This window comes from Pseudomonas sp. NFPP02, from assembly GCF_900119355.1.
Classification (GTDB): domain Bacteria; phylum Pseudomonadota; class Gammaproteobacteria; order Pseudomonadales; family Pseudomonadaceae; genus Aquipseudomonas; species Aquipseudomonas paracarnis.
The window spans coordinates 56446-170723 of the sequence record NZ_FPJI01000006.1; the positions used below are offsets into that span (position 1 = coordinate 56446).

General features: G+C 60.3%; 106 protein-coding genes, 6 tRNA genes and 2 pseudogenes (2 of these 114 only partly in view). 49 read left to right on the plus strand and 65 right to left on the minus strand.

Features of this window, described 5'->3' with window-relative positions; genetic code table 11:
- From sctL to BT204_RS28130, 15 genes and pseudogenes are all read right to left on the minus strand, one after another.
- A protein-coding gene (gene sctL / locus BT204_RS12255; RefSeq protein WP_054897137.1) for a type III secretion system stator protein SctL crosses the window boundary here: on the minus strand, positions 1–320 show its 5' portion. Its footprint begins 253 nt before the window's first position; 320 of the gene's 573 nt are visible here — the first part of the coding sequence; it begins with the start codon at positions 318–320; its stop codon lies beyond the left edge, outside the window.
- 24 nt (positions 321–344) lie between these two features.
- Entirely contained in the window at positions 345–701 is a 357-nt protein-coding gene (locus tag BT204_RS12260; RefSeq protein ID WP_232241746.1) for a type III secretion protein, read from the minus strand.
- Positions 702–879: 178 nt separating this feature from the next.
- Entirely contained in the window at positions 880–1668 is a 789-nt protein-coding gene (sctJ, locus tag BT204_RS12265; RefSeq protein ID WP_054897135.1) for a type III secretion system inner membrane ring lipoprotein SctJ, read from the minus strand.
- Positions 1669–1674: 6 nt separating this feature from the next.
- Entirely contained in the window at positions 1675–2037 is a 363-nt protein-coding gene (locus BT204_RS27885) for a hypothetical protein (RefSeq protein WP_057977397.1), read from the minus strand.
- Positions 2038–2090: 53 nt separating this feature from the next.
- Positions 2091–2258 carry a hypothetical protein gene (locus BT204_RS12275; RefSeq protein WP_034128085.1) on the minus strand — a complete coding sequence of 56 codons (168 nt, stop codon included), beginning with the start codon at positions 2256–2258 and terminating at the stop codon, positions 2091–2093.
- 181 nt (positions 2259–2439) lie between these two features.
- Positions 2440–3357 carry a sigma 54-interacting transcriptional regulator gene (locus BT204_RS12280; RefSeq protein WP_072446981.1) on the minus strand — a complete coding sequence of 306 codons (918 nt, stop codon included), beginning with the start codon at positions 3355–3357 and terminating at the stop codon, positions 2440–2442.
- Between the two features lie 370 nt (positions 3358–3727).
- On the minus strand, positions 3728–4828 hold the full coding sequence (gene ychF / locus BT204_RS12285; protein WP_014716830.1) for a redox-regulated ATPase YchF: 1101 nt from the start codon (positions 4826–4828) through the stop codon (positions 3728–3730).
- Positions 4829–4850: 22 nt separating this feature from the next.
- Complete coding sequence (gene pth / locus BT204_RS12290) at positions 4851–5435, minus strand: aminoacyl-tRNA hydrolase (protein ID WP_054921813.1); 585 nt, start codon at positions 5433–5435, stop codon at positions 4851–4853.
- A 167-nt stretch (positions 5436–5602) separates the two neighbouring features.
- Positions 5603–6202 (minus strand): 50S ribosomal protein L25/general stress protein Ctc, encoded by a 600-nt coding sequence (locus BT204_RS12295; RefSeq protein WP_003188351.1) that lies wholly within the window; start codon positions 6200–6202, stop codon positions 5603–5605.
- Positions 6203–6339: 137 nt separating this feature from the next.
- Positions 6340–7281: a ribose-phosphate pyrophosphokinase gene (locus BT204_RS12300; RefSeq protein ID WP_003171603.1), complete on the minus strand. Its 942-nt coding sequence runs from the start codon at positions 7279–7281 to the stop codon at positions 6340–6342.
- A gap of 46 nt (positions 7282–7327) precedes the next feature.
- Positions 7328–7402, minus strand: a tRNA-Gln gene (locus BT204_RS12305).
- Positions 7403–7439: 37 nt separating this feature from the next.
- Positions 7440–8243: a 4-(cytidine 5'-diphospho)-2-C-methyl-D-erythritol kinase gene (gene ispE / locus BT204_RS12310; RefSeq protein WP_232103882.1), complete on the minus strand. Its 804-nt coding sequence runs from the start codon at positions 8241–8243 to the stop codon at positions 7440–7442.
- A 49-nt stretch (positions 8244–8292) separates the two neighbouring features.
- A complete protein-coding gene (lolB, locus tag BT204_RS12315) occupies positions 8293–8910 on the minus strand; it encodes a lipoprotein insertase outer membrane protein LolB (protein ID WP_032893661.1) in 618 nt (205 codons plus the stop codon).
- Between the two features lie 4 nt (positions 8911–8914).
- Positions 8915–10639 (minus strand): tetratricopeptide repeat protein, encoded by a 1725-nt coding sequence (locus tag BT204_RS12320; RefSeq protein ID WP_034128082.1) that lies wholly within the window; start codon positions 10637–10639, stop codon positions 8915–8917.
- A 108-nt stretch (positions 10640–10747) separates the two neighbouring features.
- A pseudogene (locus BT204_RS28130) lies at positions 10748–10834 on the minus strand (outer membrane lipoprotein carrier protein LolA); the annotation flags it as partial.
- 121 nt (positions 10835–10955) lie between these two features.
- Between BT204_RS28130 and hemA the strand changes: the two are divergent.
- From hemA to BT204_RS12355, 6 genes are all read left to right on the plus strand, one after another.
- Entirely contained in the window at positions 10956–12245 is a 1290-nt protein-coding gene (gene hemA, locus BT204_RS12330; protein WP_003188356.1) for a glutamyl-tRNA reductase, read from the plus strand.
- Entirely contained in the window at positions 12242–13324 is a 1083-nt protein-coding gene (prfA, locus tag BT204_RS12335) for a peptide chain release factor 1 (RefSeq protein ID WP_054896862.1), read from the plus strand. The genes hemA and prfA overlap by 4 nt, the downstream gene beginning before the upstream one ends.
- Entirely contained in the window at positions 13325–14155 is an 831-nt protein-coding gene (gene prmC, locus BT204_RS12340; RefSeq protein WP_060772716.1) for a peptide chain release factor N(5)-glutamine methyltransferase, read from the plus strand. It begins immediately after the preceding gene.
- Positions 14149–14904 (plus strand): molybdopterin-synthase adenylyltransferase MoeB, encoded by a 756-nt coding sequence (locus tag BT204_RS12345; RefSeq protein WP_072446984.1) that lies wholly within the window; start codon positions 14149–14151, stop codon positions 14902–14904. The genes prmC and BT204_RS12345 overlap by 7 nt, the downstream gene beginning before the upstream one ends.
- Positions 14897–15691 (plus strand): glutamate racemase, encoded by a 795-nt coding sequence (gene murI / locus BT204_RS12350; protein WP_072446986.1) that lies wholly within the window; start codon positions 14897–14899, stop codon positions 15689–15691. Before BT204_RS12345 ends, murI begins: the two co-directional genes overlap by 8 nt.
- Before the next feature lie 111 nt (positions 15692–15802).
- On the plus strand, positions 15803–16321 hold the full coding sequence (locus BT204_RS12355) for an acyloxyacyl hydrolase (RefSeq protein WP_014716838.1): 519 nt from the start codon (positions 15803–15805) through the stop codon (positions 16319–16321).
- A 108-nt stretch (positions 16322–16429) separates the two neighbouring features.
- Here the strand turns inward: BT204_RS12355 and BT204_RS12360 are convergent, their stop codons facing one another.
- The 12 genes from BT204_RS12360 to BT204_RS12415 all read right to left on the minus strand — a co-directional run bounded on the left by BT204_RS12360 (position 16430) and on the right by BT204_RS12415 (position 26419).
- Positions 16430–16732 (minus strand): YkgJ family cysteine cluster protein, encoded by a 303-nt coding sequence (locus BT204_RS12360; RefSeq protein WP_054922553.1) that lies wholly within the window; start codon positions 16730–16732, stop codon positions 16430–16432.
- Between the two features lie 54 nt (positions 16733–16786).
- Entirely contained in the window at positions 16787–17278 is a 492-nt protein-coding gene (locus BT204_RS12365) for a DUF2878 domain-containing protein (RefSeq protein WP_057977391.1), read from the minus strand.
- Positions 17271–18542 (minus strand): SAM-dependent methyltransferase, encoded by a 1272-nt coding sequence (locus BT204_RS12370; RefSeq protein ID WP_054896866.1) that lies wholly within the window; start codon positions 18540–18542, stop codon positions 17271–17273. The genes BT204_RS12365 and BT204_RS12370 overlap by 8 nt, the downstream gene beginning before the upstream one ends.
- A complete protein-coding gene (locus tag BT204_RS12375) occupies positions 18529–19338 on the minus strand; it encodes a DUF1365 domain-containing protein (RefSeq protein WP_072446988.1) in 810 nt (269 codons plus the stop codon). The genes BT204_RS12370 and BT204_RS12375 overlap by 14 nt, the downstream gene beginning before the upstream one ends.
- Positions 19335–20582 carry an NAD(P)/FAD-dependent oxidoreductase gene (locus BT204_RS12380; protein WP_072446990.1) on the minus strand — a complete coding sequence of 416 codons (1248 nt, stop codon included), beginning with the start codon at positions 20580–20582 and terminating at the stop codon, positions 19335–19337. The genes BT204_RS12375 and BT204_RS12380 overlap by 4 nt, the downstream gene beginning before the upstream one ends.
- The gene (locus BT204_RS12385; protein ID WP_072446992.1) at positions 20579–21361 is read right to left on the minus strand and encodes an SDR family NAD(P)-dependent oxidoreductase; all 783 of its coding nucleotides are present in this window, start codon (positions 21359–21361) and stop codon (positions 20579–20581) included. The genes BT204_RS12380 and BT204_RS12385 overlap by 4 nt, the downstream gene beginning before the upstream one ends.
- Positions 21358–21780, minus strand: a complete 423-nt coding sequence (locus BT204_RS12390) for a nuclear transport factor 2 family protein (protein ID WP_072446994.1) — start codon at positions 21778–21780, stop codon at positions 21358–21360. The genes BT204_RS12385 and BT204_RS12390 overlap by 4 nt, the downstream gene beginning before the upstream one ends.
- Positions 21773–23215, minus strand: coding sequence for a deoxyribodipyrimidine photo-lyase (gene phrB, locus BT204_RS12395; protein WP_072446995.1), 1443 nt, complete (start codon positions 23213–23215; stop codon positions 21773–21775). The genes BT204_RS12390 and phrB overlap by 8 nt, the downstream gene beginning before the upstream one ends.
- Entirely contained in the window at positions 23216–24145 is a 930-nt protein-coding gene (locus BT204_RS12400; protein WP_034128070.1) for a MerR family transcriptional regulator, read from the minus strand.
- Between the two features lie 3 nt (positions 24146–24148).
- Entirely contained in the window at positions 24149–25108 is a 960-nt protein-coding gene (locus tag BT204_RS12405; RefSeq protein ID WP_072446997.1) for a YbgA family protein, read from the minus strand.
- Between the two features lie 112 nt (positions 25109–25220).
- Complete coding sequence (locus BT204_RS12410) at positions 25221–25436, minus strand: TIGR02450 family Trp-rich protein (protein ID WP_054896873.1); 216 nt, start codon at positions 25434–25436, stop codon at positions 25221–25223.
- Positions 25433–26419, minus strand: coding sequence for an NAD(P)/FAD-dependent oxidoreductase (locus tag BT204_RS12415; RefSeq protein ID WP_014716849.1), 987 nt, complete (start codon positions 26417–26419; stop codon positions 25433–25435). Before BT204_RS12415 ends, BT204_RS12410 begins: the two co-directional genes overlap by 4 nt.
- A 212-nt stretch (positions 26420–26631) precedes the next feature.
- Here BT204_RS12415 and BT204_RS12420 point away from each other — a divergent pair, with 212 nt between their 5' ends.
- Both BT204_RS12420 and hemH read left to right on the plus strand, forming a co-directional pair.
- A complete protein-coding gene (locus BT204_RS12420) occupies positions 26632–27531 on the plus strand; it encodes a TIGR01777 family oxidoreductase (RefSeq protein WP_072446999.1) in 900 nt (299 codons plus the stop codon).
- A 14-nt stretch (positions 27532–27545) separates the two neighbouring features.
- Positions 27546–28571, plus strand: a complete 1026-nt coding sequence (hemH, locus tag BT204_RS12425; protein ID WP_057977384.1) for a ferrochelatase — start codon at positions 27546–27548, stop codon at positions 28569–28571.
- Between the two features lie 128 nt (positions 28572–28699).
- Here the strand turns inward: hemH and BT204_RS12430 are convergent, their stop codons facing one another.
- On the minus strand, positions 28700–30793 hold the full coding sequence (locus tag BT204_RS12430) for a TonB-dependent siderophore receptor (RefSeq protein WP_072447001.1): 2094 nt from the start codon (positions 30791–30793) through the stop codon (positions 28700–28702).
- A 112-nt stretch (positions 30794–30905) separates the two neighbouring features.
- Positions 30906–32066, minus strand: a complete 1161-nt coding sequence (gene algW / locus BT204_RS12435; RefSeq protein ID WP_003188388.1) for a Do family serine endopeptidase AlgW — start codon at positions 32064–32066, stop codon at positions 30906–30908.
- A gap of 101 nt (positions 32067–32167) precedes the next feature.
- Between algW and BT204_RS12440 the strand changes: the two genes are divergently transcribed.
- The 3 genes from BT204_RS12440 to cysN all read left to right on the plus strand — a co-directional run bounded on the left by BT204_RS12440 (position 32168) and on the right by cysN (position 36005).
- Positions 32168–32926, plus strand: a complete 759-nt coding sequence (locus BT204_RS12440) for a Nif3-like dinuclear metal center hexameric protein (protein WP_072447002.1) — start codon at positions 32168–32170, stop codon at positions 32924–32926.
- 253 nt (positions 32927–33179) lie between these two features.
- Positions 33180–34097, plus strand: a complete 918-nt coding sequence (gene cysD / locus BT204_RS12445; protein ID WP_003171640.1) for a sulfate adenylyltransferase subunit CysD — start codon at positions 33180–33182, stop codon at positions 34095–34097.
- Between the two features lie 9 nt (positions 34098–34106).
- Entirely contained in the window at positions 34107–36005 is a 1899-nt protein-coding gene (gene cysN, locus BT204_RS12450; protein ID WP_054896880.1) for a sulfate adenylyltransferase subunit CysN, read from the plus strand.
- Positions 36006–36116: 111 nt separating this feature from the next.
- Here the strand turns inward: cysN and BT204_RS12455 are convergent, their stop codons facing one another.
- From BT204_RS12455 to BT204_RS12465, 3 genes are all read right to left on the minus strand, one after another.
- Positions 36117–37016 carry an acyltransferase gene (locus BT204_RS12455; protein ID WP_072447004.1) on the minus strand — a complete coding sequence of 300 codons (900 nt, stop codon included), beginning with the start codon at positions 37014–37016 and terminating at the stop codon, positions 36117–36119.
- Complete coding sequence (gene pta / locus BT204_RS12460; RefSeq protein WP_003188396.1) at positions 37017–39116, minus strand: phosphate acetyltransferase; 2100 nt, start codon at positions 39114–39116, stop codon at positions 37017–37019. It abuts the gene before it with no gap.
- A gap of 79 nt (positions 39117–39195) precedes the next feature.
- On the minus strand, positions 39196–39483 hold the full coding sequence (locus tag BT204_RS12465; RefSeq protein WP_102666761.1) for a DUF3565 domain-containing protein: 288 nt from the start codon (positions 39481–39483) through the stop codon (positions 39196–39198).
- On the opposite strand from BT204_RS12465, the gene BT204_RS12470 reads away from it, so the two are divergent.
- A complete protein-coding gene (locus BT204_RS12470; protein ID WP_003188398.1) occupies positions 39482–39967 on the plus strand; it encodes an FKBP-type peptidyl-prolyl cis-trans isomerase in 486 nt (161 codons plus the stop codon). The genes BT204_RS12465 and BT204_RS12470 overlap by 2 nt on opposite strands.
- 86 nt (positions 39968–40053) lie before the next feature.
- Here the strand turns inward: BT204_RS12470 and BT204_RS28135 are convergent.
- A pseudogene (locus BT204_RS28135) lies at positions 40054–40167 on the minus strand (outer membrane lipoprotein carrier protein LolA); the annotation flags it as partial.
- A gap of 79 nt (positions 40168–40246) precedes the next feature.
- Positions 40247–40525, minus strand: coding sequence for a 30S ribosomal protein S20 (gene rpsT, locus BT204_RS12475; RefSeq protein ID WP_003188401.1), 279 nt, complete (start codon positions 40523–40525; stop codon positions 40247–40249).
- 253 nt (positions 40526–40778) lie between these two features.
- On the opposite strand from rpsT, the gene murJ reads away from it, so the two are divergent.
- The 6 genes from murJ to ispH all read left to right on the plus strand — a co-directional run bounded on the left by murJ (position 40779) and on the right by ispH (position 48300).
- Positions 40779–42317, plus strand: a complete 1539-nt coding sequence (gene murJ / locus BT204_RS12485) for a murein biosynthesis integral membrane protein MurJ (protein ID WP_072447006.1) — start codon at positions 40779–40781, stop codon at positions 42315–42317.
- Positions 42318–42436: 119 nt separating this feature from the next.
- Complete coding sequence (ribF, locus tag BT204_RS12490; protein WP_003188404.1) at positions 42437–43375, plus strand: bifunctional riboflavin kinase/FAD synthetase; 939 nt, start codon at positions 42437–42439, stop codon at positions 43373–43375.
- A 14-nt stretch (positions 43376–43389) separates the two neighbouring features.
- Positions 43390–46221: an isoleucine--tRNA ligase gene (gene ileS / locus BT204_RS12495; protein ID WP_054896881.1), complete on the plus strand. Its 2832-nt coding sequence runs from the start codon at positions 43390–43392 to the stop codon at positions 46219–46221.
- Positions 46214–46726: a signal peptidase II gene (lspA, locus tag BT204_RS12500; protein ID WP_003188406.1), complete on the plus strand. Its 513-nt coding sequence runs from the start codon at positions 46214–46216 to the stop codon at positions 46724–46726. The genes ileS and lspA overlap by 8 nt, the downstream gene beginning before the upstream one ends.
- Before the next feature lie 7 nt (positions 46727–46733).
- Positions 46734–47171 carry an FKBP-type peptidyl-prolyl cis-trans isomerase gene (locus BT204_RS12505; protein ID WP_169918885.1) on the plus strand — a complete coding sequence of 146 codons (438 nt, stop codon included), beginning with the start codon at positions 46734–46736 and terminating at the stop codon, positions 47169–47171.
- 181 nt (positions 47172–47352) lie between these two features.
- Complete coding sequence (ispH, locus tag BT204_RS12510) at positions 47353–48300, plus strand: 4-hydroxy-3-methylbut-2-enyl diphosphate reductase (protein ID WP_032893637.1); 948 nt, start codon at positions 47353–47355, stop codon at positions 48298–48300.
- On the opposite strand, the gene BT204_RS12515 is transcribed toward ispH, so the two are convergent.
- Positions 48254–48835 carry a GspH/FimT family pseudopilin gene (locus BT204_RS12515; RefSeq protein ID WP_054896883.1) on the minus strand — a complete coding sequence of 194 codons (582 nt, stop codon included), beginning with the start codon at positions 48833–48835 and terminating at the stop codon, positions 48254–48256. The two genes, ispH and BT204_RS12515, sit on opposite strands and share 47 nt — an antisense overlap.
- Positions 48836–49032: 197 nt before the next feature.
- On the opposite strand from BT204_RS12515, the gene pilV reads away from it, so the two are divergent.
- The 5 genes from pilV to thiO are packed head-to-tail and all read left to right on the plus strand — an operon-like array spanning position 49033 to position 52340.
- Positions 49033–49515: a type IV pilus modification protein PilV gene (gene pilV, locus BT204_RS12520; RefSeq protein ID WP_034128056.1), complete on the plus strand. Its 483-nt coding sequence runs from the start codon at positions 49033–49035 to the stop codon at positions 49513–49515.
- Positions 49512–50219 (plus strand): PilW family protein, encoded by a 708-nt coding sequence (locus BT204_RS12525; protein ID WP_072447008.1) that lies wholly within the window; start codon positions 49512–49514, stop codon positions 50217–50219. The genes pilV and BT204_RS12525 overlap by 4 nt, the downstream gene beginning before the upstream one ends.
- A gap of 5 nt (positions 50220–50224) precedes the next feature.
- Positions 50225–50755, plus strand: coding sequence for a pilus assembly PilX family protein (locus tag BT204_RS12530; protein ID WP_034128054.1), 531 nt, complete (start codon positions 50225–50227; stop codon positions 50753–50755).
- Positions 50756–50766: 11 nt separating this feature from the next.
- Positions 50767–51171, plus strand: a complete 405-nt coding sequence (locus BT204_RS12535; protein ID WP_054896885.1) for a type IV pilin protein — start codon at positions 50767–50769, stop codon at positions 51169–51171.
- 59 nt (positions 51172–51230) lie between these two features.
- A complete protein-coding gene (gene thiO, locus BT204_RS12540; RefSeq protein WP_054896886.1) occupies positions 51231–52340 on the plus strand; it encodes a glycine oxidase ThiO in 1110 nt (369 codons plus the stop codon).
- Here the strand turns inward: thiO and BT204_RS12545 are convergent.
- Complete coding sequence (locus BT204_RS12545) at positions 52327–52560, minus strand: PP0621 family protein (protein WP_054896887.1); 234 nt, start codon at positions 52558–52560, stop codon at positions 52327–52329. The two genes, thiO and BT204_RS12545, sit on opposite strands and share 14 nt — an antisense overlap.
- Positions 52561–52687: 127 nt before the next feature.
- Positions 52688–53713 carry an outer membrane protein assembly factor BamD gene (locus tag BT204_RS12550; protein ID WP_034128050.1) on the minus strand — a complete coding sequence of 342 codons (1026 nt, stop codon included), beginning with the start codon at positions 53711–53713 and terminating at the stop codon, positions 52688–52690.
- Positions 53714–53862: 149 nt separating this feature from the next.
- On the opposite strand from BT204_RS12550, the gene rluD reads away from it, so the two are divergent.
- From rluD to BT204_RS12585, 7 genes are all read left to right on the plus strand, one after another.
- The gene (gene rluD / locus BT204_RS12555) at positions 53863–54825 is read left to right on the plus strand and encodes a 23S rRNA pseudouridine(1911/1915/1917) synthase RluD (RefSeq protein WP_003188422.1); all 963 of its coding nucleotides are present in this window, start codon (positions 53863–53865) and stop codon (positions 54823–54825) included.
- The gene (gene pgeF / locus BT204_RS12560; protein ID WP_072447010.1) at positions 54822–55547 is read left to right on the plus strand and encodes a peptidoglycan editing factor PgeF; all 726 of its coding nucleotides are present in this window, start codon (positions 54822–54824) and stop codon (positions 55545–55547) included. The genes rluD and pgeF overlap by 4 nt, the downstream gene beginning before the upstream one ends.
- A gap of 135 nt (positions 55548–55682) precedes the next feature.
- Positions 55683–58247, plus strand: coding sequence for an ATP-dependent chaperone ClpB (gene clpB, locus BT204_RS12565; RefSeq protein WP_003188426.1), 2565 nt, complete (start codon positions 55683–55685; stop codon positions 58245–58247).
- A gap of 295 nt (positions 58248–58542) precedes the next feature.
- Positions 58543–58618, plus strand: a tRNA-Asn gene (locus BT204_RS12570).
- A 9-nt stretch (positions 58619–58627) separates the two neighbouring features.
- Positions 58628–58704: transfer RNA gene (locus tag BT204_RS12575), tRNA-Pro, on the plus strand.
- Positions 58705–58709: 5 nt separating this feature from the next.
- A tRNA-Lys gene (locus BT204_RS12580) sits at positions 58710–58785 on the plus strand.
- A gap of 94 nt (positions 58786–58879) precedes the next feature.
- Positions 58880–58956 (plus strand) — tRNA-Pro (locus tag BT204_RS12585).
- A gap of 128 nt (positions 58957–59084) precedes the next feature.
- Here the strand turns inward: BT204_RS12585 and BT204_RS12590 are convergent.
- From BT204_RS12590 to BT204_RS12600, 3 genes are read right to left on the minus strand one after another with little or no spacing between them, the layout of a single operon-like run.
- Positions 59085–60383, minus strand: a complete 1299-nt coding sequence (locus BT204_RS12590) for an NAD(P)/FAD-dependent oxidoreductase (protein ID WP_032903990.1) — start codon at positions 60381–60383, stop codon at positions 59085–59087.
- A gap of 60 nt (positions 60384–60443) precedes the next feature.
- On the minus strand, positions 60444–60617 hold the full coding sequence (locus BT204_RS12595) for a DUF3094 family protein (RefSeq protein ID WP_034126248.1): 174 nt from the start codon (positions 60615–60617) through the stop codon (positions 60444–60446).
- Between the two features lie 54 nt (positions 60618–60671).
- Positions 60672–61301, minus strand: coding sequence for a DUF1780 domain-containing protein (locus BT204_RS12600; RefSeq protein WP_003188431.1), 630 nt, complete (start codon positions 61299–61301; stop codon positions 60672–60674).
- A gap of 128 nt (positions 61302–61429) precedes the next feature.
- Here BT204_RS12600 and BT204_RS12605 point away from each other — a divergent pair, with 128 nt between their 5' ends.
- Entirely contained in the window at positions 61430–62119 is a 690-nt protein-coding gene (locus BT204_RS12605; protein ID WP_054919398.1) for an energy-coupling factor ABC transporter permease, read from the plus strand.
- Between the two features lie 64 nt (positions 62120–62183).
- A complete protein-coding gene (locus tag BT204_RS12610; RefSeq protein ID WP_003171680.1) occupies positions 62184–62399 on the plus strand; it encodes a hypothetical protein in 216 nt (71 codons plus the stop codon).
- On the opposite strand, the gene yacG is transcribed toward BT204_RS12610, so the two are convergent.
- The 4 genes from yacG to BT204_RS12630 are packed head-to-tail and all read right to left on the minus strand — an operon-like array spanning position 62396 to position 65284.
- Complete coding sequence (gene yacG / locus BT204_RS12615) at positions 62396–62596, minus strand: DNA gyrase inhibitor YacG (protein WP_072447011.1); 201 nt, start codon at positions 62594–62596, stop codon at positions 62396–62398. The two genes, BT204_RS12610 and yacG, sit on opposite strands and share 4 nt — an antisense overlap.
- Entirely contained in the window at positions 62593–63216 is a 624-nt protein-coding gene (coaE, locus tag BT204_RS12620; protein WP_054896889.1) for a dephospho-CoA kinase, read from the minus strand. Before coaE ends, yacG begins: the two co-directional genes overlap by 4 nt.
- The gene (locus BT204_RS12625; RefSeq protein ID WP_072447013.1) at positions 63213–64079 is read right to left on the minus strand and encodes a prepilin peptidase; all 867 of its coding nucleotides are present in this window, start codon (positions 64077–64079) and stop codon (positions 63213–63215) included. Before BT204_RS12625 ends, coaE begins: the two co-directional genes overlap by 4 nt.
- On the minus strand, positions 64076–65284 hold the full coding sequence (locus tag BT204_RS12630; RefSeq protein ID WP_060763520.1) for a type II secretion system F family protein: 1209 nt from the start codon (positions 65282–65284) through the stop codon (positions 64076–64078). The genes BT204_RS12625 and BT204_RS12630 overlap by 4 nt, the downstream gene beginning before the upstream one ends.
- Before the next feature lie 201 nt (positions 65285–65485).
- On the opposite strand from BT204_RS12630, the gene BT204_RS12635 reads away from it, so the two are divergent.
- From BT204_RS12635 to BT204_RS12645, 3 genes are all read left to right on the plus strand, one after another.
- Entirely contained in the window at positions 65486–65899 is a 414-nt protein-coding gene (locus BT204_RS12635) for a pilin (protein WP_072447015.1), read from the plus strand.
- A 64-nt stretch (positions 65900–65963) separates the two neighbouring features.
- A tRNA-Thr gene (locus BT204_RS12640) sits at positions 65964–66039 on the plus strand.
- 149 nt (positions 66040–66188) lie between these two features.
- A complete protein-coding gene (locus BT204_RS12645) occupies positions 66189–66494 on the plus strand; it encodes a DUF6388 family protein (RefSeq protein WP_034126255.1) in 306 nt (101 codons plus the stop codon).
- A gap of 170 nt (positions 66495–66664) precedes the next feature.
- On the opposite strand, the gene nadC is transcribed toward BT204_RS12645, so the two are convergent.
- Positions 66665–67513: a carboxylating nicotinate-nucleotide diphosphorylase gene (gene nadC / locus BT204_RS12650; RefSeq protein ID WP_034126256.1), complete on the minus strand. Its 849-nt coding sequence runs from the start codon at positions 67511–67513 to the stop codon at positions 66665–66667.
- A 245-nt stretch (positions 67514–67758) separates the two neighbouring features.
- Between nadC and BT204_RS12655 the strand changes: the two genes are divergently transcribed.
- The 5 genes from BT204_RS12655 to BT204_RS12675 all read left to right on the plus strand — a co-directional run bounded on the left by BT204_RS12655 (position 67759) and on the right by BT204_RS12675 (position 74213).
- Complete coding sequence (locus tag BT204_RS12655) at positions 67759–69906, plus strand: DUF1631 domain-containing protein (protein WP_072447017.1); 2148 nt, start codon at positions 67759–67761, stop codon at positions 69904–69906.
- Positions 69907–69967: 61 nt separating this feature from the next.
- Positions 69968–70531 (plus strand): 1,6-anhydro-N-acetylmuramyl-L-alanine amidase AmpD, encoded by a 564-nt coding sequence (gene ampD / locus BT204_RS12660; protein WP_054896894.1) that lies wholly within the window; start codon positions 69968–69970, stop codon positions 70529–70531.
- Complete coding sequence (gene ampE / locus BT204_RS12665; protein ID WP_034126259.1) at positions 70528–71364, plus strand: regulatory signaling modulator protein AmpE; 837 nt, start codon at positions 70528–70530, stop codon at positions 71362–71364. Before ampD ends, ampE begins: the two co-directional genes overlap by 4 nt.
- 264 nt (positions 71365–71628) lie before the next feature.
- On the plus strand, positions 71629–73659 hold the full coding sequence (locus tag BT204_RS12670; RefSeq protein ID WP_072447019.1) for a methyl-accepting chemotaxis protein: 2031 nt from the start codon (positions 71629–71631) through the stop codon (positions 73657–73659).
- 125 nt (positions 73660–73784) lie between these two features.
- Entirely contained in the window at positions 73785–74213 is a 429-nt protein-coding gene (locus tag BT204_RS12675) for a hypothetical protein (RefSeq protein ID WP_072447021.1), read from the plus strand.
- On the opposite strand, the gene BT204_RS12680 is transcribed toward BT204_RS12675, so the two are convergent.
- Together BT204_RS12680 and cra are read right to left on the minus strand one after the other, a co-directional pair.
- Complete coding sequence (locus BT204_RS12680) at positions 74160–74936, minus strand: TatD family hydrolase (protein WP_072447023.1); 777 nt, start codon at positions 74934–74936, stop codon at positions 74160–74162. The genes BT204_RS12675 and BT204_RS12680 overlap by 54 nt on opposite strands.
- Positions 74937–74938: 2 nt before the next feature.
- Positions 74939–75934 (minus strand): catabolite repressor/activator, encoded by a 996-nt coding sequence (gene cra / locus BT204_RS12685; protein WP_054919378.1) that lies wholly within the window; start codon positions 75932–75934, stop codon positions 74939–74941.
- A 284-nt stretch (positions 75935–76218) separates the two neighbouring features.
- Between cra and ptsP the strand changes: the two genes are divergently transcribed.
- The 4 genes from ptsP (at position 76219) to BT204_RS12705 (ending at position 83466) form a co-directional block, all read left to right on the plus strand.
- Positions 76219–79077 carry a phosphoenolpyruvate--protein phosphotransferase gene (ptsP, locus tag BT204_RS12690; protein ID WP_072447026.1) on the plus strand — a complete coding sequence of 953 codons (2859 nt, stop codon included), beginning with the start codon at positions 76219–76221 and terminating at the stop codon, positions 79075–79077.
- Entirely contained in the window at positions 79078–79998 is a 921-nt protein-coding gene (pfkB, locus tag BT204_RS12695) for a 1-phosphofructokinase (protein ID WP_054896898.1), read from the plus strand. It begins immediately after the preceding gene.
- Positions 79999–80009: 11 nt separating this feature from the next.
- The gene (locus BT204_RS12700) at positions 80010–81719 is read left to right on the plus strand and encodes a PTS fructose-like transporter subunit IIB (RefSeq protein ID WP_072447028.1); all 1710 of its coding nucleotides are present in this window, start codon (positions 80010–80012) and stop codon (positions 81717–81719) included.
- Positions 81720–81924: 205 nt separating this feature from the next.
- On the plus strand, positions 81925–83466 hold the full coding sequence (locus tag BT204_RS12705; RefSeq protein ID WP_072447030.1) for an alkaline phosphatase D family protein: 1542 nt from the start codon (positions 81925–81927) through the stop codon (positions 83464–83466).
- Positions 83467–83582: 116 nt separating this feature from the next.
- Here BT204_RS12705 and BT204_RS12710 read toward each other — a convergent pair whose 3' ends face one another.
- Together BT204_RS12710 and BT204_RS12715 are read right to left on the minus strand one after the other, a co-directional pair.
- The gene (locus BT204_RS12710; RefSeq protein WP_072447032.1) at positions 83583–86108 is read right to left on the minus strand and encodes a PepSY domain-containing protein; all 2526 of its coding nucleotides are present in this window, start codon (positions 86106–86108) and stop codon (positions 83583–83585) included.
- A 123-nt stretch (positions 86109–86231) separates the two neighbouring features.
- Complete coding sequence (locus BT204_RS12715) at positions 86232–88517, minus strand: TonB-dependent receptor (protein WP_072447034.1); 2286 nt, start codon at positions 88515–88517, stop codon at positions 86232–86234.
- A gap of 205 nt (positions 88518–88722) precedes the next feature.
- On the opposite strand from BT204_RS12715, the gene BT204_RS12720 reads away from it, so the two are divergent.
- A complete protein-coding gene (locus tag BT204_RS12720; protein ID WP_054919363.1) occupies positions 88723–89403 on the plus strand; it encodes a Fe2+-dependent dioxygenase in 681 nt (226 codons plus the stop codon).
- A gap of 2 nt (positions 89404–89405) precedes the next feature.
- On the plus strand, positions 89406–90149 hold the full coding sequence (locus BT204_RS12725; protein WP_054919361.1) for a tetratricopeptide repeat protein: 744 nt from the start codon (positions 89406–89408) through the stop codon (positions 90147–90149).
- Positions 90150–90270: 121 nt separating this feature from the next.
- On the opposite strand, the gene BT204_RS12730 is transcribed toward BT204_RS12725, so the two are convergent.
- The 5 genes from BT204_RS12730 to BT204_RS12750 all read right to left on the minus strand — a co-directional run bounded on the left by BT204_RS12730 (position 90271) and on the right by BT204_RS12750 (position 95332).
- Positions 90271–91434: a type III PLP-dependent enzyme gene (locus BT204_RS12730; RefSeq protein WP_014716890.1), complete on the minus strand. Its 1164-nt coding sequence runs from the start codon at positions 91432–91434 to the stop codon at positions 90271–90273.
- Between the two features lie 447 nt (positions 91435–91881).
- Positions 91882–93039 (minus strand): osmoprotectant ABC transporter ATP-binding protein OsmV, encoded by a 1158-nt coding sequence (locus tag BT204_RS12735; protein WP_034126272.1) that lies wholly within the window; start codon positions 93037–93039, stop codon positions 91882–91884.
- A complete protein-coding gene (locus BT204_RS12740; RefSeq protein WP_003188473.1) occupies positions 93036–93689 on the minus strand; it encodes an ABC transporter permease in 654 nt (217 codons plus the stop codon). The genes BT204_RS12735 and BT204_RS12740 overlap by 4 nt, the downstream gene beginning before the upstream one ends.
- A 12-nt stretch (positions 93690–93701) precedes the next feature.
- Positions 93702–94595, minus strand: coding sequence for a glycine betaine ABC transporter substrate-binding protein (locus tag BT204_RS12745; RefSeq protein WP_072447035.1), 894 nt, complete (start codon positions 94593–94595; stop codon positions 93702–93704).
- Positions 94596–94615: 20 nt separating this feature from the next.
- Positions 94616–95332 (minus strand): ABC transporter permease, encoded by a 717-nt coding sequence (locus tag BT204_RS12750; protein WP_003188475.1) that lies wholly within the window; start codon positions 95330–95332, stop codon positions 94616–94618.
- A 331-nt stretch (positions 95333–95663) separates the two neighbouring features.
- Between BT204_RS12750 and BT204_RS12755 the strand changes: the two genes are divergently transcribed.
- The 3 genes from BT204_RS12755 to BT204_RS12765 all read left to right on the plus strand — a co-directional run bounded on the left by BT204_RS12755 (position 95664) and on the right by BT204_RS12765 (position 97995).
- Positions 95664–97247, plus strand: coding sequence for a peptide chain release factor 3 (locus tag BT204_RS12755; RefSeq protein ID WP_034126275.1), 1584 nt, complete (start codon positions 95664–95666; stop codon positions 97245–97247).
- A 152-nt stretch (positions 97248–97399) separates the two neighbouring features.
- Positions 97400–97645: a hypothetical protein gene (locus BT204_RS12760; protein ID WP_072447037.1), complete on the plus strand. Its 246-nt coding sequence runs from the start codon at positions 97400–97402 to the stop codon at positions 97643–97645.
- Between the two features lie 95 nt (positions 97646–97740).
- The gene (locus BT204_RS12765) at positions 97741–97995 is read left to right on the plus strand and encodes a hypothetical protein (protein ID WP_072447040.1); all 255 of its coding nucleotides are present in this window, start codon (positions 97741–97743) and stop codon (positions 97993–97995) included.
- A 79-nt stretch (positions 97996–98074) separates the two neighbouring features.
- Here the strand turns inward: BT204_RS12765 and BT204_RS12770 are convergent, their stop codons facing one another.
- From BT204_RS12770 to BT204_RS12820, 11 genes are all read right to left on the minus strand, one after another.
- Complete coding sequence (locus tag BT204_RS12770) at positions 98075–100333, minus strand: TonB-dependent siderophore receptor (protein WP_072447042.1); 2259 nt, start codon at positions 100331–100333, stop codon at positions 98075–98077.
- A gap of 316 nt (positions 100334–100649) precedes the next feature.
- Entirely contained in the window at positions 100650–101621 is a 972-nt protein-coding gene (locus tag BT204_RS12775; protein WP_003188483.1) for a peptide ABC transporter ATP-binding protein, read from the minus strand.
- Positions 101621–102589, minus strand: coding sequence for an ABC transporter ATP-binding protein (locus BT204_RS12780; RefSeq protein ID WP_034126279.1), 969 nt, complete (start codon positions 102587–102589; stop codon positions 101621–101623). Before BT204_RS12780 ends, BT204_RS12775 begins: the two co-directional genes overlap by 1 nt.
- A gap of 10 nt (positions 102590–102599) precedes the next feature.
- Positions 102600–103511 carry an ABC transporter permease subunit gene (locus BT204_RS12785; RefSeq protein ID WP_003188486.1) on the minus strand — a complete coding sequence of 304 codons (912 nt, stop codon included), beginning with the start codon at positions 103509–103511 and terminating at the stop codon, positions 102600–102602.
- Between the two features lie 10 nt (positions 103512–103521).
- Entirely contained in the window at positions 103522–104532 is a 1011-nt protein-coding gene (locus BT204_RS12790; RefSeq protein ID WP_003171721.1) for an ABC transporter permease subunit, read from the minus strand.
- Positions 104533–104607: 75 nt separating this feature from the next.
- Positions 104608–106206, minus strand: coding sequence for an ABC transporter substrate-binding protein (locus BT204_RS12795; RefSeq protein WP_034126280.1), 1599 nt, complete (start codon positions 106204–106206; stop codon positions 104608–104610).
- An 80-nt stretch (positions 106207–106286) separates the two neighbouring features.
- The gene (locus tag BT204_RS12800) at positions 106287–107681 is read right to left on the minus strand and encodes an OprD family outer membrane porin (RefSeq protein WP_003188488.1); all 1395 of its coding nucleotides are present in this window, start codon (positions 107679–107681) and stop codon (positions 106287–106289) included.
- A gap of 171 nt (positions 107682–107852) precedes the next feature.
- A complete protein-coding gene (locus BT204_RS12805) occupies positions 107853–109457 on the minus strand; it encodes an ABC transporter substrate-binding protein (RefSeq protein WP_072447043.1) in 1605 nt (534 codons plus the stop codon).
- A gap of 305 nt (positions 109458–109762) precedes the next feature.
- The gene (locus BT204_RS12810) at positions 109763–111391 is read right to left on the minus strand and encodes an ABC transporter substrate-binding protein (RefSeq protein ID WP_072447045.1); all 1629 of its coding nucleotides are present in this window, start codon (positions 111389–111391) and stop codon (positions 109763–109765) included.
- Positions 111392–111649: 258 nt separating this feature from the next.
- Positions 111650–113251 carry an ABC transporter substrate-binding protein gene (locus tag BT204_RS12815; protein WP_054896908.1) on the minus strand — a complete coding sequence of 534 codons (1602 nt, stop codon included), beginning with the start codon at positions 113249–113251 and terminating at the stop codon, positions 111650–111652.
- A gap of 97 nt (positions 113252–113348) precedes the next feature.
- Positions 113349–114278, minus strand: partial view of a dermonecrotic toxin domain-containing protein gene (locus tag BT204_RS12820; protein ID WP_072447047.1) — the end only. The gene runs 2415 nt beyond the window's last position; the window shows 930 of its 3345 coding nt (coding positions 2416–3345); the start codon falls outside the window, past its right edge; its stop codon occupies positions 113349–113351.

A 114278-nucleotide genomic window follows, 5' to 3' on the forward strand; every position in this document is an offset into this window, starting at 1 on the left:
GGCACTTCCTCCAACAGGCAGTGGAAGGCTCGGTTGGCGATGGATGTTGCGTAGTGTTCGAGGTTGTCACACATCGCCTTGCGTTGGCGCTCCCACGCACTGAGTTGCGCGTGGGCGCGTGACCAGAAGTCGAGGCGGGCCTGCTCAAGCATTTCTTCACGATGCTCAACCGCCTGGCGCAGCAGCTCTTCAGCTTGGGCCCGTGCGCTATCTAGCAACTGCGCGGACTGAAAGCAATCGGCGAGCATCTCCCGGGTAATCAGTACTTTTGGCTGCCCGGAAGCGCCGTCGTGCAATTCGATTTTGCGTTGGGTCAACATAGACAATGCTCTGGTGTGTTGCCGTTAACGACGAGTTGTTTCACTACCCGTTGCGTCGATACGCCAGACAATCGCCTGCCACAGCGTATTGAGCCGGCCATGCGCATCGTCAAATGGCAGGTGTGTGGTTTCAAGTGCCTGCACCCGGTCAGGCGGCAAGCGCAGACGAAGGCGTTGCCAGACAGCAGGCTCGACCCAGGCCCTCAGCAATTGCATTGGATCATCCTCCGGCTGCAACAGGGCGTCAGGGTGTAGCGCCTTGGCAAGGCGCTCACACCACTTGCGGTGTTCATCGCACAAGGGGCTGTCGAGGTTGGGATGGCACGTAAGCTCCAGCAGTGCTATCGCCAGATCGAACTGCTCCCGTGAAGCCAGGGCCAAACCAAGCACCGTTGCACAGGGAGGGGGAGGCAGGCATGGCTCGATGCCCAACGCTGCGCACGCCAGCGCGGGTTGGCTGCGGCACAAGGCGGGTACTGCGTGGTAGGCGTGAGCGCTGGTCGCGTCCGGGTGCGAAAACTGCCACGGACTGGCCCACCATTGGGCCCAGGCCAGATGATCACTCATTCGCTAGAGGCGCTGGGGCGACAGGTTCCTGCCTGGATCGTTGGCTTCGTATGCGCCAGAACAGCGCCAAGGCGAGTGTCAGTATCGCGCCGATAACCAGAGCGCTCATAGCGGTACGCCAAAAACCGACGTCTTCCTCAGGGATCAGGAACGGACCGAAGTAGCTCAGGCGTTGTTGTTCCTGGTAAGCCGTTGCCGGTACAAAAACCACCGTGAGCTTCTGCGCGTTATCCAGTGCAGTGGTCATGCCAGGAATACTACTGGATACCATCCTGCGTACGCGCGCGCGGATGCTGTCGGGCTCCAGTCGTGGGTCATGTTTGATGAACACTGAGGCGGAGGCGGGTTGGACGGGCTCACCGGGAGCCACGCGTTCGGGCAGCACCACGTGCACACGAGCGACGATGACCCCATCGATGTTTGACAGGGTCGCCTCCAACTCCTGGGACAGGGCATAGATATACCGGGCACGCTCTTCCAGTGGCGTAGAGATGACGCCCTCCTTGCGGAAGGTGTCCCCCATCGTGGCACGGGCGACCTTGGGCAATCCGACCGCTTCCAGTGTGCGAACGGCGCGGCTGATATCGGCTGCATTGACACGCACCACGACGCCGTCCTTGGCAGGCACTTTTTGTGCGCGTATGTGTTTGTCAGCCAGTTCCGCGATGACCTCATTGGCATCCTGCTCGGAGAGTTGGCGATGCAGTTCGACACTTTCGCCGCAGCCGCCCAGCATCAGCGCCAGCGAGAAAACTAATCCGACGGATAGAAAACGAGTCATTTTTTCCTACTGCAGGTTGCTGATTTTTTCTAGGCATTGCGCGCCCTTGCCGACGCACTTCACCAGGGTTTGGGTCAGTAGAATGGAGTCTGAAAGATTGGGGGTGTAGTTGAGCCGATTTTTTTCTTTGAACTCATTGTTGAAGTCCTTGAGACCTCGACTCATACCACTTTTAGCCTTGTCCAAATACTGCAAAGCGTCGGTCAGTGCGTTCGCGGATGGCGTGGCGGTAACCCGTTGCATCGAGGGGGCCAATAACGCGCTGAAAAAGCTCGCATCTTCGCTGTGGTGCGTAGGTTGGGTAGGGGACCTGTGGGCTGTAAGGCCGTTTTGATATTCGCGTAATACGTCGACTTCTTCTATTTGCATATGGACCTCTAAGGGGAAACCCGCCCTTTGATGACCAAGGGCGGTGAAGCTATTTAACGCAGCGCGTCGTTGTTCTTTTTCTGCTCACTGATCCTGAACGCCTCATTGCTTTCTTTCATGGATTCGCGAAGCAGTTGCTTCCTTTCTGCCTTAAGGTCTGCGTTTTCGCCACCGGTGACCGGGGGGTGGTAGCTTTGCGGGTTGATGCCAGAAATACTCATAGTGATGCTCCGCTATCTAAGAAATGACATTTGAGCCTTGATGCGTAGTTGCAATAGTGTTGCTGCCGATAGGCACTAAATATATCAGGCTCATCCTTGTGTGGTTCAGGCTCGAATATGGTTCCCGCTTTTACTTAAAGGGTGTGTCTGAAGGTGTCTTCGGTGTGGGCTGAGCAGCGGGCTACTGTATATCTAGTTGTTTCATTCGGTAGTAAAGCGTTCTCTTTGCCATGCCCAACTCTACAGCCACCTCGTCCACACAGTAGGTATGACGCCGCAGCGACTCTTCAATCAGAGCTTTCTCGATTTGTTGCAGGCGTTCTTTCAGGTTGGTGGGTTGGTTTGTAGCGTTCGAGGGCGAGCTTGATAATGGCGCCAGACCCAGCACGAAACGTTTGGCAGTCGAGCGCAGTTCACGCACATTCCCCAGCCATGGATGGCACAGCAACTGTTGGACTAGCTCACTGCAAGGGTTTGGGGCGAGACACTTATAGTGCTCGGCTTCCTCTTGAATCATACTCAGGAACAACGGGACGATTCGGTCACGGCGATTGCGCAGCGCAGGCAGATTGATATTTACGACGTTCAGGCGGAAATACAGGTCGCGCCTGAACTTTCCCTGCTCGACCATCTCATGCAGGGATTGTTGCGCAGAGGCGATGACTCGCATGTCCACCGGGATAAACCGGGTTGAGCCCAGGCGTTCGACGCCACGTGACTCCAGCACACGTAGAAGTTTGGCCTGCATGGAAAGCGGCATGCTGTCGATTTCATCCAGATACAAGGTGCCCAGGTGTGCGGTTTCGATAAAACCCGCACGTGATTGCACTGCTCCTGTATAGGCGCCGGTGTTGACGCCGAACAGTTGGCTCTCTGCGAGGCTTTCCGGGATGGCGGCGCAGTTCACTGCGACAAAATGACCTCGTCGCCTCGACAAACGATGGATTCGTTGGGCCAGGGTATCCTTGCCAGTACCCGTCTCCCCCAACAACAAAATATCGATATCGAGCGCTGCGGTACTCTTGAGCGTACGTTCGATATCCAAGGTTTCAACAGAAGGGAAGTATGTCTCATTTGTTGTCTTGTAAGAGGCTGACATAGTCAGGGTGCTCCACTATCGCTATCACTTCACTGTTGATAGAACGCTGTTGGCGTGCGGTCAGTAGAGCGCAAATAATCAAAAATGTCATCGTGCTTATTAGTATGAAAATACTGCGCGAGAGCGTGTCAAATATTAACTATGTCAGGGCGCTGTATTGTTCAAGTGCATTCTTGATGGTTGTTGAATCTTTAGTGTAGGAGAAGACTTAAGGCTTGAAGGATTCATCGTTTAAATCGATCAAGGGTTATGAGTGATTAAGTTTTCTATGTGTGGGGCTTTTAGTTGGGTGGCAGGTAGAAACAGGAGGCAATAAAAAACCGACGCAATGCGTCGGTTTTTTTGTATCGGGCAGAGGTTCAGCTAACGCTTACACGTTGAAACGGAAGTGCATCACATCGCCATCTTTGACAATGTAATCCTTACCTTCCAGGCGCCACTTACCGGCTTCCTTGGCACCGGCTTCACCCTTGAACTGGATGAAGTCGTTGTAAGCGATCACCTCAGCGCGGATAAAGCCTTTCTCAAAGTCGGTGTGGATCACGCCAGCCGCCTGTGGCGCGGTAGCACCGACCTTGACGGTCCAGGCGCGGACTTCTTCGACACCGGCGGTGAAGTAGGTCTGCAGGTTGAGCATTTCGTAGCCGGCGCGGATCACGCGGTTCAGGCCCGGCTCTTCCAGGCCCAGGGCCTCGAGGAACATGTCTTTTTCTTCGCCGTCATCGAGCTCGGCGATTTCCGCTTCGATCTTGTTACACACCGGAACAACGATGGCGCCTTCTTCGTCGGCAATGGCCTTGACCACGTCGAGCAGCGGGTTGTTCTCAAAGCCGTCTTCGGCAACGTTGGCGATGTACATCACAGGCTTGGTGGTCAGCAGGTGGAAGCCCTTGATCACGGCCTTCTCATCGGCCCCCATATTCTTCATCAGGCTGCGCGCCGGTTTGCCTTCGGTAAAGTGCGCGATCAACTGCTCCAGCAGGCCCTTCTGGACCACTGCATCCTTGTCGCCGCCCTTGGCGTTACGCGCGACTTTCTGCAGTTGCTTTTCGCAGCTGTCGAGGTCGGCGAAGATCAGTTCCAGGTCGATGATCTCGATGTCGCGCTTGGGGTCTACGCTGTTGGAGACGTGAATCACATTCTCGTCTTCAAAGCAGCGGACCACGTGGGCGATAGCATCGGTTTCGCGGATGTTGGCCAGGAACTTGTTGCCCAGGCCTTCACCTTTCGAGGCGCCGGCGACGAGGCCCGCGATGTCGACGAACTCCATGGTGGTCGGCAGGATGCGCTTGGGATTGACGATGGCCGCCAGTGCGTCAAGACGCGGGTCCGGCATTGGTACGATGCCGCTGTTGGGTTCGATGGTGCAGAAGGGGAAGTTCTCCGCCGCAATACCGGACTTGGTCAGGGCGTTGAACAGGGTGGACTTGCCGACGTTGGGCAGGCCGACGATGCCGCAATTGAATCCCATGGTGTTTCCCCTCGGATAAGAGTCAAGCCTTCTGGCTGTGCAGGTTTTTCATCGCACGGTTCCATTCACCGGCGAAGATATCCGGCAGCACGCCGAGGGCAAAATCGATGCTGGCATCGAGTTTTTCCTGTTCGGCGCGTGGCGCACGACCCAGGACGAAATTTGAAACCATACTGGCAACGCCTGGGTGGCCAATGCCGAGCCGCAGACGGTAAAAATTATTCTGATTGCCCAACTGCGCGATGATGTCACGCAGGCCATTGTGCCCACCATGCCCGCCGCCGAGCTTGAGCTTGGCTACGCCGGGTGGCAGGTCCAGTTCGTCATGGGCCACCAGGATTTCTTCGGGTTTGATCCGGAAGAAGCCCGCAAGCGCCGCGACAGCCTGGCCGCTGCGGTTCATGTAGGTGGTGGGAATCAACAGACGAACATCCTGACCCTGATGCGAGAAGCGCCCGGTCAGGCCAAAATATTTGCGATCGACCACCAGATTGATGCCTTGGGCGTGGGCGATACGCTCAACAAAAAGGGCCCCCGCGTTATGCCGGGTCTGTTCGTATTCGGCGCCTGGATTTCCCAGGCCAACGATCAGTTTAATGGCAGTCACGACAGGGGCCCTTCCTTTGGAGTTGTGGATAACATCGCCGTACCCAGATGCGGCGAAAGTGGACGACACTACATCATTTACTCAAGAGTAAACGCCGCGTTATCGCCCGCTTTCTCGCTACGTTTCGGTCCGCGATGTTTCCTCAAGCTCCGGCAATACAGAGTGAATTACTCTGCAGCGCCTTCTTCAGCTTCTTCTGGAGCAACGCGTGGAGCGTGAACGTTGGCAACAGCTTTGTCATCACCGTGAGCCAGTGCAACAAACTCAACGCCTTTAGGGGCCTTGAGGTCGGACAGGTGAACGATGGCGCCGATTTCCAGAGCCGACAGGTCGACTTCGATGAACTCAGGCAGGTCTTTCGGCAGGCAGGTCACTTCGATTTCGTTCAGGACGTGAGAGATCTCGCCGCCTTTCTTGACCGGAGCTTCTTCACCCACAAAGTGCACAGGCACGATGGCGGTCAGTTTCTGGCCAGCTACAACGCGAACGAAGTCAGCGTGCATGATGAACTGCTTGGAAGGGTGACGCTGCATTGCTTTAACGATGACGTTCTGCTTGGCGCCGTCGACGTTCAGCTCGATAACGTGGCTGTAGGCAGCTTCGTTTTCGAACAGCTTGGCGATTTCCTTGGCCAGGATGGTCACGGATTCAGCAGGCTTGTTACCACCGTAGACAACGGCTGGGATGTTGGCGGCGTGACGCAGGCGGCGGCTCGCACCTTTCCCCAGGTCAGTACGCGCTTGGGCGTTCAGAGTAAATTCGTTCATGTTGTATCTCCAAAATAGCCATCATCGAGGGGCGTTTGCGACCAGCGCCGAACTCGATATGGGCAAAAAAGCCCCGCCCCAGCGGAATGCTGGGGCGGGGCGCTTTTCGTCAGTGAGGTGATCCGTTGGTTTGACCCTTAACGGAACATCGCGCTGATCGATTCTTCATTGCTGATGCGGCGAACCGCTTCGGCAACGACCGGTGCAATATCCAGTTGGCGGATACGTGCACAGGCTTGAGCTGCGGCGGACAACGGGATGGTGTTGGTCACCACCAGTTCGTCCAGCACGGAGTTCTCGATGTTCTCGATCGCTCGGCCCGACAGCACAGGGTGTGTGCAGTAGGCGAAGACTTTTGCTGCACCGTGCTCTTTCAAGGCTTTCGCCGCGTGGCACAGGGTGCCGGCGGTGTCGACCATGTCATCAACCAGAATACAGGTGCGCCCTTCGACATCACCGATGATATGCATCACTTCAGAGTGATTGGCTTTCTCACGGCGTTTGTCGATGATCCCGAGGTCCACGCCCAGGGATTTGGCAACAGCCCGTGCACGCACGACGCCACCAATGTCCGGGGACACGATCATCAGGTTTTCAAAGCGCTGGTCTTCGATGTCATCCACCAGGACGGGGGAGCCGTAGATGTTATCTACTGGAATATCGAAGAACCCCTGGATTTGGTCAGCGTGCAGGTCAACCGTGAGCACACGGTCGATACCTACCACGGTCAGCATGTCAGCAACGACTTTCGCGCTGATAGCTACACGTGCGGAGCGCGGACGGCGATCCTGACGGGCATAACCAAAGTAAGGGATTACAGCTGTGATTCGAGTCGCTGAGGAGCGGCGGAAGGCATCAGCCATCACGACGAGTTCCATCAGGTTATCGTTGGTCGGAGCGCAGGTCGGCTGAATAATGAAGACGTCTTTACCGCGGACATTTTCATTGATCTCGGCTGTAATTTCGCCGTCGGAGAATTTACCGACAGAGATGTCACCGAGAGGGATATGCAGCTGACGTACGACACGTCGAGCCAGATCGGGGTTGGCATTCCCCGTAAAGACCATCATCTTGGACACGCGCAGTACCTAGAGGCTGAGGGTAACCTGGATGAGTATTAGAAAATGGCAGGGGCGGCTGGATTCGAACCAACGCATGGCAGGATCAAAACCTGCTGCCTTACCGCTTGGCGACGCCCCTGTATCTGTTGCAACGAGTGCCTAACACTCGGTTCCTTTTAGAGCAGACTTTGCAGCTTGCGATGCAACATCGAAACGTTGCTTCCTTTTGCTACAAACCCTGTAAGGGTCTCTGTAAGAAGGGCCGAGACTTTATCAGCTTCAGCTTTGCTTGGGAAGCCCCCAAACACACAACTTCCAGTTCCGGTTAATTTTGCTTCGGTAAATTTACCTAACAAATTCAAAGCGTTACGTACCTCTGGATAACGCCTTGCTACAACCGGTAAGCAGTCATTTCGACTGTTTCCCTTGGGAACGGGGCGCACTTTAATGGGAGAAGAGTTACGTGTCAACAACGGATCTGAAAAAATTTCTGCTGTACTTACAGATACTTGCGGCACCAGCACGACATACCAAGGTTCTTCGGGCTCTACAGGGGTGAGTTTTTCCCCGACGCCTTCAGCAAATGCGGCGTGCCCCCGCACGAAAACCGGGACGTCGGCGCCCAGCGTGAGGCCCAGCGCAGCAAGGCGGTCGTGGTTCCAGCCCAGTTGCCATAAATGATTGAGGCCCAACAAAGTGGTCGCGGCATTGGAGCTGCCGCCACCGATACCTCCGCCCATGGGCAGAATTTTGTCGATCCAGATATCGATGCCGAGTCTGCAGCCAGATTGTTCCTGAAGTTTTTTTGCCGCCCGCACAATCAGATTGCTGTCGTGGGGCACGCCGTCGAATTCGGTGTGCAACTGGACCACGCCATCGTCGCGCACGGCAAAGGTGAGTTCATCACCGTAGTCGAGAAACTGAAACAGCGTCTGCAGCTCGTGGTAGCCATCTTCACGGCGACCGAGGATGTGCAGCATCAGGTTGAGCTTGGCCGGGGAGGGCAGGGTCAATTTTTGTGCGGACACGTTATTGCCCCAGTTTGCGCGGTTGCCAGTCCTTGATCACCAGCGTGACATCAAGGTCGGTGCCATGCAGCTTGATACGTTCGGGAAGCCAATAACCGCTTTGCTCCACGTAGCTCAAATATTCGACCTGCCAGCCATCCTGCTCCAGGGTGGCGAGGCGGCTGTCGCCATTGAGGCTCAGACGGCTCTTGCTGTCCGGCGCCGGCAGACCGCGCACCCACCAGACCAGATGCGAGACGGGCAACTTCCAGCCAATTTGCTGCTCCAGCAATTCTTCCGGGGAGGTTGCCTCGTAGCGGCCCTGGTTGGCCACTTCCAGGCTCACTTGCCCTGGCCGGCCAGTCAGGCGGGCCGCGCCACGGCCCAGGGGGCCCGAGAGGCGAATGTCGTAATAGTCCTGGCGCTGCAGCCAGAACAGCGTGCCGCTGCCAGAGTCTTTCGGCGCACGTACTCCGACCTTGCCCTCGATCTGCCAGCCATCGATGCTGCTGAGCTGATCCTTGTGTTGTTTCCATTGGGCCGGGTTGCCCTGGCCTTCAACGGATTCACGGCTGCCGATGCCCGCGCAACCGGCGAGCAGGGCGATGAAGCTGAAAACGATAACGTGGCGCAAGAACATAAGCTTAAAGGGTCTCGGATCCGGTCAGGCGCTTGATGGTGCTGCGCAGGATGGGGCTGTCGGGTTGTTCCTTGAGGAATTTTTCCCAGATTTGTCGGGCTTCGCGCTGCTTGCCATTGGCCCAGAGCACTTCGCCCAAGTGTGCGGCAACTTCCTGGTCCGGGAAACGCTCCAGGGCCTGGCGCAGCAAGCGCTCGGCCTCGTCGAGGTTGCCCAGGCGGTAATTCACCCAGCCCAGACTGTCGAGCACGGCAGGGTCTTCCGGGTTGAGCGCATGGGCTTGTTCAATCAGCGCCTTGGCTTCGGCGTAGCGCGTGGTGCGGTCGGACAAGGTGTAGCCCAGGGCGTTAAGTGCCATGGCGTTGTCCGGGTCGCGCTTGATGATCAGCCGCAGGTCTTTTTCCAACTGCGCCAGGTCATTGCGTTTTTCTGCCTGCATGGCGCGGGTGTACAGCAGGTTCAAATCGTCGGGGTATTGCAGCAACGCCTGTTGCAACAGTTTCCAGGCGCGTTCGCCCTGTTTGTTGGCCGATAAGGTCTCGGCCTGGATCAGGTACAGCTGGATGGCGTAATCCGGCTCGGCATCGCGGGCCGCGGCCAGGCGTTTTTCCGCTTCGTCGGTGCGGCCGTTGCTCATCAGGATATCGGCCTGGCGCAATTGCGCTGGCAGATAATCATTGCCGGGGCCGACCTGGGCGTATTCAAGCAGGGCCGCCTGCGGGTCGTTGCGCTCTTCAGCGATGCGGCCCAGGTTCAGGTGCGCCGAGTCCACGTGGCTGTCACGTTCGATCAGCTCTTGCAGGTAGCCCTTGGCCTCGTCCCAGGCTTTGGCTTCCAGGCACACCAATGCCAGGGAATAACGCAGTTCGTCGTCGTCCGGGTATTGCTGGACCAGGTTGGCGAACTGCACTTTGGCGTCTTCCATACGGTCCTGCTCAACCAGCATACGTGCATAGGTCAGGAGCAGGCGCTTGTCGCCGGGGTATTTCTTGATGCTTTTTTCCAGCAGCGGAATCGCTTCCTTGCCGCGGTTAAGGCTTTGCAGCAGGCGTGCACGCAACAGGATGGGCGCGATTTCACCTTCTTCCGGCGGGTTCTGCTCCAGCAGCTTGAGCGCGGCGTCGGCTTCATCGTCCTGTTGCAGCAGCAGGGCCTTGCCGAAAATCAACTGGCTGTTCTTCGGGTGCTTTTGCAGCAGGCGATCGAAACTCTTCATCAGGCCGTTGCGCGTGTCCTGGTCGGTGTCGGCGGCCGACAGCGCAAGAAAGTCAAAATGTGTGTCGCCTTTGCCCTGCAGGACCTTCTCCATATAAACCATGGAGTCGTCATAGCGCCCGGCACGCGCCAGTTGCACGGCTGCGGCGCGCTGGGCTTCCAGATCATCCGGGGCATTTTTGGCCCAGATCAGCGAGGTGTCCAGCGCTGCCTGGTCGGCGCCCAGGTATTCGGCGATGCGAAACGCTCGCTCGGAAATCCCGGGGTCCTGGGTGTTGATGGCCTGGGTCACGTAATTATCCAGCGCAATATCAAAGCGATTGCGTTGGCCGGCCAGCTCAGCTGTCAGCAGGCTGTAGATCGTTTCTTCACTGAACGAGGAATAAACCTTGGGTTTTTCAGGGGCGGGAGTGCTGTCTTCCACCGGCGACGTAGCGTCCGGCGACACGGGTGCCATGGCCTGGCAGCCGCTGAGGAAGACAAAAGCGAGGAGCAACGCGGAAGATCTATTCATATAGGAAGAGGACGACTAACCTGCGGTCGGATCATCATGACACAAGCCTTCGGCCAAACATAACCGGGGCACTCGGAATACGACTATTGCTGCCTTTTGCCTTTCCTTTGTAGGAGCGAGCTTGCTGGCGAAAAACCTGAGAGCGCCGCTGGGCGCCCGGCTTGCCGCGTTATCGTTGACGATTTTCGCGAGCAAGCTCGCTCCTGCAAAAGTGCATTGATAGGCATAAGGTATAGGGACAATAGACGACGGTGGTTGTTCTGAATCTTTCGAAGTAGGACAATTGTCGGCTTCCCGACATCATCAGCGATATTGAATGGCCTTCCTCGCACTCGGTATTAACCACAAGACTGCCTCCGTAGACGTGCGCGAGCGCGTGGCGTTTACGCCAGAGCAGTTGGTTGAGGCCTTGCAGCAGCTCTGCCGGCTTACCGACAGCCGCGAAGCTGCGATCCTTTCGACCTGCAATCGCAGCGAGCTCTATATAGAGCAGGAACATCTCTCGGCGGATGTGGTGCTGCGCTGGCTGGCCGATTATCACCATTTGAGCCTCGATGACCTGCGTGCCAGCGCTTATGTGCATGAAGAGGATGCGGCAGTTCGTCACATGATGCGCGTGGCGGCCGGTCTCGACTCGCTGGTGTTGGGTGAACCGCAGATTCTCGGCCAGATGAAGTCTGCCTACGCCGTGGCGCGTGAGGCCGGCACCGTCGGCCCATTGCTGGGCCGCCTGTTCCAGGCCACCTTTAATTCCGCCAAGCAAGTGCGTACCGATACGGCCATCGGCGAAAACCCGGTGTCCGTGGCCTTTGCCGCAGTGAGCCTGGCCAAGCAGATTTTCAGCGACTTGCAGCGCAGCCAGGCCCTGCTGATCGGCGCTGGTGAAACCATCACCCTGGTGGCCCGTCACCTGCACGATCTTGGCGTGAAGCGCATCGTGGTCGCCAACCGCACCCTGGAGCGCGCCAGCATTCTGGCCGAGCAGTTCGGTGCCCATGCGGTGCTGCTGTCGGACATTCCCGCTGAACTGGTGCGCAGTGATATCGTCATCAGTTCTACCGCCAGCCAATTGCCGATTCTGGGCAAGGGCGCGGTCGAGAGCGCGTTGAAGCTGCGCAAGCACAAGCCGATCTTCATGGTAGATATCGCCGTTCCACGGGATATCGAGCCCGAAGTCGGCGAGTTGGACGACGTTTACCTTTATAGCGTCGATGATCTGCATGAAGTGGTCGCTGAAAACCTCAAGAGTCGTCAGGGTGCCGCCCAGGCCGCCGAGGAAATGGTCAGCACCGGCGCCGAAGATTTCATGGTGCGCCTGCGTGAGCTGGCGGCAGTGGATGTGCTCAAGGCGTATCGTCAGCAGGGTGAACGCCTGCGTGATGAAGAGTTGCTCAAGGCCCAGCGCATGCTGGCCAACGGCAGCGGCGCCGAGGAAGTGCTGATGCAATTGGCCCGTGGCCTGACCAACAAACTGCTCCACGCTCCTAGCGTCCAGTTGAAAAAGCTTACCGCCGAAGGCCGCCTCGATGCGCTGGCCATGGCCCAGGAACTCTTTGCCCTCGGTGAGGGCGCGTCAGACAGCTCTTCGGATAAAAAACCGCAATGAAAGCGTCACTGCTCAATAAACTGGACGTGCTCCAGGACCGTTTCGAAGAACTGACCGCCTTGCTCGGCGATGGCGAGGTCATTTCCGATCAAACCAAATTCCGTGCTTATTCCAAGGAATACGCCGAAGTTGAGCCCATTGTGGCCACTTATAAACACCTGCTGAAAGTCCAGGCCGACCTCGAAGGCGCCCAGGCCCTGCTCAAGGACAGCGACCCGGACATGCGCGAAATGGCCGTGGAAGAAGTCCGCGAAGCCAAGGAAAAACTCGCTGAGCTTGAGGGTGACCTGCAACGCATGCTGCTGCCCAAGGACCCTAACGACGGACGCAACGTTTTCCTCGAAATCCGCGCTGGTACCGGTGGCGACGAGGCGGCGATTTTTTCCGGTGACCTGTTCCGCATGTATTCGCGCTATGCCGAGCGTCGCGGCTGGCGCGTGGAGATCCTCTCCGAGAACGAGGGCGAGCACGGTGGCTATAAAGAAGTCATCGCCCGGGTTGAAGGCGACAACGTCTACGGCAAGCTGAAGTTCGAATCCGGGGCGCACCGCGTGCAACGGGTGCCTGCGACCGAATCCCAAGGCCGTATCCACACCTCGGCGTGCACCGTCGCGGTGTTGCCTGAGCCGGACGAACAGGAAGCCATCGAGATCAACCCGGCGGATTTGCGTGTCGACACTTACCGCTCATCCGGCGCGGGTGGCCAGCACGTTAACAAGACCGACTCGGCGATCCGTATCACACACTTGCCGTCGGGCATTGTGGTGGAGTGCCAGGAAGAACGTTCCCAGCACAAGAACCGTGCGCGGGCCATGTCCTGGTTGTCGGCCAAGTTGAACGACCAGCAGACCAGCGCCGCGGCCAACGCAATTGCCAGCGAACGCAAGCTGCTGGTGGGCTCCGGCGACCGCTCCGAGCGTATCCGTACCTACAACTTTGCCCAGGGCCGGGTCACGGACCATCGGGTCAACCTCACCCTGTATTCCCTCGACGAAATTCTCGCCGGGGGCGTGGATGCGGTGATCGAGCCGTTGCTCGCCGAATACCAGGCCGACCAACTGGCGGCGATAGGTGACTAAATGACCATCATCGCCAGCCTGCTGCGCGCCGCTGACCTGCCCGACTCGCCGACGGCGCGCCTGGACGTGGAGTTGCTGCTGGCCGCTGCCCTGGGCAAATCACGCAGCTATCTGCATACCTGGCCGGAAAAGATCGTCAGCAGCGAAGACGCGCTGACCTTTTCCGGCTACCTGCAGCGCCGCCGCAGCGGCGAGCCGGTGGCCTATATCCTCGGCCAGCAAGGCTTCTGGAAACTCGACCTGGAAGTGGCACCGCACACTTTGATCCCCCGCCCGGAAACTGAGTTGCTGGTGGAAGCTGCCCTGGAATTGCTGCCCGCCACGCCCGCCCAGGTCCTGGACCTGGGCACCGGTAGCGGCGCCATCGCCTTGGCCTTGGCCAGCGAACGTCCGGCCTGGCAGGTCACGGCGGTCGACCGTGTGCTGGAGGCCGTGGCCCTGGCCGAGCGCAATCGTCAACGCCTGCACCTCACTAACGCCACGGTGCTCAACAGCCACTGGTTCAGCGCCCTGCAAGGCCAGCGCTTCGACCTGATCATCAGCAACCCGCCCTACATTGCCGACAATGACCCGCACCTGGTGGCCGGCGATGTGCGCTTCGAACCGGCCAGTGCGCTGGTGGCGGGGCACGATGGCCTGGACGACTTGCGCCTGATCATCCAAGAGTCTCCCGGCCACCTGAACGACGGAGGCTGGCTGTTGCTCGAACACGGTTACGACCAGGCCCAGGTCGTGCGCGATTTGTTACTCAACCAAGGCTTTGACGGCGTACACAGTCGCATCGACCTTGGCGGTCACGAACGCATCACCTTGGGGCGCCGCCCGTGCTGACCGACCAGGAGCTGTTGCGCTATAGCCGGCAGATTCTGTTGCAGCATGTCGACATTGATGGTCAATTACGCCTGAAACAGAGCCGCGCGTTGATCGTCGGCCTGGGTGGCCTGGGCGCTCCGGTGGCGCTTTACCTGGCCGCTGCTGGGGTGGGCGAATTGCACCTGGCGGATTTCGATACGGTCGATTTGACCAACCTGCAACGCCAGATCATCCATGACACTAACAGCGTGGGGCAGACCAAGGTCGATTCGGCCATGGGGCGCCTGAGAGCGATCAACCCTGAAGTCGCCCTGGTCGCCCATCGTGCTGCGCTGGATGCCGACTCGCTGGCTGCTGCGGTCAACGCAGTGGATCTGGTGCTCGATTGCAGCGATAACTTCTCTACCCGCGAGGCGGTCAACGTAGCCTGCGTTGTCGCCGGCAAACCGTTGGTCAGTGGCGCGGCCATTCGCCTTGAGGGGCAATTGTCGGTATTCGACCCTCGTCGCGCTGACAGTCCCTGCTACCACTGTTTGTATGGGCACGGCAGCGACACTGAACTGACCTGCAGCGAAGCCGGCGTTGTCGGGCCGTTGGTCGGTGTGGTTGGCAGCCTGCAAGCGCTGGAAGCCTTGAAGCTGCTGGCCGGTTTTGGTGAGTCGTTGGTAGGGCGCCTGTTGTTGATCGATGCGCTGACCACGCGTTTTCGCGAGTTGCGCGTCAAGCGTGACCCAGGCTGCAGCGTCTGCGGGGCAAAGCATGGTTAAGGGCGCGCCTGTTGGTGTGTTCGATTCCGGTATCGGCGGCTTGACGGTGCTGGAAGAAATCCAGCAGTTGTTGCCCCACGAGTCACTGCTGTACGTGGCGGACTGCGGGCACATTCCCTATGGTGAGAAAACGCCGGCGTTCATTCTTGAACGTTCTCGCTCGGTCGCTGAGTTTTTCCGCGAGCGGGGCGCCAAGGCCTTTGTGATTGCCTGCAACACGGCGACGGTCGCCGCGGTGGCCGATTTGCGCCAGGACTACCCCGACTGGCCGCTGGTAGGCATGGAGCCTGCGGTCAAACCTGCTGCCGCGGCCACGCGCAGTGGTGTGGTGGGTGTGCTCGCCACTACGGGCACACTGCAAAGCGCCAAGTTCGCCGCCTTGCTCGACCGTTTTGCCACCGATGTGCGGGTGATTACCCAGCCGTGCCCGGGCCTGGTGGAGCTGATTGAAGCCGGCGACCTCAACAGCCCCGCCTTGCACTCCCTGCTGCAAGGCTATATTGAGCCGCTGCTTAGCGCCGGTTGCGACACCATCATCCTGGGTTGCACTCATTATCCCTTCCTCAAGCCACTCCTGGCGCAGATGCTGCCCCCCAGCATCATCCTCATTGATACCGGCGCCGCCGTGGCGCGCCAGCTCAAGCGCTTGCTGGGTGAGCGCGACCTGCTGGCCATTGGCGAACCTGAACCTGCACAGTTCTGGACCAGCGGCGATGTGTGTCACCTAAGAAACATCCTACCGACACTTTGGAAACATCCTGGAGTTGTGCGAAGCTTTGGCTCGTGAAAATTTCGTGAAATCAGCCTGAAAAAAGCTGAACTTCTGGCTATGCGTCGGCTTCTATAGCCCGTTAGCCTGTACACAACCAAATTATCTCGTTTGCAAAGGATGTTTCACATGAAGCGCTTGTTCTGTTTGGCTGCGATTGCGGCCGCTATGTTGGGACACTCTGTTTCAGCCCAGGCCGCCGGCCTGGAGTTCGGCTTGGGGAGCACCAGCGATTCGACGCTGACCTACCGCCTGGGCCTGACCTCCGATTGGGACAAGAGCTGGATGCAGAGCAATGTCGGCCGACTGACCGGCTACTGGAGCGGCGCCTATACCTATTGGGAAGGGGATGATCGTGCGGGCGCCAGCAGCCTGTCGTTCTCGCCGGTGTTTGTGTATGAGTTTGCCGGCGAGTCGGTCAAACCCTACATCGAAGCCGGTATCGGCGTGGCGTTGTTCTCTCGCACTCGGCTGGAAGACAACAACATCGGCCAGTCCTTCCAGTTCGAAGACCGCCTGGGTTTCGGCCTGCGGTTCAACGGCGGGCATGAAGTGGGCATTCGTGCCACGCATTATTCCAACGCCGGCATTAGCAGCAATAACGATGGTGTAGAGAGTTACTCGCTGCACTACACCATGCCGCTGTAATGCACTGTAGGAGCGAGCTTGCTCGCGAAGAACCTCAACGATAACGCAGCGAATCAGGTTTAACGCGGCGTTCTCAGGTTTTTCGCGAGCAAGCTCGCTCCTACAGAATCAGCGGTAGGCCGTGGTAATGCCTTCACGCTCTTCAAGGCATTCCGGCGCCCCCATCTCGAACTCCCGGCAAATCAACGGCCGAAGCTCATAGATCGTGCACATCATCGTGTCGCGGTCCAGCGCTGCGCACCAGCCGTCGTCCAGGCGCATCATCACCTCACCCCCCCAATCGTCGGTATCGATAAAGCGTTGTGGCACGCCGGTGTCGGTGATCAGCATGACTTCCAGCTGGCAGCAACAAGCCGCGCACGTCGAGCACGTGACGGGTTCGGTGATTTGAATGTGAGGGATGTTGGTCATAGGCGCGCAGTGTAAGGCAAGTGCGTCAGATGCGTATGAATGCTCGGACGGGCGTCAGTGTTCCAGCCTCTGCGCAACCCCGTGTAACAGCGGAAAGAGCATGGCCCATAACAGCGCCAGGCCGATCAGTGTTGGGGCGGTGCCGTACGCAAAACTCACGCCTGCCAATTGACTGCCGGCGTAATAAGACAACGGCCCGCCCACCGCGCCTAGCAGGCTGGCGAGCCACCAGGGCCGTGCGCTCCAGGCCAGGCAATGGCGCAAGGTGGTGGCCAGCAAGGCCCATAACAGTATCAGCCACAGCGGAATCAGTGGCCCCGGCGTATTGAACTCAAACACGCCGAGCCCACGCAGTGCCGTATCGACCAGTGTTCCCAGCACCGTCACGGCCAGAATCACTTGCCCCTCTCTTGCCCAAGAGCTTATCCACAGCAAGTGTGCGCCCAGTACCGCGATGCCGATCAGCAGCCAACGGCTATCGCCGCCGAGCACGCAGGCAAACCAGCCGCACTGAAACAGCACGGTGTTGGCCAGGGATTTAAGCACTGAAACGCCCAAGCAGCGGCGGATTGATGGCCGCCGGTTTGGCCAGCAGCAACTGCGCGGTGCCGATGGTGCGCTCCATAAAGCCACCTTCGCAGTAGCACAGGTAAAACTCCCACAGGCGCAGGAAGTATTCGTCATAACCGAGTTCGGCAAGACGGCCATGGGCGCGGCGAAAGTTTTCATGCCACAGGCGCAGGGTGCGGGCGTAGTGCAGGCCGAAGTCTTCCATGTGCAGCAGGTTCATGTCGGTGTCACGGCTGACGATCTGCAGCATGTTTTGTACACAGGGCAGCGCGCCACCAGGGAAGATGTAGCGCTGGATAAAGTCGACGCTGCGTTTGGCCTGCTCAAAGCGTTGTTCACGAATAGTGATGGCTTGCAGCAGCATCAGGCCGTCGGGCTTGAGCAGCTGGGCACATTGTTTGAAATAGGTGGGCAGGAAACGATGGCCCACCGCTTCAATCATTTCGATCGACACCAGCTTGTCGTACTCACCGGTGAGGTCGCGGTAATCGCTCAGCAGCACGGTCACACGATCTTGCAGGCCCGCCGCCTGGATACGCTGCGCGGTGTAGGCGAACTGTTCCTTGGACAGGGTCGTGGTGGTGACCCGGCAGCCGTAATGCTGCGCCGCATACAACGCCATGCTGCCCCAGCCGGTACCGATTTCCAGCAGATGGTCGCTGGGCTTGAGCGCCAGTTTCTGGCAGATGCGCGCTAATTTGTTCAGTTGTGCCTGTTCCAGGGTGTCATCGGGGGTCAGGAACTGCGCGGCCGAGTACATCATCGTGGGGTCGAGAAATTCTTCGAACAGGTCGTTGCCCAGGTCGTAATGGGCGGCGATGTTTTTTTGCGAGCCTTTGCGTGTGTTGCGGTTGAGCCAGTGCAGGCCCTGAGTGAACGGCCGCGCCAGGCGTGCCAGGCCACCTTCCATGGCGTCGAGCACCTCCAGGTTGCTGACCATCACCCGCACGACGGCGGTGAGGTCGGGGCTGGTCCAGTAACCATGGATAAACGCTTCGCCAGCGCCGATCGAGCCATTGGCCGCCACCAGCCCCCATACCGCCGCGTCGAGAATCTGGATCTCGCCCAGCAGGTGCGCTTCCCGTGCGCCGAAGACTTGCCGCTCGCCATCCTCGATGATGACCAACTGGCCATGGCGCAATTGGCTTAGCTGGCGCAACACGCCTTTGCGCAATAGCGCAGCGGTCATGCCGTTGACGTTCAGGCGGTTAGCCTTGACCGATAAGCTAGGGGATTTCATGGTGGCGATCCTTGGTATACCCGACTGCGGTGCGAGAAGCGCCATCGGCGGCCTGGTGGGAAAAAATCGGAGTGCGTTTGAGCAGCAGGCGCAAGGCTTGCCAGTAGATTGCAAGGCCGGTCTTGGCGGTCATCCAGGGAAAGCGCCACAAATAGCGATGCAGGCTGGCGCGGTTCAGTGCCTGTTTTTCCAGGCTCAAGGTGGCGTCGAAGACTTTTTGCGTGCCCTGCCAATCGGCCATATGCACGCCGAGCCTGGCGGCGGGCTGGCTGAAACTCATGCGGTATTCCAGCTCGCGAGGCAAAAACGGCGACACATGGAAGGCCTTGGCCACGGCGAAATGCTGGTGCTCATCGGCGCCCAGTGCCTGGGCGGGCAGCACGTAGTGATAGCGCTCGCGCCATGGGGTGTTGGTCACTTCACACAGGATCGCGGCCAGTTGCCCGTCAGCCTCGAAGCAGTAGAAGAAACTCACCGGGTTAAAAGCCAGGCCCCAACTGCGGGCCTGGGTCAGCAGGCAGATAGCGCCCTGGGGTGTTTGCCCCAGGGCCTTGCCGACTTCCTGGCGCACGGCATCGCTCAGGCTCATGCCGTGGCGCGTGAATTCACGCAGGTAATCCTGCTGGCGGAAACCGAAAGGCGCCAGGCGACCCGTGCCGGCCAGCGGCGAGAGCCCCAGTACTTCATCCTCTTCGCTGAGGTCCAGGTACAACAGGCCGATGCGGTAGCGAAAGGCGTGGGCCTTGGGCGTAAACCGGCGATGGGCGATCCAGCCGCTGTACAAGGCGCTGTTCACAGGGTTTCCCCAAACGCCTGGGCCACGCGCAGAGCGCTGACCACGCCGTCTTCGTGAAAGCCGTTGGCCCAGTAGGCCCCGCAGTAAAAGGTATTGCGCACGCCGTTCAATTCTTCCCAGCGTGCCTGTGCGGCGACTGCGGCCAGGCTGTATTGCGGATGGGCGTAGGTGTAGCGCGCCAGGATCTTCAGTGGGTTGATCATCGGCGTCTGGTTGAGGCTGACGCAAAAGGTAGTGGCGCTGTCGATGCCTTGCAGGATGTTCATGTCATAGGTGACGGCGGCCTGTTGTTGCACGTTGCCCGTCAGCCGATAGTTCCAGCTGGCCCAGGCCAGTTTGCGGTCGGGCAGCAGGCGTGTGTCGGTGTGCAGCACCACGTCGTTGTCGGCGTAGGGCAGGGCGCCGAGGATCTGCTGTTCGGCCTGGCTGGGGTCATCGAGCAAGGCCAGGGCCTGATCGCTGTGGCAGGCGAATACCACGCGGTCGAAGGTTTCGCTGCCGGCCGGGCTGTGGATAACCACACCCTCGTCGTTGCGTTGCACCTTATGCACAGGGCAGTTGAGCCGTATCTGTTCGCGAAAGCTGCGGGTCAGCGGCTCGATATAACAGCTGGAGCCGCCCTCGATCACACACCATTGCGGGCGGTTGCTCACCGAGAGCAAGCCGTGATTCTTGAAGAAGCGCACAAAAAACTGCAGCGGAAACTTGAGCATATCGGCCAGGGACATCGACCAGATGGCCGCACCCATCGGCACGATGTAATGCCGGATAAACCTGGGGCCATAGCCGCCAGCGGTGAGGTAATCGCCCAGGGTCATGTCGGCGCTGATGCGCTGCTCTTGCAAGTCCAGGGGCGCCTGGCGATTGAAGCGCAGGATATCGCGCAACATGCCCCAGAACCCCGGCGACAGAATATTGCGGCGCTGGGCAAACAGGCTGTTGAGGTTGTTGCCGTTGTACTCGAAGCCTGTGCTTTGGTCGCACACCGAAAAACTCATCTCGGTGGGTTTGAACCTGACCCCGATCTGCTCCAGCAGACGGATGAAGTTCGGGTAGGTCCAGTCGTTGAACACAATGAAGCCCGTGTCCACCGCATAGCTTTTGCCGTCGACCGTCACGTTGGCCGTGTGTGTATGCCCGCCAATGCAGTCATTGGCCTCGAACAGCGTAATGTCGTGGCGACGGCTGAGCAGGTAGGCGCTGGTCAGCCCGGCGATGCCGCTGCCGATAATGGCGATCTTCACAGGTCGTCCTTCTTCGGTGGCGGGCTGCGCAGCATGCGTTTGCCGATGATCAGTTGCGCGCGGTTGGGCAGCTTCGACAGCGGCCACAAGGTGGCAATGAACAGGGCCGGAAAGGCGATTTCCAGCGGGCGTTTTTCCAGCTTGGCGAAAATGTGTTTCGCGGCTTTGTCGGCCGGCCAGCTCAGGGGCATCGGGAAATCGTTGCGCTCGGTCAGCGGCGTGTCGACGAAGCCTGGGCTGATCACAGTGACATCGATGTTTTCCGGCGACAGGCCGATACGCAGGGATTCGAACAAGTAACGCAGGCCGGCCTTGGACGCGCCGTAGGCTTCGGCGCGAGGCATGGGCAGGTAGGTCACGGCACTGGCCACGCCCACCAGGTGCGGGGTGCGCCCTGCGCGCAACAGTGGCAGCGCGGCCTCGATGCAATAACTGCTGGCCAGCAGGTTGGTACGCACTACGTGCTCGATGATCGAGGCGTCAAATTGCCGGGCGTCGACGTATTCACAAGTGCCGGCGTTGAGGATCACCGTGTCCAGCGAACCCCAGACCTCGCTGATACGCTCGCCGATCTCGCGCACGGTCTGGCTGTTGGTCAGGTCGCCGGCCACCACCAGAACCTGGCCTGGATATCGAAGGGCGAGGGCATCCAGCGGGCCTTGGGTGCGGGAACTCAGGGCCACGTGGGCGCCGCTCTCGAGCAACTCCACGGCCAGCGCCGCACCGATACCACTGCTGGCGCCGGTCAGCCAATAACGACGGGGCGGTGTAAGGCTCATCCCATTCTCCTTTTCAGCCAACGAATAACGCGACCCAGTAGGGGGACATGTTCATAGAGCAGGGCGCCGGCATCGAAATAGTCGCGATGGCGGTAAACCTTGTCGTGCCACAACAAATGGGAACAGCCTGGCACCTCGATCACCTGCCCACCGGCCAGGCATGAGTGACGAAAACGCATAGTCCAGCGCAGGTAGCCCTCGCCTTCGGCCACGGTATCGAAGCCGTGGAAGTCAAAATGCAGCTCGCTGACGTTGCTGTACAAGTCGGCAAAGTAACGCCGCAACGCTGGCAGGCCCTGGACTTCATGCAAGGGATCGGTAAAGGCGATGTCCTCGCTGTACAGGCTGCCGAGCAGGTGCAGGTTGTGCTTGTCCAGCGTGGCGAAGGTGTGGGCAAACTGGTGCAGGAAGTCACTCATGTTCGGCCATCTCCTGACGCGAAGGCAGCCGGCGAAATGCGGCCAAGGCGCGCTCGCGAGACTGTTTCAAATCGACGATGGCACGCGGGTAATCCGCCACGCCGAACAGGCCCCCAGCCGCTTCGGGGTTGTGCACTTGTTTTTTATTCAGCGCGGCCAGTTCCGGGAGCCAGCGTTTGATGAACACGCCGTCACCGTCGAATTTTTCCGATTGGCTCAGCGGGCTGAATATCCGGAAATACGGCGCCGAGTCGGTGCCGGTGGACGAACTCCATTGCCAGCCGCCGTTGTTGGCCGCCAGATCACCGTCGATCAGGTGGCGCATAAAGAAGCGCTCGCCCTCGCGCCAGTCGATCAGCAGGTTCTTCGTCAGGAACATCGCCACCACCATGCGCAGGCGGTTGTGCATCCAGCCGGTTGCCAGCAGTTGGCGCATGGCCGCGTCGATGATCGGCAAGCCGGTGCGCGCCTGTTGCCAGGCGGCCAGGTCTTCGGGCGCCTTGCGCCAGGCCAGCGCTTCGGTTTCCGGGCGAAACGCGCGGTGGCGGGAAACCCGTGGGTAGCCGACCAGGATGTGCTTGTAGAACTCGCGCCACAGCAGCTCGTTGATCCAGGTGATGGCGCCGATGTCGCCGCTTTCGAACTCGCCCTGGTTGGTTTGCAGCGCGGCGTGCAAGCACTGGCGCGGCGAAACCACTCCGGCGGCCAGGTAGGCAGAAAGCTGACTGGTGCCGGGCTTGGCCGGGAAGTCGCGTTCGTCCTTGTAATAGCTGATCTGCTGATCAGCGAAGGCATCGAGGCGACGGCGCGCCTCGTCTTCGCCAGCGGGCCAGAGCGCACGCAAGGTTTCGCTGGGTGTCTGGAACCCTTCGACTTCCGTCGGCACAGGGTCGCTTTTCACGCCAGGCTCGGCCTGGGCCTTTGGCGTCGGCACCACGCGGGGCAGGGCGCTGTGCAGGCGGCTGTAGCAGACCTTGCGGAACTGGCTGAACACCTGGAAGTAGGTGCCGGTCTTGGTCAGCACACTACCCGGCTGGAAAAACAGTTGGTCCAGGTAGCTGTGGAAGGTCACGCCGTCAGCTTCCAGGGCCTGGGCCACGGCGCTGTCGCGGCGGCTCTCGTGAATGCCATATTCCTCGTTGACGTGTACCGACTCCACCGACAGCTCGCGGCACAGTTGGCTCAGTACCGTCGGCGCCTGGTCCCAGGTCGCGGCGTGGCGGATTAACAGCGGAATGTTGAGGTTGCCCAGTGCCTGGCTCAGGTGCTGCAAGTTGCGCAGCCAGAAATCGACTTTGCACGGCGCGTCATCATGCGCCTGCCATTGCTCGGGCGTGATCAGGTAAACAGCCGCGACGGGGCCGCGCTGGCACGCGGCCGCCAGGGCAGTGTTGTCGTGCAGGCGCAAGTCGGTGCGCAGCCAGATCAGATGCATTTAGACAATTCCACGCTGGATCAATAATTGATGGGCCGCCAACAGGTCCTCGGCCACGAACAACTCAGGGATGTCCTGGGTTAATACGCCCAACTCGGCGTGGTGGATGCACACCGTTGGTCCGGCAATCACCGTTGGGCAATGGATGCCGCCCAGCAGTTTGCTGAGTGCCGACACTTGCAACGCCTTGCTCGAATACAGCAGCACCGCACGTGGTTGCAGGTGTTCCACCGCCAGGGCCAGTTCGCCGACAGGCAGTGGCCAATCGAATACTTCCACCGGGCAATCGGCACTGCTGGCCAGCCAGGCGCTGAGCCACAGGTGCGGTTCCAGGGGCAGGTCGGAATGATTGACCAGCAACAGGGGCGCGCCGTGGAGTTGACGATTGTTGTGATAGATCCGTGCGCCAAACTTGCTGCGCAGCCAGGACAGGAAGAACACCCGCTCCATCTGCGCGCCGAACTGGCCCTGCCAGCGTTGTTCCAGCTCGTTGAGCAGCGGTAGCATCAATTGCTCGCACAAGGTGCGTGGCGGGTAAAGCGCCATGGCCTGGTTGAAGGCGTCATCGACCCGACGCTCGGCCAGTTCACTGATGGCACTCACCAAATGCTGGCGCAGGCTCTGCCACTCGTTTTCCATCGGCTCCGGGCTACCTTGGGCGGAGTCGATCAGCCCTTTGACCTGGCTGACCGGCACGCCGCGATTGAGCCAGGTGAGGATGGCCTGGATGCGTTGGACATGTTCGGCGCTGAACAACCGATGCCCTTTGGGCGTGCGCTGGGGCACGATGAGGCCGTAGCGGCGCTCCCACGCGCGCAGCGTCACCGCATTCACGCCGGTCTGGCGCGCCACCTCGCGGATCGGCAGCCAGCCGTTTTCCAGGGCCAGGGCGAGGTCTTCGCCGGGTTCGTCGAGCAGGGCAGGTTTCATGGGTTAGATCGCATTACGCAGGCTGAGGTTTTCCGGGTGCGGTTGCAGGTAGGCCTGCTGCGCGATGTAGCGGTCCGGATGTTGGCGAAAGTGGTGTTTGAGCAGGGTCAGCGGCACCACCAGTGGCACGATGCCGTGGCGGTATTGGCCGATGACGGTCTGCATTTCCTGTTTGTCATCGGCACTGATGGCTTGCTTGAGATAGCCACTGATGTGTTGCAGCACATTGGTATGGGTACCGCGAGTCGCGCATTTTTTCAGGCCCGCCATCAGTTCGCTGAAATAGCTGTCGGCCAAAGCTTGCAGGTCAATACCCTTGCCCATGCTGCCGAGCAAGTGGCCCAGGCTTTTATAATGCGCCGGGCTGTGGGCCATCAGCAGGTACTTGTAGCGCGAGTGAAACGTCAGCAAGCGGTGACGGGTAAGGCCGTCGGCCAACAGTTGCTGCCAACTGGCGTACACGAATACGCGGGTGAGGAAGTTTTCCCGCAGCACCGGGTCGTTCAGGCGACCGTCTTCCTCCACCGGCAGGTTGGGGTGTCGAGCACAAAACGCCTGGGCGTAAATGCCGCGCCCGCCACCGTCGACGGGCGTGCCGTTGTCGCGGTACACCTTGACCCGCTCCAGGCCGCAGGACGGTGACTTTTGCATGAAGATGTAGCCGCACAGGTCGGTATGTTCCCGGGCCATTTGCTGGCCGTAATCGTCCAGTGGCTGAGTGACATTGAGCGCAGGGTTTACGCTGCCCACGGCCTGCGGTTGGTTGGGGTCCCCGACCAGGCGGATCGCTTGCCGAGGAATGCCCAGGCCGATGGCAACTTCAGGGCACAACGGGACGAAATCGAAATAGTCACTGAGGGTCTGACTGCATAGCAGGGACTGTTTATGACCGCCATTGAAGCGCACGTTCTCACCCAGAAGGCAGGCGCTGATGGCGATCTTCGGTTTCACACGGCTGGACATAAGCAAACCTCTGCAAGAATCCTGTACAAGCTACAAATCTTGTACAACTAAATCTCATCATAGGCTCGATGTTGTACAAGTCAAATATTTTGTACAGGGTTGTGCCGCCGCTTTATTTCCAGCCGATTGTCCAGTCCTCAGCGTTTTTCAGGGTCTGCCAGGGCAGGCGTTCGGCGCGCCGAGTAAGGATGGCCTGCAGTTCGATGTCCAGCACCGTGCCCTCGTCGTCACGGAACAATTCGGTGACCAGGAAGTGTTTTTCCTTGTGGCGGGGATGAGCTGCCGTCCATTTTGACAGCAGCAGTTTGGCGGGGTTGATGCGGTTCATTGCAAGTGCTCGATCAAGCGTCGCGCCGCTTCCTGGCCACTCAACCAGGCACCTTCCACCCGGCCGGAGAGGCACCAGTCACCACAGACGAACAGGCCCAGGTCGGCGTCGGCCAGCACGCCGAATTCATGGCTGCTCGATGGGCGCGCGTAGAGCCAACGGTGCGCCAGGCTGAACGACGGCGCAGGCATGGCGCTGTGCAGCAATTCGGCAAAGGCGCCGTGCAGGTGTTCGATCACCGCTTCCTTGGGCAGGTCCAGGTGGGCCTTGCTCCAGGCGCTGGTGGCGTGCAGCACCCAGGTGTCGAGGGTGGTATCGCGCCCGGGCTTGCTGCGGTTGCGCGCCAGCCAGTCGAGGGGGCTGTCTTGCACGAAGCAGCCCTCCATCGGCGTATCCAGGGGCTTGTCGAACGCCAGGGCGATGGCCCAGGTCGGGTCCATTTTTACCCCGGCGGCGGCGCTCGCCAGCTTGGGCGCGGCGGCCAGCAGGGCGGTGGCTTGGGGCGCCGGCGTGGCAATGATCACGTGACTGAAAGGGCCGTGATTGCCGCCGTCCGCGTCGAGCAGGTTCCAGTGCTGCGTGCCCTGGAAGACTTCGGTGATGCGGCAACCGAACTCCACCGGCAAGTCGTCGAGCAGGGCGCGAGTGATGGCGCTCATGCGCGGCGTGCCCACCCAGCGGATCTGCTCATCGGGGGAGGGCGTCAATTGCCCGGACTTGAAGTTATACAGCTGGGGCTTCCACTGCTCGGCCCAGCCGTTGCTTTGCCAGCGCTGCACTTCGTTGACGAAGCGCCGGTCGCGGGCGGTGAAATATTGCGCGCCCATGTCCAGCGCGCCGGCGTCGCTGCGCTTGCTGGACATGCGGCCACCGCTGCCGCGGCTTTTATCGAAGAGTTGTACTGCGTGCCCGGCGTCTTGTAACGCTCGGGCGGCGGAGAGACCGGCGATGCCGGTACCAATGATCGCGATGGGAACAGTCATGGGAGGCCTCGTTTTACCGTTGGGTACAGACTACGCCGACACCAATAGCTGTACAATATTGTTTTTTGGTATAAGTTTTGGCGTGCCTGATTGTGTGGCGTGACCTATGGTTAAGCTAAGGCTTGAACCCCCGTCACGCTCAATTATCAAATTGATCCCTGCTTATAAAATAGACCAGTGAGCGGCGGCGAACGTTACATGAGGAGAGTCCCATGCATATTTTGCTGACCGGCGGTACCGGCTTGATCGGTCGCCAACTCTGCAAGCACTGGCTCGCGCAAGGCCATCGCCTGACGGTGTGGAGCCGGCAACCGGAAACGGTCGCCCAGGTGTGCGGTGCGCAGGTGCTCGGAGTGGCTCGCCTACAAGAGGTGATTGGCACGGTGGACGCGGTGGTCAACCTGGCAGGCGCGCCTATCGCCGACCGGCCTTGGACCCACAAGCGCAAGGCATTGTTGTGGAACAGTCGCATTCACCTCACCGAAACCTTGCTGGCCTGGATGGAAAGCCTGGAGCAAAAACCGGCGGTGCTGATCTCCGGTTCTGCGGTGGGTTGGTACGGCGACGGCGGCGAGCGCGAACTGACCGAAGCCAGCGGCCCGGTGCTGGATGACTTCCCCAGCCAGTTGTGTATCGCCTGGGAGGAAACCGCCCAGCGTGCCGAAGCCTTGGGCATTCGCGTGGTGCTGGTGCGTACGGGGTTGGTGCTGTCTGCCGAGGGCGGCTTTTTGTCGCGCCTGCTGCTGCCGTTCAAACTGGCGCTGGGCGGGCCGATTGGCAATGGACGGCAGTGGATGCCCTGGGTGCATATCAAGGATCAAATCGCCCTGATTGATTTTCTTCTGCACAAGCAAGACGCCAACGGTCCTTATAATGCCTGCGCGCCACACCCGGTGCGCAACCGCGAATTTGCCAAGACCTTGGGCCAGGTGCTGCACCGCCCGGCGTTCATGCCGATGCCGGCATTTGCGTTGAAGGTTGGCCTGGGTGAGTTGTCCGGCTTGTTGCTGGGCGGGCAAAAGGCTTTGCCTGAACGGCTGCAGGCCGCAGGTTTCACTTTCCAGTTCACTGAGTTGCGTGCGGCTCTGGACGACTTGTCCAGCCGCCTCTAAAGATAGGATGTTGCATGACCGATCACGCGTTGTTACTGGTCAACCTGGGTTCGCCAAAGTCCACTTCAGTGGCCGATGTGCGCAGCTACCTCAATCAGTTCCTGATGGACCCTTATGTGATCGACTTGCCGTGGCCGGTGCGGCGCTTGCTGGTATCGCTGATCCTGATCAAGCGCCCCGAGCAATCGGCCCATGCCTATGCGTCGATCTGGTGGGATGAGGGTTCGCCGTTGGTGGTGCTGAGCCGCCGCCTGCAGCAGCAGATGACCGCGCAGTGGACCCAGGGCCCGGTGGAGCTGGCGATGCGTTATGGCGAGCCGTCCCTGGAAACGGTCCTGACACGCCTGGCCGCCCAGGGTATTCAAAAAATCACACTGGCGCCGTTGTACCCGCAGTTTGCCGACAGCACCGTCACCACGGTGATAGAGGAAGCCAAGCGAGTGGTGCGCGACAAGCAACTGAATGTGCAGTTTTCGATCCTGCAACCGTTCTATGATCAGCCTGAGTACCTCGATGCGCTGGCGGCGAGTGTGCGCTCTTATGTGGAGCAGGATTACGATCACTTGCTGCTCAGTTTCCATGGCTTGCCTGAGCGTCATCTGACCAAGCTCGACCCCACGGGCCAGCACTGCTTCAAGGATGCCGACTGCTGCAAGAACGCATCCCCTGAAGTGCTTGCCACCTGTTACCGCGCGCAGTGCTTCAGCGTGGCGCGGGATGTGGCCGAGCGGCTGGGTTTGCCGGAGGGCAAATGGTCGGTGGCGTTCCAGTCCCGCCTGGGCCGGGCCAAATGGATCGAACCCTACACCGAGGCGCGCCTTGAGGCATTGGCCCAGCAAGGGGTGAAGAAGCTGCTGGTGATGTGCCCGGCGTTCGTCGCCGACTGTATTGAGACGTTGGAGGAAATTGGCGATCGCGGTCGCGAGCAATTTCGTGAAGCGGGGGGCGAGGAGTTGGTGTTGGTGCCTTGCCTGAATGATGAGCCGCAGTGGGCGGCAGCGCTTAATACCCTGTGCGAACGGGCGCCGACGACGCTGTAACCCGGACCGGATTAAGATCAAAATGTGGGAGGGGGCTTGCCCCCGATAGCGGTGGGTCAGTGACAGATATGCTGACTGACACACTGCAATCGGGGGCAAGCCCCCTCCCACATTTAGTTCTATGTTTGTCAGAGGTTGAGGGTCAAGCTAACCGTGAAGTTGCGCGGCTCACCCGGGTTGACCCAATAGTTGCTGTAGGATCGCTCGTAGTACTTTTCATTGAACAGGTTGTTGAGGTTCAGCCCCACCGTCACATTCTGCGTAGCCTTGTAATGTGCCAGCAAATCCACGGTGTGGTAGGCGGGCAGTTCGAAACCCGTGCCGGCTTCGCCTGAGCGGTCACCTACATAGGTGAGCGCTGCGCCCAGGTCTGAGCCACGCAACGCGCCGTCCTGGAATTCATACACGCCCAACACGCTGCCACTGCGCTTGGCCACGCCCAGAATGCGGCTGCCCGTAGGAATGGTTTTGTCGCCCTTGGTCACTTCAGCGTCGATGTAGGCCAAGGCGCCGATCACGCGGACTGCGTCGGTCACTTGCCCGGTTACTTGCAGGTCGAACCCTTGGCTGCGGGCCTTGCCCATGGCGCGGTTGAGGTTGGTCGCCGGGTCCAGGGTCAGCACGTTTTCCTTTTCGATATGAAAGGCCGCCAGGGTAGCGCTGAGGCGGTCATCAAACAGCTCGCTCTTGACCCCCACCTCATAACCCACGCCTTCTTCGGGCTTGAAGGACTTGCCAGCGGCATCCAGGCCGCTATTGGGCTTGAACGACGTGGAGGCGTTGGCAAACACGCCGACTTCTGGCGTGAGCTGGTAGAGCAGGCCGGCGCGCTGAGTGAAGGCGTCGTGGGTTTGGCGGCCCTTGGCGTGGTTGCGGGTGAAGTCGTCGGTGCTTTGTTCGAAGTGTTCGAAGCGCGCACCGATCATACCGCGCAGGCGGTCGGTGAAGATGATCTGGTCTTGCAGGTTGAGTGCGTGGCTTTTGGTCTGTTCGAAGAAATCGGTACCGGAGCGTTTGCCGTTGGGTTTGGGCTGGCCGTACACCGGCTTGTAGATGTCGATGGGATAGTCGCCAGCGATCGCCGTCACACGCTCTTTTTTACGGTAATCCTCGTACTCGGTACCGATCAACAGTTCATGTTGCCAACTGCCCATATCGAACACCCCACGCAGTTCCAGCTGGGTGATGCTGTCATGCCAACCGGTGGAGCGTTCACGGTAGCGGCGATTGACGCTGTGGCCGTCTGCGTTCAACGCTCGGCTTTCCGAAGCATCGCCCCACAGGCTGCCTTGCTTGTAATGGCTGGCCAGGCGCAGTTTCCAGGCGTCGTTGAGGTGGTGTTCCAACGCCGCCTGAATGCGGTTGTTTTGGTTGCGGATATTGCCGTCGTTGGGCTCGCCGAGGAAGGTGGAATGGGACATGCCGGTATTGGCGACGATGCCTCGGTCGAAGGTGGAGCTGTGGCGCACGAACTCACTTTCCACCAGCAGGGTGGTGTCCGGGTCCAGTTGCCAACTGAAGGAGGGCGCGACAAACACACGCTTGGCGTCCACGTGATCGCGAAAGCTGTGGTTGTCTTCAACGGCCAGGTTCACTCGCGTCAGCACGCGCCCCTCGCTGTCCAGCGGCGTATTCACATCCAGCGCCGTGCGGTAGCGGTCCCAACTGCCTGCGCTGTTCTGCAGCGTGGTGAAGGCCTCGGGCTGTGGTTTCTTGGTGACGATATTCACCGTGCCGCCGGGATCGCCACGCCCATAAAGGCTGGCGGCGGGGCCCTTGAGCACTTCAATGCGCTCGATATTCGCCGCGTCCGGGGTACTGGGGTAACCACGGTTGGCGCTGAAGCCATCCTGGTAGAACTCGGACGTGGTGAAGCCGCGCACGCTGTATTCGTAGAGGGTCAGGCCGCCGAAGTTGTTTTGCTTGGATACGCCGCCAGCGAATTCCAGGGCGCGCTCCACGCTGGTACTGCCCAGGTCTTTGAGTACCGTGGCAGGAATCACGCTGATCGATTGCGGGATGTCGCGCAAGGCCGTGTCGGTCTTGGTCGCACTGGCAGAGCGGGTGGCGCGGTAGCCGTCGACCGGGCCGGTGGCGGATTCATAGGCGTCGGAAGTGACGCTGATGGTGTCCAGTTCCAGGGTGTTTTCTTCGGCGTAGGCAGGGTCGAGCAGCAAACCCAGGGCCAGGCCGGCCAAGGGCACAAACTTTCGAGACGGCATGATAGAGCGTTCCAATAGCGATATTGAAACAATATAACATGCCTAATGAGAATGAATCGCTAAGAAATGTAGCCTTACCAGCGCCCGCGAACGGGCGCTAGGATCGCGACGGTTATTGCTCTTCTTTCACTGGCGCGGTCGCCGGTGGTGGGCGCAGTCCGATTTCCGCCGACAGTTTGATCTCCTTGCCGTTGCGCATCACCAGGATCGCCACCTTGTCGGTCGGCTTGATCCGCGCCACTTGGTTCATCGACTTGCGGCCATCACCCGCCGGGGCGCCGTCGATGCTGAGGATCACATCGCCCAGTTGCAGGCCGGCTTTCTGCGCCGGGCCGTCGCGGAAGATCCCCGCTACCACGATGCCTGGACGCCCGGTCAGGCCAAATGACTCGGCCAGTTCCTTGGTCAAGGGCTGTACCTCAATGCCCAGCCAGCCGCGAATCACCTGGCCGTGCTCGATGATCGACTTCATCACTTCCATCGCCAGCTTCACCGGGATCGCAAACCCAATGCCCTGTGAGCCGCCAGACTTGGAAAAAATCGCGGTGTTGATGCCAGTCAGGTTGCCATTGGCGTCCACCAGCGCACCGCCCGAGTTGCCGGGGTTGATCGCGGCGTCGGTCTGGATGAAATCTTCGTAGCTGTTAAGGCCCAACTGGTTACGCCCGGTGGCGCTGATGATGCCCATGGTCACCGTTTGCCCCACCCCGAACGGGTTGCCGATGGCCAGGGCCACATCGCCCACGCGCAAACCGTCGGAGCGGCCGAGGGTGATGGCCGGCAGGTTCTTCAGATCAATTTTGAGTACCGCAAGATCAGTTTCCGGGTCGCTGCCCACCACGCGGGCCAGGGTTTCGCGGCCGTCACGCAGGGCCACCACGATCTGGTCGGCGCCCGTGGTCACATGGTTGTTGGTGAGGATGTAGCCCTCGGGGCTCATGATCACGCCGGAGCCGAGGCTGGATTCCATGCGGCGCTGCTTGGGGCCGTTGTCACCGAAGTAGCGGCGAAATTGCGGGTCTTCAAACAACGGATGCGCGGGCTTGTTGATGACCTTGGTGGTGTACAGGTTGACCACCGCCGGAGCGGCGATGACCACGGCATCGGCATAGGTCACCGGCCCTTGCACCACTGTGTTGGTCTGCGGCGCCTGTTGCAGGTTCACATCCAGTGTGGGCAGGCCCACCCACTGGGGATAACGCTGGATAATCAGCATCGCGATCAGCACGCCAGCCAACAATGGCCATCCAAAAAAACGCAGTGCCTTGAGCATCAAGTAAGTCCTGACAGGTTGCAGGGGGCGGGAGAGCGCCCATAATGTCGCGCATTATACGAGGCTGTGACGCCTGCGAACGGGATATTTAGGAGTCTTTTATGGCCGTGCCCCTTACTACCCTCGTCGAGGAAGCCGACCGCTACCTCGGCAGCGCCAAAATTGCCGATTACTGCCCCAATGGCCTGCAGGTCGAGGGCCGGCCCCAAGTGATGCGCATCGTCAGCGGCGTGACCGCCAGCCAAGCCCTGCTGGACGCCGCCGTCGAAGCCAAGGCCGACCTGGTGCTGGTGCACCACGGTTACTTCTGGAAGGGCGAAACCCCGTGCATCACCGGCATGAAGCAGCGCCGTCTCAAAACCCTGCTCAAGCATGACATCAGCCTGCTGGCCTACCACTTGCCCTTGGACCTGCACGCCGATGTCGGCAACAACGTGCAACTGGCTCGCCACCTGGATATCACCGTCGAAGGCCCGCTGGACCCCGGCAACCCAAAAATCGTCGGCCTGGTCGGCTCCCTGGCCGAGCCCTTGTCACCTCGTGACTTCGCCCGTCGCGTGCAGGACGTGATGGGTCGCGAACCGCTGCTGATCGAAGGCAGCGAGATGATTCGCCGCGTCGGCTGGTGTACCGGTGGCGGCCAGGGCTACATCGACCAGGCGATTGCCGCGGGTGTCGATTTGTACCTGAGCGGTGAAGCGTCTGAACAGACCTTCCACAGCGCCCGGGAAAACGACATCAGCTTCATCGCCGCCGGCCATCACGCCACCGAACGCTACGGCGTGCAGGCCTTGGGCGACTACCTGGCGCGGCGCTTTGCCCTGGAGCATCTGTTCATCGACTGCCCCAATCCGATCTAAAGCACAGCATTGAACACTGTGGGAGCTGGCTTGCCTGCGATGGCATCACCTCGGTCAGCCTGAATGAGCGGGGCGCCTGTATCGCAGGCAAGCCAGCTCCCCCATTGACCGAGTTGAGCGCCAAACTCGGCGGCATATTCATATATCGTTTCGGTCTAGCTGGCGCCCTAAATAGAAGAAGTTGCTGTGCTAGCATGCCTCGCTCGAACACGGCCCGCTGGCCGTCCATAAGATCGTTTTTCCGTGAGTAACCATGGTCGACAAACTGACGCATCTGAAACAGCTGGAGGCGGAAAGCATCCACATCATCCGCGAGGTCGCCGCCGAGTTCGATAACCCGGTGATGCTCTACTCGATCGGTAAAGACTCCGCCGTGATGCTGCACCTGGCACGCAAGGCCTTCTTCCCGGGCAAACTGCCATTTCCGGTGATGCACGTCGACACTCGCTGGAAATTCCAGGAGATGTACAAGTTCCGCGACAAGATGGTCGAGGAGCTGGGCCTGGACCTGATTACCCACATCAACCCCGATGGCGTGGCGCAGAACATCAACCCGTTCACCCACGGCAGTGCCAAGCACACCGATATCATGAAGACCGAGGGCCTCAAGCAGGCGCTGGACAAGCATGGTTTCGACGCAGCATTCGGCGGCGCCCGTCGCGATGAAGAGAAATCCCGTGCCAAAGAGCGCGTGTACTCGTTCCGCGACAGCAAGCACCGTTGGGACCCGAAGAACCAACGCCCGGAGCTGTGGAACGTCTACAACGGCAACGTCAACAAGGGCGAGTCGATCCGCGTGTTCCCGCTGTCCAACTGGACCGAGCTGGACATCTGGCAGTACATCTACCTGGAAGGCATCCCGATCGTGCCGCTGTACTTCGCCGCCGAGCGCGACGTGATCGAGAAGAACGGCACGTTGATCATGATCGACGACGACCGCATCCTTGAGCACCTGTCCGACGAAGACAAAGCCCGCATCGTCAAAAAGAAAGTACGTTTCCGCACCCTTGGCTGCTACCCGTTGACGGGCGCGGTGGAGTCCGAAGCCGAGACGCTGACGGACATCATTCAGGAAATGCTCCTGACGCGAACTTCCGAGCGCCAGGGCCGTGTCATCGACCACGATGGTGCAGGCTCGATGGAAGATAAAAAACGTCAAGGCTATTTCTAAGGGGCTGTCATGTCGCATCAATCTGATTTGATCAGCGAGGACATCCTCGCCTACCTGGGCCAGCACGAGCGCAAAGAAATGTTGCGCTTCCTGACCTGCGGCAACGTCGACGACGGCAAGAGCACCCTGATCGGGCGCCTGCTGCACGACTCCAAGATGATCTACGAGGATCACCTGGAAGCCATTACCCGCGACTCGAAAAAGTCCGGCACCACCGGTGATGATATCGACCTGGCATTGCTGGTCGATGGCCTGCAGGCCGAGCGTGAGCAGGGCATCACTATTGATGTTGCCTATCGCTATTTCTCCACCGCCAAGCGCAAATTCATCATCGCCGACACCCCCGGGCATGAGCAGTACACCCGCAACATGGCCACTGGTGCGTCCACCTGTGATCTGGCGATCATCTTGATTGACGCTCGCTACGGCGTGCAGACCCAGACCCGTCGCCACAGCTATATCGCTTCGTTGCTGGGTATCAAACACATCGTGGTGGCCATCAACAAGATGGACATCAACGGCTTTGACCAAAGCGTATTCGAGTCGATCAAAGCCGATTACCTGAAGTTCGCCGAAGGTATCGCATTCAAGCCAAGCACCCTGGCCTTTGTGCCGATGTCGGCGCTCAAGGGCGACAACGTGGTGAACAAGAGCGAGCGTTCGCCCTGGTACACCGGGCAGTCGCTGATGGAGATCTTAGAGACTGTCGAGATCGCCAATGATCGCAACTACACCGACCTGCGTTTCCCGGTGCAGTACGTCAACCGCCCGAACCTGAACTTCCGTGGGTTTGCCGGCACCCTGGCGAGTGGCATCGTGCACAAGGGCGACGAAGTGGTGGTATTGCCGTCGGGCAAGAGCAGCCGCGTCAAATCCATCGTCACCTTTGAAGGTGAGCTGGAACACGCAGGCCCAGGCCAGGCCGTGACCTTGACCATGGAAGACGAGATCGACATCTCCCGTGGCGACCTGTTGGTGCATGCTGACAACGTGCCGCAAGTGACCGACGCCTTCGACGCCATGCTGGTGTGGATGGGCGAAGAACCGATGCTGCCGGGCAAGAAATACGACATCAAGCGCGCCACCAGCTACGTGCCGGGTTCCATCACCAGCATCGTGCACCGCGTGGACGTAAACACCCTGGCCGAAGGCCCGGCGAGTTCGCTGCAGCTCAACGAGATTGGCCGGGTCAAGGTCAGCCTGGACGCCGCCATCGCCCTGGACGGTTACGACAGCAACCGCACCACTGGCGCGTTCATCGTGATCGACCGCTTGACCAACGGCACGGTGGCCGCGGGCATGATCATCGCGCCACCGGTGGGTCATGGCGGCGCTGCGCAGCACGGCAGCCTGGCGCATGTGGCCACCGAAGAGCGCGCCCTGCGTTTCGGCCAGCAGCCGGCCACGGTGTTGTTCAGCGGCTTGTCGGGCGCTGGCAAGAGCACTCTGGCCTATGCGGTCGAGCGCAAGCTGTTCGACATGGGCCGGGCGGTGTTCGTGCTGGACGGCCAGAACCTGCGTCACGATCTGAACAAAGGGTTGCCGCAAGACCGTGCCGGGCGTACCGAGAACTGGCGTCGTGCGGCTCATGTGGCGCGTCAGTTCAACGAAGCCGGCCTGCTGACCCTGGCGGCTTTCGTTGCGCCGGATGCCGAAGGCCGTGAACAGGCCAAGGCGCTGATTGGTGCGGACCGACTGCTGACCGTCTACGTGCAGGCATCGCCGTTGGTGTGCGCCGAGCGTGACCCGCAAGGTTTGTACGCGGCCGGTGGGGATAACATCCCTGGCGAATCCTTCCCGTATGACGTGCCGCTGAATGCCGACCTTGTGATCGACACCCAGGCGTTGTCGCTGGAAGACAGCGTCAAGCAAGTGCTGGAACTGTTGCGTCAGCGCGGCGCGATCTAAGCTTTATAGCCGCACAAAAAAGCCCGCCACCGAGTGATCGGTGGCGGGCTTTTTACATATTCTCAAATGTGGACTCGGTCAATGTGGGAGCTGGCTTGCTTCCACATGTGATCAGCGGCTGGCCGGAAAGTCTTTGTGAAGCTGCTCCAGCAATGCATCCTTGTCTTGCCACAACTGGTTGATCCAGCCCTGGAACGCTAACCGATATTCCCCATCCTGCTCATAATTCTTGCCGATGAACTCGGCCGGGATCTGCACCTCTTCAAAGTGCACCACCACGTCCTTCACGTTGCCGCACAGCAAGTCCCAATAACCTGGGCGCCCGCCGGGGTAGTGGATGGTCACATTGACCAGTGATTTGAGCTGCTCGCCCATGGCATCCAGCACAAACGCAATGCCGCCCGCCTTGGGTTTAAGCAGGTAGCGAAACGGTGACTGCTGCTGCGCATGCTTGCTCGGCGTAAAGCGTGTGCCTTCAGCAAAGTTGAAAATCCCCACGGGGTTGTCGCGAAACTTCGCACAGGTCTTGCGCGTGGTTTCCAGGTCTTTGCCTTTCTTCTCCGGGTGCTTCTCCAAATATGCCTTGCTGTAGCGCTTCATGAAGGGAAAGCCCAGTGCCCACCACGCCAGGCCAATCACCGGGACCCAGATCAGCTCTTGCTTGAGGAAGAACTTCAGGGGGCGAATGCGCCGATTGAGCACGTACTGCAACACCATGATGTCGACCCAGCTCTGATGGTTGCTGGTCACCAGGTACGAGTGCTGGTAGTCCAGGCCCTCAAGGCCAGTCAGGTGCCAGCGCGTACGGCGCACCAGGTTCATCCAGCCCTTGTTGTTGGTAACCCAGGCTTCGTGGGTGTGGTTCATCAGCCATTCGCTCAGGCGCTTGGCGAACGGCAGCGCCTTGAACAGCGCCACGATAAACAGGAACGAACACAGCAGGATCGTGTTCAGCGCCAGCAACAGCGAAGCGATCACCCCGCGGACGGCGGCAGGTAGAAAATCCAGCATTTAGATATCCATGGGTCGGTTGGCGGCTTGGATCGCCGTCAGGGCGATGGTGTACACGATGTCGTCCACCTGGGCGCCACGTGGCAGGTCATTGACCGGTTTGCGCAGGCCCTGAAGCATCGGCCCCAGGCTCACGCAATCGGCGCTGCGTTGTACGGCTTTGTGGGTGGTGTTGCCGGTGTTCAGGTCCGGGAACACAAAGACGGTGGCCTTGCCCGCCACCTGGCTGTTGGGCGCCAGTTGTCGGGCGACGTTTTCGTTGGCGGCGGCGTCGTATTGCAACGGGCCGTCGATCAGCAACGAACTTTGTTGTTCGTGGGCGAGCAGGGTGGCTTCGCGGACTTTTTCCACCTCCTCGCCGCTGGCCGAGTCACCGCTGGAGTAGCTGATCATCGCCACCCGTGGCGTGATGCCGAACGCCGCCGCCGAGTCGGCGCTTTGCAGGGCGATTTCCGCCAGTTCCGCAGCGCTTGGGTGCGGGTTCATCACGCAGTCGCCGTACACCAGCACCTGCTCGGGGAACAGCATGAAGAACACCGACGACACCAGGGTGCAGCCCGGCGCGGTCTTGATCAGCTGCAGCGCCGGGCGAATGGTGTTGGCGGTGGAGTGAATCACGCCGGAGACCAGGCCATCCACTTCGTCGAGGGCGAGCATCATGGTGGCGATCACCACGGTGTCTTCCAGTTGCTGCTCGGCCATGGGCGCGTTGAGGCTTTTGCTCTTGCGCAAGGCGACCATTGGCTCCACGTAGCGTTGGCGAATCAGGTCGGGGTCGAGAATCTCCAGGCCTTCGGGCAGGTCGATACCCTGGGCGCGGGCGACTGCCTCCACATCCGCAGGCTTGGCCAACAGCACGCAACGGGCAATGCCGCGGGCCTGGCAGATCGCGGCGGCCTGTACGGTCAGCGGCTCGCTACCTTCGGGCAACACGATGCGTTTGTTGGCGGCCTGGGCGCGTTGGATCAACTGGTAACGGAACACTGCCGGCGACAGGCGCATCTCCCTTGGCGTGCCGCAGCGCTGGTGCAGCCAGCGCGCATCGAGGTGGCTGGCGACGAAGTCGGTGATGATTTCCGCACGCTCGCGGTCATCGATAGGGATTTCCTTGTTGAGGCTATTGAGCTGGTTGGCGGTGTCATAGGAGCCGGTGCTCACCGACAACACCGGCAACCCGGCCTGGAAGGCGCCTCGGCACAGATCCATGATGCGTGGGTCGGGCAGGGTGTCGCTGGTCAGCAGCAGCCCGGCCAGCGGCACGCCATTGATGGCGGCCAGGCTGACGGCGAGGATGATGTCATCGCGATCTCCCGGGGTTACCACCAACACACCGGGTTTGAGCAGCTCGACAGTGTTACGCATGGTGCGCGCGCAAATGATGATCTTGGTCATGCGCCGGCTTTCGTAGTCGCCGGCGTTGAGGATCTGCGCGCCCATCAGGTCGGCCACGTCGCGGGTGCGCGGGGCATTCAGCTCGGGTTGGTAGGGGATGCAGCCGAGCAGCCGGAAATCACCGCTGCGCAACAGCGGCGAATGCTCTTTGAGGCGCGCCGAGAAGGCTTCCATGCTTTCGTCGGTGCGTACCTTGTTGAGAATTACGCCCAGCACTTTCGGGTCTTTGGGGCCGCCAAACAGTTGGGCCTGCAATTCCACACGGCCGGAAAGCTCGGTGAGCACTTCATTTTCCGGCGCCGAGACCAGGATCACTTCCGCGTCCAGGCTCTTGGCCAGGTGCAGGTTGACCCGTGCCGCGTAGCTGGCGCTGCGGGTCGGCACCATCCCTTCGACGATCAGCACGTCTTTGCCTACGGCTGCCTGTTGGTAAAGGGTGATGATCTCTTCGAGCAACTCATCGAGCTGGCCGTCGCCGAGCATGCGCTCTACGTGAGCCAGGCCCAGGGGCTGCGGCGGTTTCAGGCCGTGGGTGCGCGCCACCAGCTCGGTAGAGCGTTCCGGCCCGGTATCGCCAGGGTGTGGCTGGGCAATGGGTTTGAAAAAGCCGACTTTCAGGCCGGCCCGTTCCAGTGTGCGCACCAGCCCAAGGCTGATGGAGGTCAGACCCACACCAAAATCGGTGGGCGCGATAAAAAAAGTCTGCATGCGAATTCTCTGGAGGTGCATGGCTTGGGTGGCGCTCTATGGGTGAGTGCCTACCGCGAATCAGGCGCCAAGGTTATCGTTATTCGTGCCCTTGCGCACACCAGCCGCACGCAAAGGCCTGGCCTATTTTTTCAAGGCGTTGCGCGGGGTCGAGCACCCAGGCGCGTGACTGCCAGGGCGGCTGGTGGCGCAGGTGCTGGGTGTGGCCGCAAGACAGCTCGGCCACCCAGTGCCCATCGTCGTCCTGATGAAAACCTGTGATCGTGACCGTTGATCGGCCCCGTCCGTCCGGGTTCCGTTCGCTTTCGGGCAAATCCTTGTTTAGACTTGTCCGTTCTTCATTCTTATGCAAAAGGTCTCGCCCCATGACGATCGCCGCTAACAAGGCTGTCTCCATCGACTATACCCTGACCAACGACGCTGGTGAGGTCATCGACAGCTCCGCCGGCGGCGCGCCGCTGGTTTACCTGCAAGGCGCAGGTAACATCATCCCGGGCCTGGAAAAGGCTCTGGAAGGCAAGAACGTCGGTGACGAACTGACTGTCGCCGTAGAACCTGAAGATGCCTACGGCGAATACTCCGCCGAACTGGTCAGCACCTTGAGCCGCAGCATGTTCGAAGGTGTCGATGAGCTGGAAGTGGGCATGCAGTTCCACGCTTCCGCGCCGGACGGCCAAATGCAGATCGTCACCATCCGCGACCTGGACGGCGACGACGTTACCGTTGACGGCAACCACCCTCTGGCTGGCCAGCGCCTGAACTTCCAAGTGAAGATCGTGGCCATCCGCGACGCTTCCCAGGAAGAAGTGGCTCACGGCCACGTCCACGGTGAAGGCGGTCATCACCATTGATTGATGTTTTGATCAGGTGGTAGCAAAAACGCCCCGACTGGTTCGGGGCGTTTTTTTTGCCTTGAGAATATTCCCGGTCAACTTTCTGTAGGAGCGAGCTTGCTCGCGAAAAACCTGAGAGCCCCGCCGGGCGCCAGGCTTCCCGCGTCATCGTTAACGATCTTCGCGAGCAAGCTCGCTCCTACAGTTTTCAGGGGCAAACAAAAATGCCCCGGACCTTTCGGTACGGGGCATTTCTTAACTGTTACACAGCCTGGGCTGCGTTGCAGTTGTTACCACTTAGGCTGCAGCAGGAACGCTCAGAGCCTTGATGTGGCCATTCAGGCGGCTCTTATGGCGAGCGGCCTTGTTCTTGTGGATGATGCCTTTATCGGCCATACGGTCGATAACAGGCACAGCCAGAACGTAAGCTGCTTGAGCTTTTTCAGCGTCTTTGGTGTCGATGGCTTTGACTACATTCTTGATGTAGGTGCGAACCATGGAACGCAGGCTGGCGTTGTGGCTGCGACGCTTCTCAGCCTGTTTTGCACGTTTTTTGGCGGAAGGTGTGTTGGCCACCGTCGAGCTCCTCGAAAGACTTTTTAGGGAATAGCAAACAAAATAGGCCGCGAATCATGCCGATGACTTGACGGGTTGTCAAGGGCGGCTGATGCGAACTGCTGAGTGGTCGATCTGAAGAGGCGGGTGATTTATTTCCGGCGCTTGACCTGTAAACTCGCGAGCTTTGGCTCTGTGCTGTTGCAGGCGCGCAGTATCGCATAAGTGGGCGCGTAGTTCGCCTGCTCTTTATCTATAGGCGCAAACTCTTTCAATGAATCTGCTCAAATCGTTGGCTGCCGTCAGCTCTATCACGATGATTTCCCGGGTATTGGGGTTCGTGCGCGACACCCTGCTGGCCCGCATCTTTGGCGCCAGCATGGCCACCGATGCCTTCTTTATTGCCTTTAAACTGCCCAACCTGTTGCGGCGGATCTTTGCCGAAGGCGCGTTTTCCCAGGCGTTCGTGCCGATTCTGGCCGAATACAAGACCCAGCATGGCGAGGAGGCGACTCGTACGTTCATCGCCTACGTCTCGGGTTTGCTGACGCTGGTGCTGATGCTGGTAACCATCGTCGGGATGCTCGCCGCGCCCTGGGTGATCTGGGCCACGGCGCCCGGTTTTGCCAACACGCCGGAAAAGTTCGCGCTGACCACTGATCTGCTGCGGGTGACCTTTCCTTATATATTGCTGATTTCCCTGTCTTCGCTCGCCGGGGCGATCCTCAATACCTGGAATCGTTTCTCGGTACCGGCCTTTGTGCCGACCTTGCTGAACGTCAGCATGATTATTTTTGCGCTGTTCCTTACCCCGTATTTCGATCCACCCGTCATGGCCCTGGGCTGGGCGGTCCTGGCCGGCGGGCTGGCACAGTTGCTGTACCAACTGCCACACCTGAAGAAAATCGGCATGCTTGTACTGCCGCGCTTGAACCTCAAGGATTCCGGCGTCTGGCGCGTGATGCGCAACATGCTGCCGGCGATCCTCGGGGTGTCGGTCAGTCAGATTTCCCTGATCATCAACACCGCGTTCGCCTCGTTGCTGGTGTCCGGCTCGGTGTCGTGGATGTACTACGCCGACCGCCTGATGGAATTGCCATCCGGTGTGCTGGGCGTGGCGTTGGGCACGATCCTGCTGCCGACCCTGGCGCGTACATACGCCAGCAAGGATCGTCAGGAGTATTCGCGCATTCTCGATTGGGGCCTGCGTCTGTGCTTTCTATTGGTGTTGCCATGCGCGCTGGCCTTGGGAATCCTCGCCGAACCGCTGACGGTCTCGCTGTTTCAATACGGGCAATTCGATGCACATGACGCCTTGATGACTCAGCACGCGCTGGTTGCCTACTCTGTCGGCCTGCTCGGTATTATCGTGATCAAGGTGCTGGCGCCGGGCTTCTACGCACAGCAAAACATCCGCACGCCGGTGAAGATCGCGATTTTCACGCTGATCGTCACACAGTTGCTCAACCTGCTGTTTATCGGTCCGTTGGCCCATGCCGGGCTGGCGCTGGCGATCAGTGCCGGTGCCTGTATCAATGCCGGCCTGTTGTTTTATCAGCTGCGCAAGCAGCAGATGTACCAGCCGCAGCCGGGTTGGGGAATGTTCACGCTCAAGTTGCTTGTGGCGGTGGCCGCAATGTCCGCGGTGCTGGTGGGGCTGATGCAGGTGATGCCGGCCTGGGGTGATGGCGATATGCTGGAGCGCTTCATGCGCCTGGGCGCGTTGGTAGTGGCGGGCGTGGTGGTGTACTTCGGGATGTTGCTGTTGCAGGGCTTCCGCCTGCGCGATTTCAATCGCAAGTCGCTGGGATAGCGAGTTTGCCGCGATAAAACAGTTGTTTTATCGATTCGACCCATTTGGCCTGCGCTGTTGCCTGTCGTCCGGGGCTGGGTGTGGTTATAATCGACCACTTTATGAGCAAGAAGCGCGTTATGCAGCTGGTTCGAGGTCTCCACAACCTGCGCCCCGAGCATCGGGGCTGCGTCGCCACTATTGGCAACTTTGACGGTGTTCACCGTGGCCACCAGGCTATCCTGGCTCGGCTGCGCGAGCGTGCGGTCGAGTTGGGCGTGCCCAGCTGCGTGGTGATTTTTGAGCCACAACCGCGGGAGTTCTTTACCCCGGAAACGGCGCCGGCACGCTTGGCGCGCTTGCGGGACAAGTTGCAGCTGTTGGCGGAGGAGGGCGTGGACCGTGTCCTCTGCCTGGCATTCAACCAGCGTTTGCGCAGCCTCAGCGCCGCCGAGTTCGTCGACCGCATCCTGGTGGACGGCTTGGGTGTGCAGCACCTGGAGGTCGGCGACGACTTCCATTTCGGTTGTGACCGGGTCGGGGATTTCGATTTCCTGCAACATGCCGGTGTGAATCAGGGTTTCACTGTCGAGGCCGCGCAAACCGTCGAACTGGACGGCCTGCGCGTGAGCAGCACCCAGGTGCGTAACGCCCTGGCCGCCGCCGACTTCGACCTGGCCGAGCGTTTGCTCGGCCGCCCGTTCCGCATTGCCGGACGGGTATTGCACGGCCAGAAGCTGGCGCGCCAATTGGGCACGCCAACCGCCAACGTGCAACTCAAGCGCCGTCGTGTGCCGCTGACCGGGGTTTACCTGGTAAGTGTCGACATCGATGGCCAATCGTGGCCGGGAGTCGCCAATATAGGCGTCAGACCCACGGTTGCAGGTGATGGCAAGGCCCACCTGGAAGTTCACCTTTTGGATTTTGCCGGTGATTTATACGACCGGCGTTTGACGGTGGTTTTCCACCAGAAGCTGCGTGAAGAGCAGCGTTTCGCCTCCCTGGAGGCGTTGAAAACGGCGATCAATGCGGATGTCGCCGCCGCCCGTGCACTAGCCGCACCTAGCGCCCATCGCTAACCGAAGAGCCTTAAATGACCGACTATAAAGCCACGCTAAACCTTCCGGACACCGCCTTCCCAATGAAGGCCGGCCTGCCACAGCGCGAACCGCAGATCCTGCAGCGCTGGGACAGTATTGGCCTGTACGGAAAGTTGCGCGAAATTGGCAAGGATCGTCCGAAGTTCGTCCTGCACGACGGCCCTCCTTATGCCAACGGCACGATTCACATCGGTCACGCGCTGAACAAGATTCTCAAGGACATGATCCTGCGCTCCAAGACCCTGTCGGGCTTCGACGCGCCGTATGTCCCGGGTTGGGACTGCCACGGCCTGCCGATCGAGCACAAAGTCGAAGTGACTTATGGCAAGAACCTGGGCGCGGACAAGACCCGCGAACTGTGCCGTGCCTACGCCGCCGAGCAGATCGAAGGGCAGAAATCCGAATTCATCCGCCTGGGTGTACTGGGCGAGTGGGACAATCCCTACAAGACCATGAACTTCAAGAACGAGGCCGGTGAAATCCGCGCCTTGGCTGAAATCGTCAAGGGCGGTTTCGTGTTCAAGGGCCTCAAGCCCGTGAACTGGTGCTTCGACTGCGGTTCGGCCCTGGCCGAAGCGGAAGTGGAGTACGAAGACAAGAAGTCCTCGACCATCGACGTAGCCTTCCCGATCGCCGACGACGCCAAGCTGGCCGAGGCTTTCGGCCTGGCAAGCCTGAGCAAGCCAGCGGCCATCGTGATCTGGACCACCACCCCGTGGACCATCCCGGCCAACCAGGCGCTGAACGTGCACCCGGAATTCACCTACGCCCTGGTGGACGTTGGTGATCGCCTGCTGGTGCTGGCCGAGGAAATGGTCGAGTCGTGCCTGGCGCGTTACGAGCTGCAAGGTTCGGTGATCGCTACCACCACGGGTTCCGCGCTGGAGCTGATCAACTTCCGTCACCCGTTCTATGACCGTCTGTCGCCGGTGTACCTGGCGGACTACGTGGAGCTGGGCGCCGGCACTGGCATTGTTCACTCTGCGCCCGCCTATGGCGTAGACGACTTCGTGACCTGCAAAGCCTATGGCATGGTCAACGACGACATTCTGAATCCAGTGCAAAGCAATGGCGTGTACGCGCCGTCCCTGGAGTTCTTCGGCGGCCAGTTCATCTTCAAGGCCAACCAGCCGATCATCGACAAGCTCTCGGAAGTCGGCGCGCTGTTGCACACCGAAACCATCAAGCACAGCTACATGCACTGCTGGCGCCACAAGACCCCGCTGATCTACCGCGCCACTGCGCAGTGGTTTATCGGTATGGACAAAGAGCCGACCAGCGGCGATACCCTGCGTAACCGCGCGATCAAGGCCATCGAAGACACCACGTTCGTTCCGGCCTGGGGCCAGGCGCGCCTGCATTCGATGATCGCCAATCGTCCGGACTGGTGCATCTCCCGCCAACGTAACTGGGGCGTGCCGATTCCGTTCTTCCTGAACAAGGAAAGCGGCGAGCTGCACCCTCGCACCGTCGAACTGATGGAGCTTGTGGCCCAGCGTGTCGAGCAGGAAGGTATCGAAGCCTGGTTCAAGCTGGACGCCGCCGAGCTGTTGGGCGATGAAGCGCCGCTGTACGACAAGATCAGCGACACCCTCGACGTGTGGTTCGATTCGGGCACCACCCACTGGCACGTGCTGCGTGGCTCGCACCCGATGGGCCACGAGACCGGCCCGCGTGCCGACCTGTACCTTGAAGGTTCGGACCAACACCGTGGCTGGTTCCACTCGTCGCTGCTGACCGGTTGCGCCATCGACGACCACGCACCGTACCGCGAACTGCTGACCCACGGTTTCACCGTCGACGAGAACGGCCGCAAAATGTCCAAATCCCTGGGCAACGTGATTGCGCCGCAAAAGGTCAATGACACCCTGGGCGCCGACATCATGCGTCTGTGGGTGGCCTCGACTGACTATTCGGGTGAGATGGCTGTTTCGGAGCAGATCCTGCAACGCAGCGCCGACGCCTATCGTCGTATCCGCAATACCGCGCGCTTCATGCTGTCGAACCTGACCGGTTTCAACCCGGCCACCGACCTGCTGCCGGCCGAAGACATGCTCGCGCTGGACCGTTGGGCCGTGGACCGTACCCTGTTGCTGCAGCGTGAGTTGCAAGAGCACTACGGCGAATACCGCTTCTGGAATGTCTACTCCAAGATCCACAACTTCTGCGTGCAGGAGCTGGGCGGTTTCTACCTCGACATCATCAAGGACCGCCAGTACACCACCGGCGCCAACAGCAAAGCTCGCCGTTCGGCGCAGACCGCGCTGTACCACATCAGCGAAGCGCTGGTGCGCTGGATCGCACCGATCCTGGCGTTCACCGCCGACGAGCTGTGGGAATACCTGCCGGGCGAGCGTAACGAGTCCGTCATGCTCAACACCTGGTACGAAGGCTTGACCGAACTGCCGGCCGACTTCGAACTGGGCCGCGAGTACTGGGCGGGCGTCATGGCCGTCAAGGTTGCGGTGAACAAGGAACTGGAAGTCCAGCGTGCGGCCAAGGCCGTGGGTGGCAACCTGCAAGCCGAAGTCACCCTGTTTGCCGAGGATGGCCTGACTGCCGACCTGGCCAAGCTGAGCAACGAACTGCGCTTCGTGCTGATCACCTCCACCGCGAGCCTGGCACCTTTCGCCCAGGCCCCGGCAGATGCCGTGGTCACCGAGGTACCGGGCCTGAAGCTCAAGGTGGTGAAATCGGCCTTCCCTAAATGCGCCCGTTGCTGGCACTGCCGTGAAGATGTCGGTGTGAACCCTGAGCACCCGGAAATCTGCGGTCGTTGTGTCGACAATATCAGCGGTGAAGGCGAGGTTCGCCACTATGCCTAATGCAGCCAGTCGTTTCGGACGTCTGGGCTGGCTCGTACTGAGCCTGCTGGTGCTGGTTATTGACCAGGTCAGCAAGGCTCACTTCGAGGGCTCCCTGGAAATGTTCCAGCAAATCGTGGTGATTCCGGATTACTTCAGCTGGACCCTGGCCTACAACACTGGCGCCGCCTTCAGCTTCCTCGCTGACGGCGGCGGCTGGCAGCGCTGGCTGTTCGCGGTGATCGCCGTGGTGGTCAGTGCCGTGCTGGTGGTGTGGCTAAAGCGCCTGGGTCGCGACGACACCTGGCTGGCTATCGCGCTGGCCCTGGTGTTGGGCGGCGCGCTGGGTAACCTGTATGACCGCATCGCCCTGGGCCATGTGATCGACTTCATCCTAGTGCACTGGCAGAACCGCCACTACTTCCCGGCGTTCAACTTTGCCGACAGCGCCATCACCGTTGGTGCAATCATGCTGGCGCTGGATATGTTCAAGAGCAAGAAAACCGGAGAAACCGTCAATGACTGATCAGGTATTGGCTGAGCAACGCATCGGCCAGAACACGGAAGTCACTTTGCATTTCGCATTGCGCCTGGAGAATGGCGACACGGTAGACAGCACCTTCGACAAAGCCCCGGCGACCTTCAAGGTTGGTGACGGTAACCTGCTGCCTGGTTTTGAAGCGGCATTGTTCGGGTTCAAGGCGGGCGACAAGCGCAACCTGCAGATCCTGCCGGAAAACGCCTTCGGCCAACCCAACCCGCAAAACGTGCAGATCATCCCGCGTTCGCAGTTCGAGGGTATGGACCTGTCGGAAGGTTTGCTGGTGATCTTCAATGATGCGGCGAATACTGAACTGCCCGGCGTGGTAAAAGCTTTCGATGACACGCAAGTGACCATCGACTTCAACCATCCGTTGGCCGGTAAAACCTTGACGTTTGATGTTGAAATCATCGACGTTAAAGCGCTCTAACTGACGAAACCGGTTCCTGTGGGGCTGGCTTGTGTGGGAGCTGGCTTGCCTGCGATAGCATCACCTCGGTGTACCTGATACATCGAGACGTTTGCATCGCGGGCAAGCCCGCTCATACAGACGCTTATTCTATAGAGCTGAGTTGATCCAATTTCTTGGCCTGCAAGGCACGAGGCACAGCATGCAAATCAAACTCGCCAACCCCCGTGGCTTCTGCGCTGGCGTGGACCGGGCGATCGAAATCGTCAACCGCGCCCTGGAAGTCTTCGGGCCGCCGATTTATGTGCGCCACGAAGTCGTGCATAACAAGTTCGTGGTCGAAGACCTGCGCGCACGCGGTGCGATCTTTGTCGAAGAACTCGACCAGGTACCCGACGACGTTATCGTCATCTTCAGTGCCCATGGCGTGTCCCAGGCCGTACGTACCGAAGCGGCCGGCCGTGGCCTAAAAGTGTTCGATGCCACTTGCCCGCTGGTAACCAAGGTGCACATCGAAGTGGCGCGTTATAGCCGCGACGGTCGCGAATGCATCCTGATCGGCCATGCCGGTCACCCGGAAGTCGAAGGCACCATGGGCCAGTACGACGCCAGCAACGGCGGCGCCATCTACTTGGTTGAAGACGAAAAAGACGTCGCCAACTTGCAGGTGCACAATCCCGACCGCCTGGCTTTCGTTACCCAGACCACCTTGTCCATGGACGATACCAGCCGCGTCATCGATGCCCTGCGCACGCGTTTCCCGGCCATTGGCGGCCCACGCAAGGATGACATCTGCTACGCCACGCAAAACCGTCAGGATGCGGTCAAGCAACTGGCGAATGAGTGTGATGTTGTGCTGGTGGTCGGCAGCCCTAACAGTTCCAACTCCAACCGCTTGCGTGAGCTGGCCGAACGCATGGCCACGCCGGCGTACTTGATCGACGGTGCCGAAGACATGCAGCGCAGCTGGTTCGATGGCGTTGAGCGTATCGGCATCACGGCGGGTGCCTCCGCTCCGGAAGTGCTGGTGCGCGGTGTGATCCAACAGTTGCAAGCCTGGGGTGCTACCGGCGCCGATGAGCTGGCGGGTCGTGAAGAAAACATCACGTTCTCGATGCCCAAGGAACTGCGGGTCCGCTCGTTGCTCTGACGGCCAGGGTGCTGGAATAGCCTCGGCATAATGCCTGTTCGGTCTTGTCATTGCGCAGGCTGACGCGCCCGCTGGGGGCCAGCACGATCTGATACAGGCTTTGTGCCTGGTCCTTGCCACACACATGCACGGTGCCGGCACGAAATCCCCCGCCGGCGAACACTGGCTCCCCCAGGCCGCTGAAGCGCACCTGGCTCGTAACCGGGCCATTACCGGCGACCGGCACGCGCCCATTGCTCTCGCGCTCCAGCAATACCGGATTGTCGTCATCCAGGTGGCCGCGCCCACTCACATCCAGTATCACGCGCCATCCCAGGCTCCAGTCCTCGTCCTTTGCATGAATGACCACCGCCCGGTTACGCGCGATGGCCTCGGTGCGTGCGTAGCGCAGCCCGGAGGCAAGTGCTTGGGCCGCGCTTTGTCGTTGCTGCGATTCAAGCAAACCCTTGAAACCGGGTACGGCCAGTTGCGCGAGAAAACTGGTGACGATCAGCCCCAGCAACATCTCAATCAGGGTGAAACCTTGTTGTTTCATGTGCGTTCCCTCCTTGGGCACGAGTAGGTTTTCTAGGTATAGCGCTTGGTCGTTGGCGCTGGATGATGGCCTTTATGTCCAAAGTATTTCCCTTTGTTCCGGGAGCAGCGCCGCTCGAAAACCGACGCTAGTCTTGGGTCGCACAGCAGGTCTTGCCTGCTTTTTTTCACCGGCCTTCGACATGGATGACGACGGAAATGCCAGCCTGCCAGAACCGATTCCTGCGCGTTGCGCACTCGCGCCAATCCGGCATGACGCTGGTCGAGGTGCTGGTAGCGCTGTTGATTTTGGCGATCGGCCTGATGGGCGCTGCGGTGCTGCAACTCAACGCGCTCAAGTACACCAACAGCGCCAGGATGACCAGCCAAGCCAGTTTTATTGCCTATGACATGCTCGACCGCATTCGCACCAATGCTGGCGCCGATTACACATGGGGCAGGGCGGAGCTGGCGCCGCCCAACACTGCCACCGCCAGCGTGCGTGACCTCGACCTGCACGATTTCGAGGCCAATATCACGGGTTTTGCCGGCGAGGATGCCAAAGGTTCAGTGGTGGTGAACGGGCAAGAGGTCACCATCAGCATCAGTTGGGCGGATGCCCGAGCAGCAAACCGCCCAGGGGCGCGGGAAACCTTCACCCTGACCAGTCGAATCAGTAATGAACAGGGAGTGTCGCAATGAAGCGTCTTGGGCGAGGTTTCAGTCTGGTGGAAGTGTTGCTGGCGCTTGCCATCGGGTTGATCTTGATACTGGGGGCGAGCCAGATACTGATCAGTTCGCGGTTGACCCATGCCAGCCAGCAGGCCGCCATGCTGCTGCAGGATGATGCGCGGTTTGTGCTGAGCAAGATCACCCAGGATATTCGCCAGGCAGGCATGCTGGGGTGTTTGGCCGTGGCCGCTATCGACAATGCTCCGGCTGCCTTTGATCGGCCGATAAGCTGGGAAGCTGCGGGGAGTGCGAAGTCACTGACGCTGGTGACCGCGAATGTCGGCGATGGCGTCGGCAAGACTGACTGGACAGTGTTGTCCGACTGCAAGGAGGCGGCCAGGGCTTATGCAGGCACACCACCCGGAGCCGAACCCGGCCAACTTCGCTTTGGCATACGCCAACTTACCTACACCTACGAATCGGGTCAGTTGAAGATCAGTACCCCGGCAGCACCGGCCAAGGCAGTATTGATGGATAACGTGCGGGCATTCGACGTCAGCTTCGGCATGGCGGCCACCTCGGTATCGACAGTTGTGGTGCGCTATGACAGCCATCCGGCCGATGAGTCGCTGATACGCAGCGTGCGCATTCTCATGACCCTTCAAGATCCCTCTGGGCGGGTGAAGGACCAGACCTACAGTGTCGTGGCGGCACTGCGAAATCGGCTGGGGTAGGGGCAATGACCATGCAGGGCGGTATCCAAATGCGGCAGGCCGGGACGGTGCTGCTGATCAGTCTGGTGTTCCTGTTGGTGCTGTCGCAGGTGGGGCTGTCCTCGATACAGGCTGCGGTCTCCCAGCAAAAAGTCGCGAGCAGCCTCTGGCATCGCAATCAATCGTTTCAATCTGCCGAAAGCGGCCTGAGGTTGGGGGAATCGGCCGTGCAAAAGGTTGGCCAGGCGATGCCTGTCTGCCACTCGATCACCCGTTGTGCGCCGCCTGCTGAAGCGTTTTCCTTGACGGCGGCCGGGACGAACCCTGTCTCGGCGATCACCTGGCTTGCCTTGAAGAATGGGTTTTATGGCATTCAATCCCTCGGCGAGGGTGAAGGGCTGGCTCATTTGCCGTCCCATTCCCTGGCCACGCTTTTTCGAGTCACTTCGGTCGGTCTCGCGGGGCAATCGCGCACGGTGCTGGAGACGGTCTATGCCCGTGTAGAGGAGGGCGGCCGCGTCAGGTTTCGACGGGTCTTATGGCGGCAACTTCAATAAGGAGCAATCGGATGGGCAAGGAGAGCCAGGGTTTTACCCTGATTGAGTTACTGATCGTCGTGGCGATCATCGCGTTGCTGGCCGGGATTGCGTATCCCGGGTACCTCAGCCAGGTGAAGAAGGCGTATCGGGCGCAGATCGTCGCGTTGTTGAGCGAACAGGCCCAGCAACTGGAGCGTTCTTATACGAGGAATGGCACTTTTATTGATGCAGGCGACGTCAGCGCGGGCAATGATCATTATAGAATCAGTGCCGTCCTCAACCCTCAGGATTTTGACCTGCTCGCCACACCCGCTGCGGACTCGGTCATGGCGAACGACGCGTGCGCAGCATTCAGCTTGACCAGCACCGGTATGCGCGGCAACCCGGGAGCAGGGCCTGAAATGTCGCCCAAGGTCTGCTGGGGGCAAGGATGAGCGTACTTGAAGCGTGGGCGCCGGGCGCGCCTTTCCCTGTTTATCGGCTGGATCAAATGATGGCTAAGCAACAGCAAGTGGTGATTGTCGGCGGCGGAGTAATCGGGCTGTTGACGGCGTACAACCTCGCCAGTGAGGGCCAGGCGGTCACGCTGCTGGAGCGCGGTGGGCTTGGGCAAGAGGCTTCCTGGGCGGGCGGTGGGATTGTCTCGCCGTTGTACCCGTGGCGCTATAGCCAGGCGGTCACTGCCTTGGCCCATTGGTCCCAGGATTTTTACCCTCAACTGGCGCAACGGCTATTTGCTGCTACCGGCGTCGATCCGGAGGTACATACCACGGGTTTGTATTGGCTCGACCTGGATGACGAAGCGCAAGCACTGGCCTGGGCTGCCCGTGAAGGGCGACCGTTGAGCAAGGTGGATGTATCGGCGGCCCATGACGCGGTGCCGGTGCTGGGGGGCGGCTACTCCCAGGCGATCTACATGGCCAACGTGGCCAATATTCGCAACCCGCGCCTGGTCAAATCATTGAAGGCGGCGCTGCTGGCGTTGCCGAACGTGACGATTCGCGAGCAATGCGATGTGTCGGGCTTTGTACTCGGCGGCGGCAGGGTGGTGGGTGTGAATACCGCTACGGGCCACGTTTTGGGGGATCACGTGGTGCTCGCGGCCGGCGCCTGGAGCGGGCAACTGCTGGATACGCTGGGCTTGGGGCTACCCGTGGAGCCGGTTAAAGGCCAGATGATCCTGTACAAATGCGCGTCCGATTTTTTATCCAGCATGGTCCTGGCCAAGGGGCGTTATGCGATCCCGCGGCGGGATGGGCACATCCTGATCGGCAGCACGTTGGAGTATGAGGGATTCGACAAGACGCCGACCGACACCGCGCTTGAAAGCCTCAAGGCATCTGCGCAGGAACTGATTCCCGCCTTGACGGACGCCGAAGTGGTCGGGCATTGGGCCGGTTTGCGGCCTGGCTCACCCGAAGGTATACCGTTTATCGGTGAGGTCCCTGGCTTCAGGGGGCTGTGGCTCAATTGTGGGCATTACCGCAATGGTCTGGTACTCGCACCGGCATCTTGCCAGTTGTTCACCGACTTGCTGCTGGCGCGGGCTCCGATCATCGATCCAGCGCCTTACGCCCCCGCAGGTCGCCTCAACGCTGGATAGACTTTGGCCCTTGTTCCAGGTGCGCCTGGGTGCAGTACCATTCCTGAGGTGAGCTCAGTGCGCGATCCTGCGGCAGGTGCACGCCACAGTGAGCGCAACGCACCATCAGGGCTGCATCCGGCTCGGCAGGCCGTTGCTGACGGGAGGCAGGGTTTTTGAATTTGCGCCAGAACCATACCGCGGCAGCAATGACGGCAATCCAGAACAGTAGACGAAGCATGATGGGCAGTTTCTCGCAAAGGAATGCGCCAGTTTAGCCAAGGTGGTCACGGGCGCACAGGGCAATAAATACTCGCTCATAAAAAAGGGAGCTCCTTCAGAGCTCCCTTTTGCGTTGCGTCGAACAATCAGTCGAACACACCGAAGGTCATGTAGCTGAACCACGAACGGTCCTGGTTGTCGCCCAGGGCTTGCGGCTCTTCTTCTTCGATCACATCGCCGTTCTCGTCGTGCGGCTTGAGCTCCGAAGGAATGGCGTCCTTGGCGTCCTGGTACTGCTTGATCACGTCCTGGTTGGCGCGGGTTTCACCCGGCGGCAGCGGTGGACGGGACTCGATCAGGCCCAGGGTGTACTTGCTCAGCCACGAACGGTTGTCCGCTTCGTCAACCTGAGGCACGAACTGGCCGTCTTTCAGGCTAGGGTGGTCAGGGTAGTTGAGCTTCAGGGTTTCCAGGCTGGTAGTCGCGAGGGTGTCCAGGTGCAGACGCTGGTAAGCCTCGGTCATCACGGCCAGGCCGTCACCCACGGACGGGGTTTCCTGGAAGTTTTCCACCACGTAGCGGCCACGGTTGGCTGCGGCCACATAAGCCTGACGGGTCAGGTAGTAGTGGGCCACGTGGATCTCGTACGAAGCCAGCAGGTTGCGCAGGTAGATCATGCGCTGCTTGGCGTCCGGCGCATAGCGGCTGTTGGGGTAGCGGCTGGTCAGCTGGGCGAACTCGTTATAGGAGTCGCGGGCAGCACCCGGGTCGCGCTTGGTCATGTCCAGCGGCAGGAAGCGCGCCAGCAGGCCAACATCCTGGTCGAACGAGGTCAGGCCCTTCATGTAGTAGGCGTAATCCACGTTCGGGTGCTGCGGGTGCAGGCGGATGAAACGCTCGGCAGCGGACTTGGCAGCTTCCGGCTCGGCGTTCTTGTAGTTGGCGTAGATCAGCTCAAGCTGGGCCTGGTCGGCATAGCGGCCGAACGGGTAACGCGACTCCAATGCCTTCAGCTTCGCTGTGGCGCTGGTGAAGCTATTATTGTCCAAGTCTGTCTGAGCTTGCTGGTACAGCTCGACTTCGCTCAGGTTTTCGTCGACGACGTCCTTTGTTGACGAGCAAGCAGCAGTCATGGCGAGGATGGCGATCAGCAGCAGGTGTTTCACTTGCATGGCGGCTTGCGTCCCTATGACGGCCGCTGTCTTGGGCGGGGCCGTCCTGTTATGATGAGCGCCCCGTTGAAAGCCTCGGGGCAAAAGACGCCGTATTTAACCACAAGCGCGCAGCCGAAACCAAAGGCTACGCCACGCCTAGTCTGAGCATGTCCGATAAAATTGAACTTCGCGCAGAGGTGCCGTCCGAATTGGGCGGCCAACGCCTCGATCAAGTCGCCGCACAATTATTCGCTGAGCACTCGCGCTCGCGCCTTTCCGCCTGGATCAAAGACGGCCGCCTGACTGTGGATGGAGCGGTTATCCGCCCGCGAGACATAGTCCATGGCGGTGCGATTCTTGAGCTGACTGCCGAGCAGGAAGCCCAGGGAGAATGGGTTGCCCAGGACATCGAGCTGGATATCGTCTATGAAGACGACGACATCCTGGTCATCAACAAACCCGCGGGCCTGGTGGTTCACCCGGCCGCCGGGCACGCTGATGGCACCTTGCTCAATGCCCTGTTGCACCACGTGCCGGACATCATCAATGTGCCGCGCTGCGGCATCGTGCACCGTCTGGACAAGGACACCACCGGCCTTATGGTGGTAGCCAAGACCATTCAGGCGCAGACGCAACTGGTTACGCAATTGCAGAGCCGTAGCGTCAGCCGCATCTATGAGTGCATTGTGATCGGCGTCGTTGTGGCCGGTGGCAAAATCAACGCGCCCATTGGTCGTCACGGCCAGCAGCGCCAGCGTATGGCGGTGATGGAGGGCGGCAAGCAGGCCGTCAGCCACTACCGTGTGCTGGAGCGTTTCCGCTCCCACACCCATGTGCGGGTCAAGCTGGAAACCGGGCGTACCCACCAGATTCGCGTGCACATGGCGCACATCAACTTTCCGTTGGTCGGCGACCCAGCCTACGGTGGCCGCTTCCGTATTCCGCCGGCGGCCAGCCAGACCATGGTTGAGTCGCTCAAGACGTTCCCGCGCCAGGCACTGCATGCACGCTTCCTGGAACTGGATCATCCGACGAGCGGTAAGCGCATGAGCTGGGAATCGCCACTTCCAGACGATCTGGTCTGGCTGCTTTCGCTGCTCAAGCAGGATCGCGAGGCGTTTGTCGGATGAATGACTGGCTGATACCTGACTGGCCCGCGCCGGCTCGGGTAAAAGCCTGCGTCACCACCCGTGCGGGCGGCGTCAGCCTGGCGCCGTTCGACAGCCTCAACCTGGGCGATCATGTCGAGGACAGCCTTGAGGCCGTCCTTGAAAATCGTCGTCGCCTGAGTGACGCCTTCGATATCCAGCCTGCCTGGTTGCGTCAAGTCCATGGCACTCAGGTGGTTGAGGCCGATCCGGGCCGTACTGTCGAGGCAGACGGCAGTTGGACCAGCACCGCTGGCATCGCCTGCACATCCATGACCGCCGATTGCCTGCCTGCGCTGTTCTGTAATCGGGCGGGCACCCGGGTTGCCGCAGCCCATGCCGGTTGGCGTGGCTTGGCGGCTGGGGTACTGGAGGCCGCGTTCGAAAGCCTGGATACCGCCCCTGAAGACGTTCTGGTCTGGCTCGGCCCTGCCATTGGCCCGCAAGCCTTCGAGGTCGGCCCGGAAGTGCGTGAAGTGTTCATGCAGCAACTGCCGGCCACCGCTGAAGCCTTTGTTCCCAGCCACAACCCTGGCAAGTTCATGGCCGACATCTACCAGCTGGCGCGTCTGCGTCTGGGAGTGCGCGGTGTTTCCGCTGTGTATGGTGGCGGTTTGTGCACTGTGACCGACCCGCGTTTCTTTTCTTATCGCCGCAGCCCGCGTACGGGCCGATTCGCCTCCCTTATCTGGCTTGAACGCTAGACTGTCCTGATCTGTATCAACCGTCCGCCGCTTGAAACGCCCAGAATCCACCCCATCTATAAGGGTATCTGGCAGGTTTCTTCATTCAGGATGTGTTTGTTCATAGCTCCGGCCTGCTCAAAAGGAAGGTGACTAATGCGTATTGATCGTTTAACCAGCAAATTACAGTTGGCCTTGTCCGACTCTCAATCCTTGGCGGTGGGCCTCGACCACCCGGCCATTGAACCTGCGCACTTGATGCAGGCACTCCTGGAACAGCAGGGTGGTTCTATCAAACCCTTGCTGATGCAGGTGGGCTTTGACGTTAACAGCCTGCGCAAGGAGTTGAGCAAAGAGCTCGACCAACTGCCGAAAATCCAGAATCCCACCGGTGACGTGAATATGTCCCAGGATCTGGCGCGCCTGCTCAACCAGGCCGACCGCCTGGCCCAGCAGAAAGGTGACCAGTTCATCTCCAGCGAACTGGTGCTGCTCGCCGCCATGGACGACAACAGCAAGCTCGGCAAATTGTTGCTGGGCCAGGGCGTGAGCAAGAAAGCCCTGGAAAACGCCATCAACAACCTGCGTGGCGGCGAGGCGGTGAACGACCCTAACCATGAGGAGTCGCGCCAGGCCTTGGACAAATACACCGTAGACCTGACCAAGCGTGCCGAAGAAGGCAAGCTGGACCCGGTGATCGGCCGTGACGACGAGATTCGTCGCACCATCCAGGTGTTGCAACGTCGCACCAAGAACAACCCGGTGTTGATCGGTGAACCTGGCGTGGGTAAAACCGCGATTGCCGAGGGCCTGGCCCAGCGCATCATTAATGGTGAAGTGCCAGACGGCCTCAAAGGCAAGCGCCTGCTGTCTCTGGATATGGGCTCGCTGATTGCCGGTGCCAAGTTCCGGGGTGAGTTCGAAGAGCGCCTCAAATCCTTGCTTAACGAATTGTCGAAGCAGGAAGGGCAGATCATTCTGTTTATCGACGAATTGCACACCATGGTCGGTGCCGGTAAAGGCGAAGGCTCCATGGACGCCGGCAATATGCTCAAGCCTGCCTTGGCGCGGGGTGAGTTGCACTGCGTCGGTGCAACTACGCTTAACGAATACCGTCAGTACATCGAAAAGGACGCAGCCCTTGAGCGTCGCTTCCAGAAAGTTCTGGTGGAAGAACCCAGCGAAGAAGACACCATCGCGATCCTGCGTGGCCTGAAAGAGCGCTATGAGGTCCACCATAAGGTGGCTATTACCGACGGCGCGATCATCGCGGCGGCCAAGTTGAGCCATCGCTATATCACTGATCGTCAGTTGCCGGACAAGGCTATCGACCTGATCGACGAAGCGGCCAGCCGCATCCGTATGGAGATCGATTCCAAGCCGGAAGTGCTTGATCGCCTGGATCGGCGCCTGATTCAACTGAAAGTCGAATCCCAGGCGTTGAAGAAAGAAGAAGACGAAGCGGCCAAGAAGCGTCTGGAAAAACTCCAGGAAGAAATTGTTCGCCTGGAACGCGAGTATTCGGACCTCGAAGAAATCTGGACCTCGGAAAAAGCCGAAGTACAGGGTTCGGCGCAGATCCAGCAAAAGATCGAGCAGTCCCGTCAGGAACTGGAAGCGGCGCGCCGTAAAGGCGACCTGAACCGCATGGCCGAGTTGCAGTACGGGGTGATCCCGGACCTGGAGCGCAGCCTGCAGATGGTCGATCAGCACGGCAAGCCTGAGAACCAGTTGCTGCGCAGCAAGGTGACCGAGGAAGAAATTGCCGAAGTGGTCTCCAAGTGGACCGGTATTCCTGTGTCGAAGATGCTCGAAGGCGAGCGCGACAAGTTGCTGAAGATGGAAAGCCTGTTGCATCAGCGCGTCATCGGCCAGGAAGAGGCAGTGGTGGCGGTGTCCAACGCGGTACGGCGTTCCCGGGCAGGTTTGTCCGACCCGAACCGTCCAAGCGGCTCGTTCATGTTCCTCGGCCCAACCGGTGTGGGTAAGACCGAGTTGTGCAAGGCCCTGGCCGAGTTCCTCTTTGATACTGAAGAGGCCATGGTGCGGATCGATATGTCCGAATTCATGGAGAAACACTCGGTGGCTCGCCTTATCGGTGCACCGCCAGGCTATGTAGGCTATGAAGAGGGCGGTTATCTGACCGAAGCCGTGCGGCGCAAGCCTTACTCGGTGATCCTGCTGGATGAGGTCGAGAAGGCGCACCCGGATGTGTTCAACATCTTGCTGCAGGTGCTGGAGGATGGTCGCTTGACGGACAGCCACGGGCGTACGGTGGACTTCCGCAATACGGTGATCGTGATGACTTCCAACCTGGGCTCGGCACAGATCCAGGAATTGGTGGGTGATCGTGAAGCTCAGCGTGCGGCGGTGATGGACGCGTTGACCACGCACTTCCGTCCGGAATTCATCAACCGGGTCGATGAAGTGGTGATCTTCGAGCCTCTGGCGCGGGATCAGATCGCGGGCATCACCGAGATCCAGTTGGGCCGCCTGCGTAGCCGTCTGGCTGAGCGCGAGCTGGACCTTGAGCTGAGCGGCGAAGCGTTGGACAAGCTGATCGCGGTCGGTTACGACCCGGTGTATGGCGCACGGCCACTCAAACGTGCGATCCAGCGCTGGATCGAGAACCCACTGGCGCAGCTGATTCTGTCGGGCAGCTTTATGCCTGGCACCCGCGTCACGGCGACGGTGAAAGACGACGAAATCGTCTTCCATTGAGCCCTGCGCTTGGCGCAACCATAGAAGGCCCCGCATTGCGGGGCCTTTTTTTTCGATAGGGCGTTGAACTGTAAGGCAAAGGCTTGTAAAGTGCGCCCCGCAGCAACGTCAGCCCACGGGTTTCTTCTCCCCAAGAAGAAATCAGAAAGAAGCGCAAATCATTGTCTTAAAAGCAATTTAAAGGGTTGACAGGGGTTTTTAAGATTGTAGAATAGCGCGCCTCAGAGACGCTAACGTAGCGATACGGACAGGGTCGAAGAGGAAGCAACACAGCAGTAACTTTGAAATATGTAGTTCCGTGATAGCTCAGTCGGTAGAGCAAATGACTGTTAATCATTGGGTCCCAGGTTCGAGTCCTGGTCACGGAGCCAATTTCAAACCGGGGTATAGCGCAGTCCGGTAGCGCGCCTGCTTTGGGAGCAGGATGTCGGGAGTTCGAATCCCCCTACCCCGACCATATTTGGGTCGTTAGCTCAGTTGGTAGAGCAGTTGGCTTTTAACCAATTGGTCGTAGGTTCGAATCCCACACGACCCACCATTTTTGAGACCAGTTAACGCTGGAATCGAATCTTAAGATCAGAGGCCAAAAGCGCTGATCGAAGAAGGCGACTGAAAGGTCGCCTTTTTATTACCGGGGTATAGCGCAGTCCGGTAGCGCGCCTGCTTTGGGAGCAGGATGTCGGGAGTTCGAATCCCCCTACCCCGACCATATTAAAAATCCTCGTATCGAAAGATACGGGGATTTTTTTTGTGCGCGCGAATCCTGAATTCTCCGCAAAACAAATGTGGGAGCAAGCCCGCTCCCACATTTGCCAGGCCTCCTTCGAGACCAGGTTGTTAATGCAATTTAAGGCGTGGCTCGGTGCCGCGGCCGATCTTGCTGCCCAGCATCAGCATCGCCGTGCGGAAGAACCCATACAGCGCCATCTGGTGCATGCGGTACAGCGACACGTAGAACATCCGCGCCAGCCAGCCTTCCAGCATCACACTGCCCGTCAAATTGCCCATCAGGTTACCCACCGCGGAAAAGCGCGACAGCGAGATCAGCGAGCCGTAGTCGGTGTACGTGTAGGTCGGCAGCTCCTTGCCTTCAATCCGCAGCTTGAGCGATTTGGCCAGCAACGACGCCTGTTGGTGAGCCGCTTGGGCCCGTGGCGGCACATTGCGGTCGGTGCCCGGTTGCGGGCAGGCGGCGCAATCACCAAAGGCGAAGATATTTTCGTCGCGGGTGGTTTGCAGAGTTTGCAGGACTTGCAGTTGGTTGATGCGGTTGGTTTCCAGACCGTCGATGTCCTTGAGGAAACCGGGTGCGCGGATACCGGCCGCCCAGACCTTGAGGCTGGCCGGAATCACCTGGCCGCTGCTGGTGATCAAGGCATCGGCAGTTACTTCACTGACCGCCGAGTTGGTCAGTACCGTCACCCCTAGTTTTTCCAGGGTCTTGTGCACTGGCCCACCGATCCGCTCCGGCAGTGCAGGCAATACCCGCGGGCCGGCTTCGATCAGGGTGATGTGCATGTTTTCCGGCTTGATACGATCCAGGCCATAGGCGGCCAGTTCATGGGCGGCGTTATGCAGCTCGGCGGCCAGCTCGACCCCGGTGGCACCGGCACCCACGATGGCGACGCTAATCTGTTCAACGGCGTCGGTCTGCCCGGCATGGGCGCGTAGGTAGTGGTTGAGCAGTTGCTGATGGAAGCGCTCGGCCTGCTTGCGGGTATCGAGGAACAGGCAGTGTTGCGCTGCGCCCTCAGTGCCGAAGTCGTTGGTAGTGCTGCCTACCGCAATTACCAGGCTGTCATAGCCCAGCACGCGGGCAGGCACCAGTTCGCGGCCTTCTTCGTCGAGGGTGGCGGCCAGCTGGATTTTCTTCTGCTCACGGTCAAGCCCGCTCATGCGCCCCAGCTGGAACTCGAAGTGGTTCCATTTCGCCTGGGCAACATAGTTGAGTTCGTCTTCAGATGAGTTCAGTGAGCCGGCCGCGACTTCGTGCAGTAACGGCTTCCAGATGTGGGTCAGGTTAGTGTCGACCAGCGTGATGCTGGCCTTGCCACGCTTGCCCAGGGTCTTACCCAGGCGGGTAGCCAACTCCAGGCCGCCGGCACCGCCGCCGACGATAATAATACGATGGGTCATGGGGATATCTCGCAAGGCTAAAAGAAATCGGAGCAGTTACCCTCGCGAGCGCCATGCGGCTCATAGCGTCAGGTAACTCAATAGGCGGCTCAGCGCACCGAGCCCGATCACCACGACCAGCACCACGCAGAGGAGCAGCCACGGCCGGAAAGGCTTGCGCTCGACTCTGTGCTGGGAAAGTCGCAGGTACTCTTCGACACGCTCTTGGTCATCGGGTTTCAGGCGGCTGGTCATAAAGGCCTCGTCAGGTAGACGTTGCAAAGGGGCGCCACGTTACAGCCAGGGGCATCAAAGGCTGATGCCGACATCAAACACTATGCTGCGGCCAAGGTTGTTGCGCAAGAAATCCGGCGCGTCCGGGTGCGCGAACAACACCCGGGCGAAGGTTGGACCCACCAGTGACAGCGAGCGCCAGCCCTGGCGCAGGTATTCGGTCGGCGGCGGAAAATGGCTGTTGAGGTCCAGTACTTCGCGCTTGAGGCTGGTAAACGCAATAAGGTCCAGCTCCCCCAAGTCCATCCCGCGCTCTTTATAGTTGTGGGCTTTTTTACGCAGTGTGGGGGCCAGGCGCAGGAGGAATTCATGGGCGGGGATTCGCCGTGGCTTGGCTTCGCGCCGTACCAGTTGGCTCAAGGAGAAAGCACTGCGCCTGCGCAGCAACTCATCGCGCCACTCGTCGTTCAGGCGGCGGCCCTCATCCAACACAAAAAAGACCTCGAAGCTGGCGTCGCGAAACAGCACGTCGGGCGGCTCCTGGCCCGCTGCGTGGAATTCTTCGACACGGTAGGGCACATTCAAGCCTTGTAACAGGCGCTGGCAGACCCAACGCTCACGCTCCCACTTGCGGGCATTGGACAGAAACGCATTGGCTTGTTCGGCTGCTACGGTGAGCAGGCGCAAATAATCTGAGTCATCCATAGTCGCAGCTTAGCGTTCAAATGATGACCACAGGAAGTCTTGCCTTAAAACCCGGGTGTAGAATGCTTGCGTGAAACAGGCCCAGGGACGAGGTGTGTGATGAGGTTTTTGGTAAAGGCAGAGCATCCGTGATCAGTGCAGCGGTTCTGGCACCCCAGACTCTCGGCTTCGGCTGGCTGGTATATGCGCCCGTGGTGATGTGGGCGACTCTGCGCTCGCCATGGGTGGAGCTGTTTGCCGACCGTCGGCGCCAGCATTTGCTGTTCGGTACGGTGTTCGCGCTGTTCATGCTGTGGCTGGTGCGACGGGATTTCGATACCGGCGTGTCCTACCACTTTATCGGCATGACCGCCGTGACCTTGCTGCTGGATTGGCCGCTGGCAATCGTCGGAGGCTTTGCCGCCCAGCTTGGCTTGATGTTGCTGGGGCGCCAGGACTTGGCCGCGCTTGGCATCAATGGCCTGCTGCTGATCGTGCTGCCAGTGCTGGTCACCGAAGGGTGCGCGCTGCTGGTAGAACGGGCGCAGCCGAGAAACCCCTTTGTGTATATCTTCTGTTCGGGCTTTTTTGCTGCCGCACTGTCGGCATTGCTGTGCCTGTTGGCCGGCCTGGGCCTGTTGTGGTTGGACGGTCTTTTTGCGATGCCTGAGTGGTTGGAAGATTTTGTCGGTTACCTATGGCTGATCATCTTTCCCGAAGCCTTCATCAACGGCATGGTCATCAGCGCGCTGGTGGTGTTTTGCCCGGAATGGCTCGAGACGTTCAACCGTACCCGCTACCTCTCGGCGCCGTGGAAGGACGACGACTCGCGGCGTTGATCCAGGTCAAACGCCAGGCAGCGGCGCGGGTCCATGCTCTGCAAAATTTTCAGGAGCACGGATCATGAGTGTGTACGAGTGGGCACGGCAGGAGTTGCGCAGAAGCCAGGATGCAGCGCAGGAAATCGGTTTTGACCCCGGCTTGACCTTGCGCGCCATGCTCAGTGCGGTGGTGCAGCAAAGCAAGGGGGTACGCAGTTTTGAAGACCTGGCCGACGAGTTGCAATACCTTGCAGAAAACCTCGACGACCAGCAGGAATATGCCTTTATGCGGCCTTAGTGGCGCGGCGGCAGGTCTTCGGAAAACAGTTCATCTTCGGCGCCAGGGGCCACGGGAATCTTGTGTTCTTCAGCGGCCCAGGCGCCCAGGTCGATAAGCTTGCAACGGTCCGAGCAGAACGGTCGGTTGAGGTTGGTCGCTTTCCATTCCACGGGTGCACCGCAGGTTGGGCAGTCGACGGTCAAGGGTTGGCTCATGATCGGCCTCCACGCAAAGTAAGGTAAAAGTGGTGCAGTCGCTCGACCTCGCCGTGCAGCCAGGCGAGGTCCTTATCGTTGACCAGCACGTCATCGGCATGGTTCAGGCGGTCTTCGCGGCTGGACTGGGCCTTGAGAATCGCCTGCACCTGTTGTTCGCTGATGCCGTCGCGCTGCAGGGTACGCTGAATCTGCAGCGATTGCGGCACGTCGATCACCAGGATGCGCTGGGTCATGCTGTACTGTCCGGACTCGATCAGCAGCGGCGACACCAGGATCGCGTAGGGCGATCGGGCGCGTGCCAGGTGGCTGCGAATTTCCTCGGCGATCAGCGGGTGCAGCAAGGCTTCCAGCCACAGACGCTCTTGTGGGATCTCAAAGATCAGTTTGCGCAGCGCGGCACGGTCCAGCTGGCCGTCGGGTTGCAGCACGCTGGCGCCGAAATGTTCGGCGATGCGTGCCAGGGCAGGGCGGCCAGGCTCGACCACCCAGCGCGCGGCATGATCGGCATCCACCAGGTCGATGCCCAGCTTGATAAAGTGCTCGGCCGCAGCGCTTTTGCCGCTGCCAATGCCGCCCGTGAGTCCAAGAATCCAGGGTGTTGCAACAGAAGTGGTCATCTGAAACCGACAGACTGCAAATAGAAGTCGGTTATTTGACCACCCCAGAGCAATGCAATCCAGCCGGCAATTGCCAGGCAGGGGCCAAACGGCATTGGCGCTGACACCTGGGCCTTACGCAAACGCAGCAGGATCAGCCCGGCAAATACGCCCAGCAGCGAGGCCATCAGCAGGGTCATCGGCAGAATCTGCCAGCCGCCCCAGGCTCCCAGCAAGGCCAATAACTTGAAGTCGCCATGGCCCATGCCGTCTTTGCCGGTGGCCAGCTTGAACAGCCAGAACAGGCACCACAAGCTCATGTAGCCGATGACCGCGCCCCACACTGCATCGGGCAGTGGCGTCAGCAGGTCAGCACTGTTGAGGATCAGCCCCAGCCATAGCAGCGGCAGCACCAGCACATCCGGCAGCAGTTGGTGGTCCAGATCAATCAGGCTCATGCCCAGCAAGCCCCAACTCAACAGCATCACCGCGCCGGCTTGCCAGCCGAAGCCGAAGTGCCAGGCGACAGCGGTTGAGATCAGCGCGCACGCGAGTTCGGTGAGGGGGTAACGCAGGCCGATAGGGTCGCGGCAGTGGGCACAACGCCCGCGGAGCAGCAGGTAGCTGAGCACCGGGATATTTTCCCAAGGCCGAATCGGTTGATTGCAGTGCGGGCAGCAGGAGTTCGGGTGCATCAGGTTATAGGCCGGCCCACCGGGCTCGGCTGGCAAGTCGAGAATCTCATGGGCCTGGGCACGCCATTCCCGCTCGAGCATTTTGGGCAGGCGCCACGCCAGCACATTGAGGAAGTTGCCGACGATCAGGCCCAACACCAGCGCCAGGCCAACAAACGCCCAGGGATGTTCGCTCAGCAGCAGGCTCAAAACGCCGTCCCCAATTGGAACACCGGCAGGTACATGGCGACTACCAGCGCGCCGACAACCCCTCCCAATACGACCATGATCAGCGGCTCCATCAGGCTGGTGAGGTTGTCGACCAAGGTATCCACGTCTGACTCGTAGTGGTTCGCGACTTTTTCCAGCATGCGGTCCAGGGTGCCGGACTCCTCCCCGATTGCGGTCATCTGGATCGCCATGCCTGGGAACAGGCCGCTGTTATGCATCGATTGATTCAGCTGCATGCCTGTGGATACATCGTGGCGCATACGTTCGATTGCCTGTTTGAAGGGGCCATTGCCGACGGCGCCGGCCACCGAACCCAATGCCTGTACCAGAGGGACGCCCGCCGCAAAGGTGGTGGAAAGTGTGCGAGCGTAGCGAGCAACCGCAGATTTGTGCAGCAGTTTGCCTGCCACGGGCACTTTCAACAAACCCGCCGCCAACCAATGGCGAAAGCCCGGGTAAGTTCGATAGGCGTGATGCCCAGCGACCATTATGGCGCCCACGCCCAGCCCCAGCATCCACCACGCCTGCTGCAGCAGTTCCGAGAGCGCAATGACCGCCAGGGTAAACCCCGGCAATTGGCCGTTGACCCCGGCGAACAGGTTCTGGAACTGCGGCACAACGTGAATCAACAGGACTGTGCTCACCCCTGTGGCAATTACCAGTACCGCGACAGGGTAGGTCATGGCTTTCTTGATCCTGGTTTTGAGCCGTTGGCTTTTTTCCAGATGAATCGCCACGCGCTCGAGCAAGGTTTCCAGGGCGCCGGCTATTTCGCCAGCTGCTACCAGATTGCAATACAACTCATCGAAGTAGCGGGGATATTGACGCAGGGCAGTGGCCAAGGGGTGGCCGCTGGCAATGTGCTGTTTCAACGCCTTCACCAGTTCGCGCAGCTGTAGGTTTTCGACGCCTTCGCTGATGATGTCGAAGGCTTGCAGCAGCGGGATGCCGGCTTTGAGCAAGGTGGCTAACTGGCGGGTGAACAGGGCAATATCTGCGGGCGTTATTCGCGTCTTGAAGATGTGTAAACCGTAAGATTTCTTGCGCACACGCTCAGGGCAGATCCCTTGCTGGCGCAGTTGTACCTTGATCAGCGCAAGGTTATGCCCGGCGATTTGCCCGGAAACCCGGCGGCCTTTGCGGTTGATGCCTTCCCAGGCATAGATTGTCGACGTGTCGTTCATGTGAGGTTGGCGCACCCAGGTCGTGAAGAATTTATAGCTTAGTCAGGTGGCGAATTCGGGCAGGCTGGCGCTGGGCGATAAAATGTCAGATTGTGCGTCTTGCAGGCGAACGGCTGCGTGGGGATGAGTACACTGGCGCCGTTGCACACTACGGGGCGCAGGATGCGCCTTGTCATGGTTCTATTCTGGAGAGTGAAAGAGATGCGTCAAAAAGGTTTTACCTTGATCGAATTATTGATCGTCGTGGCAATCATCGGCATTTTGGCCACCATCGGTCTGCCCATGTACACCAAGCACCAGGCCAAGGCCAAGTTCACGGCGGGGTTGGCTGAAATCAGCGCGCTAAAGGCCGGCTACGAGGACGCCATCAACCAGGGCACCGTGCCAACCCTGGCCCTCATCGGGGGCACAAGCCCTACCGCCAACTGCACCATCGAAGTGACAGGCGATGTGGCCTCGGGCGCAGGTACCTTGCGTTGTGAAATCCTTGATGCACCCGCGCCCGTGCTGGGCAAGACCATCACCTTGACCCGCAGCGCCACCACCGGCTGGAGTTGTGCCACCACGGTAGAGCCTCAGTATGCTGCCAAGGGCTGCGGCGCCAACGGCGCGTGACAGTCGCCGGGCGGTGAGCGAGTTGGTTGCTGCATGCCCAATGCAGTGCTAGCTTTAGCCCACCGCCCGTGTAGCTCAGCCGGTAGAGCAGCGCACTCGTAACGCGAAGGTCGCAGGTTCGATTCCTGTCTCGGGCACCACAGGCACCACTGTTTCAACGGCAATGTTTTCAGATGATCCCAGAATGGTTCTGAAGGCCAGGTGAGCCGGGCATTTGCCCCCGCTCTTTTGTATCTGCGCAACCTTGAAGACCCAGATGCATTCCCATTCCTCGATCTAAGAGAACGACATGACCACGACTGAGATGACCCAGGAAGCACGGCACGAACAAGCGCTCAAGCATTACCTTGAAGCGACGCCGCAGCTTAAAGAAGAGATCAAGGACCTGAGTGCCGACGATCAGCGCGACCAGATTCAGTGGGCATTCGAAGATGAGGCCGAGAGTCAGGGCTACCAGCCTTGGGAGTTGACCCTCAAGTACACCTCGACGCCGGAAGAGTTCGAAGCCGCGCGGTTGGCCTTGCACAAAGAGGCGGCCGAGGTGCTGGGTGTCGATTGGGACGAGTACTGCGAGATGAATAATCTGGTGGTCTAGGCACGGCGGGCTTGTTGTGGCGAGGGAGCTTGCTCCCGCTGGGCTGCGAAGCAGCCCCAAATTGGATAATCGAAATACATCAGGTGTACGTCGATGAACGGTTTGGGAGCGCTGCGCACTCCAGCGGGAGCAAGCTCCCTCGCCACAATCGCCCGGCCCTGCATGGTTTCTCAGATGCTCAGGCGCATCGACAGATCCACCGCCTTCACATCCTTGGTCATCGCGCCGATGGAGATGTAGTCCACGCCGGTTTCAGCGATAGGCAGCAAGGTGGTTTCATTGATCCCGCCGCTGGCTTCGAGCTTGGCCTTGCCTGCATTCAGGCGCACGGCTTCGCGCATGTCTTCCAGGCTCAGTTCATCCAGCATGATGATGTCGGCACCCGCCGCCAGGGCCTCGCGTAATTCCTCCAGGCTTTCCACTTCGATTTCCACCGGCTTGCCCGGGGCGATCTTGTGGGCGGCGGTGATCGCTTGGGCAATACCACCGCAGGCGGCGATGTGGTTTTCCTTGATCAGGAACGCGTCATACAGCCCGATACGGTGGTTGTGGCAACCGCCGCAGGTCACCGCATATTTCTGCGCTAAACGCAGGCCGGGCAATGTCTTGCGGGTGTCCAGCAGCTTGACCTGGGTGCTGGCGACAAAGTCCGCCAAAAATTGCGCACGGGTGGCAACCCCTGACAGCAATTGCAGAAAATTCAACGCGCTACGTTCACCACTGAGCAGCGAGCGGGCCGGGCCCTCAAGGTGGAACAACGCCTGGTTGGGGCTCACTCGTTCACCATCAGCGACCTGCCAGTGCACAGCGACCCGAGGGTCCAGTTGACGAAACACCGCATCCACCCACGCCGTGCCGGCGATAACAGCCGCCTCACGGGTAATGATCGTGGCCTTGGCCAGCCGTTCGGCCGGGATCAACTGCGCGGTGATGTCGCCACTGCCGATGTCTTCCAGCAGTGCGCGGCGCACGTTGGCTTCGATTTCGGCGGTGAGGTCGGCAAGACGGAGGTTCGGCATAACAGGCTCCACAAACAAAGTGCCTCGATTATAGGGCCAGCGTGCGTTCTAACCCAGGCTCGCCACTCATTTACCGCACAAAGTCAGAGTGTGCTGGCGCAACTGCCCTCGTTTGCAAGATAATCTCGCGCCTTGCAATTGGCGTCATAGCTTTGACGTCCTGGTGGTGATCGGGTGTTTGCAGTGCCTGCCGGGCCTGCGCTCCGTCTCTCCACCGCTCAAAACCGCCGTTTCAGGAGGCCAGGATGCACAATGACGGGAAGGTGGTGCCTATCAACAGGGCACAGGCCACGCCATCGCCGCTCGCGCGCCTGCCGGTGGTGTTGCTGCAGGTGCGTGACAAGGCTGCGCAACAGCTGCAGCAAGGTTTGCAGGAACTGTTCGATAACGCCGACGACACCCTGTTCGAAATGGCCGAAAAGGCCCGTAGCACCGTTGACCATCATATTTTTTTCGAGGCCATGCGCGACCTGCGCCTCAAGCGCAAGAACTTCGAGCGCGTGTTTATGGAGCAGCTGTTTGTGGCGTTCGCCAACCTGGGCCAGGCCCGGTGCAGCGGTGCACACCTGGTGCCGGTGGTGTCTTATGAGGCGGCACCCGGCACCAGCGCGGATGATGTGGAAAAAGCCGTGGCTCTGGAGGCGATGCTCGGTCGGGTGCGGCATCGTGATGGCTTGGCCCTGGGGCAGTTGAACGCACGCTTGAGTGAACTGCTCGGCAGGCGCCTGGAGGACCCTGAAAACCCCTTGGGCCCTGCGCGGCTTTGTGAGTTTTTCCTGCAAGCAGGGCGCAGCCTGGGGGTGGAGATTCGCGTCAAGCTGGTCATGCTCAAGCTGTTTGAGAAATACGTGCTCAGTGATGCCGACCTGTTGTATGGCGAGGCCAACCAATTGCTGATCGCCACCGGCGTATTGCCGCAACTCAAGACGGTCCCGTCCCGTCGAGCTGGCGGGCGCGAGGCCCGGGAGCACCAGCATTACACCAGCCAAGTGGTGGCCGACCCGCCGCTGGATAAAAGCGGCCAGCAAGCGTTCAGTGCCTTGCAAAAGTTACTGGTAGCCGTGCGTGGCAGCGTGGCCCCGACCCTTGAAGCCAGTGCCGAGCCGCAGCCGATTGCCACCCGCGATCTGCTACGGCTGTTGTCGCATTTGCAGCAATATGTCCCGGAGCCCGGTGGCGAGGACGATTTCGACCTGCGCAACCAGCTGGAACAGTTGCTGACCCGGGGCAGCGTCAAAAGCGGCAAGTCGAGGGTGTTAGAAGAGGCAGACGAAGATGTGACCAATCTGGTCGCCATGCTGTTTGAGTTCATGTTCGATGACAGCGGTGTGCCGGACGCTTTCAAGGCGCTGATCGCTCGCTTGCAGATCCCGCTGCTGAAAGTGGCGGTGCTGGACAAGAGCCTGTTCAGTTGCGCAGAGCATCCGGCGCGGCGCTTGCTCAATGACATCGCGAGTGCCGTCATCGGCTGGAGCCCGCCCTATGACCACCCACGGGACAACCTCTATCTGTGTATCGAGCAACTCGTACAGCGTGTGCTGAATGAGTTCGTCGAAGACCCGGCGATTTTCTCCCAGTTGCTCACCACGTTCAGCGCATTCATAGCCCAGGAGCGCAAGCGCAGCGAGCGACTTGAGCGACATACCCGTGACGCCGAGCAAGAGCGCCTGCAGGTCGAGGTGGCGCGCCAGCGTGTGGCGCACGTGCTCAATCGGCGGCTCGTGGGCAAAACCTTGCCGCCATCGGTGCTGCAATTTGTGCAGCAGGCCTGGAGCCAGGTGTTGTTAGTGGCCATTCTCAAGCACGGTGAACAATCGCTGCAGTGGCAGGCGGCGCTGCGCACCGTGGATGAATTGATCTGGAGCGTCGGCCTGCGTGAAGACACCGAAGCGGGCCGGCGTTTGCTCGAGCAATTACCCGGGCTGCTCAAGGCCTTGCGTGACGGGTTGGCCGGTGCGGCCTTCGATCCTTTCAGTACCCGCGAGTTCTTCCTGCGGTTGCAGGCCATGCATGTTCAGCCGCTCGACGGCGAGGTGCTGGTTGAAGTCCGTGAGCCTTTTATCCTGGGGGCTGGCCCGCCGGGTGCCGACGAACCACTGCCCCATGATGACCCCGACCTGCTCAAAGCCAAGCAGTTGCGAGCCGGTACCTGGGTAGCGCTGCAGCAAAATGAAGCCGGTACCCTGCGCTGCAAATTGACCGCCATCATGCCGCCCGCCGATACCTATGTTTTTGTCAGCCGCGCCGGCCTCAAGGTGTTGGAGAAAAGCGCGGGCCAGTTAGCGCTGGCGTTCAAGCAGGGCGTCCTGCACGCCTTGGATGATGGCCCGCTGTTCGAGCGTGCGCTGGCAGCGGTGGTGGACAACCTGCGGCAACTCAATCGCGGCAAGTGATCGCAACCGCAGGGTGGAACGCGGCATACTGGTCACACCTCTTATCATTCAAGGAGCCTGTATGCAGTTGGACCCCGCCAGCGGTTGGTGCCAGGGCATTCGTCATTGCCCTTCGCCCAACTTCAACGAGCGCCCTGAAGGCGAAATCTCGCTGTTGGTGGTGCATAACATCAGTTTGCCCCCGGCGCAGTTCAACACGGGCAAGGTGCAGGAATTTTTCCAGAACCGCCTGGATATCTCAGAACATCCTTATTTTGAAGGGATTGCGAGCCTACGAGTGTCTGCGCATTTTCTGATTGAACGTGACGGCACTGTGACGCAATTTGTTTCGTGCCGCGACCGTGCCTGGCATGCCGGTATTTCCGTCTTTGAAGGGCGCGAGGTCTGCAACGATTTTTCTCTGGGAATCGAGCTGGAAGGCACGGATGACCTACCGTTTACCAATGCCCAGTATGCGGCGTTGATCGACCTGACACGCCAACTGCTGGCCGCATACCCAGATATCACCCGCCAACGTATTTGTGGTCACAGCGACATCGCTCCGGGGCGCAAGACCGACCCGGGCCCCGCTTTTGATTGGGCGCGCTTTCGCAGCGCCCTGCAGGATGGAGGACACGAACGATGAGTTTCCTGGTGTTGGTGCTGGCCGTGTGGATCGAGAAGTTCTCGGCCCTGCGCCTGCGGTTGCAGCGCGACGGTGGATGGCTGCGTGAGCTGGCCAAGCTGGAATCGAGCCCGCGCATGGGCAAGCGCCCTTGGTTGATCCTGCTGATATTGGTGCTGCTGCCGGTGGCATTGCTGGCATTGTTGTTGCTGGTCCTGGAGCCGGTGGCCTATGGCCTGTTGGCATTGCCGGTGCACTTGCTGGTGGTGATCTACAGCCTGGGCCGTGGCGATCTATTGGCGGGGCTGGGGCCGTTTCGCGATGCCTGGCGGCGCGGTGACCTGCAAGCGGCCGAGCATGTGGCCGAACGCGACCTCAAACTTGGCGCCGACAGTGGCGAGCAATTGTTGGAGCGCGTCCAGGGCTACCTGCTGTGGCAGGCGTATCAAAGCTTTTTCGCGGTGATTTTCTGGTATTTCCTGCTGGGCCCGGTGGCCGCCCTGGCCTACCGCCTGTTGGCACTGGCCAGCGAAAACAGCCAGAACCCGTTGGTGGCCGAGCGCGCCACGCAATTGCGCCACGCGTTTGACTGGTTGCCGGTACGCCTGCTGGCAGCCAGCTTTGCCTTGGTGGGCAATTTCGTCGGGGTCAGCCGTGTGATGCTTCACGAACTGTTGAGCTGGGACATCAGCGCGGCACAGTTGGTGGAAAGAGTCGGCCTGGCCGCCGCGGAAATTCCTGCGCCAGTGGTGGGGGCCGATGGCATCAACAGCCTGGATCGCCTGTGGGAACTGCTGCTGCGTGCGGCGGTGCTGTGGTATGCCGGGTTTGCGATCTGGACGGTGTTGCCCTGATGGTAGGAGCGAGCTTGCTCGCGAAAAACGTCAAAGATAACGCGTGCTTCCTGAATAAACGCGGCGTCTGTGAGTCTTTCGCGAGCAAGCTCGCTCCTACATGGCGTTAGGGCTTTCTCCTTGCCACATTTGGCCTCCAGACACGCCGTTAACCTTACGTTACAAAACTCCCTTTCGAATTGAGCTATACAGATAGCGCGCCCAATAGTGGCTATCTGCCGCCGCCCTGCGCCTCAATAAAAATAAAAGAAGGGGAGGTCACCTGTGAAGAGCTTGCTCTATCCCGCCGTCGCGCTGATGAACCGCCTGAGCTTCGGCATGAAGTTCAGCCTGATCAGCGTGCTGTTCCTGCTGCCGATGCTGGCGACCAACTATTACCTGGTGCGCGACTCGTGGCGTGAATATCAGGGCACCCGGGTCGAACTGCAGAGTCTCGACCTGCTCGGCAGCAGCCTGGCGTTGCGCCGCGATCTGGAAACCCTCAACAACCAGGTAGAGATCAATGCCACCCTCGGCCAGTCCGGAAAAGCAGCAGACCTGGAGACTAGGATCAGCGCCTTGGAAGCCAGTGTGATGGAGCGCTTGCAGGGCCTGCACGCCATTGCGACCCAGCCCGAGCAAGTTGCCGTCTTCGACAGTAAGCGCGACGAGTTGATCGCCGCGTTCAAGGCCCAGCAGCAAGAAACCTCGTTGCTCAACAAAGCGGCGTTGATCGGCAAGTTACTCAACCAGGCCCAGATGTTCAGCCAGATCATTGCCAGCCAAGCCGGCTTGAGCCGTGATCCGCAAAGTGACCTGCGCCAGCTCAGCGACCTGATCACCACCGTCACCCCTCAAGTCACCCAGGCCTTGGGCGAAGGCCGTGCGATGGGCGCGTACTCCCTGGGGCAGGGCTTTATCAATTCATCCTCCAGCACCCGTTTTGACGAACTGCTGCAGCAGCTGGAAAAACTCCACGGGGAATATGGCTTGAAGCTGCAGGACGCGCTGGGCGCCAGCCAGGCCGCGCATGCGGCCCTTGAGGTTTCTGCGCAAGCCAGCCAGGCCAGCCTCAAGCAAGGCAGTGAGTTTTTTGAAGAGCAGGTGGTGATGGCCGAGACCCTCGATACGTCTTGGCAGGGTTTTTATGACGGCGTCAGCCAGTTGATGGCCAAGACCTATCAATTGGATGACGCCACCCTGGCGTTCCTCGGGCAGCAGTTGCAGCAGCGCCTGGCGCAAAACCGCCTACATATGGTGTTGCTGGTCACGGCCCTGGCGGCGGTGTTTGCGTTGATTTTCTATCTCTATGCCGGTTTCTTTGTCTCCACTCGCACCACCTTGCGCCGCCTGGGGGCGATGATGGACAAAGTGGCGGCAGGTGACATGACGGTCACCTTCGTTGCTCAAAGCCGCGACGAGCTGGGCGACTTGGGCCAGGTGTTCAATGGCACCGTGGCCAAGATTCATGACCTGATCGAACGTGTTGGGAATACGGTCAGCCAGGTGGAGTTGCAGGCCGGCCAGGTGCAGGCGGTGTCGGCACAGAGTAACCAGGCGGTGTCCGGCCAGCGCAGCCAGATCGAACAAGTGGCGACCGCGATGAACCAGATGTCCGCCACCGCCCAAGAGGTGGCGCGCAGCGCGGCGGCGGCGGTCAGCAGTGCCCAGAGCGTCAATGATGAAACGGTCAACGGGCGTGCGCTGGTGCAATCCCAGCAAGGCGGCATCGCACGCCTGGCGGCGGAGATTGACGAATCGGTGCGGGTGATCAACCAACTGGCTGCCGACAGCCAGTCCATCAGCAGCGTCCTGGAAGTAATCAAGAGCATTGCCGAGCAGACCAACCTGCTGGCGCTCAACGCGGCCATCGAAGCCGCGCGCGCTGGTGACCAAGGGCGTGGTTTTGCGGTGGTGGCCGACGAGGTGCGCACCCTGGCTCGGCGCACCCAGCACTCCACCGAGGAAATCGAGCAGATGATCAGCCGCTTGCACAGCGGCGTGGGCGCGGCGGTGAAGGCCATGGGCAGCAGCCATGAAATGGCGAATGGCACGGTGGGGCAGTCGGAAAAAGTCCAGCAAGCCCTGGAAAATATCCTGGGGGCAGTTGGGATGATCGTCGATCAGAACCAGCAAATCGCCGCCGCCGTGGAGCAGCAAACGGCGGTCGCCCACGACATCGACCAGAACATTGTCGAAATCAACCGTGCTGGCGAGCATGCAGCGCAAGGCGCCCAGCACACGGAAGCGGCCAGTCGACAACTGGCAACCCAGGTGGTTGAGTTGAAGCAATTGATTGGTGCGTTTCGGGTGTAGGGCGGTTCTGAAGGGCTGAACCACGGGGCCTGTGGCCCATGTCTTGATTTACCGATGCGTGTTTTATCGGGGCGTGAATAGGTGAAAATTTATGTCATCCGTCACGGTCACGAGGGGACAAAACGATGGCCGCCGCAATCGGTATCAGGGGGCATTGCGCCCAGTGCAACATGACGTTTGAACTCAAGCCTTGGCAACTGAACGCCATTGCCATCGATGTGCCGTTTGACTGTACGTATTGCCACTGCGGGTTGCAGTTGGGCTGCGTCAAGCAGTTGCGCCAGTTCAGAGCCCTGGACCAATGGGCGCTGGTGCGGCCGAGCATGATCATGCTGACGTGCGCGACCTTGCTGGTGGCCTTGGTCGCCGAGTGGCTGGGGCTGCTCAGTGTCAACGCGCAGTTCAACATTTCACTGGTCGCGGTGTTGATCCATTTGCTGGTGGTGCGCTACGCCCGTCATCGCCAGACAATGACCTTGAACTTGCAGGCCATCAGTGCGCTACCAGTTGAACAGCTCGCACGCATTGCGTGTGCTCGCCTCAGCCAGCAATAGAGGGCTGATACCCATGCGCTCGGCCAGGGCCGTGCAGATGTCTGGCAGGTGTTGCGGGCTATTGCGCTGGTTGGGGTACATGGCCGGGGCCATATCCGGCGAGTCGGTTTCCAGCACCACGGCGTCGAGGGGCAATTGGGCCAGTACCCGGTGCATGCGCAGGGCCTGGGGCCAGGTGGCAGCGCCACCCAGGCCCAGTTTGAACCCGAGCTTGATGTACTCGCGTGCCTCTTCAACGCTGCCGGCGAACGCATGGATGATGCCGCCTCTGGGTAGGCGGATACGCTTTAAGGTGGCAATTACCGCGGCGTGGCTGCGGCGAACGTGGAGCAGGGCCGGCAGTTGGAAATCCAGCGCGAGTTTCAGCTGGGCTTCAAATAACTGTTGCTGGCGCTGGTGGCCCAACTGTTCGAGAAAGTAATCCAGGCCAATTTCGCCCACGGCGCACAGTTGCCGGTGGCCATGCAGGCGCGTCAACCAGTCGCCCAGCTCCAGCAGGTCGGCGGGGCGATGCTCATCGAGATACACCGGGTGCAAGCCGAAGGCGGCGAACAAACCTTCGTCCTGTTGCACCAAGTCCCAAAGCCGCTGCCAATTTTTCTGGTACACCCCCAGCACCACCAGGCGCCGCACGCCGAGTTCACGGCTGTGGGCGAGGACGTGCGTGCGATCCTGGTCGAAGTCCTCGAAGTCCAGGTGCGTGTGGGTGTCGATCAGCTCCACGCTCAGGCCTCGTGGATACGCTGCTTGAAGGTCCGGCCAATCGCATGCACGCCGGGTTGGTACTGTTCTTCTTCAACGGCGGCCAGCGCCAGGCGCAGGGCGGTCTCGGCAATCAACTGATGTTGTTGGGCCATGGCGTTGACCGGCAGCGGGAGGAAATCCAGCAACTGGGTATCGCCGAAGGTGCCCAGGCGCAGGGGGCGTGACTTGAGAGGGAAGTCATGCAGCGCATCAAACACCCCTTGGAGCAGTACGTAGGAGGTGGTTACCAGCGCGTCCGGCAGATGCCCCAGGCGTTGCAGCAATTGCTCCATCAGCTCTCGGCCGCAGTCACGACTGAAGGCTTCGCCCTGTTCGATGATCACTTCGCCCGTAAAGCCTTGCAGCGCATCGCGGAAACCGGCGGTACGCGCCTGGCTGATGCTCAGCTCGGGCCGTGCGCCGATCAGCGCGATCTGCTTGGGCAACGGTTGCAGCAGGCTGCTAGTGAGTTGCTGGCAGGCCTGGTGGTCGTCGCTGACCACGGAGCAGAACTGGTTCGGCTCCATCTCCCGGTCGATGGCAATCACCGGCAGCCCCTTGGCCTGCAACTCGCGATAGCTGTCATCGCTGGCCGGCAGGCAACTGGCGACGAACAACGCATCGCAACGCCGCGCCCGGAACAGTTGCAGCAGTTGGCGCTCGCTGTCCGCTTCGTCATCGGAGCTGGCGATCAGTAACTGATAGCCGCGCGCCCGCGCACCTTGTTCCAGCAGTTTGGCGATGCGTGCGTAGCTGGGGTTTTCCAGGTCTGGCAGGATGAACCCCAAGGTCCGCGTATGCCGGCTGCGCAGCCCCGCGGCTTGAGGGTTGGGGGTAAAGCCATGGGCTTGGACCACGGCACGCACACGCTCAACGGTGGCGTTGCTGATGCGCTGCTGTTCGGCCTTGCCATTGATGACATAGCTGGCGGTGGTAACGGACACACCGGCCAGACGTGCGATATCACTGAGTTTCAAACCGGGATTTCCTTGTTTTTTGGCGCTCGCCCCGACATTTTGTCCAATCGTAACCGATTCCAGCATTCGACCAATGTCCCACAGCAAGCGCCGAGTGGCCCTTCAAGCTTGCGTAATTAACGCGTAATCTGCCATAAATTCTAGATTAAACGTTTCAGCAAGCGTATTTTTACGATGTTCGCTACTGAGTGACCACTGCCAATTGACCGCTCAGTCAGTTAATTTTGATCATATTTACCTACAACAATACCTAGTGCACCTGTCGCACTAACTAGGAGAACGGCATGCTTGAGCTCACTGTAGAGCAGATATCCATGGGCCAGGTGGCTGTGGATAAATCTGCTGCCTTGCACCTGCTCGCTGACAAATTAGTGGCCGATGGCCTGGTTGCCGAAGGTTATCTCAGTGGCTTGCAAGCCCGTGAAGCCCAAGGTTCGACCTTTCTCGGCCAAGGCATTGCTATCCCCCATGGCACGCCAGAAACCCGCGACCAAGTGTTTTCCACCGGTGTGCGCCTGCTGCAGTTCCCCGAAGGGGTGGACTGGGGCGATGGCCAGATCGTCTATCTGGCGATTGGCATCGCGGCTAAATCCGATGAACACCTGCGCCTGTTGCAACTGCTCACCCGTGCCCTCGGTGAAACCGACCTGGGCCAGGCGTTGCGCCGTGCCGGCAGTGCCGAAGCGCTGTTGAAACTGTTGCAAGGCGCGCCCCAGGAACTGGCGCTGGATGCGCAGATGATCAGCCTGGGCGTGTCGGCCGATGATTTTGAAGAGTTGGTGTGGCGCGGTGCGCGCCTGCTGCGCCAGGCCGACTGCGTGAGCAATGGCTTTGCCGCCGTATTGCAGCAAGTCGACGCGCTGCCCCTGGGCGATGGCCTGTGGTGGTTGCACAGCGAGCAGACGGTCAAGCGCCCGGGCCTGGCCTTTGTGACGCCGGACAAACCTATGCGTTACCTCGGCCAGCCCTTGCACGGCCTGTTCTGCCTGGCGAGCCTCGGTGAAGCGCACCAGACCCTGCTTGAACGCCTGTGTGCCTTGCTGATTGAAGGGCGCGGCCACGAGTTGGGACGCGCCACCAGCAGCCGCGCGGTGCTGGAAGTGCTGGGCGGTGAACTGCCGCCGGACTGGCCCAGCGCCCGTATTACCCTGGCCAACGCCCACGGCCTGCACGCGCGCCCGGCCAAGATCCTGGCGCAATTGGCGAAAAGTTTTGACGGCGATATCCGCGTACGTATCGTCGATGGCGCGGTGGGCGCCGTGTCGGTCAAAAGCCTGAGCAAGTTGCTCAGCCTCGGCGCACGTCGTGGCCAGGTGCTGGAGTTTGTGGCCGAGCCGACGGTGGCCGGCGATGCACTGCCCGCCCTCTTGGCCGCCGTGCAAGAGGGCCTTGGCGAAGAGGTCGAGCCCTTGCCCACGGTGAGCGCACAGCCCGCACAGGTCGATATCGAACCGGTGCTCAGCGCGCCACTGAGCGGTAGCCAACTCCAGGCCATTGCCGCCGCGCCGGGTATCGCGATCGGCCCGGCTCATATCCAGGTGCCGCAGGTGTTCGATTACCCGCTACGGGGCGAATCCGCCGCCGCCGAACGCCAGCGCCTGCACACCGCTTTGAGCGACGTGCGCACGGATATCCAGGGCTTGATCGAGCGTAGCCAGGCCAAGGCCATCCGCGAGATTTTCATCACCCACCAGGAAATGCTCGACGACCCGGAACTGACCGACGAAGTCGACACCCGCCTCAAGCAGGGCGAAAGCGCCGAAGCCGCCTGGATGAGCGTGATCGAAGCCGCCGCCAAGCAACAGGAAGCCTTGCAGGATGCCTTGCTGGCCGAGCGTGCTGCCGACTTGCGTGACATCGGCCGCCGCGTGCTGGCCCAGTTGTGCGGCGTCCAGAGCGTGCAGGAACCGAGCGAGCCCTACATCCTGGTGATGGAAGAGGTCGGCCCTTCGGACGTGGCGCGCCTGGACCCGGCCCGCGTTGCCGGCATTCTCACCGCCCGGGGCGGCGCCACCGCTCACAGTGCCATTGTCGCCCGCGCCCTGGGCATTCCGGCCTTGGTCGGCGCTGGCGCTGCGGTGTTATTGCTCAACCCGGGCACGCCACTGTTGCTCGATGGCCAGCGTGGTCGCCTGCATGTGGACCCCGACGCCGCCACCCTGCAACGGGCCACCGTGGAGCGCGACAGCCGCGAACAGCGCTTGCAAGCCGCATCGGCCCAGCGCCATGAAGCGGCGCTGACCCGTGACGGCCACGCCGTGGAAGTGTTCGCCAATATTGGCGAAAGCGCCGGTGTGGCCAGCGCAGTGGAGCAGGGCGCCGAAGGCATTGGCCTGCTGCGCACCGAACTGATTTTCATGGCTCACTCCCAGGCGCCAGACGAGGCCACTCAGGAGGCCGAATACCGTCGCGTACTCGACGGCCTCAATGGTCGCCCGTTGGTGGTGCGCACCCTGGATGTGGGCGGCGACAAGCCTTTGCCCTATTGGCCGATCGCCGAAGAGGAAAACCCCTTTCTGGGTGTGCGCGGCATTCGCCTGACGTTGCAACGCCCGCAGATCATGGAAGCGCAACTGCGCGCATTGCTGCGTGCAGCAGACAACCGCCCGCTGCGCATCATGTTCCCCATGGTCGGCAGCGTGGATGAGTGGCGCGCCGCCCGGGACATGACCGAGCGCCTGCGCCTGGAGATCCCAGTGGCAGACCTGCAACTGGGGATCATGATCGAAGTGCCCTCAGCCGCGCTGCTGGCGCCGGTCCTCGCCAAGGAAGTCGACTTCTTCAGCGTCGGCACCAACGACCTGACCCAATACACCCTGGCCATCGACCGCGGCCACCCGACCCTGTCGGCCCAGGCCGATGGCTTGCACCCTGCAGTCCTGCAACTGATCGACATCACCGTGCGCGCCGCCCATGCCCACGGCAAATGGGTAGGCGTGTGCGGCGAGTTGGCGGCGGACCCGCTGGCGGTGCCGGTGCTGGTCGGCCTGGGCGTGGATGAGTTGAGCGTGTCGGCCCGCAGCATTCCTGAAGTGAAGGCGCGGGTGCGTGAATTCAGTCTGAGCGAGGCCCAGGGCCTGGCGCAACAAGCACTGGCGGTGGGTTCGCCCGCTGAAGTGCGTGCCCTAGTGGAGGCCGTGTAGATGGCGAATATTCTGACCCTGACGCTGAACCCGGCGTTGGACCTCACGGTACGTCTGGCGCACCTGCAACCCGGTGAGGTCAATCGCAGTGAAGCGATGCTCACCCACGCGGCCGGCAAGGGCGTGAATGTGGCGCAAGTGCTGGCGGACCTGGGCCATTACGTCAGCGTGGGCGGGTTCCTCGGCAGCGCCAACCCCCAGGCTTTCAATGCGCTGATCAAGCGCCGTGGGTTTGGCGATGCCTTCATCCGGGTTCCCGGCGAAACCCGGAGCAACATCAAGATTGCCGAACAGGATGGGCGTGTCACCGACATCAATGCACCGGGGCCGCTGGTGACTGAAGAGGCGCTAAAAGCGCTGCTCAAGATGGTCGCGATCATTGGCCCGGAGTTCGATGCGGTCGTGGTGGCCGGTAGCTTGCCGCGCGGCGTCAGCCCGCAATGGTTTAAAGGTTTGCTGGAGGCGTTGAAGGACCTCGGTTTGAAAGTCGCCCTGGACACCAGCGGCGAAGCGCTGCGCCTGGGGTTGGAGGTTGGCCCGTGGCTGGTCAAACCCAATACCGAAGAGTTGGCCGAGGCCTTGGGTAACGCCACCGATGCCATCAGCCGCCTGCATCAGCAAGGCGTCGAACATGTGGTGGTCTCCGACGGGGCCGCAGGCGTGACCTGGTACCGCCCGGGTGCGGCGCTGCACGCCACGCCGCCCAAGGTGGCAGTGGCCAGTACCGTGGGCGCCGGCGACTCGCTGCTGGCCGGGATGCTCCACGGTTTGCTCAGTGGCGATACGCCGGAGCACACCTTGCGCCGGGCCACGGCGATTGCCGCGATGGCGGTGACACAGATCGGTTTTGGCATCAGCGATGACGCGCAGTTGGCGCATCTCGAAAGCGGCGTCGATGTACGCACGCTGACAGAACAATAAGAGGGTTTGTGATGAAGTTAGCCATTGTTACCGCCTGCCCGAACGGCATGGTCACCAGTGTGCTGTGCGCCCGCTTGTTGGACGCCGCCGCCCAGCGCATGGGCTTGCATACCAGTGTTGAAGTCGTCGATGTGCAGCGCCCGGAGCGCCAGTTGTCCCAGGCGACGATTGATGATGCCGAGTGGGTGCTGCTGGTCAGCAGTACCCCGGTGGAGATGCAGCGGTTTGTCGGCAAGCGTGTGTTCCAGAGCACGCCGGCCCAGGCGTTGGCGGATGTCGAAGGCGTGCTGCGCCGGGGCGCCGAAGAAGCCCAGGTGTATGTCGCCGACGCCGCCCCGGTGGCGGCCAAGGCTGCGCCGCGTATCGTCGCGATTACCGCGTGCCCCACCGGTGTGGCCCACACGTTCATGGCCGCCGAAGCCTTGCAGCAGACTGCTCAGCGCCTGGGTTATGACCTGCAGGTCGAGACCCAAGGTTCGGTGGGCGCCCGGACGCCGTTGAGCCCGCAAGCGATTGCCGATGCCGATGTGGTGTTGCTGGCGGCCGATATCGAAGTGGCCACCGAGCGTTTCGCCGGCAAGAAGATTTACCGCTGTGGCACCGGCATTGCCCTCAAGCAATCCGAAGCCATCCTCAACAAAGCCCTGGCCGAAGGTGCGGTGGAAAGCGCGGCCGGCGGTGCACCGGCCAAGGCGGAGAAAACCGGCGTCTACAAACACCTGCTCACCGGCGTGTCGTATATGTTGCCGATGGTGGTGGCGGGGGGCTTGCTGATCGCCTTGTCGTTTGTGTTCGGCATCCATGCTTTCGAGCAGCCCGGCACCTTGGCGGCGGCGCTCAAATCCGTGGGTGACCAGGCGTTCCTGTTGATGGTGCCGTTGCTGGCGGGCTACATCGCCTACTCGATTGCCGACCGTCCTGGCCTTGCGCCCGGCATGATCGGCGGGCTGCTGGCTGGGACGCTGGGGGCTGGGTTTATCGGCGGCATCCTGGCCGGCTTCGTCGCCGGGTATTGCGTCAAGCTGATCAGCCGCGCAGTGCAACTGCCCCAGAGCCTGGAAGCGCTCAAGCCGATCCTGATTATCCCGTTACTGGCGAGCCTGTTTACTGGCTTGGTGATGATCTACCTGGTGGGCCCACCGGTCGCCCGCTTGCTCACGGGCCTGACGGATTTCCTCAGCACCATGGGCACCACCAACGCGGTGCTGCTGGGCATTTTGCTCGGCGGCATGATGTGCGTGGACTTGGGCGGGCCGATCAACAAGGCGGCCTATGCGTTCTCGGTTGGCCTGCTGGCCGCGTCGAGCGGCGCGCCGATGGCCGCGACCATGGCCGCCGGCATGGTGCCGCCAATTGGCATGGGCATCGCCACGTTGCTGGCCCGGCGCAAGTTCGCCCAGACCGAGCGCGAGGCCGGCAAGGCGGCGATGATCCTGGGGCTGTGCTTTATCTCCGAAGGCGCGATTCCCTTCGCCGCCAAAGACCCGCTGCGCGTCATTCCGGCCAGCATCGCCGGTGGCGCGTTGACCGGTGCGCTGTCGATGTACTTCGGCTGCAAACTCGCCGCGCCCCATGGCGGGTTGTTTGTGTTGGTGATTCCGAATGCGATGAACCATGCGTTGTTGTATTTGTTGGCGATTGTGGCGGGCAGTGTGTTGACCGGCTTGGTGTATGCCGTGCTCAAGCGGCCGGAAGCGGCCGAGCTGGCCGTGACTGCCTGACCAGTAAAAGTGTGGGGGCAAGCCCAAATACCCTGTAGGAGCGAGCTTGCTCGCGAAGAACTCGCAGGCGCCGCGTTCATTCAGCAAGCCCGCGTGATCGTTGACGTTTTTCGCGAGCAAGCTCGCTCCTACAGTTGTAGCCTGTCATCTGCGCTTCATCCCGTCATGCTTTAGTGGCCCTTTTGATACTCAAGAGGGCACCTGCATGAGCCACTTCGATCTCGGTCGCCGCCGTGTGATGCAAGCTGTGGGCGCTGGCCTGCTGTTGCCGGGCCTGGCACCGGCGGTGATCGCTTCGGTGAAGGACCGACCGCAACTCACTGACGGCGTGCAATCGGGCGACCTGCAGGGCGATCGCGCAATGATCTGGAGCCGCAGTGACCGCCCGGCGAAGATGGTGGTGGAATGGGATACCCGCAGCGTGTTCAGCAACCCGCGCCGATTCGTCTCGCCCCTGGCCGACAGCCGCACCGACTTTACCGCCCGTGTCGAGCTCACCGGGCTGCCGGTTGATCAGGCGATTTTCTACCGCGTGCATTTCGAAGACGCCCAGACCGGCATTGCCAGTGAACCCTGGTTCGGGCACCTGCGTAGCGTGCCGCAACAGCGGCGTGATATCCGTTTTGTGTGGAGCGGCGACACCGTCGGCCAAGGCTTCGGCATCAACCCGGACATCGGTGGCATGCGCATCTATGAAGCCATGCGCCTGCGCCTGCCAGACTTTTTTATCCACAGCGGCGACACCATCTACGCCGACGGCCCGATACCCGCGCAGCTCACCACTGAAGGAGGGCGCATCTGGCGCAACATCACCACTGAAGCCAAAAGCAAAGTTGCGGAAACCCTCGATGAATATCGCGGCAATTACCGTTACAACCTGCTGGATGAAAACGTACGCCGCTTCAACGCCGAGGTGCCGCAGATCTGGCAGTGGGACGATCACGAGGTGATCAACAACTGGTCATCGAGCAAGCAGTTGGATGAGCGTTACCAGACCCGCGACATCAACACCCTGGTGGGCCGTGCCCGCCAGGCCTGGCTGGAATATTCACCCATGCGCCGACAGAGCGCCGACAGTGGCGGGCGCATTTATCGCAAGCTCAGTTATGGGCCGCTGCTGGATGTGTTTGTGTTGGATATGCGCAGCTATCGCGGGCCCAATGTCGACAACCTGGGCGCTGAAAAACCCTTTCTTGGGCGTGAACAGTTGGACTGGCTCAAGCGCGGGCTCAAGGCATCGCAAGCGCAGTGGAAGGTGGTAGCCGCCGACATGCCTATCGGCCTGGGCGTGCCCGACGGTGAGGTCAGCCCCGGCGTGGCGCGTTGGGAAGCGATCGCCAATGGCGACCCTGGCCCGGCGCAAGGGCGTGAGCTGGAGATCGCCGAACTGCTGGGGTTCCTGCATGAGCACAAGGTGCGCAACCACCTGTGGCTGACGGCCGATGTGCATTACTGTGCGGCGCATCACTATCACCCTGACGGCGCGGCGTTCCAGGATTTCGAGCCGTTCTGGGAGTTTGTGGCGGGGCCGTTGAATGCCGGGAGTTTCGGGCCCAACCCACTGGATAAAACCTTCGGCCCGCACGTGGTATTCCAGAAGGCGCCACCGGCGCAGAATACCTCGCCGTTTGCGGGCTTTCAGTTTTTTGGTGAAGTGCAGATTGATGGGCAGACGGCGGAGTTGACGGTGATGCTGCGCGATCTCGATGGAGTCTCGGTGTTCGAGCAAAAGCTGCAACCGGCCTGATCGTTCCCACGCTCTGCGTGGGAACGCATCCTGTGACGCTCCGCGTCACGCCGTCAAGAGCGGACGCGGAGCGTCCAGGGCGGCATTCCCACGCGGAGCGTGGGAATGATCAAATATCAATAGACATCCCTACGATAGCGACCCTGTTCGATCAGGCGCTCCAGCGCCTCATTGCCCAAGATGTCTTTCAGTGCCTGATCCACCCCCGTCGCCATCCCCTGCAAGCTGCCACACACATAAATCGCTGCGCCGTCCGCGAGCCATTTGCGCAGCACATCCGCTGACTCGCGCAGGCGATCCAGTACGTAGATCTTCTCCTCTTGATCGCGGGAAAATGCCAGGTCCAGCAGGGCCAGGTCTCCACTGGCGAGCCAGCCTTGCAGTTCGTCCTGGCACAGGTAGTCGTGGGCAATATTGCGCTCGCCGAACAGCAGCCAGTTTCGCTGCTGGCCGTCGGCAATGCGTGCTTTGAGCAAGCTGCGCAGGCCCGCAAGCCCGGTGCCGTTGCCCAGCAGAATCAGCGGCACAGGCGCGTCGGGCAAATGGAAGCCGCTGTTGCGCCGCAGACGCAGGCTGATGGCCGAGCCGAGGGCGGCGTGTTCAGTCAGCCAGCCGGAGCCAAGCCCCAGGCTGCCGTCGGGGTGGCGCTCCTGGCGCACAATCAGCTCCAGCACGCCGTCGCTGGCAATCGAGGCGATGGAGTATTCGCGCATGCCCAGGGGGACCAGCGCATCCACCAATGCCTGGGCGTGTAGGCCGACCAGGTGCGTGCGGTTTTCCGGCAGTTGGCGCGTGGCCAGGGCCTGATCAAGGGTGTGGGCGACGCCGTCGATCACCACACCGTCGCTGCCGACCAAGCCCAGGCCGGCCAGGAAGTGTTCGATGGCCCAGGGGCAATTGCGCGGCAGGACTTCCACCAGGTCGCCGGCCAGCCAGCTGTGCGCAGACGTGGATGTGAGGCCCAGCAGGTAGACGGGCGAGCCGACACTGTCGGGGTTGAGCAGGGTGCGTTGGCTCAGGGTCCAGTTTTCGTACTGGGCCGTCGGCCAGGCCGCTGCCGGCGCATGCCCGGTGAGCTGGCCCAGTTGCTGTTGCCAGGTCTGCAGCGCCAGTGTATCGCCGCTGTCGACTTCCACCGGGGCAAACAGCGGGGTGCCGCCCTGGTTGGTCAGCCAGAAATGCAGGCGCCGGGCAAAGCCGCAAAAATGTTCGTACTGCCGGTCACCCAGGGCCAGCACCGAGTAGTTCAAGCCTTTGAGGGATAGCGCCTGGCCGAGCACGCTACGCTCGAAACCTCGGGCGCTGTCGGGCGCTTCGCCGTCGCCAAAAGTACTGACCACGAACAGCGCGTTCTGCGATTGGCTGAGGTCGTCGCGGCTGACACTGCCCAGGGGCTGCACCTTCACCGCCAGGCCCGCAGCCTGCAGTTGCCCGGCGGTTTGCCAGGCCAGTTGTTCGGCAAAGCCGCTCTGGCTGGCGAAGCCGATCAGCCAGGCCGGGGCATCGCTGTGGTTATCTGTCAGGCCTTTGCGGGCATCGCGGACCTGGCGCTTTTTGCGGCGTCGGTCCAGGTACAGCAGCCAACCCGTGATGAAAAACAGCGGCATAAGCAGTGAGCTGACGGTGAGGACGATGCGCCCGACCAGGCCGAAATAGCTGCCGGTGTGCAGCGCATACACGCTCGTCAGCAACTGCGCCTTGAGGCTTTTGCTGGCGTAGCGCTCGTGAGATTTGACCTCGCCTGTGGCCGGGTCCAGGTTGATCTGGTTCAGCGCACGGTCATGGGGCGATGAAGTGAGCAGGTAATACACGGTGGCCGGTTGCCCGGCGACCGCGGGCATCCGAATGTTATAGGCGCTCAAGTCGGGGCCGGCGTTGCTGTAGATGCTGCTCCAGATCGCGTCGTAGTTGCCCTCCGGAGCCGGGCCTGCGGGGGCTGGGCCGCGCTTGCGCATGCGCTCGTTCTGCGGCGCGTCGGACAGCAGTTTGGTCACGCCACGGTTGTACCAGTCGTACGACCAATACAGCCCGGTCAGCGCTGCCAACAGATAAAACAGCAGGCACCAGGTGCCGAATACCGAGTGCAGGTCCCAATTGAAGCTGCGGCCCTTTTTGCGCCAGTCCAGGGTCAGCCAGACACGCCAGCTTTTCACCTGGCGCGGCCAGCGCAGGTACAGGCCGGAGAGGCAAAAGAACAGCAGGATCAGGGTGCAGGCGCCGGTGATGTTGCGCCCGGTGTCGCCGATGGCGAGGAAGCGGTGCAGTTGCAGGATAAAACCGAACAGGTCCTGGCCGACCGCGTCGCCCATGTAGTCGCCGGTGTACGGGTCAAAGTAGCGCATCTGGCCACGGCGCTCGCCAGGCGGCGGGGTGAAGGACACGCGGCCGGCGTTGCCGCTCTCGCTTTCTACCCACAGCATGGCCACGGTCTTGCCTTCGGCCGCTTCCAATTTGCGTACCAGCTCGGCGGGCGGCAGTACACCGGCCTCGCGTTTCTGCACGCTCAACACGGTGGGGTTGAGCGCCCGCAGGATCTCGTCCTGGAACGAGTACGCGGCCCCGGTGACCCCCATCAAGGCCAGCACCAGCCCGGCCGTGATGCCGAAGAACCAATGCAACTGGAACAGGGTTTTCTTCAACACGTCGGAGCGCCTCGCTTAGCTGGATATCTGATCACGGCGCGCATTATGCCGTGAGTTGCCGGGAAACACGCAAAAGCCCCACGCATCCGATGTGTGGGGCTCCTGGCTGAACCTTGACCGCTTTTAGAAGTGGAAGCTGGTGGTCAACAATGCCGTACGACCGGCCGCCTGGTTGGCGAAATGCGTGGAGAAGGCCTTGTCGTAGTAGGTCTTGTCGGTCAGGTTCTGCACGTTCAGTTGCAGGTCGACGTTCTTGGTCAGCTTGTAGCTGGCCATGGCGTCGTAGCGGGTGTAGGAGGGTACATACACCGTGTTGCCGACATCACCGTAAACCTCATCGACGTAGAAGGCGCCGCCGCCGACGGTCAGCTTGGGCGTGATCTCGTAGGTGGTCCACAGGCTGAAGGAGTTCTTCGGCGTGTTGGGCATTTGGTTGCCTTTGTTGGAGCCGGCACTGACTACGCCGTTACGCCCGTTGAGGCCGGATTTGACCAGTTCGCTGTCCAGATAGCTGTATCCCGCAAACACCTGCCATTGATCGGTGATTTTGCCGCTGGCGGACAACTCGATGCCGTCGACCTGAGATTCCCCGGCGTTCTGGTAGGTGAGCGCATCCACCAGGATGCGGGTGTTTTTCTTCTCGGTGCGGAACACGGCTGCGGTCAGGGACAGGCGGTCGTGGAACAGGTCCCACTTGGTGCCCAGTTCGTAGTTGACGGTTTCTTCTGGCTGCAAGTCGCTGGTGGCGGCACCGGCAGACAGCGGGTTGCCGTCGGATCCTTCGCCTACCAGGCCACCGGCTGGCGTGGCCGATGTGGCGTAAGAGGCGTAGATGCTGGCGTTCTCCACCGGCTTCCACACCAGGCCGGCCTGCCAGTTGAAGAACTGGCTGTCGTCCTTGATCTTGGTGCGCCCGGCGACGGCGTTGGTGTTGGCTTCGGTGTCAAAGGTGTCGTAGCGCAACCCCACGTTCAGCAGCCATTTTGGATCGAGTTCGATGGTATCGAACACGTAGGCGGCGCGGCTGGTGGCCTTGGTGTTGGTACCGTTGTAGTTGCGCGCGATGCTGCCGTTCCAGGCGTCGTCGGGGTTCGGGTTGCTCAGTGAGGTGCACTGGCCGCCCAGGCTGCCCTTGGCCGTTGTGCACACCGGGTTGGCGTTAGGGCTGACGGTGTAGCCGCTGACACGGGTTTCTTCGCCGGTAAATTCCAGGCCGGTGGAGTAAGTGTGCTTGAAGCCCAAGGCCTGAAAGCTGCCAAACAGATCGGTCTGGTTGGTGGTTGTGGTCGTGGTGGAGACACGGCTGTTGGCGCGACGCCAGACAGTGCCGTAGCGGTTGACGTTGAACTTGCTGTCATCCGGCTGAGTGAGCACATAGTCCTGGCCGGTGCTGCCGTGGCGCAGGGTGTTCTTGAGCGTCATGTTGTCGTTCAAGTCGTGTTCGATGGAGAACGTGCTGATGTCCGCACGGGTCTTGCGGAAGTCACGGCTTTTCAAACCGTAGAAGTTGTTGCTGTCGCCGCCGTCGTTGGGTTTGTCATGCACGTGGGCTGTGGCGGTCGACGAACCGTAGCCGTAGGGAATCCCCGAATCCGGCAGGTCATCACTTTCCATATGGTAGTAGCTGAGGTTGACACGGGTCGGCGTGCCCAAGCCGAAAGTCAGCGACGGTGCCACGCCCCAACGGTCGTAATTCACCGCGTCGCGGCCAGCCACGTTTTGTTCATGGCTCATCAGGTTCAGGCGGAATGCCGCGCTGTCGTCCAGAAACTGGCGGTTCACGTCGAGCACGTAGCGGCGGGTCTGGTCGGAGCCGTAGGTAAAGCCGCCGTTGGTGAAGTCCCGCGCTTGTGGGGTCTTGCTTACCAGGTTGAGGCTGCCACCGGCCGAGCCACGGCCGCCGAACGAGGAGTTCGGGCCTTTGCTGACTTCGATGGACTCGATGTCGAAGATCTCGCGGCTCTGGCCTCCGGTGTCGCGTACGCCATCGAGGTAGGTATCGCCCTGGGCGTCGAAACCACGGATGAACGGGCGGTCTCCCTGAGGATTGCCACCTTCACCGGCGCCGAAGGTGATACCCGGTACGGTGCGCAAGGCGTCCTGCAGCGAGGTGGCGGCGGTGTCCTTGAGTACTTGTTGCGGCACCACAGTGACCGAGCGCGGCGTGTCCACCAGCGGCGCGGTGTACTTCTGCGACGAGGCTTTCTCCACTTGGTAGGAGGTGTTGTCCTGCTCCTGGCCGGTGATGTTGGTGGCGCCGAGGGAGATAGGGTTGCGCTCGCCTGTTGGCTCGGTATTTTCAGCGGCCTGTGCCAGGTGGGCGGCGGAGCCGGCACTCAGGGCAACGCCAATGGCGGAGGCCAGCATGCGTGGCGAACTGGCCGGTATTTTTAGAATAGTGCGCGACATGACGTGTCCCTTCCCCAAGGATGTGATGCCGCGGAATATAGGGCCAACAAGACTTTGTATCAATTGCGAGATATTGCTATTCGCATCAAATTTACATTCTTTACACTTTTTTGTTACGGATTTTGCGCTCTCGTTCGTCCCTGTATTTTACAGAGAGGATAAGAATCAATACCATTGACACCTCTCTGATCGCAGGTATTGCCCCATGTTGCTGCACATTCCCGGCCTGTTCTCTCGCGAGGAGGTGCTGCGCATTCGCCAGGCCCTGGAAGAGACCGAATGGGCTGACGGCAAAATCACCGCCGGTCACCAGTCGGCCAAGGCCAAGCACAACCTGCAATTGCCTGAAGGTCACCCGTTGGCCAAGGAAATTGGCGCAGCCATGCTGGAGCGGTTGTGGAGCAACCCGCTGTTTATGTCGGCCGCGCTGCCGCATAAAGTCTTCCCGCCACTGCTCAACTGCTACACCGCTGGCGGCAGTTTTGACTTTCATATCGACAATGCGGTGCGCCAGCCCAAAGGCAGCCACGAGCGCGTGCGCACCGACCTGTCGTCCACGCTGTTCTTCAGCGATCCCGACGAGTACGACGGCGGCGAACTGGAGATCCAGGACACCTTCGGCCTGCAGAGGGTCAAGCTACCCGCCGGCGACATGGTGCTGTACCCCGGCTCTAGCTTGCATAAAGTCAACGCGGTGACCCGTGGCTCGCGCTATGCCTCGTTCTTCTGGACCCAAAGCCTGGTGCGCGAAGACAGCCAGCGCACCTTGCTGTTCGAGATGGACGGCGCGATCCAGCAACTGACCCGCGACGTCCCCGACCACCCTGCGCTGATCCAGCTCACCGGCACCTACCACAACCTGTTGCGCCGTTGGGTCGAGGTCTGAGCATGGGTTTTTTATTGCGCCGCGAAGAAGTGCTCAATGTCGAACAATTGCAGAGCATGCTCGATGACTCCCCGGTGCGCGCCGCCCAGGCCATCCTGATCGCCGCCAAGGCCGGTGTGGTCGAGGCCCAGGCCCTGCTCGGGCAAATCTTGCTGGAAGGGCGCGGCATTGCCCGCGATGAGGCCCTGGCGCTGCGCTGGTTCCAGATTGCCGCGCAGGGCGGGCACCTGATGGCGCGCAATATGATCGGGCGTTGCCGGGAGCATGGTTGGGGCTGCGCTGTCGATGAAGCCGCCGCAGCACGGGAATATCGCCTGGCGGCACACGCCGGGTTGGATTGGGGGCAGTACAACTACGCCAACCTCTTGGCTACCGGCCGTGGCGTTGTTGAAGACCAGGCGCAAGCACTGGCGCTGTATCGCCAGGCTGCCGAACAGGGCCATGCCAAGTCGATGAACCTGCTCGGGCGTTACCTGGAAGACGGGCAGCATTGCCCCAAGGATGTTGAGGCGGCCGTTGAGTGGTACCGCCGCTCAGCCGAGGCAGGTGATTTTCGTGGGCAGTTCAGCCATGCGGCGGTGCTGGCCGACAGCGGCCAGATCGACGCGGCGCTGGAATGGTTGCACAAGGCGCTGGCAGGCGGGAATCTCAAGTTTCTGCAAACGGCACACAAGGCGCTGGCACGGGCGGATGACCCGCGAATTCGCGCCATGGCCGAGTTGTACCGGCAACGAGCTACGAGCTGATCGTTCCCACGCTCCGCGTGGGAATGCCGCCCTGGACGCTCCGCGTCCGCACTTGAGCGCGTAACGCAGAGCGTCACAGGAGGCGTTCCCACGCAGAGCGTGGGAACGATCGGGGGTGGGGTTAAACGTAGAAGGATTTCAGCGGCGGAAACCCATTGAACTCAACCGCGCTGTAGCTGGTGGTGTAGGCACCGGTCGACAACCAGTACAGACGATCACCAATGGCCAGGTTCAATGGCAGGCCGTACTTGTAGTTTTCGTACATGATGTCGGCGCTGTCGCAGGTCGGGCCAGCGATGACCACTTCTTCCATCTCGCCTTTCTTCTCGGTCCAGATCGGGAACTTGATGGCTTCGTCCATGGTTTCGATCAGGCCGGAGAACTTGCCCACATCCGTGTACACCCAGCGCTCGACGGCGGTACGGGACTTGCGCGCCACCAGCACCACTTCGCTGACCAGGATACCGGCGTTGGCGATCAACGAACGGCCTGGTTCCAGGATGATTTCCGGCAGGTCGTCCCCGAAGTCTTCCTTGAGGAAGCGGATGATTTCTTCAGCGTAGGTTTCCAGGCTGTTGGTGCGGGTGATGTAGTTGGCCGGGAAGCCGCCGCCCATGTTGATCAGCTTCAGGTGGATGCCGTCTTCTTCTTTGAGGCGTTCGAAGATCACCTTGACCTTGGCGATGGCCGCGTCCCACACGCTGATGTCGCGCTGTTGCGAGCCGACGTGGAACGAGATGCCGTAAGGCACCAGGCCCAGGTCGCGGGCGAGGATCAGCAGGTCCATGGCCATGTCGGTCTGGCAGCCGAATTTGCGCGACAACGGCCAGTCAGCAGTGGTCGAGCCTTCGGTGAGGATACGCACATACACTTTCGAACCCGGCGCGGCCTTGGCGATGTTGCGCAGGTCGGCTTCGGAGTCGGTAGAGAACAGGCGCACGCCCTTCTCATAGAAGTAGCGGATGTCCTTGGATTTCTTGATGGTGTTGCCGTAGCTGATACGGTCGGCGCTGACGCCACGGTCCATGACCTTGTCCAGCTCGTAGATCGAAGCGATGTCGAAGCTCGAACCCTTGTCTTTCAACAGGTCGATGATCTCGACGGCCGGGTTGGCCTTGACCGCGTAATACACCTTGGCGAATTCGAAACCGGCGCGCAGGTCATCGTAGGCCTGGCTGATCATCGCGGTGTCGATCACCACGAACGGGGTTTCTTGCTTGTCGGCGAACGCCTTCATTTTGTCAAAAGTGGCGCGCGCGAAATAATCTTCGACGTTGATCGACATGCTGGGGACTCCTAGGGGCAAACAGTAGTAATCAATGGGTGCAAATGAACGTCCTCCGTATCCCCACTTTGGTTCGCCTACTTCCCAAGGCATGTCGCCGAAAGCAAAAAGGCCATGGGATCAACCGCTTCCCTTGGCCTTGCTGTCTCGTCGTCAGTACTTGAGCCGGATGGATCGTTTCCAGCATGGACGTTCGGCGCGAACTTTAGGGCTTGGCGGGCGTGGGATCAACTAAAAATGTCGCGTTTTTGCACGCGTTCGTCGCGCGGCCGCGTGCAGCTACTTATGTAACCGACCGGTGTGACGGATTGATGTTCCCCGGATGGGGCCAATCAGGTGGATTTGCGGTGTATTCATCGCAGGCAAGCCAGCTCCCACAGGGGAATGCATTCCAACATAAGAATGCAGTTCAAATGTGGGAGCTGGCTTGCCTGCGATAGCGGCGGATCAGACCAGCGCGGTCTCGGCTGGAGACACGATACTGGTCTTGCCCCCACGCGATTTGCCAGAGCTCAGGTACTCGGCAATCGACTCCTGGGTCACTTCCCCGAGGAACACCCTCTCCGCATCCATCACCGGCAGCCACGAACGGTTGAACTCGTACATGCGCGACAGCAGGATGCGCAAATGCTCGTCATACGCTGCCGTGGCGTTGAACTCGCGCAGGTACTGGCCGCAGGTGCCGGCCTGGCGGTGCAGGTCGCGACGGCGTACGTAGCCCAGCGCCTTGTTCTCCGAACAGGTGACCACTACATAGCGGCGGTCGTGCTCGTCCATCAATTCCAGCGCATCGGCCACGGGTGTTTCCGGGCTCACCGACGGGGCGTTGTCCGCCGCGTCTTCGGCTTTTACCAGCAGCAGGCGCTTGAGGGTGCTGTCCTGGCCCACGAAATTGCTGACGAACTCGTCGGCCGGGTGCGCCAGCAGCGTGTCCGGGTGGTCGATCTGCAGCAGCTTGCCGGCGCGGAAGATGGCGATCTTGTCACCCAGCTTGATGGCTTCGTCGATGTCGTGGCTGACCATGATCACGGTTTTGTTCAGCGCGCGCTGCATCTCGAAGAATTCGTTCTGGATCATCTCGCGGTTGATCGGGTCGACCGCGCCGAACGGCTCGTCCATCAGTAGCAGCGGCGCATCCGCCGCCAGGGCGCGGATCACACCGATGCGCTGTTGCTGGCCACCGGACAGTTCACGCGGATAGCGATGCAGGTACTGCTTGGGCTCCAGCTTGATCATGCTCATCAACTCGCGGGCGCGGTCGTGGCATTTCTGCTTGTCCCAGCCGAGCAGCTTGGGCACCACCACGATGTTCTCTTCGATGGTCATGTTGGGGAACAGGCCGATCTGCTGGATCACGTAGCCGATGTTGCGACGCAGGGTCACCTCGTCGAGGTCGGTGGTGTCTTCGCCGTTGATCAAAATCTTGCCCGAGGAGGGCTTGATCAGTCGGTTGATCATTTTCAGCGTAGTGCTCTTACCGCAGCCCGAGGGCCCCAGGAACACGCAAATCTCGCCTTCGTTGACGGTCAGGCTCACATCGTTGACGGCGGTGACCGTCTTGCCGTTGCTTTGAAAAGTCTTGGACAGGTTTTGAAGTTCGATCATTTGAGCAATCCTTTTGGAGTCAGCGAGCGTTGCAGCCATTGCAGAAGCAGGTCGGCGAAGATGGCCAGGAGACTGACCAGCACGGCGCCGACGATCAGCATCGACATATCGCTGCGGCTGATGGAAGCCAGAATAAGTACACCCAGGCCACCGGCACCGATGGTGGCGGCGATGGTCATCACACCGATATTCATCACCACGGCGGTACGCACGCCAGCGAGAATCACCGGCACCGCAATCGGCAGTTCGACCATGCGCAGGCGCTGGCCGAAGGTCATGCCGATGCCGCGTGCGGCTTCGCGAATGCCTGGCTCAACGCCGGTGAGGGCCAGGTAGGTGTTACGCATGATTGGCAGCAGGGAGTAAAGGAACACGGCGGTGATCGCCGGCATTGGCCCCAGGCCCTGGCCGAACTTGGAGTAGAACGGCAGCAGCAGGCCGAACAGCGCGATGGATGGCACGGTCAGCAACACTGTGGCGCTGGCTTGCAACGGGCCGGCCAGGGTCGGGAAGCGCGTCATCAGAATGCCCAAGGGCACGCCGATGAAGATCGCGAGGATCACGGCGATGCCGACCAGGGTAATGTGCTGCCAGGTCAGGTGCAGGACCTGGGCCCAATCAAGATGGGAAAAGGCGTTCAAAAATTCCATGTCTTCTCCTTTTTAGTTGATTGGATGTTGGCGCAGGAAATCGGCGGCAACGGCGGACGGGCTTTCATGGTCGACGTCGACCCGTGCATTGAGCTGACGCATGGTTTCATCGTCGAACAGGTTGGCCAAAGGCTTGAGTTCGGCGGCCAGCTGCGGGTGTTTGTCGAGGTATTCCTGGCGGATCACCGGGGCTGCGGTGTAGTCAGGGAAGTAGTGCTTGTCGTCTTCGAGCAGCTTCAACTTAAAGGCGTTGAGGCGCCCGTCGGTGGTGTAGACCAGACCAGCGAACACCTGGCCGTTACGCAGCGCGGTGTAGACCAGGCCTGCGTCCATCTGCCGGGTGTTGTTGCGCGTCAGGTTCATGTCGTACAGCTTGACCATGCCCGCCAGGCCGTCGGAGCGGTTGGCGAACTCGGTGTCCAGTGCGACCAGGCGGTGCTCTTTGGTGTCTTCGGCCATGGCTTTGGTGAGATCGCTGATGCTGTTGATCTCGGGATGTTCCTCGGCAACTTTCTCCGGCAGCGCCAGTGCGTAGGTGTTGCTGAAACGCGACGGCGACAGCCAGACCAAGCCTTTTTTCGCATCGAGTTCTTTGACCCGAGCGTAGGACTGTTCGCTGTCGAGTTTCTCGTCGATATGGTTGTAGGCCACCAGCGACACGCCGGTGTATTCCCAGATCAGGTCCAGTTGCCCGCTTTCCTGGGCGCTACGCGCCAGGTTGCTGCCCAGGCCGCCGGTCACACGGGCGTCGTAGCCCTTGGTGCGCAGGTGCTGGGAGGTGATTTCGGCGAGCAGGGTTTGCTCGGTGAACACCCGGGCGCCAATGCGGATCACGGGTTTTTCAGCGGCTTGCGCAATACCTGCAAACAGCAGGACGCAGCCTAATATCAAGCTCAGTTTTTTCATGTGAATTCCTTTACCTGGCCTTAAGACGGGCGCAACCCGCGTTCCAGCCAGAGGCGGCTGGCCATGGTCACCAGGCCATCAAGCAGCAATGCCAGCAGCGCGGTACACGCGGCGCCGAGCAACAGTTGCGGCTGGTTGTTCAGGGCGATGCCAGGGAAAATCAGGCTGCCCAGGCTGTTGGCGCCAATCAGGAACGCCAGCGGTGCGGTACCGACGTTGATCGCCAGGGCCACGCGCACACCGCCGATGATGATCGGCACGGCGTTGGGCAGCTCCACGCGAAACAGCACCTGGCGCGGGGTCATGCCGATGCCGGTGGCGGCTTCCTTGAGGGAGCCCTGAACGTTTTTCAGGCCTTCGTAGGTGTTACGCACGATGGGCAGGAGCGAGGCGAGGAACAGCGCGAAGATGGCCGGGCCGCTGCCGATGCCGAGGACGCCGAGGGCGATGGCCAGTACGGCCAGGGGAGGGACGGTGTTGCCGATGTTGAAGATCTGCATGAAACGTTCTGCGCGTCCGACCATGTTGGGTCGGCTGAGCAGGATACCGGCGGGGATGCCCACAATCAGGGCCGCCAGCATGGAGACTAAAACCAGAATCAGATGAGCTTGCAGGTAAAACAACAAATCGTCGCGGTACAGTTCGATCGTGTTGATGCCGATCCAGTGGACCAGCAGGGCCAGGAGAGCGACGACAACCACTGCTCCTATCAGCCCTTTGCCATAGCGAATAGCCACAGGCGGACTCCTTTTTTTCTTTTGTCGGCGAACACATTTCCGAGCGGCAATGCCATTCCTGGCTGCCTCTGATGAGTTCGCGAAAAGCAGCTCGCCGATACTGGCAATGCAGTATGCGATCGAGCCATAAGCGCAGCCTCGTCAGGCTAACTTGCTGATTTTTCAGCCCCTGTTCCGAGTGCGGTAGCAGGGGAGTGGACGTCTCGACCTTTTAAAAGGTTCCACACTTGGGCGCATTTAGCCACCCCCAATGGGCTCAACGGTGGTCCGTACCCTCGCGTTTGCGCTATACTCGCCGCCCTTTTTTGACTCACCTGCCAGGCGATTTCCCATGACCCACCAGGCCGCCGAAGTCGCGAAACGCCGCACTTTCGCCATTATTTCCCACCCCGATGCCGGTAAAACCACCATCACCGAAAAGCTGTTGCTGATGGGCAAGGCGATCGCGGTAGCCGGCACGGTGAAATCGCGCAAATCCGACCGCCATGCCACCTCCGACTGGATGGAAATGGAAAAGCAACGCGGTATTTCCATTACCACGTCGGTCATGCAGTTCCCCTATCGCGAGCACATGATCAACCTGCTCGACACCCCAGGGCACGAAGACTTCTCCGAAGACACCTACCGCACCCTCACCGCGGTGGACTCGGCGCTGATGGTCCTCGACGGCGGTAAAGGCGTCGAGCCACGTACCATCGCGCTGATGGACGTGTGCCGTCTGCGTGACACGCCGATTGTCAGTTTCATCAACAAACTCGACCGCGATATCCGCGACCCCATCGAGCTGCTGGATGAAATCGAAGCCGTCCTGAAGATCAAGGCCGCGCCGATCACTTGGCCGATTGGTTGCTACCGCGACTTCAAGGGCGTGTACCACCTGGCCGACGACTACATCATTGTCTACACCGCTGGCCACGGTCATGAACGCACCGAAACCAAGATCATTGAAAAGCTCGACTCCGACGAAGCCCGCGCCCACTTGGGTGACGAGTACGACCGTTTCGTCGACCAGCTGGAACTGGTGCAGGGCGCCTGCCATGAGTTCAACCAGCAAGAGTTCCTCGACGGTCAGTTGACCCCGGTGTTCTTCGGTACCGCCCTGGGCAACTTCGGCGTCGACCACGTACTGGACGCCGTCGTGGACTGGGCGCCGCGCCCGCTGGCCCGCGTCGCCAACGAGCGCACCGTGGAGCCGGTGGAAGAGAAGTTCACCGGCTTCGTGTTCAAGATCCAGGCGAACATGGACCCCAAGCACCGCGACCGTATCGCCTTCATGCGTATCTGCTCCGGCCGCTACGAAAAAGGCATGAAGATGCGCCATGTGCGCACCGGCAAGGACGTACGCATTGGCGATGCCCTGACGTTCTTCTCCTCCGAGCGTGAACAGCTCGAAGAAGCCTACGCCGGCGACATTATCGGTTTGCATAACCACGGCACCATTCAGATCGGCGACACCTTCACCGAAGGCGAAGCGCTGGGCTTCACCGGTATCCCGCACTTCGCCCCGGAACTGTTCCGCCGCGTGCGCCTGCGTGATCCGCTCAAATCCAAGCAACTGCGCCAGGGCTTGCAGCAATTGGCCGAAGAGGGCGCCACCCAGGTGTTCTTCCCCGAGCGCAGCAACGACATCATCCTCGGCGCGGTGGGTGTGCTGCAGTTCGACGTGGTCGCCAGCCGCTTGAAAGAGGAATACAAGGTGGAGTGCTCCTACGAGCCGATCACCGTGTATTCGGCGCGCTGGATTGATTGCAGCGATAAGAAGAAGTTGGAAGAGTTCTCCAACAAGGCCGTGGAAAACCTGGCGATCGACGGCGGTGGTCACCTGACCTACCTGGCCCCGACCCGGGTCAACCTGGCGCTGATGGAAGAGCGTTGGCCGGATGTGAAATTCCGCGCGACCCGCGAACACCACTAAGGTCTGGGCGGGTGAAAGAGGGGCGAAGCTGTGTTGGCTTCGCCCCTTTTTATTGGCTTCAACTACCAGGGTCTGGTCTCTATAAGGTTGGAAATTGGCGATAACCCTGCATTGGGTCTAGCTTTCACACAGTGACTGTGAAGGAGAGCACCGTGCGAAATGTTCGATTCGCCATCCATCTGGTGTTGCTGGCAAGCCTGGGAGCGACGACCTTCCCGACTTTTGCCGATACCGGCGCGCCCCAATGGAAAGACACCGGTCCGGTCAGCAAGAAAAAGGCCAATGAGGTCAACTCCGGCAGTTGGCAGCCCCAGGTCCAACCGGCGCCCAAGGAGGATCAGGAGAACCCCTATAACGAAGGGGAAGCCAGTGAAACCTATGACGACGGCGAGACCTGAGGCCTGGCGTAAATCCAGAATCGCGACTAGCGTCTACGCGGGTGGCGGCAAGTTATTGCCGGCAGAATTCATCTATTGACTGGACGGAATCGACCATGGGTATTGTTCAACGCGTAGTGCTATTGATGAAGGTGCTGGTGCTGTTGTCGTTGGGGATGTCGACGGCCTGGGCGCACGCCCCGGTGCATGGCCCAGAGATGGTGGCGAGTAGCCAGATTTCGGACTTGCAGTTGGCCAAGTCCGAAGCGGAGCCCGGCGATAAAGGCCAGGGTGGCAGCGAAGACGATGACGACTCGACCACCGACGAGCCTGACAGCGACGACGCAGACGAAGGCGATAGCCAGACGTAGGCTCGCCAAGGGGGAGCGTTTCAAACAATCAATGCCTTGGAAGGGACCCCCAAGGCATTTTTATTGGCCGCCCTTTTCTTCAGAACGAAGTGGTCACCGAGGCGAAGTAAGCACGGCCCGGCTCATTGTAAGTCTGCGCGCCCGCATCCTCGGCGTTGCCTTTGCGCGACAGGCGCTTGTCCAGCAGGTTGTTGATGCCCACCCGCACGCTAAGGTTTTTGCTGAACTCATAGCCACTGCTCAGGCCCATCAACCCGTACGGGTCGACATCCTGCTGGGCGCTGCGATCGTAACTGCTGGCGCTGCGTGAGTTGAGCGTCGGTGCTTCTTGTTTGCCGTAATAGGTGCCGCTGACCTGAAATGACAGCTTGTCAGTGGCTTGCCAGTCCAGCGTGGTGTTGATGGTGTACTTGGGGATGATGCTCAAGGGCTCGCCGGTGTCTTTGTCCTTGGAGTCGATCATATAGGTCAGGTTGGTGTTCAAGTCCAAGTCATCGCGCAGGCTGACGAACAGGTTGCCTTCAACGCCCTGTACCAAGGCTGGGCCGCTGTTTTCCCACTCCAATACACGTCGACCGTTGCCCAGACGGAACGCCGCCTCGTTACTGGCGTTGATCTTGTTCTTGTAGTCATTACGGAAATACGTCGCACTGGTGCGCCAGGTGCCCTTGTCGAAAGCCAGGCCGATTTCCTTGTTGACGCTGATTTCCGGCTTCAGGTCCCGGTTGCCCACCAGGTAGCAACCGCCCATGTTGGCTTCGCTGGCGTTGCAGCCATTGCCACGGCTGTACAGCAAATAGTTCGGGTTGGACTGGTACAGGTTGGGGGTTTTGTAGGCGCGGGCAATGCCGCCCTTGATGCTCAGTTCGTCGGTCAATTGGTGCGAGGCATTGAAGCTGGGGCTCCAGTTGCCGCCGTATTCCTCATGATCGTCGAAGCGCAAGCCAGGCGTGATCACGGTTTTGCTGCCCAACTCGATGTTGTCCTCGGCAAACAAGGCGTAGCTAGAGGCGGTGGTCTTGGTGCTGTTGCGGCTGACGCCCGGGATGGCGGGTACGCCGCCGGTGCCCGGGTCATAGCTTTGCGGGCGCAACGAGCCTGGGTCGTTCATCGACTCATAGAGGTATTCGCTGCCCAGGGTCAGCACCTGTTCGGCACCGACGCTCAGGGGCAGGTTGACCTCGGCAGTGGCCCGGGTGTTGCGCAATCGCGACTCGAAACGACCAGCACTGGCGGAGGGCGCGCCTTCGCCGGAACCGGCCAGGCCTTCGTTGAGACGTTCGTTGCGAGTCAGGTCGTGGGTCAACGAGGCCAGTGTCGAACCCCAATCGAATTCGCCGCGGTGCGTGGCTGAAAAGCTGCTGCGCTGAATCACACTGGTTTCCTTGCCCACCAGGCTTTCCACGAATGCGCCACCGCCGTTGAGCATGGTGTCGCCGGCGAAAATATTGCCCTGGCGGCTGTAGCTGGCCTCCAGGTCGAGGGTTTGCTCGGGGGTGAACTGCCAGCTCAGCAAACCATTCACGTCTTTATTGCGCACGCCTTCGCGGCCGGCCACCAGCGAGTCCGGGGTCGCCTGCGCTGCGCGGTTGATGTCGGCGTCATCGGCATCGGTCTTGTTCAGGCCGCCATAGACGCGGAACGCCAGGGTGTCGGTCAACGGGCCGCTGAGGTTGAAGTTGGTGCGCTTGCTCGCCCCTTCGGCATCGTTTTCGGGGAAGGCGGTGTAGGCGGTCAGCGAGCCGTGCAGTTGGTCGGTGGGGCGTTTGGTGATGATGTTGATCACCCCGCCCATGGCGCCGGAGCCATAACGGGCAGCAGCCGGGCCGCGCAGGATTTCAATGCGTTCGACTTCTTCGGCCGGTACCCAGTTGGTTTCGCCACGGGTATCACGGTCGCCACTCCAGCCATAACGCACGGCGTTGCGCGAGGTCGACGGTTTGCCATCGATCAGAATCAGGGTGTTTTCCGGGCCCATGCCCCGCAGGTCGATCTGACGGTTATTGCCACGGCTGCCGCTGGAACTGTTGCCTGTCAGGTTCACGCCCGGCTCGCGACGAATGATCTCCGACAGGTCGTTGGTGGGCGGGCGCTTCTTGATGTCTTCGGCAGTGATGATCGACACGCCGGGCGCTTGCTTGAGTTCTTCGGCGGCGGTGCCCAGCACGTGCGTCTCGCCCAGCACCAGGGCTTGGGGCGTGCCGTCCACAGGCAGGTCTGTCGCTTCGATCGGCACCTTGTCGCGTTCTTTTTCCACACTCTGCGCCAGCAGCGCGGGGGACGAAAGGGTGGCGATAAACGCCAACGATAGATGGCTGAGCCTGAATTGAGACGACATGTCCACAAAGTCCTTTAGGAGGGGCGATTGAACGAGAGTCGTCTGAATTTTTTCGTGCATCCAGCGCTCTCCATGCGCCGTAATGGTATTGATTCTCAAACAGAAGTAAATTGCATTTACAATCTATACACTTTCCTTAAGGCTCTGGCTCAATGTTTTCAAGGCTGGCGGCTGTGAAGGGCGAGGTTTAATCGGTATGTTCTTTGTTACAAACGCGCAAAAAAAGCCCCTCCGGCCAGACTGATGCGCAATCTGGCGGGAAGGGCGATGGAACTCATTGAAACCGCGGCCCCTTTAGGAGCGAGGTTGTGTTGCTTCAGGCCACGAATTGCTCCGCGTAGTGGCAAGCCACCTGCCGGTTATCCAAAGGACGCAACAGCGGCTCTTCACTGCTGCAACGCGCCGTCGCATACGGGCAACGCTTGTGGAATGCGCAGCCAGGCGGCGGGTTCAGTGGGTTGGGCAGTTCGCCGACGATCTTGATCTTCGGCTTGCTCGGGTCCGGGTGAATGGTCGGCGTGGCCGACAGCAGCGCCTGGGTGTAGGGGTGCAGCGGGCGTGCGTAGATGTCTTCCTTGGGGCCCACTTCCACTGGGCGGCCGAGGTACATCACCATCACATCGTCAGCCACGTGCTGCACCACCGCCAGGTTGTGGGAGATGAACACGTAGGCGGTGTTGAATTCCTGCTGCAAATCCATGAACAGGTTGAGCACCTGCGCCTGGATCGACACGTCCAGTGCCGATGTCGGTTCGTCCGCCACCAGCACTTTGGGTTGCAGCATCATGGCGCGGGCCAACGCGATGCGCTGGCGCTGGCCGCCGGAGAACATGTGCGGGTAGCGCTGATAATGCTCAGGGCGCAGGCCCACTTGCTTCATCATCGCCTGCACTTTCTCGCGGCGTTCGGCGGCGGACAGGTTGGTGTTGATCAGCAGCGGTTCGGCCAGTTGATCACCGACTTTCTGGCGTGGGTTCAGCGAGGCATAGGGGCTCTGGAACACCATCTGCACGTCTTTGCGCAATTGCTTGCGCTGGGCCTTGTCGGCGCCGGCCACTTCTTGCCCGGCGATTTTCAACGAGCCCGACGAGGGCTCTTCAATCAGCGTGAGGGCGCGGGCCAGGGTGGATTTGCCACAGCCCGACTCGCCTACCACGGCGAGGGTTTTGCCGGCTTCCAGCTCAAAAGACACACCATTGAGGGCACGCACGGTGGCATGACCCTTGAACAGGCCGCGGGACACTTCGTAGTGACGGGTGAGGTCGCGGGCGGTAAGTACGACGGCCATTACGCCACCTCCTGGTTCAGCGGGTAGAAGCAGCGGGCAAGGCTGTGGCTTTTCGGATCAAGGCCCGGCCGCTGGGCGCGGCAGGAGTCCTGCACGTACGGGCAGCGTGGCGACAGCAGGCAACCCTGCGGACGGTCGTAGCGGCCGGGCACGATGCCCGGCAACGTGGCCAGGCGCGTTGCGCCGAGGCTGTGCTCGGGAATGGCCTTGAGCAACGCTTCGCTGTACGGGTGTGCCGGAATGTCGAACAGCTGCGGCACCTGACCGACTTCCACCGCCTGGCCTGCGTACATCACGCACACGCGCTGGGCGGTTTCGGCAACCACCGCGAGGTCGTGAGTGATCAGCACCAGACCCATGTTCTGCTCTTTTTGCAGGGCCAGCAGCAGTTCCATGATCTGCGCCTGGATGGTCACGTCCAACGCAGTGGTCGGCTCATCGGCGATCAGCAACTTGGGCTCGCCGGCAATCGCCATGGCGATTGCCACGCGTTGGCTCATACCACCGGACAATTGATGCGGGTAGGCATCCATACGGCTGGCAGCGCCTGGGATCTCGACCTTTTCCAGCAGCTCGATGGCGCGTTTGCGTGCTTGTTTGCCGGACATTTTCAAATGCAGGCGCAGCACTTCCTCGATCTGGAAACCCACGGTGTAGCTGGGGTTCAACGCGGTCATCGGGTCCTGGAACACCATCGCCAGGTCTTTGCCGACAATCTGGCGGCGCTGGCGGTTGCTCAACTTGAGCATGTCCTTGCCGTCGAAGTTCAGCGCATCGGCGGTAACGATGCCGGGATGCTCGATCAGGCCCATCAGCGCCATCATGGTCACGGATTTACCCGAACCCGACTCGCCAACGATCGCCAGGACTTCGCCTTTGTCGACGGAAATGTCGAGGCCATCGACCACCGGCACGGCGGTCTTGTCGCCGAAGCGCACGTTGAGATTCTTGATTTCTAACAGTGACATGGGAATCTCCTCAGGCGGCGTTCTTGAGTTTCGGGTCCAGCGCATCGCGCAGGCCGTCACCCATCAAGTTGATTGCCAGCACGCTGAGCAAAATGGTCAAGCCAGGCAGGCTCACGACCCACCAGGCGCGTTCGATGTAATCTCGGGCCGAAGCCAGCATGGTGCCCCACTCAGGGGTTGGCGGTTGTACGCCAAGGCCGAGGAAGCCCAGGGCCGCGGCATCGAGAATCGCCGAGGAAAAGCTCAAGGTCGCTTGTACGATCAGCGGCGCCATGCAGTTAGGCAGCACGGTGATGAACATCAGGCGTGGCAGGCCGGCGCCAGCGAGGCGGGCGGCAGTCACGTAGTCGCGGTTCAGTTCGCCCATCACGGCGGCGCGGGTCAGGCGCACATAGGATGGCAACGACACGATGGCGATGGCGATCACGGTGTTGATCAGGCCAGGGCCGAGGATGGCGACAATCGCCACGGCCAGCAGCAGCGATGGCAGGGCCAGCATGATGTCCATCAGACGCATGATGGTTGGGCCGAGCAAGCGCGGGAAGAACCCGGCGAACAGGCCCAGCAGGATACCCGGGATCAGCGACATCACCACCGACGACAAACCGATCAGCAACGATAGACGCGAGCCCTGGATCAGGCGCGAGAGCAAGTCACGGCCCAGTTCGTCGGTGCCCAGCAGAAATTGCATTTGCCCGCCCTCCAACCACGCCGGTGGTGTGAGCAGGAAGTCACGGTATTGCTCGCTGGGGTTATGCGGTGCAACCCACGGGGCGAAGATCGCGCAGAACACGATCAGCAACATGAACAGCAGGCCGGCGACCGCGCCTTTGTTCTTGGAGAAGGCTTGCCAGAATTCTTTGTACGGGGACGGGTACAGCAGGCTCTGATCGACTGCTGACACTTGAGTAGGTGTGGTCATGGTCATGATCTCAGCGCTGGTGACGGATGCGTGGGTTGGCGAAGCCGTAGAGGATATCCACCACGAAGTTCACCAGGATCACCAGGCAGGCGATCAGCAGAATGCCGTTCTGCACCACCGGGTAGTCCCGCGCGCCAATGGCTTCGATCAGCCATTTGCCGATGCCGGGCCACGAGAAGATGGTTTCGGTCAGTACCGCACCGGCCAGCAGCGTGCCGACTTGCAGGCCGACCACGGTGAGCACCGGGATCAGTGCGTTACGCAGGCCGTGCACGAACACCACGCGGGCTGGCGACAGGCCCTTGGCCTTGGCGGTACGGATGTAGTCCTCACGCAGCACTTCGAGCATCGACGAACGGGTCATGCGCGCGATCACCGCCAGCGGGATGGTGCCGAGCACGATGGCCGGCAGGATCAGGTGGTGCAATGCATCCCAGAACGCGTCCGGCTCGTCGGCCAGCAGGGTGTCTATCAGCATGAAGCCGGTGCGCGGCTCGATGTCATAGAGCAGGTCGATACGCCCGGATACCGGGGTCCAGCCCAGGCTTACCGAGAAGAACATGATCAGGATCAGGCCCCACCAGAAGATCGGCATCGAATACCCCGCCAGGGAGATGCCCATCACCCCATGGTCGAACAGGGATCCTCGCTTGAGTGCCGCGATCACCCCGGCCAACAGGCCCAGGATACCGGCGAACAACAGCGCGGCCATGGACAGCTCCAGGGTCGCGGGGAAGAGAGCGGTGAATTCGGTCCACACGCTGGTGCGTGTGCGCAGCGATTCGCCAAGGTCGCCCTGGGCGAGCTTGCCGACATAGTCCAGGTATTGCGCATACAGCGGCTTGTTAAGGCCAAGGCGCTCCATTGCCTGTGCGTGCATTTCGGGGTCAACCCGTCGCTCGCCCATCATGACTTCTACGGGGTCGCCTGGAATCATGCGAATCAACGCAAAGGTCAGCAACGTGATGCCGAAGAACGTGGGGATCAATAACCCCAGTCGGCGGGCAATAAAACTAAACATCTTGGTGTGTACCTCAATCAGCCGGTTAGGCAGGTCCGGCACCGTCAGTGTCGACGGTGCCGAGCGTTTTTCTTATTACTTCACCTGGGTGGTGGCGAAGTTATTCGTACCCAGAGGGCTTTGGATGAAGCCTTCTACGTTCTTGCGCATGGCGGTGAACAGTTTCGGGTAAGCCATGGGAAGCCATGGTTGGTCTTTTTCGAAGACATCCTGTGCTTGTTCATAGAGCGCGGCCCGTAAGGCCGGTTCCTTTTCCGCACGAGCCTTGTCGATCAAGTCCTGAAACTCTTTGTTACACCAGCGCGCGTAGTTTTCGCCGTTTTTCGCCGCATCGCAACTCAGGTTCGGGGTGAGGAAGTTATCCGGGTCGCCGTTATCACCGACCCAGCCTGCCGACACCATGTCGTGCTCGCCGTTTTTAGCGCGTTTGAGCATTTCGCCCCATTCCATGACTTTGATATTGACCTTCAGGCCAACCTGCGCCAGATCCGCCTGCATACGCTGGGCGCCGAGCATCGGGTTAGGGTTTGTCGGGCCGCCGCCGTTACGGGTGAACAGCGTGAACTCGGTGCCTTCCGGCACGCCGGCTTCCTTGAGCAGGGCGCGCGCCTTATCCAGGTCGCGCGGTGGGTTTTTCAGCTTTTCACTGAAACCCAGCAAGGTCGGCGGATACGGGCCGGTGCCCACGACTGCATTGCCTTTGCCGAACAGCGCTTCGGTATAACCGGCCTTGTCGAACGCGATGTTGATCGCGTGACGTACTCGGGCATCGCTCATGTATTTGCGAGTGGTGTTCAATGCGGTGTAGCTGGTGGTCATCGCCGCCAGTTCATCGACCTTCAGGTTCGGGTCTTTCTTGATGCTTGGAATGTCATCCGGCTTGGGGAACAACGCGATCTGACATTCGTTGGCCTTGAGCTTTTGCAGGCGCACGTTGTTATCGGTGGTGATCGCCAGAATCAGCGGGTCGACCGCCGGCTTGCCGCGGAAGTAGTCCGGGTTGGCCTTGAAGCGCGCCTGGGCATCTTTCTGATAACGATTGAAGACGAATGGGCCAGTGCCGATAGGCTTGGCGTTGAGGTCTTCAGTTTTACCGGACTTGAGCAACTGGTCGGCGTATTCCTTCGAGTGGATTGAAGAGAATGCCATACCCAGGTCGGCCAGAAACGGAGCTTCCGGACGGGTCAAGGTAAAGACGACGGTGTGATCGTCGGTCTTTTCTACGCTCTTGAGCAGTTCCTTGAACCCCATGCTTTCGAAGTACGGGTAGCCCACGAGGGACTTGTTATGCCACGGGTGATTCGGGTCCAGCTGGCGCTGGAAGCTCCAAAGCACATCATCGGCATTCAGGTTGCGCGTGGGTTTGAAATAGTCGGTGGTGTGGAACTTGATGTCGTCACGCAGATGGAAGGTGTAGGTCAGGCCATCGGCGCTGATTTCCGGCAGGTCTTTGGCCAGGGCAGGGACCACTTCAGTGGTGCCGGGCTTGAAGTCCACCAGGCGGTTGAACATGGTTTCAGCGGCGGCGTCAGCAGTCACAGCAGTGGTGTACAGGACCGGGTCGAAACCTTCCGGGCTGGCTTCGGTGCAGACCACCAGCGGTTTGGCCGAAACGCCGATCGCCACGCTCAACAGCGCAGCGGCCATGGCGGCTTGTAGTGGGAGCATTTTCATTCAGAGCCCTCTGCAATCGATGGAGCCAGAAAAGCGTAGGCGGCGGGCTCGTCCTGAGCTCGCCGCCTGCCTGGCGCTAATTAAAGGATGTTGAACGGGATGGTGGTGACCAGACGGAACTCTTTGATGCTGCCGTCGGACTGGAACTCGCTGCCACGGTGCTCAACATAGGTTGCGCGCACGGTGGTGGCTTTGAGTGGGCCGCTCTGCAGCGCGTAAGAGGCGCCTACACCGTATTCCTGGTGCTTCTCGCCGTCCTGGGACTGGATGCCGTCATAAGCAAACTTGGCCCGGCCATTGTTGCCGGTGTAGTGGGTACCGTCGATGCCCCAGCCGCGTGCCGAGTAGGCGTTGAACTTCAGGCCGGGTACGCCGTATTCAGCCATGTTGATGGCGTAGGCGATCTGGAAGGATTTCTCGTTCGGGCCGTTGAAGTCAGACGTCAGGGAGTTGGCCAGGTAGATACCGTTGGTTTCGTGCAGGTAGTCGAAGTACTCGTTACCGTTCACTTGCTGGTAGCCGAAGGTCAGGCTGTGTGCCTGGTGAGTCAGGCCCAGGGAGAGGGAGAAGGTATCGTTGTCGATTTCCCCCATCTCTTTTTTGCCTTCATCGACAGTCTTGTAGTAGTTGAAGCCGGTGGTCAGGCCCAACTGCTGCGCGTCGCCCAGCTCGTGGGTGGCGCCGAAGTAGTACTGGTTCCAGAAGTCCTTCACGTTGGCGGCGAAGAAGCTGGTTTTCAGGCTTTTCAGCGGCTGGTAGTTCACACCCAGGGTCGACACTTTGTCGGTTTCTGCGCCATTGCCGTATTCGCTACGGAATTTCGACAGGCTCTGCTCGCTACGTGGCGAAACGCGGTCGAACACGCCGCCCTGGAACGACAGGTTGCTGAACTCTTCGCTGTTGAAGCTCACACCCTGGAAGCTCGAAGGCAGAGCACGGTTGCCGATAGTGTCGACGATGCCGCTGCTGAAGTTCTGGCGACCGGCGGTCAGTGTGGTGTTGGACACGCGGAATTGCACGTTGGCCAGGCCCAGTTTGCTCCACTGGTCTACGGCGTCACCGTTGGAGTCGGCCAGGGTACGGTTGGAGCCGCCTTTGATATCACGCTTGCTGCGATCCAGCACCAGGGCGTTGTACACCGCCACTTCAGTCTTGACCCCTACGGTGCCCTGGGTGAAACCCGAGCTGGCGTTGAGGATGGTGCCCTGCACCCAGTTGGTACGGTTGCGATCGGTCAGGGTCTGGCCGTGCTTCTGGTACGAGAAGGTGCCCCCACGGTATTTGCTTTCATGGGAGTACCAGTTACGCGTGGTGCCGCCCAGGCTGAAATCTTCGATAAAGCCTTTGGCCTCGCTTTGGGCGCTGGTGCCGGCCAGGGTGGTAGGAACGAAGTCCTGGCTTTGCGTTTCAGCGTAGGCGGTGGCCGTGATGCTGCTGATGGCCAAGGCCAGAAGCGCTTTGCTGCTCAGTTTCATGGGTGAAGCTCCTTTGGTTCTCTTTTTTAATGCCGGTCTTTTTGGGTGATCCGGCTATCGGGTGTGGAACTCGTTCAAGCTATTGCAAACGTTTGGCGTAGGAAATTTCCCAACAAAAGCCTGCACGTTTGCCGGGAAGCGTATTTCGCTTCCCGCCATCCGGTTATTTTCTTATGGGTTGATGCTGACGCCCGAGAACACGTTGCGGCCGAAGGGGCTTACCTTGAAGCCTTCGACTTTGGCGCTTAACGGCTGATTGACCGTCGAGTGGGCGATGGGCGTGATCGGCACCTGCTGCTTGAGCAATTGCTGCGCCTGTTTGTACAGAACAGTCCTTTGTTCGCGGTCGGTCACGACCTTGGCTTGCTTGATCAGCTTGTCGTACGCCGGGTCGCACCACATGGAGTAGTTGTTCCCGCCGATGGCGTCGCAGCTGTAGAGGGTGCCGAGCCAGTTGTCCGGGTCACCGTTGTCGCCGGTCCAACCGATCAGGCTGACATCGTGCTCACCGTTCTTGGTGCGCTTGATGTACTCACCCCATTCATAGCTGACGATCTTGACCTTGAGGCCGATCTTGGCCCAGTCGTTCTGCAGCATTTCCGCCATCAGCTTGGCGTTGGGGTTGTACGGGCGTTGCACTGGCATGGCCCACAAGGTGATCTCGGTGCCTTCCTTGACCCCGGCGGCCTTGAGCAACTGCTTGGCTTTTTCCGGGTCGTAGGCGGCGTCCTTGATGCTGTCGTCGTAGGACCACTGCGTCGGCGGCATGGCGTTGACCGCCAGTTGCCCGGCGCCCTGGTACACAGCATTGAGGATGCTCTGCTTGTTCACCGCCATGTCCAGCGCCTGGCGTACTTCAAGCTGATCGAATGGCTTGTGGCGCACGTTGTAGGAGATATAGCCCAGGTTAAAGCCCGGCTTGGTCAGCAGTTGCAGGTTCGGGTCGGCCTTGAGGGCCTCGACATCGGCAGGGCGTGGATGCAAGGTCACCTGGCATTCGCCGGCCTTGAGCTTCTGTACGCGTACCGAGGCGTCGGTGTTGATGGCGAAGATCAGTTGGTCCAGCTTGACGCGGCTCGGGTCCCAGTACTGCTTGTTGCCCACGTAGCGGATCTGCGAGTCTTTCTGATAGCGCTGGAACACGAACGGGCCAGTGCCGATCGGCTTCTGGTTGATGTCGCTGGGCCGGCCTTGCTTGAGCAACTGCTCGGCGTATTCCGCCGAAAGGATCGCGGCAAAGCTCATGGCGATGTTCTGCACGAACGCGGCGTCGACCGTGTTCAGCGTCATCACCACGGTGTACGGGTCGGTTTTCTCGACCTTGGCGATGTTCTTGTTCAGGCTCATCCCGTTGAAGTACGGAAACTCGGTGGGGTAGGCCTTGCGGAACGGGTGCTCGGGGTCAAGCATGCGGTTGAAGGTGAACAGCACGTCGTCGGCGTTGAGGTCCCGTGTCGGCTTGAATTCCTTGTTGCTGTGGAACTTCACCCCTTCACGTAGGTGGAAGGTGTAGGTCAGGCCATCCGGGGAAATATCCCACTTGGTTGCCAGCCCAGGGACGACGTCGGTCGCGCCTTTTTCGAACTCCACCAAACGGTTATACAAAGGCTCCGCCGCATCGTTATCGGTAGCGGTGGTGTATTGCGCAGTGTCAAACCCTGCCGGGCTGCCTTCGGAGCAGAACACCAGGCTCTTTTTCTCGGCGGCTTGGCCCATGGTGGCCATGGCCAGCAGGCTGGTGGCAAACAGAGCGGATACAACGGTGGTATGGCGCATGACGATCCCGGTCCTTGTTTGTAGTTATCAACAGCGAGCCTTCCTGCTGGCTTACAGCCAGGCAGACATCACTGATCCCACACACAGCAAGTGCCCTTCCCAGAGTGATGCCTCTGCTGTCCTACGACCTTATGAGGCGCTGACCTTGCAGTAAATGCGTCAATTCTGACTGACCTTGTAGGCAACGGAGGCACGGGTCGCAGTTCATTGCTGTAAGACGGCAACGCTTGCAAACGTAGTCTGTTTCCTAAGGTCCAGGCGGATGGAATAACGGCGACGTTATGAAACGTCGCCGTTATTGAACCTTACTTGCCGCTGACGCTAACGCCGTAGAAGGAGTTCAAGCCAAACGGGCTGATCTTGAAATCCTGCACGGTATTACGCATGGGTTGATACACCGTCGAGTGCGCGATAGGTGTCATCGGGACTGCATCTTTGAGGATATGTTGCGCCTGCTTATACAGCTCGGTGCGTTTGGCGACATCCGATGTGGCCTTGGCTTCTTTAACGATGCCGTCGAATTTCTTGTCGCACCATTTGGAGAAGTTGTTGCCCGACAGCGAGTCGCAGCCGAACAGCACGTTCAGCCAGTTGTCCGGGTCACCATTGTCGCCGCTCCAGCCAATGATCATGGCCTGGTTCTCGCCGCCTTTGGAGCGCTTGATGTACTCGCCCCACTCGTAGCTGACGATGTTGACCTTCAGGCCGATCTGTTTCCAGTCGTTCTGCAGCATCTCGGCCATCAATTTGGCGTTGGGGTTGTAGGGGCGCTGGACCGGCATGGCCCACAGGGTGATCTCGGTGCCTTCCTTGACGCCAGCGGCCTTGAGCAATTCCTTGGCCTTGCCAGGATCGTACTTGGCATCCTTGATGGTGGTGTCATAGGACCACTGGGTCGGCGGCATGGCGTTGACCGCCAGTTGGCCGGCACCCTGGTACACGGAGTCGATGATCTGCTGCTTGTTCACCGACATGTCCAGGGCTTCACGGACGCGCAGGTCAGCCAGCGGGTTCGCGGCGGTCTGGCCCTTGAGTACTGGCATGACGTTATAGGCGATGTAGCCCAGGTTGAAACCGGCCTGGTGCGGCAGTTTCAGGTCCTTGTCCTCACCCAGCGCCTTGAGGTCGGCCGGACGTGGGAACAGGGTGATCTGGCATTCGTTTTTCTTGAGCTTCTGGATACGCACCGACGGGTCGGTGGTGATAGCGAAGATCAGGTTATCGATCTTCACGTCTTCAGGTTTCCAGTAGTCCTTGTTGCCGGTGTAGCGAATGTTCGAGTCTTTCTGGTAGCTCTTGAACACGAACGGGCCAGTGCCGACCGGCTTCTGGTTGATGTCGGCAGGCTTGCCTTCCTTCAACAACTGCGCAGCGTATTCGGCGGACTGGATCGAGGCGAAGCTCATGGCCAGGTTCTGGATGAACGCGGCGTCCACGGTGCCAAGGGTGAACTTGACGGTGTGGTCATCGATTTTTTCGATGTTCTTGATGTTGGTGTCCATCCCCATGTCCGTGAAGTACGGGAACTCGGTGGGGTAGGCCTTACGGAATGGATCGTCTTTATTGATCATCCGGTTGAAGGTAAACAGTACGTCGTCAGCCGAAAATTCACGAGTTGGCTTGAAATACGGGGTGGTATGGAACTTGACGCCTTCGCGAAGGTGGAAGGTGTACGTCAGGCCATCCGGGGACACGTCCCAGCTAGTGGCCAGGCCAGGAACGACGGCGGTGCCGCCACGTTCGAACTGGCTCAGGCGGTTGAACATGGTTTCGGCCGAGGCATCGAAGTCTGTTCCGGTGGTGTACTGGCCTGGATCAAAACCGGCCGGGCTCCCTTCGGAGCAGAACACCAGGTTAGTTGCCGCAAGGGCTACGGGGGCTGCGGCCATAAGGCCAGCGCTCACTAATAACGGAAGGACTGCGTGTTTAAGCATGTTGGCCTCATGATTTGTTGTCATTTTTGGTGGTGAGGGCGACCTCGTGAGTCGGCCTGCGGATACTTATGCAGGCGCCATACCCAATGCAAGATGCAGAGCGGTTGCAAAGGGAAAACTGTGGTACGAACGTACAGGAATGTCGCAATTATGAAAGTTTCGACACAAAAGTGCCTGTTTGGAGGGTTTTTTCGGTGCAAATGGCGCACCAAAAAAGCCCAGCCGAGGCGTCTAGCGCACTCGGTTGGGGCGCGGCTGTTACTTATCTAGACCCACACCGTAGAACGGCGTTAGCCCAAACGGGCTGATCTTGAAGTCACGCACTTGCTTGCGCATAGGCTGGAAAACCGTCGAGTTCGCAATAGGCGTTATAGGTACTTGTTCCTTAAGGATTTTCTGTGCCTGTTGATACCACTTGATGCGCTGCTCGCGGTCGCTGCTGACCTTGGCTTGCTGCACCAGCTTGTCATACGCCGGGTTACACCATTTGGCGTAGTTGCTGCCCTTGACCGCAGCACAACTGTAGAGCACGCCCAGCCAGTTATCGGGGTCGCCATTGTCGCCGGTCCAGCCATAAATCATTGCATCGTGTTCGCCATTTTTGGCGCGCTTGATGTATTCGCCCCACTCATAGCTGACGATGTTGGCCTTGATGCCGACCTTGGCCCAATCCTGTTGAATCATTTGTGCAGACATCCGCGCATTCGGATTTGAGGCGCGTTGTACGGTCATTGCCCACAGGTTGATGGTGGTACCTGGTGCAACCCCTGCTTCTTTTAGTAGCAACCTTGCCTTGGTCGGGTCGTAGGGGGCGTCCTGGATTTTCGGGTCATAAGACCACTGCGCGGGAGGTAGTGCGTTCTGCGCCAATTGCCCGGCGCCCTGGTACACGGCCTTGATGATTGCGGGCTTGTCGATGGCCATGTCCAGTGCCTGGCGAACCTTGAGTTGATCCAGCGGCGGGTGAGTCACGTTATAGGCCAGGAAGCCCAGGTTGAAGCCCGCTTGTTGCAGTACGCGCAGGTTGGGGTCTTGCTTCATCACCTCGATATCGGCGGGGCGCGGGTAACCGCTGACCTGGCATTCGCCCGCCTTGAGTTTCTGCAGGCGCGCGGCGGCGTCCGGGGTGATAGCGAACACCAGGTTATCGAGCTTCACGTCCTCGGGCTTCCAATACTGTTTATTGGCCACATAACGGATCTGCGAGTCTTTCTGGTAGCGCTTGAACACAAACGGCCCGGTGCCGACCGGTTGCTGGTTGATCTGCTCCGCCTTGCCTTGTTTCAACAACTGGGTGGCGTATTCGGCCGATTGCACAGAGGCGAAGCTCATGGCCAGGTTTTGCACGAACGAAGCATCGACCGTGTTCAGGTTGAACCGCACGCTGCGTTCGTCGAGTTTTTCGACGTTCTTGATCGTGGTGTTCAAGCCCATGTCGGTGAAGTAGGGCGACTCTGAGGGGTAGGCCTTGCGAAACGGGCTGTCGGCATCGAGCAGGCGATTAAAAGTGAACAGCACGTCATCGGCGTTGAAGTCACGAGTCGGGGTGAAGAAGTCGGTGGTATGGAACTTGACGCCTTCACGCAGGTGAAAGGTGTAGGTCAGGCCATCCTTGGAAACATCCCAACTGGTGGCCAGGCCAGGTTCGACTTCGGTACCGCCGCGCTTGAACTGGGTCAGGCGGTTGAACACGGTTTCGGCGGACGCATCGAAATCGGTGCCGCTGGTGTACTGGCTGGGGTCGAAGCCGGCGGGGCTGGCTTCGGAGCAGTAGACCAGGGTGGTGGCTGCCTGGGTCATTGGTATAAAGGCCAGAAGGCTTGCGGCGAGGAGCAGTGGCTTGACGGCGATTTTTTCCATGGAGACCCCTGAGGCGGCGGGCATCTTAAAGCAGCCCAAACAAAAACGGCGGTCACCGAGGTTACCGCCGTTCAGCTGGCTTAGGTAGGGGATACCTTTATGCGGGGGATACCTCTATACGGGTGGGAGCCGACTTATCGATTGTAACGGGCGGGCCGTCTATTTCATTACTTTCACGAAGGGTGAAAGTCCGAGTGGCTGTTATGTTCACGTCATCGACGAGGGTGGACTCACCTCTAACATCATATTTCAGGTGCCATTGGGTGACTATTGTGACCTCGGTCTCATTTTTTAGAGGGTTGTAGTCGATGAAGTACTGCCGGTCGCCAACGCTGCTGCTATAGCCGTCTTTCACTCGCGGAGGTTGCAATTCAAACCACGCAGGAGCGGAAGAACCTTGATGAGCAACCTCTGAAATTGCCGCTCGCATGTCAGGATTGGGCACGGTGCGCTCAAATGTATCGATCCCGTCCCTTACCAGACCGTCACGAATTGACCCTTCTAAGTTATCTGGGATGGTCATTCCTGCTAGCTGCCGGGGTATGTTGATCTCAACGTTCTCCAGGCCAGGGCGTCTTATTGTGTAAGGGTCTCGGTCGATGTCTTTGATAAAGTATTCGGAGTAATTGCTGCTACCAAACGAGGAGGGGGAGGCTGTTTCCGATGCAAGTACGGTGAAATCCGCGCTGTCTGCTGTCCAGGAAAAGACAGGACGATTTTCTAAAATACCGTTATTTTCCCTGAAAGTGACGCCATATTTATAGTTCGCTTGCTCTTCAACGTTGAAATACTTGTCGAATAGGTCAGCGCCTTTCATTTTGGTGCCGTCTAACTCAATAAAATTATCCGATACATGTGCGGGCGTTTTTAAATCGTTACTGGGTGTCGGGGACTCAGGACGTTGCCACGGCCACGGCCATTTTATCCCGCCATCACCCGGTGCCCGCGCCCACTCTCCGTTACGCCCGGGTGTGATGACCATCAGCCCCGCGCCGTTATCGGGGTTGATGACTCTGGCAAATGCATC

Bases quoted from the DNA above. Each gene is read 5' to 3' on its own strand.
- sctJ (WP_054897135.1), bottom strand. From the start codon at position 1,668: ATGACTCGTTTTCTATCCGTCGGATTAGTTTTCTCGCTGGCGCTGATG.
- BT204_RS27885 (WP_057977397.1), bottom strand. From the start codon at position 2,037: ATGCAAATAGAAGAAGTCGACGTATTACGCGAATATCAAAACGGCCTT.
- BT204_RS12275 (WP_034128085.1), bottom strand. From the start codon at position 2,258: ATGAGTATTTCTGGCATCAACCCGCAAAGCTACCACCCCCCGGTCACC.
- BT204_RS12280 (WP_072446981.1), bottom strand. From the start codon at position 3,357: ATGTCAGCCTCTTACAAGACAACAAATGAGACATACTTCCCTTCTGTT.
- ychF (WP_014716830.1), bottom strand. From the start codon at position 4,828: ATGGGATTCAATTGCGGCATCGTCGGCCTGCCCAACGTCGGCAAGTCC.
- BT204_RS12295 (WP_003188351.1), bottom strand. From the start codon at position 6,202: ATGAACGAATTTACTCTGAACGCCCAAGCGCGTACTGACCTGGGGAAA.
- ispE (WP_232103882.1), bottom strand. From the start codon at position 8,243: ATGCTGCACATCCTCGGTCGCCGTGAAGATGGCTACCACGAGCTGCAG.
- lolB (WP_032893661.1), bottom strand. From the start codon at position 8,910: ATGTTCTTGCGCCACGTTATCGTTTTCAGCTTCATCGCCCTGCTCGCC.
- BT204_RS12320 (WP_034128082.1), bottom strand. From the start codon at position 10,639: ATGAATAGATCTTCCGCGTTGCTCCTCGCTTTTGTCTTCCTCAGCGGC.
- hemA (WP_003188356.1), top strand. From the start codon at position 10,956: ATGGCCTTCCTCGCACTCGGTATTAACCACAAGACTGCCTCCGTAGAC.
- prfA (WP_054896862.1), top strand. From the start codon at position 12,242: ATGAAAGCGTCACTGCTCAATAAACTGGACGTGCTCCAGGACCGTTTC.
- prmC (WP_060772716.1), top strand. From the start codon at position 13,325: ATGACCATCATCGCCAGCCTGCTGCGCGCCGCTGACCTGCCCGACTCG.
- murI (WP_072446986.1), top strand. From the start codon at position 14,897: ATGGTTAAGGGCGCGCCTGTTGGTGTGTTCGATTCCGGTATCGGCGGC.
- BT204_RS12355 (WP_014716838.1), top strand. From the start codon at position 15,803: ATGAAGCGCTTGTTCTGTTTGGCTGCGATTGCGGCCGCTATGTTGGGA.
- BT204_RS12360 (WP_054922553.1), bottom strand. From the start codon at position 16,732: ATGACCAACATCCCTCACATTCAAATCACCGAACCCGTCACGTGCTCG.
- BT204_RS12370 (WP_054896866.1), bottom strand. From the start codon at position 18,542: ATGAAATCCCCTAGCTTATCGGTCAAGGCTAACCGCCTGAACGTCAAC.
- BT204_RS12385 (WP_072446992.1), bottom strand. From the start codon at position 21,361: ATGAGCCTTACACCGCCCCGTCGTTATTGGCTGACCGGCGCCAGCAGT.
- BT204_RS12390 (WP_072446994.1), bottom strand. From the start codon at position 21,780: ATGAGTGACTTCCTGCACCAGTTTGCCCACACCTTCGCCACGCTGGAC.
- phrB (WP_072446995.1), bottom strand. From the start codon at position 23,215: ATGCATCTGATCTGGCTGCGCACCGACTTGCGCCTGCACGACAACACT.
- BT204_RS12400 (WP_034128070.1), bottom strand. From the start codon at position 24,145: ATGAAACCTGCCCTGCTCGACGAACCCGGCGAAGACCTCGCCCTGGCC.
- BT204_RS12405 (WP_072446997.1), bottom strand. From the start codon at position 25,108: ATGTCCAGCCGTGTGAAACCGAAGATCGCCATCAGCGCCTGCCTTCTG.
- BT204_RS12410 (WP_054896873.1), bottom strand. From the start codon at position 25,436: ATGAACCGCATCAACCCCGCCAAACTGCTGCTGTCAAAATGGACGGCA.
- BT204_RS12415 (WP_014716849.1), bottom strand. From the start codon at position 26,419: ATGACTGTTCCCATCGCGATCATTGGTACCGGCATCGCCGGTCTCTCC.
- BT204_RS12420 (WP_072446999.1), top strand. From the start codon at position 26,632: ATGCATATTTTGCTGACCGGCGGTACCGGCTTGATCGGTCGCCAACTC.
- hemH (WP_057977384.1), top strand. From the start codon at position 27,546: ATGACCGATCACGCGTTGTTACTGGTCAACCTGGGTTCGCCAAAGTCC.
- BT204_RS12430 (WP_072447001.1), bottom strand. From the start codon at position 30,793: ATGCCGTCTCGAAAGTTTGTGCCCTTGGCCGGCCTGGCCCTGGGTTTG.
- algW (WP_003188388.1), bottom strand. From the start codon at position 32,066: ATGCTCAAGGCACTGCGTTTTTTTGGATGGCCATTGTTGGCTGGCGTG.
- BT204_RS12440 (WP_072447002.1), top strand. From the start codon at position 32,168: ATGGCCGTGCCCCTTACTACCCTCGTCGAGGAAGCCGACCGCTACCTC.
- cysD (WP_003171640.1), top strand. From the start codon at position 33,180: ATGGTCGACAAACTGACGCATCTGAAACAGCTGGAGGCGGAAAGCATC.
- cysN (WP_054896880.1), top strand. From the start codon at position 34,107: ATGTCGCATCAATCTGATTTGATCAGCGAGGACATCCTCGCCTACCTG.
- BT204_RS12455 (WP_072447004.1), bottom strand. From the start codon at position 37,016: ATGCTGGATTTTCTACCTGCCGCCGTCCGCGGGGTGATCGCTTCGCTG.
- pta (WP_003188396.1), bottom strand. From the start codon at position 39,116: ATGCAGACTTTTTTTATCGCGCCCACCGATTTTGGTGTGGGTCTGACC.
- BT204_RS12470 (WP_003188398.1), top strand. From the start codon at position 39,482: ATGACGATCGCCGCTAACAAGGCTGTCTCCATCGACTATACCCTGACC.
- BT204_RS12465 (WP_102666761.1), bottom strand. From the start codon at position 39,483: ATGGGGCGAGACCTTTTGCATAAGAATGAAGAACGGACAAGTCTAAAC.
- murJ (WP_072447006.1), top strand. From the start codon at position 40,779: ATGAATCTGCTCAAATCGTTGGCTGCCGTCAGCTCTATCACGATGATT.
- ribF (WP_003188404.1), top strand. From the start codon at position 42,437: ATGCAGCTGGTTCGAGGTCTCCACAACCTGCGCCCCGAGCATCGGGGC.
- ileS (WP_054896881.1), top strand. From the start codon at position 43,390: ATGACCGACTATAAAGCCACGCTAAACCTTCCGGACACCGCCTTCCCA.
- lspA (WP_003188406.1), top strand. From the start codon at position 46,214: ATGCCTAATGCAGCCAGTCGTTTCGGACGTCTGGGCTGGCTCGTACTG.
- ispH (WP_032893637.1), top strand. From the start codon at position 47,353: ATGCAAATCAAACTCGCCAACCCCCGTGGCTTCTGCGCTGGCGTGGAC.
- BT204_RS12515 (WP_054896883.1), bottom strand. From the start codon at position 48,835: ATGAAACAACAAGGTTTCACCCTGATTGAGATGTTGCTGGGGCTGATC.
- pilV (WP_034128056.1), top strand. From the start codon at position 49,033: ATGCCAGCCTGCCAGAACCGATTCCTGCGCGTTGCGCACTCGCGCCAA.
- BT204_RS12525 (WP_072447008.1), top strand. From the start codon at position 49,512: ATGAAGCGTCTTGGGCGAGGTTTCAGTCTGGTGGAAGTGTTGCTGGCG.
- BT204_RS12530 (WP_034128054.1), top strand. From the start codon at position 50,225: ATGACCATGCAGGGCGGTATCCAAATGCGGCAGGCCGGGACGGTGCTG.
- BT204_RS12535 (WP_054896885.1), top strand. From the start codon at position 50,767: ATGGGCAAGGAGAGCCAGGGTTTTACCCTGATTGAGTTACTGATCGTC.
- thiO (WP_054896886.1), top strand. From the start codon at position 51,231: ATGGCTAAGCAACAGCAAGTGGTGATTGTCGGCGGCGGAGTAATCGGG.
- BT204_RS12545 (WP_054896887.1), bottom strand. From the start codon at position 52,560: ATGCTTCGTCTACTGTTCTGGATTGCCGTCATTGCTGCCGCGGTATGG.
- BT204_RS12550 (WP_034128050.1), bottom strand. From the start codon at position 53,713: ATGCAAGTGAAACACCTGCTGCTGATCGCCATCCTCGCCATGACTGCT.
- rluD (WP_003188422.1), top strand. From the start codon at position 53,863: ATGTCCGATAAAATTGAACTTCGCGCAGAGGTGCCGTCCGAATTGGGC.
- pgeF (WP_072447010.1), top strand. From the start codon at position 54,822: ATGAATGACTGGCTGATACCTGACTGGCCCGCGCCGGCTCGGGTAAAA.
- clpB (WP_003188426.1), top strand. From the start codon at position 55,683: ATGCGTATTGATCGTTTAACCAGCAAATTACAGTTGGCCTTGTCCGAC.
- BT204_RS12590 (WP_032903990.1), bottom strand. From the start codon at position 60,383: ATGACCCATCGTATTATTATCGTCGGCGGCGGTGCCGGCGGCCTGGAG.
- BT204_RS12595 (WP_034126248.1), bottom strand. From the start codon at position 60,617: ATGACCAGCCGCCTGAAACCCGATGACCAAGAGCGTGTCGAAGAGTAC.
- BT204_RS12600 (WP_003188431.1), bottom strand. From the start codon at position 61,301: ATGGATGACTCAGATTATTTGCGCCTGCTCACCGTAGCAGCCGAACAA.
- BT204_RS12610 (WP_003171680.1), top strand. From the start codon at position 62,184: ATGAGTGTGTACGAGTGGGCACGGCAGGAGTTGCGCAGAAGCCAGGAT.
- yacG (WP_072447011.1), bottom strand. From the start codon at position 62,596: ATGAGCCAACCCTTGACCGTCGACTGCCCAACCTGCGGTGCACCCGTG.
- coaE (WP_054896889.1), bottom strand. From the start codon at position 63,216: ATGACCACTTCTGTTGCAACACCCTGGATTCTTGGACTCACGGGCGGC.
- BT204_RS12630 (WP_060763520.1), bottom strand. From the start codon at position 65,284: ATGAACGACACGTCGACAATCTATGCCTGGGAAGGCATCAACCGCAAA.
- BT204_RS12635 (WP_072447015.1), top strand. From the start codon at position 65,486: ATGCGTCAAAAAGGTTTTACCTTGATCGAATTATTGATCGTCGTGGCA.
- BT204_RS12645 (WP_034126255.1), top strand. From the start codon at position 66,189: ATGACCACGACTGAGATGACCCAGGAAGCACGGCACGAACAAGCGCTC.
- nadC (WP_034126256.1), bottom strand. From the start codon at position 67,513: ATGCCGAACCTCCGTCTTGCCGACCTCACCGCCGAAATCGAAGCCAAC.
- BT204_RS12655 (WP_072447017.1), top strand. From the start codon at position 67,759: ATGCACAATGACGGGAAGGTGGTGCCTATCAACAGGGCACAGGCCACG.
- ampD (WP_054896894.1), top strand. From the start codon at position 69,968: ATGCAGTTGGACCCCGCCAGCGGTTGGTGCCAGGGCATTCGTCATTGC.
- ampE (WP_034126259.1), top strand. From the start codon at position 70,528: ATGAGTTTCCTGGTGTTGGTGCTGGCCGTGTGGATCGAGAAGTTCTCG.
- BT204_RS12675 (WP_072447021.1), top strand. From the start codon at position 73,785: ATGGCCGCCGCAATCGGTATCAGGGGGCATTGCGCCCAGTGCAACATG.
- ptsP (WP_072447026.1), top strand. From the start codon at position 76,219: ATGCTTGAGCTCACTGTAGAGCAGATATCCATGGGCCAGGTGGCTGTG.
- pfkB (WP_054896898.1), top strand. From the start codon at position 79,078: ATGGCGAATATTCTGACCCTGACGCTGAACCCGGCGTTGGACCTCACG.
- BT204_RS12700 (WP_072447028.1), top strand. From the start codon at position 80,010: ATGAAGTTAGCCATTGTTACCGCCTGCCCGAACGGCATGGTCACCAGT.
- BT204_RS12705 (WP_072447030.1), top strand. From the start codon at position 81,925: ATGAGCCACTTCGATCTCGGTCGCCGCCGTGTGATGCAAGCTGTGGGC.
- BT204_RS12715 (WP_072447034.1), bottom strand. From the start codon at position 88,517: ATGTCGCGCACTATTCTAAAAATACCGGCCAGTTCGCCACGCATGCTG.
- BT204_RS12720 (WP_054919363.1), top strand. From the start codon at position 88,723: ATGTTGCTGCACATTCCCGGCCTGTTCTCTCGCGAGGAGGTGCTGCGC.
- BT204_RS12725 (WP_054919361.1), top strand. From the start codon at position 89,406: ATGGGTTTTTTATTGCGCCGCGAAGAAGTGCTCAATGTCGAACAATTG.
- BT204_RS12730 (WP_014716890.1), bottom strand. From the start codon at position 91,434: ATGTCGATCAACGTCGAAGATTATTTCGCGCGCGCCACTTTTGACAAA.
- BT204_RS12735 (WP_034126272.1), bottom strand. From the start codon at position 93,039: ATGATCGAACTTCAAAACCTGTCCAAGACTTTTCAAAGCAACGGCAAG.
- BT204_RS12740 (WP_003188473.1), bottom strand. From the start codon at position 93,689: ATGGAATTTTTGAACGCCTTTTCCCATCTTGATTGGGCCCAGGTCCTG.
- BT204_RS12745 (WP_072447035.1), bottom strand. From the start codon at position 94,595: ATGAAAAAACTGAGCTTGATATTAGGCTGCGTCCTGCTGTTTGCAGGT.
- BT204_RS12755 (WP_034126275.1), top strand. From the start codon at position 95,664: ATGACCCACCAGGCCGCCGAAGTCGCGAAACGCCGCACTTTCGCCATT.
- BT204_RS12765 (WP_072447040.1), top strand. From the start codon at position 97,741: ATGGGTATTGTTCAACGCGTAGTGCTATTGATGAAGGTGCTGGTGCTG.
- BT204_RS12770 (WP_072447042.1), bottom strand. From the start codon at position 100,333: ATGTCGTCTCAATTCAGGCTCAGCCATCTATCGTTGGCGTTTATCGCC.
- BT204_RS12775 (WP_003188483.1), bottom strand. From the start codon at position 101,621: ATGGCCGTCGTACTTACCGCCCGCGACCTCACCCGTCACTACGAAGTG.
- BT204_RS12780 (WP_034126279.1), bottom strand. From the start codon at position 102,589: ATGTCACTGTTAGAAATCAAGAATCTCAACGTGCGCTTCGGCGACAAG.
- BT204_RS12785 (WP_003188486.1), bottom strand. From the start codon at position 103,511: ATGACCACACCTACTCAAGTGTCAGCAGTCGATCAGAGCCTGCTGTAC.
- BT204_RS12790 (WP_003171721.1), bottom strand. From the start codon at position 104,532: ATGTTTAGTTTTATTGCCCGCCGACTGGGGTTATTGATCCCCACGTTC.
- BT204_RS12795 (WP_034126280.1), bottom strand. From the start codon at position 106,206: ATGAAAATGCTCCCACTACAAGCCGCCATGGCCGCTGCGCTGTTGAGC.
- BT204_RS12800 (WP_003188488.1), bottom strand. From the start codon at position 107,681: ATGAAACTGAGCAGCAAAGCGCTTCTGGCCTTGGCCATCAGCAGCATC.
- BT204_RS12805 (WP_072447043.1), bottom strand. From the start codon at position 109,457: ATGCGCCATACCACCGTTGTATCCGCTCTGTTTGCCACCAGCCTGCTG.
- BT204_RS12810 (WP_072447045.1), bottom strand. From the start codon at position 111,391: ATGCTTAAACACGCAGTCCTTCCGTTATTAGTGAGCGCTGGCCTTATG.
- BT204_RS12815 (WP_054896908.1), bottom strand. From the start codon at position 113,251: ATGGAAAAAATCGCCGTCAAGCCACTGCTCCTCGCCGCAAGCCTTCTG.